The organism is Nocardioides kongjuensis, assembly GCF_013409625.1.
GTDB classification, from domain to species: Bacteria; Actinomycetota; Actinomycetes; order Propionibacteriales; family Nocardioidaceae; genus Nocardioides; species Nocardioides kongjuensis.
Window position 1 is genome coordinate 738,961 of record NZ_JACCBF010000001.1, and the last position, 115,343, is coordinate 854,303.

The following is a 115,343-nucleotide window of genomic DNA, read 5'->3' on the forward strand; positions in this document are numbered from 1 at the left end:
AGGTTAGCCCCCGGCGCGCAGCACCTCGGCGGTGTCCACGTCCCGGGTGTGTGCTCTCGACAACACTGCCAGGGCGAGCACGGCGGCCGCGAAGGCCGCCGCGGACGCACCGCGGAACACCGCCTGCTCCTGCAGGATGCCGAGCTCGCTGATGCCGAGGCTCGGGTCGGCGGCGCGCTCGGCGTACAGGCGGCGCAGGCCGATCGTGGTCAGCGCCGAGATCCCGACCAGCATGCCGACCATCCGGGCCACGACCACCAGTGCGCTGGCGAGGCCGTGGGCGTCGTCGTCGGTGCTGGCGAGGATCGCGGCGTTGACGGGCGCGAGGGCCAGGCCGAAGCCGAAGCCCCCGACGACCAGCGGGACGTTGGACGCGAACCCGTCGAGGCTGTGCGCGCCCCACTGGCCCATCACCAGGAAGGAGCCGCTCGCGGCGAGCATGCCGACGGCGGTGAGGACCCCCGCATTGGTACGGCGCAGCAGCCAGCCGCCCACGACCGCGCCGACGGGCAGCGCGGCCAGGAAGCGCAGCAGGACCAGCGCCGCGCCGAGCTGGGACTCCTTCTCGGTGGTCGTGCGGGCGAACAGGGGGATGTCGACGAGGGCCGCGATCAGGGCCCAGCCGACGAGGAAGCTGACGACGAGGGACCCCCACGCGGGGACCGCGCGCAGGGCGCCGCGGGGCACGATCGGGGCGTCGGCCCGGCGCAGGTGCACCACGAGCAGCACGGCCGCCACGGCCGAGCCCGTGAGGAACCACGGTCCCTGGGGGGAGAAGACCGCGACCTCGGGGTCGGCGGTCGCGAAGGCCAGCACGATGCCGCCGAGGACGATCGCCAGCAGGCCCGCACCGGGCAGGTCGGCGGCGAGCAGGTGGCCGAGCCAGCCGCGCAGGTCGACCAGCGCCCGCGGCCGGAACCAGCACCACGCCACCAGCAGCACGAAGGCGGCGAGTGCTGCGATGCCGACCGGGGTGACCCAGCGACTGCCCCCGTCGACGTACGGGATGAACAGCTGGCCCCAGGCGAGGTCGCGCTGCAGGCTGCCGGGCTCGACGAAGGTGAGGAAGCCGGCGACCAGGGTCGCGGCGAGGAGCAGGACGCCGAGGGTGCGGTCGAGGTGTCGGCGGGCGTCTCGATACGCCGTCTCCGTCCCTTCGTCGCTCCGGCGGCTGCCCGACGAGCTCACGAGGCCGACCGCGACGACCAGCAGCGCACCGACGGCGAGGTTGATCGCGAAGATCCCGCGCCAGGAGGTGAAGGAGAGCACGAGGGCCCCGAACAGCGGGCCGAGGACGCTGCCGAACTCCTGGACCGCCGAGACGATGCCGAGAGGGAGCCCGCGCCGCTCGACCGGGTAGAGGGCGGCGACCAGCGACATGGTCGCGGGGACCAGCCCACCGCCGCCGACGCCCTGCAGGAAGCGGCCGGCGACCATGCTCGGCAGGTCGTAGGAGATCGCGGTGACCAGCGAGCCGGCGGAGAACACCACGAGCGACATCGCCAGCACCGGCACCTGGCCGCGCAGGTCGGCGATCCGGCCCACGAGCGGCAGGATCGCGACGTACCCCAGCAGGAAGCCGGAGACGATCGGCGCTGCCCGCTGGAGCTCCTCGACCGGGATGCCGGCGCCGGCCATCATGTCCGGCAGCGCGAGCACGACGACGTAGGTGTCGACCGCCGCGAACGCCACGGCGAGCGTGCAGAAGGCCAGCAGCAGCCGGTTCGCCGTGCTCATCGCAGGGCTCACCGGGGAGCCGAGATGTCCTTCGTGACGCCGTACCTCGTGACGTCGATGGTGTAGGTCAGCGGCTCGGAGTCCTTGAAGAAGACGCCGGTCAGCCGCGCGGTGCGCAGGTAGCCCTTGTCGTCGAGGCGGTACGTCGCCTCGAAGTCGTCTCCCTCGGCGCACGGCAGGATCTTGCGGATCGCGTCGCCCGTGGCGGTGCCGGCGTAGGTGTGGAAGATCTCCTTGTTGTCCTTGCCGCCTCGCTCGGACTTGCCGGCCTTCACCCCCGTGCTGCTGGTGAGCACGGTCGAGACGCCGGTCGACGGGTCGAGCAGCTTCGCCGGGTCGGGGGCGCACAGCTTCGCCGGCTGGTACTCGTCGGTCCAGCCGATCACGGGCGCGTCGATCCACAGCGTGCCGTCGACCGAGACCACGTCGATCGAGCTCGCCTCGAACCCGCTGACCCGGCCGGCGACGGTGCCCTCGAAGGCCGGCGGGTCGGCGACGATGGTGCCGCTCGCGGCCGAGAGGTAGTCGGTGCCGGGGTCGTCGCCGGTCGACAGGGAGACCTCGATGCCGCTGGTGTCGTCGAGCAGCTCCTTGGCCTTCGCGCCGGCCTCGGACCACGACGCGGCCTTCGAGCCGCCGTCGTCACCCGAGCAGGCGGTCAGGCCGCCGACGGCGACGATGGCGGAGAGCAGGCCGGCGGCCACGCGGGTCGGGGTCGTCATGCGCTCACCCTGACACACCCAGGGTCACGGCGAGCGGACCAGCCGCCGCCGCGAGCGCCTGGCTGCCGGGCACGCCGGAGCCGTCGCGCCGCCCGTTGGCCTCGGGCAGGTCGACCGGGGCACCGCTCGCGGCGGCCGCACGCGCGGGGGCCGGCCCGGCCCAGGCGAAGACGAGGGTGTCCTCGCCCTTGAGGAAGCGGTGGCAGCGCACGCCGCCGGTGGCACGACCCTTGGCGGGGTACTCCCAGAAGTCGGTCACCTTGACCGAGCCCGGCTCGGTGCCGGGCAGGGCGGTCGACGAGCCGGAGGAGGTCACCAGCACCACGCCGCCCGGGGAGTTGAGGTCGAGCACGCCGAACCAGACCACCCGCTCGCGGTCGGCCACGCGCACACCGGCCATGCCGCCGCCGGAGCGGCCCTGCGGACGCACGGAGTCGGCGGGGTAGTGCAGCAGCTGGGCGTCGGAGGTGACGAAGCAGAGCTCCTCCTGCCCGGTGCGCAGCTCGACCGCACCGACGACCTCGTCGCCCTCCTTGAGGGCGATGACGTCCCACTCGTCCTTGCCGATCACCTCGGGGTTGACCCGCTTGACCACGCCCTGCTTCGTGCCGAGCGCGAGACCGGGGCCCTCGGTGGTGAGGGTGGTCAGCGCGAGCGCCCGCTCACCGGGCGCGAGCTCGAGGACCTCGGTGAGCGGCAGGCCGCCCTGCAGGTTGGGCTCGTTGGCCGACGGCGGGATCGCCGGGAGGTCGAGCACCGCGAGCCGGATCAGGCGCCCGGCGGAGGTGAGCACGCCGACGTCGGCGCGGGCGGTCGTACGCACGGCCGAGACGACCACGTCGTGGTTGGCCCGCCCGCCGCCGGTGCCGATCTCGTCGGCGTTGCTGGTGCGCGCCAGCAGTCCGGTCGAGGACAGCAGCGCGAAGCACGGGTCGTCGGCGACCTCGAGCGGCGTGGCCGCAGCGGCCACCGCCGTGGTGCCGGCCGACTCGAGCAGGACGGTACGACGCGGCGTGCCGAACGTCTTGGCGACCTCGGCCAGCTCGCTGGAGACGAGCTTCTTGAGCAGGCCCTCGTCGGCGAGGATCGCGTCCAGCTCCTCGATCTCCTTGCGCAGCTCCTCCTGCTCCTTCTCGAGCTCGAGGCGCGAGAACTTGGTGAGCCGGCGCAGCTGCATCTCGAGGATGTACTCGGCCTGGACCTCGGAGAGCTCGAAGACGCTCATCAGCCGCTCCTTGGCGGCTGCGGAGTTGTCGCTGGTGCGGATGACCTGGATGACCTCGTCGATGTCGAGCAGCGCCAGCAGCAGGCCGTCGACGAGGTGGAGGCGGGCGGCCTTCTTGTTGCGGCGGAACTGCGAGCGGCGGCGCACGACGTCGTAGCGGTGCTCGAGGAACACCTCGAGCATCTCCTTGAGGCCCATCGTGCGGGGCTGGCCGTCGACGAGGGCGACGTTGTTGATGCCGAAGGAGTCCTCGAGCGGGGTCAGCTTGTAGAGCTGCTCGAGCAGCGCCTCGGGCACGAACCCGTTCTTGACCTCGATGACCAGGCGCAGGCCATTGTCGCGGTCGGTCAGGTCCTTGATGTCGGCGATGCCCTGCAGCTTCTTGGACTGGACGAGCACCTTGATCCGCTCGACGATCTTCTCGGTGCCGATGTTGTAGGGCAGCTCGGTGACGACGATGCCCTTGCGCCGGCCGATCGTCTCGATGCGGGCGGTGGCGCGCATCTTGAAGATGCCGCGCCCCGACTCGTAGGCGTCGCGGATGCCGTCGAGGCCGACGATCTTGCCGCCGGTGGGCAGGTCGGGGCCCGGGATGAACCGCATCAGCCCGTCGAGGTCGGTGTTGGGGTGCTGGATCAGGTGGCGCAGCGCCTGGACCACCTCGACCAGGTTGTGCGGCGCCATGTTGGTCGCCATGCCGACCGCGATGCCCGTCGTGCCGTTGACGATCAGGTTGGGGATCGCCGAGGGGAGCACCGTGGGCTCGTACTCGCGGCTGTCGTAGTTGGGCTTGAAGTCGACGGTGTCCTCGTCGATCGACTCGGTCATCGCCACCGCCGGCGGCGCCATCCGCGCCTCGGTGTACCTCATCGCCGCCGGCGGGTCCTCGCCGCCGGGCGATCCGAAGTTGCCGTGGCCGTCGACCATCGGCAACCGCAGCGCCCACGGCTGGGCGGTGCGGACCAGCGCGTCGTAGATCGCCCCGTCGCCGTGGGGGTGCAGCCGACCCATGACCTCACCGACGATGCGGGCGCACTTGGAGTGCCCCCGGTCGGGCCGCAGGCCCATGTCGTTCATCGTGTAGAGGATCCGGCGCTGGACGGGCTTGAGGCCGTCGCGCGCGTCGGGCAGTGCACGGGAGTAGATGACGGAGTAGGCGTACTCCAGGAACGACGACTGCATCTCGTCGCGGATGTCGGTGTCGAGGATGTGCTCCTCGAAGTCCTCCGGGAGGGGTTCCTGCTTGGTACGCCGTGCCATGGGGGGCATTCTTCCGGGTGCCCCCGACAAGCCGACCGGGGGCTCGCGGGCGACCCGATAGATTTCTCCCTGTGAGCCCCGGCGACCCGACCCCCACCGACGAGATCGAGGCGCCTCCGGCGCACTGGGAGGGCGACGTCCTGCTCCGCGACGGGCGTACGGCGCACATCCGGCCGATCCGTCCCGAGGACGACGAGCTGCTCGTCGAGTTCTACGCCCGGGTCTCCGACGAGTCGAAGTACTACCGGTTCTTCTCGCCGATGCCGGTGCTCTCCGAGCGCGACGTACGCCGGTTCACCCACGTCGACCACCGCGACCGGGTCGCGCTCGTGCTGATCCTCCAGGAGCGGATGATCGCCGTCGGCCGGTACGACGTCGTCGAGAACCGCGAGGCCGAGGTCGCCTTCCTCGTGGAGGACGAGCACCAGGGCCGCGGCATCGCCCAGCTCCTGCTCGAGCACCTGGCCCAGGCCGGTCGCGAGCGCGGGGTGGACCGGTTCACCGCCGAGGTGCTGCCCGACAACTCCCGGATGATCCAGACCTTCCGCGACGCCGGCTACAAGGTGGTCAGCGGCTACCACGACGGCGTGATCACCCTCGAGTTCCCGATCGACCCGACCGACACCGCGATCGGGGTGATGCGAGACCGCGAGCACGCCGCCGAGGCCGAGTCGATCGACCGGTTCTTCCACCCGCGCTCGGTGGCGATCATCGGTGCCAGTCGCCGCCAGGACACGATCGGCCAGGTCCTGGTCCGCAACCTGGTCAACGGTGGCTTCACCGGCCGGGTCCACGTCGTCAACCCCAGCGCGCCCGCGGTGTCGGGCTTCCCGGCGTACAAGAACGTCAACCAGGTCCCCGACGACGTCGACGTCGCGATCGTCGCGGTCCCGGCCGACGCGGTCACCGACGTTGTGCTCGACTGCGCCAACAAGGGCGTGCACGGCCTGATCGTCATCTCCTCGGGCTTCGCCGAGACCGGCGAGGAGGGGCGCAAGCGCCAGCGCCACCTGGCCGGGCTGTGCCGGTCCTACGGGCTGCGGCTGATCGGTCCCAACTGCCTGGGTGTCATCAACACCGAGCCGGCCGTGCAGGTCAACGCCTCGCTGTCGTCGGTGATGCCGGCCCGCGGCCGTGCGGGCTTCTTCTGCCAGTCCGGTGCGCTCGGCTCGGCCATCCTCGAGAAGGTCAAGAACCGTGGCCTCGGCATCTCGACCTTCGTCAGCGCGGGCAACCGTGCCGACGTCTCCGGCAACGACCTCCTGCAGTACTGGGAGGAGGACGACGCCACCGAGGTCGTCATGATGTACCTCGAGTCGATCGGAAACCCGCGCAAGTTCTCCCGCATCGCGCGGCGGGTCTCGGCCCGCAAGCCGATCGTCGCGGTCCGCTCCGGGCGTACGACGCAGGGTGTGCCGATGGGTCACACGGTGCGCCGGATCGGCGCCCCGCAGGCCGCGGTCGACGCGATGTTCCGCCAGGCCGGCGTGATCCAGGTCGACACCCTCGACGACATGTTCGACGTCGCCCAGCTGCTGGCGCACCAGCCGCTGCCGCGCGGACGCCGGGTCGCGATCGTCGGGAACTCCGACGCCCTGGGCCTGCTCGCCGCCGACGCCGCGTCCGCCGTCGGCCTGGTCGTCAACCGCTCGGTCGCCCTGGGCGCCGACGCCACCGCCGAGGACTTCGAGGACGCCCTCGACGACGCGATCGACGATCCCGACGTCGACTCGGTCATCGCGGTCTACATCCCGCCGCTGGACGTGTCCGGCGAGGAGGTCGCCAACGTGCTGGCGGCCGTGGGGGAGCAGTCCGACAAGCCGCTCGTCTCGTCCTTCCTCGGCGCCGAGGGAATCCCCGAGCTGCTGCGGGTCCCCGACGTCGCGGGCTCGTCGGCGGGACGCGGCTCGGTGCCGTCGTACCCGGCGGTCGAGGCGGCGGTCCGGGCGCTGGCCCGGGTGGTGGAGTACGCCGTGTGGCTGCACGCCCCCGACGGCCCGGCCGCCGACGCCGGCGAGGTCGACGCGCGCAGCGCCCGGCGGCTCGTCGACCGGGTCCTGGCCGACCCCGACGTGGTCGCGGCGGACCGCGAGGTCGAGCTCGACCAGGACCAGGTGCGTGCGCTGCTGCACGCCTACGGCATCGAGCTGTGGCCCTCGGAGCCGGTCGCCGACGTCGACGCGGCCGTCGCCGCGGGCGAGCGGCTCGGCTGGGACGTCGTGCTCAAGTCGACGCTGGCCTCGGTCCGCGAGCGTCCCGACCAGATCCACGTGTGGCGCAACATCCCCAACGGGCCCGAGATGAGGGAGGCGTGGGACTACCTGGCCGGACTCATCGACCCCGGCGTCGGGCGGTTCGTGGTGCAGCGCAACGCGCCGACCGGCGTACCCATCTCCGTGCGGTCCTTCGAGGACCCGCTGTTCGGCCCGGTCGTGTCCTTCGGCATCTCCGGGCCGGTCATCGACCTGCTGGGGGACTGGTCGTACCGGATCCCGCCGCTGAGCGCCCACGAGGTCTCCGGGATGGTGCGCGAGGTGAAGAGCTCGCCGCTGCTGTTCGGCTACCGCGGCGCCGATCCCGTCGACGTGTCGGCCATCGAGGAGCTGATCACCAAGGTCGCCGCCCTGCAGGGCGACCTGCCGCAGGTCAGCGCCCTGGAGCTGTCGCTGGTGCTCGCCGGCGTCGACTCGGCTGCCGTGCTCACCGCGTCGGCGCGGGTCGCTGCGGTCAAGGACCCGCGGCCGGACTCACTGGTGCGCCGGATGCCCGACCTGGTCACGACGATCCCCGAGTGAGTGGTCCTCCGCAGGCGCCGGCGGCGGGCGTGCGAGGATGCGGCCATGACTGACCGGGACCGGAGCGCCGAGCTGAGCGCTGCGATCAACCGCACCGGCTACTACCCGGAGGTCGTCGCCGACGCGGTCGTCGACGCGGTCGCCGGCGAGGCCGTGGTGTCCTACTACGTCCACCACGAGCCGACCTTCGAGCGCGACGAGGTGCGCCGGCACCAGACCGTCGTCGTCCTGACCCCCTCGCGGCTGATCCTCGCGCACACCGACGAGCACGCGGGCGACGACCTGCTGCCCGAGCCGTACACGTCCACCTCGACCGAGGCGGTCAGCCTGCGCTCGGTCGACTCCGTCGTGGTCACGCGCATGACGACCAACCCGACCGCCGGGCCGCGCCCTCCCGCGGAGGCCGTCCTCACCATCGGCTGGGGCGCGGTCAACCGGGTCGACCTCGAGCCGGCCGGCTGCAACGACCCGCAGTGCGAGGCCGACCACGGCTACACCGGCACGATGTCCTCCGACGACTTCTCGCTGCGCGTCTCCGCCGCCGCCGACGGCACCGACGCGGTCGGCGGGCTGCTGTCGTTCGCGGCGTCGCTGTCGGCGCTGACCCGGGGCTGACCGGGTGGAGGTCGCTGCCTTCTGCGAGCCGGCGTACGGCGTCCGCTCGCTCGGCGACATCGTCCCCGCCGCGGCGATCGCCCTCGGCAGCCCGCTCGGCCCGGCCCCGACCGGGCTGGTGCTGCCCGACGCGGCGTCGTACGTCGTCTTCCTGATCGACGGGCTCGGTGCCCAGCTGCTCGAGAGGTACGCGCACGCGGCGCCCTACCTCTCCGCGCTGCTCGAGACCTCCTCACCCGCGACCGCCAGCGTGCCGTCGACCACGTCGACCTCGCTCACCACGCTCGGCACCGGGCTGATGCCGGGGGCGCACGGCCTGGTCGGGTTCACCACCCGGATCCCCGGCACCAACGACCTCCTCAACGCGCTGGTCTGGGACGCCGACATCGACCCGGTGCAGTGGCAGCCGCACCAGACCACGTTCTCGTCGCTGCAGGCCGCCGGCGTGCGGGTCACGGTGGTCAACAAGCGCGAGTTCAACGGCAGCGGCCTGACCGTCGCGGCCCACCGCGGCGCCGACTACGTCGGCGTCGACCGGGTCGGCGAGCGGATCGCCGCCGTCGTCGCGGCCTCCGCGCCGGCGTCGCGGCAGCCCACGCTGACCTACGTCTATGACGGCGACCTGGACTGGACCGGCCACCGCTGGGGCGTCGCCTCGAGCCAGTGGCTGCAGCAGCTCGCCATGATCGACCACGAGGCCGAGCAGCTGCGCGAGGCGCTGCCCGCCGACCGACGGCTGGTCGTCATCGCCGACCACGGCATGGTCGACGTACCTGCGGCGTCACGGCTCGACGTCTCCACCGACGACGACCTGCGCTCCGGCGTCGCGCTCGTGGGCGGCGAGGCGCGGTTCCGCCACCTCTACTGCACCGGCGGCGCGGTGCCCGACGTCGTCGCCACCTGGCGCGAGCGGCTGGGGGAGCGGGCCGAGGTCCTCAGCCGGTCCGAGGCGATCGGCCGCGGCTGGTTCGGTCCGGTCGATCCGGGCGTGCTGCCGCGGATCGGCGACGTGGTGGTCGCCTGCCGCGGTGACTTCGCGGTGCTGTCGACCGACGGGTTCCCCTACGAGAACAAGCTGATCGGGATGCACGGCTCGCTCACGCCGGACGAGATGCTGATCCCGGTGCTCGTCGACTGAGAACCCCGCTCTAGGGTGCGCCCATGAAAATCTCTCGGGCTCTCGCGGTGCTGTGCGCCGTGACCCTTGCTCCGGTCGCACTTTCCGTCCCCGCCGCCTACGCGGACCAGAGCTGGTCGGGTCAGGTGACCGCCAGCGACCCCGCGGCCAAGGTGGCGGGTCCCAACCAGGAAACCGACAAGTGTGACAGCGGCAAGGGGACGACCTACAAGCCGTTCAACTACGACGCCGTGGCCTTCACCTCCACCACGGACGGCCCGCGCACGTTCGCGCTGACCGGGGTGCCGCGCAACCAGGTGATCTTCGTCGTGCTGCGCAACGGTGTGTGCGTGGCCGCGGACTTCGACTACGACGGAAGCGACGACTTCGACCTCCATCGCCTCGACCTGGTGGACGTGCCGATCAGCAAGGGGGACCAGGTCGTCGTCCGGATCTACTCCGAGTACGTGCCGCAGGGCTGGAGCCTGACCGTGTCGCAGCCCGGATCCGCGAACACCGGCGCGAGCGGCACGGCGACCAAGTACGTCGCACTGCCCGAGCAGGTGGTGTGCGCGACCGGTACCGCGACCGCGACCCTGACGAAGGCGACGGGGAAGGCAGCCAAGAAGCAGAAGATCCGCTCGATCGTCCTCACCGCCAACGGCCAGCAGGTCGCCAAGGTCAAGGCCGCGAAGGTGCGCAAGGCCGTCAAGAAGGGCGTGGCGCTCACGGGCATCCCGAAGGGCGCCGTCACCCTCGACGTCGTCGTGAAGCTCAGGAGCGGCAAGAAGAAGACGGCGTCCCGCGCCTACAGCGCCTGCTGAGACCGTTTGCCGAAAGCGAGACAGCACGGACGGCAGCCCCTGGCGTCGATGCCATGAAGACCCCCCACATCTTGGCAGCGCTCGGAGCTGCCGTCCTGCTTCCGCTCGCCGTCGGCGCCCCGGCGCACGCCGACGAGCACTTCTCCGGCACCGCGGGCGGTGCGCCTCCGGGAGTCACTCCGTTCGCCATCTACGCCTACCGCAACGGGCGTCTGCGTCGCGGCTGACTACGCGACCGACGATGACACGCCGGAGCTCACCGAGATCGAGGCGGGCATCCTCGACCTGGACGACGTCGTGTTCGCCGTCGGCGACCAGGTGAGGATCGAGATCATCGCGTTCGGACTCCCTGCCACCTGGAACGTCTCGATCCTTCAGGGCGGCACTGCCAACGCGCCCGCGACGGGCAAGGCGACCAAGTACCTGTCGCTGCCCTACCAGTACGGCTGCGTCGACCGGAAGGCCCTCGCCGAGTTCACCAGGAAGGGCCGCAAGAAGGTCGACTCGGTCGTGGTCAAGGCGGGTGGGAAGAAAGCGCAGAGACCTCGAAGATCTCCAAGAAGCCGCTGAAGCTGAAGAAGATTCCCGTCGGGACGACCTCGATCAAGGTGGTCGCGAAGCTGGAGAACGGCAAGAAGGCCAAGGCGACCCGGGCCTACAGCGCCTGCTGATCAGGTGAAGGGCAGCGGCTCGGGCGACAGGCTGACGGCCCGCGCCCGGGCCGCTGTCATGCCGCGTCGGTGGTGCTGGCGGCACAGGACCTCGTAGGCGACGTCGACCTCGTCCACCGCGACCGGCGGGTGCTCGGTGGGGTCGACGTCGCCGACCACGATCACCTCGCCCTCGGTGACCATCACGCCGTTCTCCGTGCGGGCGTTGTGGGTGGCGCGCTTGCCGCACCAGCACAGTGCCTCGACCTGGAGCACCTCGGTGCGGTCGGCCAGCTCGACCAGGCGGGCCGCGCCGGGGAACAGGCGGGTGCGGAAGTCGGTGAGGATGCCGAAGCAGAACACGTCGATCTGCAGCTCGTCGACGACCTTGGCCAGCTGGTCGATCTGCTCGGCGGTGTAGAACTGCGCCTCGTCGCAGATGAAGTAGTCGATCCGCGCGCCCTGGGTCAGGGCGTCGACCGTGTAGCGCCAGAAGTCGAGCTCGGGGCCGACCTCCTCGGCGTCGGCCACCAGGCCCAGCCGGGAGGACACCATCGCGGTGCCGGCGCGGTCGTGGCTGGTGAACAACCGGCCCCGCCGCCCGCGGGCGGCGTGGTTGTGGTTGGTCTGCAGGGCCAGGGTCGACTTGCCGGCGTCCATCGTCCCGGTACGGAAGATCAGGTCGGCCACCGGCGCATCCTCTCACCCATCTTGGGGACGAATTGCACCGCATCTGGTGAAGAACGGTCGATTCGGCTGCGCGACCCCATTCCTCGGAGAACACTGGAGGCCCCAGACCAGGAAGAGGTGGACCATGGGGGTCGCCACCGGGCGTGGCGGGCAGCGTGTCCGTCGGGCCATCACGATCATCTCGGTGCTAGCGGCCATCGCCGTCGTCCTGACCACGACCGGAGTGGTCGGCCGTCGCACGTCCTCGCACACTCGTGCGGACCGTGTCACTGCCGCCACCGGCGACACCACGACGGCACCGGACGCACCTGCGAGCGCGCCGCCGGCCGCCGTCGAGCCCGGTGCCGCGGCGCGGGAGGCGGTGATCCGCAACGTCTCCACGACGGAGGGGGACGGCGACCGGCTGGTCGACGCACCGGCAGCAGCCGTCGCGGCGTACCAGCGGGCTGCGACGGTCATCGACGCCGCCGCGCCCTGCAACCTCGACTGGCTGGTGCTGGCCGCGATCGGGCGGCTCGCGTCCAACCACGGCCAGGGCGACGACCTCGGCCACCGGATCACCGTCAAGGGCCGGATCAAGCCGGCCCTGGTCGGTCGCCCGCTGAACGGCAGGGGCGGGCGCAGCGAGGTCTCCGACACCGATGCCGGCGACCTCGACGGCAACCCGCGCTGGGATGCGCCGGTGGGCCCGATGGGGCTGCTGCCCGAGACCTGGTCGCAGGTCGCGGTCGATGCCGACGGCGACGGGGTGCGCAACGTGCAGGACCTCGACGATGCCACGCTCGGCGCCGCAGTCCTGCTCTGTGCCAGCGGCAAGGACCTGACGCGCCCCAAGGCGCTGCGCAAGGCGCTGCACGCCTACGACGCCACCCCGCACTTCGCGCGCACGGTGCGTCGTCTGGTCGACGAGTACCAGGCCGAGACGACGGCGATGTCCGCCCTGGTGGGCGGACCGGTGACCGTGCCGATCTACCTGCCCGGCGACTGCGGCTGCACCGGGGTCGAGGCGGCACTGGCCCGCACCCGTTCGGCGCTGGGCATCGTGCCGGTGATGCCGGAGCCGGCGGAGCCCGCCGCGCCGGAGGTCCCGCCGTCGACCGAGCCCCAGCCGCAGCCGCAGCCCGACCAGCAGCCCGTGCCGGACCCGGACCCCGAGCCGTCGCCCGAGCCGACGCCGGCCCCGACGCCGACGCCGACGCCCGAGCCCACCCCGGACCCGCAGCCGCCGGCCGACGAGACGCCGACCGGGGACGCGCCGACCGAGGACGCGCCGACCGGGGAGCCGTCGACCGAGCCCACCGCTGAACCCACTCCGGAGGCTGGCCCGACCTCCTAGGGTGAGGGCGTGACGACGGACGCACTTCTCGGGATCAGCGACCTTCCCCACCAGCTGCCGCGGTTCGAGGACATCGACGACGGCGACTACGCCCCGGCGATCGAGGCCGCCATGGCCGAGCAGCTCGCCGCGGTCGCCGCGATCACCGCGGACCCGGCGGCGCCGACCTTCGCCAACACGCTGGTCCCGCTCGAGCTGAGCGGGACCACGCTGGCGCGGGTGCTGCGCGTGTTCTGGAACAAGGCCAGCGCCGACGCCAACCCCGACATCGACGCGGTCCGCGCCGCGTTCGCGCCCCGGCTCGCCGCGCACAGCGACGCGATCCTGCTCGACCCGGCGCTGTGGGTCCGCCTCCAGGAGGTGTACGCCGACCGCGCGGCCCTGGACCCGGAGTCGGCGTACCTCGTCGAGCGCTACGTCACCGAGCTCCGGTTGGCCGGAGCCGCCCTCGGCGAGGACGACAAGGCGCGGCTGCGCGAGCTCAACGAGCGGATCTCCAGCCAGGAGACGGCCTTCGAGCTGGCGCTGCAGGCCGACAGCAACGACCTCGCCGTCGTCGTCGACGACCCGGCGACGCTGGACGGGCTGACGCCGGGGGAGCTGTCCGCTGCGGCCGCCGCGGCGCAGGCGAGGGGCCTCGACGGGCGCCACCTGCTGACCCTGGTGCTGCCCACGGCGCACCCCCACCTCGCCTCGCTCACCGACCGCGACCTGCGCCGACGCCTCTCCGAGGCCCAGCGCAGCCGGGGCAGCCGGGGTGGCCCGCACGACACCCGCGCCACCGCCCTCGACATCCTGCGCCTGCGCTCCGAGCGCGCGCGGCTGCTCGGCTTCGAGAACCACGCGGCCGCGGTGACCGCCGACAACACCGCCGGCTCGCCGCAGGCGGTGCGCTCCCTGCTCGAGCGGCTCGCCGTCCCTGCTGCCCGCAACGCCCGCGCCGAGCAGGACGCGATGTCCGATCTCGCCGGCTTCCCGGTCGAGCCGTGGGACTGGCCCTTCTACGCCGAGCGGGTCCGCAGTGCGCGCTACGACGTGGACCTGGCCGCACTGCGCCCGTGGTTCGAGGCCGAGCGGGTCCTGCGCGACGGCGTCTTCTTCGCCGCCGGCCGGCTCTACGGGCTCACCTTCGAGGAGCGTCCCGACCTGCCCGGCTACCACCCCGACGTCCGCGTCTTCGAGGTCAGCCGCGACGGTACGCCGATCGGGCTCTACCTGCTCGACCTCTACACCCGCGACACCAAGCGCGGAGGTGCGTGGATGAGCAGCTTCGTCACTCAGTCGGGCCTGCTCGGCGTCGACACCTCCGTCGTCGTCAACAACCTCAACGTGCCCAAGCCGGCCGCGGGGGAGGCGACGCTGTTGACCTGGGACGAGACCCGCACCCTGTTCCACGAGTTCGGCCACGCGCTGCACGGGCTGCTCGCCCGGGCGACGTACCCCAAGTTCGGCGGGACCGCCGTCTTCCGTGACTTCGTCGAGTACCCCTCGCAGGTCAACGAGATGTGGCTGCTGTGGCCCGAGGTCCTCGCCAGCTATGCCGTCCACCACGAGACCGGCGAGCCGATCCCGGGCGACGTCGTCGAGCGGCTGCGCGCCGCCGAGACGTTCAACGAGGGCTTCGCGACGAGCGAGTACCTCGCCGCCGCGCTGATCGACCTCGCCTGGCACGAGCTCGGCCCCGACGAGGTGCCCACGTCGGTCGAGGAGGTCGCCGCCTTCGAGCAGCGTGCCCTCGCCGCCGCCGGGCTCGACAACCCGGCGGTGCCGGCGCGCTACTCCACGCCGTACTTCGCCCACAGCTTCAGCTCCGGCTACGCGTCGGCCTACTACTCCTACATCTGGAGCGAGGTCCTCGACGCGGACACCGTCGCGTGGTTCGGCGAGAGCGGCGGGCTGACCCGCGAGAACGGCGAGGCCTACCTGCGCCACGTCATCGGCATCGGCGGCACCCGCGACCCGCTGGAGTCCTACGAGGAGTGGCGCGGCCGGCCCGCGCCGATCGAGCCGCTGCTCGCCCGGCGCGGGCTGGCCTGAGCCTCACGCGGGCCGGACCCGCAGTACGACGTCGCGCCCGCCGCCGTTGTCGGTGGTGAGGAGCAGCGATCCGTCGGGGGCGGCGGTGACGTCGCGCAGCCGCCCGTGGCCCCGCAGCGAGCGCGGGGCGCGGGTCCAGCGGACCCGGCCGCGGTCGTCGAGCTTCACGAACATCAGCCGCTGGCCCTTGAGCACCGCGACGGCGAGGCAGCCCTCGAGGCGTCCCCAGCCGGGGCCGGCGACGAAGTCGGCGCCGGACGGCGCGATCGTGGGATACCCGGAGCGCCAACGGGCGGCGTACTGCCTGCCGGGGAGGCGGTGATCGGTCATCGGCCTGGACTCGTCGTACCCGGGGCCCGGGTTCCAGCCGTAGTTGCGGCCCGGACGGAGCAGGTTGACCTCGTCGTCGCGGTCGGTGCCGTGCTCGACCGACCACAGCGAGCCGTCGGCGCGCTGGGCCAGGCCCTGGACGTTGCGGTGGCCCCAGGTGAGGACGTAGCGGCGCTTCCCGGAGCGGTCTGCCCACGGGTTGCGGGGGTCGGGGGCACCGGTGAGGCGGTCGAGGCGCAGCACCTTGCCCCCCAGCGAGCGGCGGTCCTGCGGGACGCGGGAGCGCTTGGCGTCGCCGGTGCCGACCAGCAGGGATCCGTCGCCCGCCACGAGGAGGCGGCACCCGCCGTGCTGGCCGGTGCGGCTCGGCGGCAGGCCCGTGACGAGAGGGCCGACCAGGGTCGCGGCGGTGAGGCCCGCATCGAGGGTCCACGCGTTGACCCGGATGTCGTGGGAGCCGTCGTCGGCACGCCAGCCCGAGCAGGTGTAGATCCGGCGGTTGGCCGTGAACGCCGGGTCGACGGCGAGCCCGAGGAGCCCGGTCTCGCCGCGAGTCCAGACCTGCGCGGAGGGGAAGGCCAGGTCGCGCTTCGCTCCCGACGCGGGGTCGACCAGGGTCAACCGGCTCCGGTCGCGCTGGGTGACCAGCAGGTCACCGGTCGGGAGGACCGCCACCTCCCAGGGGTGGTCCAGCCCGGTGGCCACGACCTCCACCCGCAACGCCGCCGCGCGGGCGGGTGCTGCGGCGAGGACGGTGGCGACGAGGGCGAGGACGAGCAGGACGGCGGGACGCGCACGCATGACGGGACGGTACGCCGCCCCGCCGTCCGCAAACCGGTCGGAACCGGGCCGAACCGGGTACCGGGGTCAGAACGTGTGCTCGGGCGCCGGGAACGCGCCCGACTTCACCTCGGAGTCGTAGGCCCTGGCGGCGTCGAGGAGCACCGAGCGCAGGTCGGCGTACTGCTTGACGAAGCGCGGCAGCTTGCCGGTACGCAGGCCGAAGGCGTCCTGCCAGACGAGGACCTGGCCGTCGCACTGGTTGCCGGCGCCGATGCCGATGGTGGGGATCTCCAGCTTGGCGGTGACCTCGGCGGCCACGTCGCCGGGGACCATCTCCATGACGACGGAGAACGCACCGGCGTCCTGGACGGCGAGCGCGTCGCGCAGGATCCGCTCGGCGGCGTCGCCGCGGCCCTGGACCCGGTAGCCGCCGAGGGCGTGCTCGGACTGCGGGGTGAAGCCGATGTGGGCCATCACGGGGATGCCGCCGCGGGTCATCTTCTCGATCTGCGGGGCCATCTCGACGCCGCCCTCGAGCTTCACGCAGTGCGCGCCGCCCTCCTTCATGAACCGGACGGCGGTCAGGTAGCCCTGCTCGGGCGAGGCCTGGTACGAGCCGAACGGGAGGTCGCCGACCACGAGGGCGCGCGACACCGAGCGGCTGACCGCGCGGGTCAGGGGGAGGAGCTCGTCGACCGTGACCGGGATCGACGTGCTGTTGCCGAGGACGTTGTTGGACGCGCTGTCGCCGACGAGGAGGACCTCCACGCCGGCCTCGTCGAAGACCTGCGCGGTCAGCTGGTCGTAGCTGGTGAGCATCGAGAAGCGCTCGCCGCGCTGCTTGAGCTCACGCAGGTGGTGGGTGCGGACGCGCCTGATCGGCGCGGATCCGGGGGCCGCCGCGGGGGCGGTGCCGCCGCCGTACGGGGCGGTCTCTTCGGGGGTGGTGCTGCTCATCGTCGAGCTCCGTTCCTGGTGACTCGCGGCCCACCGATGTGGGTCCACGTTCGTTGACGGGCACTGACGAGGCTAGTCCGGTACGACGCTCGCGCGCGCTGTGTGCTCCATCACCCCGAGCCCGCCGAGCCGGCCGCGTCGGCCGCCGCCTCGAGCTCGGCGACGACGATGCGCCGCATCCCCAGCAACGCCCGGCTGGCGGCCTGCGCCCGCCGCTGGTCCGGGTCGGCGAGCAGGTCGTGCAGCCGGACGGGGACGACCTGCCACGACAGCCCGAACCGGTCCTTGAGCCACCCGCACACCGACTCCTGGCCGCCGTCGGTGAGTGAGTCCCAGTAGTAGTCGACCTCGGACTGGTCGCGGCACACGATCGAGAAGGACACCGCCTCGGAGAAGGCGATCTCGGGGCCGCCGTTGACGCCGCGGAAGGTGAGCCCGTCGAGGGTGAACTCGCCGGCGACCGGGCCGAGGTGGGTGATCGAGGAGTTCGGGAAGATCGCGGTGTAGAACCGGGCGGCCTCCTCCAGCCGGTCGTCGAACCACAGGCAGGGCTGGATGTGGCTGCTCGCGAGGCTCATGCGTGGAAGGACCCGCGCGGGGACCAGGACTCATCGCCGAGCGTGTGCGGCCCGCTTCCCTAGACTCGCCTCGTGGACTTCTACTCGGCCTACGCCCACGGGTTCGCCCGGGTCGCGGCGGTGACCCTCCCGGTCGCGATCGCGGACCCCGCCACCAACGCCGCGCGCGTCCTCGAGCAGGCGCGTGCCCTGCACGACGACGGGGTGGCGGTCGCGGTGTTCCCGGAGCTGGGCCTGACCGGGTACGCCGTCGACGACCTCTTCCTCCAGGACACACTGCTCGACGCGGTGCGCGAGGCGATCCTCGACCTCACCGTCGCCTCGGCCGACCTGCGGCCGGTGCTCGTGGTGGGGGCGCCGCTGGCGAGCGGCAACCGGGTCTTCAACTGCGCGGTGGTCATCCACGGCGGGCGGGTGCTCGGCGTCGCGCCGAAGTCGTACCTGCCGACGTACCGCGAGTTCTACGAGGCCCGCTGGTTCGCCGCCGGCGCGACCCGGAGCGCGGCCGAGGACAGCATCGAGCTCAACGGCGAGCAGGTGCCGTTCGGCAACGACCTGATCTTCTCGGCCTCCGACGTGCGCGGCCTCGACCTGCACGTCGAGGTCTGCGAGGACATGTGGGTGCCGATCCCGCCGAGCGCGAGCGCCGCGCTCGCCGGCGCGACCGTGCTCGCCAACCTCTCGGGCAGCCCGATCACGATCGCGCGGGCCGAGGACCGGCACCTGCTCGCGCGCAGCGCGAGCGCGCGCTGCAATGCGGCCTACATCTACGCCGCCGCCGGCCAGGGGGAGTCGACGACCGACCTGTCGTGGGACGGACAGACGATGGTCTACGAGATGGGCGACCTGCTCGGGCAGAGCGAGCGGTTCCCCGACGGGCCGCGGGCCACGGTCGTCGACATCGACCTCGACCGGCTGCGCCAGGAGCGGATGCGGCAGGGCACCTTCGACGACAACCGCGTCGCCGAGGGCGTCGAGCCGTCGCACTTCACCCGCGTCGAGTTCGAGCTCGAGCCGCCGGCCGGCGACATCGGGCTGCGGCGCGAGGTCGCTCGCTTCCCGTTCGTCCCCGACGACCCGGTGCGGCTCTACCAGGACTGCTACGAGGCCTACAACATCCAGGTCTCCGGCCTCGAGCAGCGGCTCTCCGCGATCGGCCAGCCGAAGATCGTGATCGGCGTCAGCGGCGGCCTCGACTCGACCCACGCGCTGATCGTCGCCGCCAAGGCGATGGACCGGCTCGGCCGCCCACGCAGCGACATCCACGCGTTCACGATGCCGGGCTTCGCCACGGGCGACACGACCAAGTCCTACGCCACCCGGCTGTCCCAGGCGCTCGGCTGCACCTTCGAGGAGCTCGACATCACGCCGGCCGCACGGACCATGCTCGAGGGGCTCGGCCACCCGTTCAGCGACGGCGAGCCGGTCTACGACATCACCTTCGAGAACGTCCAGGCCGGGTTGCGCACCGACTACCTGTTCCGGCTCGCCAACCACCGCGGCGGGATCGTGCTCGGCACCGGCGACCTCTCCGAGCTGGCGCTCGGCTGGTGCACCTACGGCGTCGGCGACCAGATGTCGCACTACAACGTCAACGCCGGCGTCCCGAAGACCCTGATCCAGCACCTGATCCGCTGGGTGATCGACACCGACCAGCTGCACGACGGGCACTACGACGACGAGGCCGACCAGGTCCTGCAGGCCATCCTCGAGCAGGAGATCACCCCCGAGCTGATCCCGGGCGGCGAGCAGCGCACCGAGGACTCGGTCGGCCCGTACGCGCTGCAGGACTTCACGCTCTACCACGTGCTGCGCCGCGGCTACCGGCCCAGCAAGATCGCGTTCCTGGCCCACCACGCGTGGGGGAGCGGCGAGGCGTCGTACGACCTCGCCACGATCCGCAGGTGGCTCGAGGTGTTCGTCCGGCGCTTCTTCAGCAGCCAGTTCAAGCGCTCGGCGCTGCCCAACGGGCCGAAGGTCAGCCCCGGCGGCACCATGTCGCCGCGCGGCGACTGGCGGATGCCGTCGGACGCCAGCCCGGCCGCGTGGCTGGCCGAGCTGGACGCGGACGTGCCGACGCAGTGACGTGCACGCCTTCTCCGACGACGACCGCCGGGTGCTCGGCGAGGTCCTCGACTGGGTCGTCGACCGGCTGACGGATCCCGCGGGCACGCCGAGCGCCGGAGCCCCGTCCCTGCCGCCCGTCGTCGGGCCCGTCGTCGGATCGGGCGTCGGGGTCGAGGCAGCGTGGCGGATGCTGCGCGACCAGGTCCTGCCGACCGCCTTTCCGGCCGACCACCCCCGCTACCTCGCGTTCGTCGGAGGCGCGCCGACCACCGCCGCCGTCCTCGCCGACGCGGTCCTCTCGGCGGCGTCGGTCTACGGCGGCAGCGAGCTCGAGGCGGGAGCCGTCGTCCGCGCGGAGCGGGCGGCGGCACGCTGGCTGTGCGACCTGGCCGGCTATCCGCCCGAGTCCCACGGGGTCTTCGTCAGCGGCGGGTCGCTGGCCAACCTGAGCGCCCTGGTCGCCGCGCGGCACGCCGGTCGTCGCGCCGACGGGTCGCTGCCGGACGTGATCGTGGCCGGCGGGGCGGCGCACTCCTCGGTCGCCGCAGCGGCCGGGATCATGGGGTGCACGGTCGTCACGGTCGGAGCACCCGACACCCGGCTCTGCGCGGCCGACCTCAAGCCGGTGCTCGACGAGCTGCCGGCGACGCCGGTCGCCGTGGTCGCCACCGCGGGCGCGACCAACACCGGCGTCGTCGACGAGCTGGACGAGCTGGCGGCGACCTGCGCGGAGCGCGGCACGTGGCTGCACGTCGACGCGGCGTACGGCGGAGCCGGGCTGCTGGTGCCGCAGCTGAGGCCGTTGTTCGCCGGCATCGAGCGGGCCGACTCGATCACCATCGACCCCCACAAGTGGCTCTTCACGCCCTTCGACTGCGCCGGTGTGCTCTACCGCGACCCGGCGCCCGCCCGGGCGGCCCACACCCAGCGGGCGCCGTACCTCGAGCCCGTCGACGAGGAGGCGTTCGACAACCCGGCGGACCACGCCGTGCACCTGACCCGTCGTGCCCGCGGCCTGCCGCTGTGGTTCTCGCTGGTCGCCAACGGCGCGGACGGCTACGCGGCCGCCGTCGCGGCCTGCCTGGCCGCGGCCCGGGCAGCCGCCCGGCGGATCGAGGCGAGTCCCGTGCTGGAGCTGGTCGCCGACCCCCAGCTGTCGGTGGTTCTCTTCCGCCGCCGCGGCTGGGCACCCGACGACTACCGGCGCTGGTCGAGCCGGGCCAGGTCCAGCGGGCTGGCCCTGGTCACGCCGACCACGTTCGCGGGCCGGACGGTGCTGCGGCTGTGCTTCGTCAACCCGCGGACGTCGGCGGACGACGTCGAGCTGGTCCTCGCCAGCCTGGAGGCGTGAGGCGCTCGCCCGGGGCGGGATCGGGCACGGGTTAGGATTGCTCACCTGATTCGGGTCAGGTGCGGCGTCGGCCTGCCGACAGGACCCGCGTGAGGATTGACCGGGACGTCCTCGTGTGAGGGGAGGCGAGCGCCGTGGCACGTAGCAGTGCACCCATCGCACGGATCGCACGCCTGGTCGCCTGGGCGTCGTGGGCCTGGCTGATCCTGGGCCTGGTCGCGAACCAGGTGGCGCGGACCGTCGCGCCCGAGTCCAGCCAGTCGATCCTGCTCACGACGCTGACGATCTTCTTCCCGATGCTGCTGCTGCGCCTGGCGCTGGCGGCGCGGATGTACGCCGGGCGGCGCGCCGGCCTGCTCCTGCTGCTCGCGGCCGTGACCGCCTGGGCGCTGGGGTCGATGTCGGTCAACTCCGGCAGCGATGCGGCGCAGCACCACTTCCCGGCACCCGGTGAGTGGCTCTTCCTCGTCTCGTACCTCGGCATGGCCGGCTACCTCATGCTCGACGTCGACCGGCGCCAGCTGCGTCCCACCCGTGGCTGGCTCGACATCGCCGTCATCTGCGGCGGCACCTCGTGCCTGGCCTCGCTGCTGCTGATCACCCCGATCCGGCTGGCCTCGGGGCAGGAGGGCGTCCCGCTGCTGCTGGCCCTGATCTACCCGCTCGCCGACGGAGTCCTGGTCCTCGCCGTGCTCGGCCAGGCCCTGCTGCAGGCCCGCACCGACCTGGTGAAGTCGGTGATGCTGGGCGTGGCCTTCGTGCTGCTGGCGTGCGCCGACTCCGGCTTCGCGCTGCAGGCCTCGGCTCGGACCTACGACTTCGCCAACATCAGCAACGCGCTGTGGGGCGGGTCCTTCGCGCTCCTGGTGGCGGCCGCCTGCCGGCCGGCGACGGCGGTCATCCGGACCGTCCCCAAGGCCGCGGGTACGGCGGTCCTGGTGGCCGCCGGCGCGGTCGCGACCGCGGTGCTGATGATCCGGCCCGACGACGAGCTGGCCTACTTCACCCTGCCGCCGGCGGCGTTCACCATGGTGACCGTCGCCTGGCGGATGGTGCTGGCGCTGCGCGACGCCAACCGCGCCACGGAGGCCTTCGCCCTCTCGCGGACCGACGACCTCACCAAGCTGCCCAACCGCCGCGCGGTCCGGGTGCGCCTGGAGGACGCCATCGAGGCGAGCGAGCCGATCGCCCTGATGATGCTGGACCTCGACGGCTTCAAGGAGATCAACGACGCGCTCGGGCACCAGGTCGGCGACACGGTGCTGCGGCTGGTCGCCGTCCGCATGCGCGAGGCGGTCGAGTCGCGCGACCTGGTCGCCCGCCTCGGCGGCGACGAGTTCGCGATCATCCTGGCCGGACGCGACGAGATCGAGCTGATGGAGACCGCCCACGACGTGCTGCGCGAGCTGCGCAACCCGATCTCCGTCGACGGCATCGAGATCTGCCCGTCGGGATCGATCGGGATCACCATCGCCGGCCCCGACGAGCACGACAGCGGCGAGGTGCTGCGCCGGGCCGACGTCGCGATGTACCAGGCGAAGAGCTCGGGCACCGGCGCCGCGCTGTACGACGTCGAGCTCGACGAGTTCTCACGCTCGCGCCTGCAGCTCGCCGAGGAGCTGCGCAAGGGTCTGAAGGACGACCAGATCGAGGTCTGGTACCAGCCGCAGCTCGACGTCGCGGCCAGGGAGATCTCCGGGCTGGAGGCGCTGGTGCGGTGGCGCCACCCGGTGCACGGCGTGATCAGCCCGGTCGCGTTCCTGCCCGCGGCCCGGCGGGCCGGCCTGATGGCGGCGCTGTCGGAGGTGATCGCCCGGCAGGCGCTGCGCGACCACCGGCAACGCCTCGATGCCGGGATCGACCTGCGCCTGGCCGTCAACTGCGCCCCGACCGAGCTGCTCGGACATGCCTTCCTGCCGCAGCTCTACGCCGCGATCGAGGAGCACGCGATCCCCGCGGACAGCCTGGTCCTCGAGATCACCGAGGACTCGTTCCTCTCCGACCCGCACCGCACCCGCGAGCTCCTCGTCGACCTGCGCGAGCACGGGGTGCAGGTCTCGATCGACGACTACGGCACCGGGTTCTCCTCGCTGACCTACCTGCGCAACCTGCCGGTCCAGGAGCTCAAGATCGACCGATCGCTGGTCCGCAACGTGGCGGAGGACCACCGCAGCCGCGAGATCGTCGCCTCGACGATCCAGCTCGCGCACGCCCTCGACATGCGGATCGTCGCCGAGGGCGTCGAGAACGCGGCCGACCTCGCGGCGCTCGACGCGATGGGCATCGACACGGTGCAGGGCTACCACCTCGCCCGACCGATGCCGGCGGGCGAGGTCGCCCAGTGGGTGCGGAGTTGGCGCGGCAAGGTGGAGGCAGCCAAGATGGCGGGATGAGCGCCGCCCCCCTGCGCTTCGTGCTCGACCCGGTCGGCGAGGAGCTCGCGGCCGCGTTGCGGTGCGAGGCTGACGTCTTCCTCGAGACCTACGGCAACACGGCCGAGGAGATGGAGCGCGAGTACGGCCCCTACCTCGACGCGACCGGCTTCATGACGGTGCTGGCCGAGGACGGCGAGGCGGTCGCGACCGCACGGTTCATCGGGCCGGGCCCGGCCGGGCACAAGTCCCTCAACGACACCTCGCGCCCGCCGTGGGGCATCGACGGACAGCGCTCGGCGCGCTCGGCCGGCGTCGACCTCGACAAGACCTGGGACATCGCCACGGTGGCGGTCCGGCCGGGCCACGGCCGCGGCGGGCTGTGCGCGGCCGCGCTGTACCACGGCATCGTCGCGGCTGCCTTCGCCAACGACATCGAGTACGTCGTGATGATCATGGACTCGCACGCCCGCCGGCTGCTCTCCGGGCTGGGCATGCAGACCCAGGTGCTGCCCGCCACGTCGACGGGGGAGTACCTCGGCTCAGAGAGCAGCACGCCACTGTGGGCCAACCTGCACCGCATGTTCGAGCGGCAGCGGCAGGACGATCCCGACGCCTACCGGCTGATCTTCCAGGGCGTCGGGCTCGACGGGATCGAGCTGCCGACCGACTGGAGGCGCACCACGACCCCGCCGGGCGCCGGCCCGGCCGTAGGGCTGACCGAGCCGGCGGCCGACGTCCCCACACGCTGAGGGCTCACGCCTCCCTGCGGTGGTCACCCCGCATCATCCGTGCCATGCAGAAGCAGCACACGGCGAGCGCGACCATGCCCACGCCGAGGTAGGCCATCTGGTCGACGCTGAACAGGTTGACCGCCAGCAGCACGAACCAGATGCCGAGCACGTCGGCGCCGAACTGCGGCATGGCGGCGACGAGCAGCCCGATCAGGAGCGTGATCGCGCCGACCCACATCACCGCGTCGGCAGCGTTGCCGGGCAGGAAGTTGTTGGCCCACGTCGAGATCGAGCCCTCCCACGTGGTGCTGTCGGTGACGGCGTTGGTCATCATGTCGAGCCCCCACAGGACGGGGAGCGCGACGAAGGTCGCCCAGAGGGCCACGCGGCTCTGGTGGGCGGCGTCGACGGAGGCGAAGTGCGTGAGGTCGTGCATCTCCTCGCGCATGTCGTGGGTGAGGTTGTCCCACGCGTGGGTGCTGGCCATGGTCGGCCCCTTTCTCGAGCGGTCCCCGTTTTGTAAGGGACATCACGATTGACGGTAGACCTGCGGCGATCTTTCGACAAGACTCGTGTCTGCTAGAAAATCGGGGAGGGAGCAGGCCATGGACGAGGCGTTCGGGCAGCGGGTGGCACGGGTCGGCTCCCTGGCCGATCCGGTACGACGGGCGCTCTACCGGTTCGTGGCCGAGCAGCCCGGCGCGGTGAGCCGCGACCAGGCGGCCAGCGGCGTCGACGTACCGCGCCACACGGCCAAGTTCCACCTCGAGCGACTCGTCGACGAGGGCCTGCTCGTCACCGAGTTCCGGCGGCTGACCGGTCGCACCGGGCCCGGCGCGGGCCGGCCGGCGAAGCTGTACCGCCGCTCGCGCCGCGAGCTGACCGTGAGCGTGCCGAGCAGGCGCTACGACCTGGCGGGCCAGGTGCTCGCCGACGCGGTGGAGCGGACCCTGGCGGGCACGCCGATGCCGGACGCGCTGGCCGCGGCGGCCGACGACGCGGCGGACGCGGTCGCGGGCAGCGTCGTCGAGGGGCAGCCGCTGCTGGAGACGCTCGTCCCGCTCGGCTACGAGCCGCGCGCGGAGGACGATGGTGCGCTCTGCCTGGCGAACTGCCCCTTCGACCGGCTCGCGGCGGATCACCGCGACCTGGTCTGCGGGGTCAACCGGGGGTTCCTGTCGGCCCTCGCCCGCAGGTTCGGCGCCACCGTGGAGCCGGTCGAGCCGGGCCCGGGGTGCTGCGCGCGGGTCAGGTGATCGCGAACATCCGCGGGCGGGCCTCGAGCACCACGACGGACGGTCCGGGCTCCCGCAGCTCGGCGGCGAGCGTGCTGCCGAGCGTCTCGGAGCTGACCCGGTGCGCCGGGATGCCGAAGGCCTCGGCGAGGGCGACGAAGTCGGGCCGGGCGAGCTCGGTGGCGGTGGCCTCGCCGAAGGCGCCGGTCATGTACTCGCGCAGGATGCCGTAGCCGCCGTCGTCGATGATCAGCCAGGTCACGTCGGCGTCGTGCTGGCGGGCGGTCGCGAGCTCGGCGATCCCGTACATCGCGCCGCCGTCGCCGGACACCGCCAGCGTCGGCCGCCCGGTGCCGATGGCCGCGGCGAGCGCCGCGGGGAACGCGAACCCGAGACCGCCGGCGCCCTGGGCGGAGTGGAACTCGCCGTCCTGCGGGTCCCAGATCGACCAGGCCCAGTAGCCGGCGATGGTCATGTCCCAGAAGGTGTGCAGGTCGGCGGGCACGGCGTCTCGCAGCGTGGCCATCAGCGCCAGCTCGGGTGCCAGGTCCTGGCCGGCGAGCCGGGCCTCGACCCGGCTGCGCAGGTCGGCGGCCACCTGCGTGCCGCGCTCGACGGCGCCCGCGGCTGCCGGCGGGAGCAGGTCGGCGATCACCTCCAGCGCGAGTCCGGCGTCGGCGTGGATCCCCAGCACCGGGTAGTTCGAGCCGAGGGCGCGCGGCTCCGCGTCGACCTGGATCAGGACGCCACGGGGCGCGAAGGTGAAGTAGTTGCTGGTGACCTCGCCGATCGTGGTCCCGACGGCCAGCAGGACGTCGGCGTCCTCGAGGAGGTCGGTGGTGTGGCGGTCCTCGATCCAGCTGCCGGCGGAGAGCGGGTGGGCGAACGAGATCGCGCCCTTGCCGCCGGCCGTGGCCACGACGGGTGCCCCGAGCGCCTCGGCGACGCGGAGCAGCTCCTTGGGTCCGGTGGCCGAGCGGCGGACCCCGCCGCCGGCGAGGATGACCGGACGTTGCGCCCCGGCGAGCAGGCGGGCGGCCTCCTGGGCGAGCTCGGGGCGGGCCGGACGGGACGGGACGTGGGTGATCGTCGAGGTCACCGGCGGCACGGGGGAGGGCTCGAGCAGCACGTCCTGCGCGATCTCGACCCAGACCGGGCCGGCCGGCACCGTCTGGGCGAGCGACCACGCGTCGGCGATGGCGGAGGGGATGTGCGCGGCGTCGAGGACGACGGTCGTCCCCTTCGTGACGTTCTGGGCGCTCTTCTGCTGGTCGTCGATCTGGTGGAGCAGGCCGTTCTTGCGTCCGCCGATCCCGCGGCGGGGGACCTGGCTGCTGACCACGACGATCGGGACGCCGGTCGTGTAGGCCTCCTGCAGGGCACCGAGGGCGGTGAGCGCGCCGGGGCCGGTCGACACGAACATCACGGCCGGGTGCCCGGTGGCCCGGGCGTAGCCGTCGGCGCCGAAGGCGGAGTTGTTCTCGACCCGCGAGCTGACGAAGTGCAGGTCGCTGCGCCGGATGGCGTCGAACAGGCCGAGGGCGTGCTGCCCCGGGATCCCGAAGATGTGGGTGACCCCGAGCGAGGTCAGGGTCTCGACGACGACGTCTCCGCCGTTGCGCACGTGATCGGTCACAGGGTCTCCTGGAGGTCGGCGCCACCGGGGGTGGCGGTGGTGAGGGGGGCGGAGGTCGGGGTCAGCGCGGCCAGCACGTTGGCGACCGCCCCCATGACGTAGGCCCGCTCCGAGGCGCCGCTGTAGAAGCCGGCGTGGGGGGTGACGATGGTCCGGGGATGGGACAGCAGCGGGTCGGCCGGGTCCGGCGGCTCCGGGTCGGCGACGTCGAGGAAGGCGCCGCGCAGGTGGCCGCTGTCGAGCGCCGTGAGCACGGCGGCCGCGTCGACCAGCTCGCCTCGCGCGACGTTGACGACGTATCCGTCGGGGGGCATCAGGGCGAGCGCCCGTGCGTCGACCGCGTGCCGGGTCTGCGGTGTCGAGGGTGCGTGCAGGCTCAGGACGTTCGAGGTCGCGAACAGCTGGTCCGCGGAGTCCACGCGGTCGACGCCGGCCGGCCACTCCTCGGCCGGGACGTAGGGATCGAGCGCCACGATCCGCCCGAACATCGGCCGGGCCCGGACCGCCAGGTGCTGGGCGATCTGGCCCATGCCGTACAGGCCGAGGGTGAGCTCGCTGAGCCGCGGCGGTGCGGGGATCCGGGTGAAGTCCCAGTCGGCGGCTGCGGCCTGGCCGGCGGCGAGTTCCCGGGTCATCGCGAGGATCCCGGCCAGGGCATGGGTGGCGACCTCCTCGCTGGCCAGCGGCGGCAGGCCGCACACCTGCACCCCCGCCGCCCGGGCGGCAGCCACGTCCACCTGGTCGAGCCCGACCGTGGTCGTCGCGACGACCCGGAGCCGGGAGAGGGCCGCGATGGTCGCGGCGTCGATGCCGACGAAGCTGACGATGAGCGCCTCGGCGTGCTCCGCCCGGTCGCGGACGTCGACGGCGCTGTCGGCGCCGATGAGCTCGACCCGGTGCCCGGCGGCGCGCAGGGCGGCGATCCCGGGGCCGAAGTCGAGCCCACCGGTGTCGGTCACGGCTACGAGTGCCATGTCCTCACAGCACCTTCGACAAGAAGGCCCGGGTGCGGGCGTGCTCGGGTCGCTCGAAGACCTCGGCGGGAGAGCCCTGCTCGACGATCACGCCCTCGTCCATGAACACCACCCGGTCGCAGACCTCGCGGGCGAAGCCGATCTCGTGCGTGACCACGATCATCGTCATGCCGTCGGCGGCGAGTGACTTCATCACGTCGAGGACCTCGCCGACCAGCTCGGGGTCGAGCGCGGAGGTGGGCTCGTCGAAGAGCATCAGTGCCGGCTTCATGGCGAGGGCGCGGGCGATGGCGACGCGCTGCTGCTGGCCACCGGAGAGCATGCTCGGGTAGTGGTGCTGCCGGTCGGCGAGCCCGACCCGCTCGAGGAGTGCCTCCGCCTCGGCCCGGGCCTCGGCCCGGGGACGGTGCTGGACGGAGACCGGAGCCTCCATCACGTTCTCCAGGGCCGTCATGTGGGGGAAGAGGTTGAAGCGCTGGAAGACCATGCCGACGTCGCGGCGCGCCAGGGCGATCTGCGAGCGGTGCAGCTCGTACTTCTTGCCGTTGGCGCGCCGGTAGCCGACCAGCTGGCCGTTGACGCTGATCTCGCCGCCGTCGATGCGCTCGAGGTGGTTGATGCAGCGCAGGAACGTGCTCTTGCCCGATCCCGAGGCGCCGAGGAAGGACACGACCTCGCCGCGTCGGACCTCCAGGTCCACCGACTTGAGGACCTCGTGGCGTCCGTAGACCTTGCGCACGGCACGTGCGTCGACCATCAGGGTGTTCATCGAGCTCCTCCTCGGTTGAGGGCTGTCCTGCGTGGCCTGCTCGCGACACCGGCGGTGCCGCGGCTCATCCTGCGCTCCAGGCGGGCCTGTCCGTAGGTGAGGACCGTGGTCATCGCGAGGTACCAGATCGACGCGACGAGGAGCAGGGGGATCTGCTGGAAGTTCCGACTGTAGATCGCCTGCGCCGTGCCGAGCAGGTCGAGCATGCCGAGCACCACGACCAGCGACGACTGCTTGAGCATCGTGATGGTCTCGTTGGCGGTCGGGGGGATGATCAGTCGCGACGCCTGGGGAAGGATGATCCGGCGATAGGCGACGACCGGGCTCATCCCGAGGGCCTCGGCCGCCTCCGCCTGGCCCTTGTCCACACCGCCGATGCCGGCGCGGACGATCTCGGCCATGTACGCCGCCTCGTTGAGCCCGAGACCCAGGATCGCGGCCATGAACTGCGTGATCACGGTGTTCGTCGACCAGGTCGCGAAGCTGGGCCCGAACGGGATGGCGAGGCTGATCTCCGGGAGCACCGAGGCGAGGAAGTACCACCCGAGCAGCTGGACCAGGATCGGCGTGCCGCGGAAGAACCACACGTAGACGCCGGCGCTCCACCGCAGGACCGGGTTCTCGGACAGGCGCATCACCGCGAGCACGGTGCCGAGGACGACACCGAGGACCATCGCGACGACGGTGACCTTGAGCGTGGTCACGATGCCGTGCAGGATCGAGGTCTCGAACAGGTAGCCGCTGACCAGGTCCCAGCGCAGCGCGTCGTTGGTGACCAGGAACTTCACCAGGACGCCGGCGTAGACCGCGATGACGGCGACCGCGACCCAGCGCCAGGGGTGGCGCAGGCGGATCACCGGCTCCTCGGCGTGACCGGTGGCCAGCTCACCCCCGGCGACGGGGCTCGTCGGGACGCTCACGTCACTTGCCTGCATTGATCGGGGCGCCGGTCAGGGCCTGAGCGGTCAGGTTCCACTTGGCCAGCAGGTCGTCGTAGGTGCCGTTGTCCTGCAGCACCTTCAGGGCGGCCGCGACGGCGTCGCGCAGTCCGGTGCTGTCCTTGGGGAAGGCGATGCCGACGGGCAGCGTGCCGAACGGCTTGGCCGGCACCTCGAAGGTGTCCGGGTTCTGCTTGACGTTGTAGGCCAGCGTCAGGTCGAGGGCGAGCACGGCGTCGGCCCGGCCGGACTGCAGCGCCTGGATCGCGCTGGCCTGGTCCGGGAGGGGCGACTTGTCGACGGGCTTCTTGCCGGCGGCCTCGCAGTCCTTGCTGATGTCGTCGGCGACGAGGTCTCCGGTCGCCGCCTTCTCCACGGCCACGGCGCGCCCGCAGAGGTCGGACTGCTCGGTGAGCCCGTCCGGGTTTCCCTTCATCACCAGGAAGGTGACGCCGGAGCTGAGGTAGTCGACGAAGTCGACCTGGGTCTGGCGCTCGGGCTTGTCGATCATCGAGGTGAGGCCGAGGTCGTAGCGGTGGGCGGTGAGGCCGCCGATGATGCCGTCGAAGTTGGTGTTCTGGAAGTCGAACTCCACGCCGAGCACCTCACCGAGCGCCTTGCCGAGGTCGGCGTCGAAGCCGAGGACGGTCTTGTTGTCGGTGTCGAAGTACTCCATCGGCGGGAAGCTGACACCGGAGGCGACCTTGACGACCCCGGCGTCCTTGATGTCCGCCGGCAGCAGGCCGGCCGCGTCGGCGTCCACCTTCTGGGCGCTGAGGGTCGCGCTCGCGTCGGGGCCACCGGCGGCGGACGTGCCGTCGTCCGGGGCGGCGCACGCGGTGACGGCGAGGGCTGCCGCGACGGTCGTTGCGGCGGCGAGGGTGGTGCGGGTGATCTTCATGGCGCTCTCCGGTTCGGGCTCACAGCTCGGGGACGGGTCTGGGTCGGGGACGACGTGGTGCGGATCACGAAACTAGGGTTCGATGGACCTCGGCCGACAGAGTCGGAACCGCACAGCGAGGAGGGCCCGACAGTGCAATGCCGTCAGGTGCGGAAACAGGGGTGGCCGTGCTGCTGAACGACGCCTTCGAGGTCCCGCTGGCCGAGCTCCTCGCCAATCCGGCGCTGGGTCTGACCCAGGTCGCCGGCCCGACCGACACGGTGAGCATCAGCGCCGTGGCCACCACCGAGCTGGCCGACCCGACGCCCTACCTCGAGCAGGGCGAGCTGCTGCTGACCTCCGGTCTCGGCCTCGCCGACGAGCCGGGCGGCATCGGCGTCTACGTCGAGCGCGTCGCCACGGCGGGGGTGGCCGCGCTCGGTTTCGGGGTCGAGCCGGTGTTCCCGGAGGTGCCCCGGGCGCTCGTCGAGGCCTGCGAGCAGCACCGGCTCCGGCTGCTGGACGTCCCGACCGGGACGCCGTTCGTCGCCGTGAGCCGGGCGTTCACGGAGGAGGTGGCCCGTCGCCAGCAGCGCGAGTTCGAGACCGAGGCACGTGCGATGGCCGCCCTCGCCGGGGCCGCCGGCGGTGCGGACCCGATCCGGTCGCTCGTCCGGCAGCTGTCCCGCCGCACGGGCGCGACCGCCGTGCTGCTCGACCCCGACGGCAACGCGCTCGCCACCGGCGGCCGGTTGCCCGCCCCGCCGGTGCGGCAGCTGCTGCGCGACCACGCGGCGTCGCTGCAGCAGGGCGGTGCTGCCCTCGCCACGACGTCGACCCTCGGCGACCGGCTCCACCTCAACCTGCAGGTGGTCCCCACGGGCTCGTCCGCGGGATCGCGCCTGGTGCTCGCGCTGACCTCGGCGAACGCGCTCACCCTCTCGGAGCGGCGCACGACCGCGTCTGCGTTGTGGCTGCTGGCCGCGCTGGTGAGCCCGCGCTACGCGCTCGAGGCCCGGACCGAGGGGATCGCGGCGCTGGTGCGCCTGCTCACCAGGGGCCACGTCGACGACCTGGACCGCCTGCTGCGCTCCGGCGCCGCGGCGCAGGGCGAGCACTGGGTGGTGGTCCGCGGGCAGTCGACCCGCTCGCCACGGGGCCGGCGTGACACGGCCGTCGACATCGCCACGCTGCGGACCGCGCTCGGTACGCCGTACCTCGACCTCGCCGACGGGAGGCTGACCGCGCTGGCGCCCTGTGACCGGACGGACCCGCCCGCTCCGCCCGCCGACGTCGCCGCACTCGGCTGGGCGCTCGGGTACAGCGCGCCCTTCCGGATCGACGAGCTCTCCGAGGCGCGGGCGCAGGCCGACCGGATGCTCCGGCGCGCACTGGCCGGCGAGGCCGCCGTCGTCGTCCACCGGGAGACCGACGTGGCCGTGGACTCGCTGGTCCAGCGCGAGGAGGCCACCGCGTTCGCGCGCTCGCTGCTGCGCAACGTGCACGAGCTGCCCGACGACCAGGCGGCCGCGCTGCTCGCGACGCTCCACACGTGGCTGTCGTGCCACGGCAGCACGGAGCGCACCTCGACCATCCTCGGCGTGCACCGCAACACCGTCCGGCACCGGCTCACCCAGGTCGCGACCCTGCTCGACGCCGACCTGCAGGACCCCGAGACCCGGATGACGCTGTGGTTCGCGCTGGGCTGGTCCGGCGACGGAGCCGACCGCGCGGGCCCGGGCGGGATCAGGCCAGCGCGGCCGTGATCGCGTCGAAGGCCGCGAGGGTGCTGAACAGCTTCCACGCGTGCTGCGGCTCCGGCCAGCTCGAGAGCTTGGCCGCCACGACACCGGCGGGGCGGTTCACGTAGATCATCTGGCCGTGGATGCCGAGGCACAGCAGCACGTCGGAGCCCGCGTACGGCAGCCAGACCTGGTTGCGGTACATGCCGCCCGGCATGAGCGTCTCGGTCGGGCTGGTCGCGAACGCCTCGCGCGAGTCGGCGTCGCCGGTCAGGGTGTCCGTGACCCACCACTCGGGCAGGACCTGCTCGCCGGTCAGCGAGGCGCCGCCGTGGCCGAGCAGGTGCCCGAAGCGCACCAGGTCGCGCAGCGCGGCGCAGATGCCGCCGTCGAACATGCCGGAGCCCACCGGGTCGACACCGATGACGGCGTCCTCCTCGGCGCCGATCCGCGACCAGAGCAGGCTCGACATCAGCTCCGGCATCCGCTGGCCGGCCGCCGCTTCGCACACCCAGCCAAGCACGTCCGTCTCGCCGCTGCGGTACTCGAACGGACCACCGTGCGGGCCCTTCTGCCGCAGGGTGAGCAGGAAGTCGTACATCGTGCTCGGCACGCCGGGACGTGTGCGCGTGGCCCAGCCGATCGCCTGCTCGAGGACCCGGACCTCGGCCGTGGGGTCGAGGTAGTCCTCGGAGAACCGGATGCCCGAGCGCATGTCGAGCAGGTGGCGCACGGTCGCGCCGGCGTACCCGCTGGCCTCGAGCGCCGGGACGTAGTCGGTCACCAGCCGGGCCGGGTCGAGCAGGCCCTGACCGGCGAGCACGCCGGCGACCGAGCCGACCAGCGACTTGCTCACCGACATCAGCAGGTGCCGGGTACCGGGTGCCATGCCGCGCGGGTAGTGCTCGCCCAGCAGGCGGCCGTGCTGCGCGACCGCCCAGCCGTCGGTCTCGGTGGCGTCCATGACCTGTGCGGCCGTGAGCACGCTGCCGTCGTAGAGCCGGACCTCGACCGCACCCAGGTCGCCTGCAGGCACGCCGAGGTCGGCCACCGGCCCCGTGCCTCGACCGATCCGCGCGGTCGGGACGATCTCGTCGACGTGCTGGAAGGACCAGTCCAGGAAGCCCGCCGTCTGCCAATTGTCGAGCGTGAGGCCGGCAACGGGGCGGTCGGTGTGTTCTCCCAGCACGTCGTCGATGCTAGACGGCCCCAAAGCCGCCCTCGGCGCCGAGGTCGGCCGGGACGGCGTCGGGCGGCGGCATCATCGGCGTGCCGGTGTAGTGGGCGCGGATCGAGTCGATCAGGTGCCGGGCGCGGATCGTCAGGTCGGCCGGCTCGCCGGGGCGCCCGGTCTGCAGCCGGCCCTTGGTGACGAGCACGCCGAGGTCGGCACCCTTCCAGCGGTAGTCGCCGGGGCCGTAGATGCGCAGGAAGAAGGCCTCGCTCTCGTTCTGCAGCTGGTGCCAGTCGAGGGCGGCCCGGCGGAACACCAGCGCACCCGACAGGTCGAGGGCGTACTGGCCCGTGGGGGCGCCGGTGCGGATCAGCTCGACGCCGGGGGAGGTCTCCTTGATGATCATCTGCGACCACAGGTCGACCGCGGCGAGCTCCTGCCAGCGCTCGTTGATCTCGTCGACGTCGATCGCGAGCTCGACGTCGAGGTACTCGAGCAGGTGGAACAGGAAGAGCGGTACGTCGGCGTAGGCGCCCGCGGTCACGTTCGTGATCGACGACGCGCCGCTGATCCGCGGGTTCAGCTCGCCGAGGTAGACCTCGTCGGTGTCGACGTCGACGAGCACGTCGACCTCGAAGAAGCCGCGGTATCCCTCCTTGCCGAGCCGGTCGCCGAGCCGGCGGACCAGGTCGGCGGCCTTGACCCGGAGGTCACCGGTCAGCACCTCGGGGAACATCTCGTTGCCGCACCAGCCGCCGCGGTAGGGCGTGAGCTGCGGGTGCCCGGTCAGCTCGGACATGAACGGGCCGACGACCGTGCCGCACGAGGTGAGCACCGCCTCGACCGCGACCGGGCGGTTGTCGATCCGCTTCATCACCTTGACCTCCTCGCCGGTGATGTCGTCGGCGTGCTTGTCCCAGTCCTCCTCGGCGGCGATGAAGAAGGTGGTCTTGCCGGAGTCGCCGTACGCGGTCTGCACGACCAGGTCGGTGCCGAGGCCGGCGTCCTTCGCCGCGGTGACCAGCTCGTCCCACGAGTCGACGGTGGCCATCACGTTCGGCACGCTGGGCACCCCGACCTCGTTGCCGAGCCGCGTGGTGACCAGCTTGGAGTCGAGGTGCGTGCGCAGCGAGGCCGGCGGCAGGATCAGGTCGTAGCCGAGCTCCTCGCAGATCCGCTCGGTCTCCTCGTCGAAGAACACCATCGCGACCTTGGGGCGCTCGCCGTTGCTGCGGGCCGCGATGAAGGCGCGGACCTCGGCGTTGCGCAGCAGCCAGTTGTTGATGTCCTCGCCGCTCTCGAACTCGACGTACGGCTTGTGCCGCGGCGTGAACACCCGCGGGTGCGCGCCGTCCCAGGCGTCGTAGTAGGTGAGGTAGGTGAAGTTGCGGACCCAGCGGTCGAGGCCGAGCAGGTTGAACGGCGTCGCGCCGACGAAGTAGATCGGCACGTCGTTGGTGCGGAAGAAGTGCCGCACCTCCGACATGTTGCGGAGGGTGCGACGACGCGGGGCCGCGGGCGGGGCGGCCGGGGCGAACGCCGCGTCCGTGCCCAGGGTCGGGACCGGTTCGATGCCCGCCGGCTCGGTGTACTCCTGCTCGGGAAGGACCGGTTCAGGGGCGGCGGCCGCCTTCTTCGACGTACGTCGGGTGGGTGCCTTCTTGGCCGTCGTCCTCTTCGCCGCGGCCTTCTTGGCGGTGGTCCTCGCGACGGGACGGCGAGACGGGGGAGTGCTCACGGGATGCTCCTTCGAGTCGATCGGGGGATGGGAGAGGCCGGTCGTCACACCGGGTCGGCTTCGGGGACCTGGGTGGTGGTGCCGGCGTTGCGGGCATCCCACTCGGCCATGATCGCCGGGTCGGTGGGCGGGGTGAGCAGGCTCGTGATGATGTACGCCAGCGCCGAGGACGCGAGGCCGTAGTAGATCGGCTCGTTGGCGTAGATGTCGCCCACGACGAGCATGGTGGCGAGGGTGACCGCGACCCCGACGCCGATGGACACCAGCGCGCCGCGGTTGTTGCCACGCCGCCAGACCAGGCCGCCCAGGATCGCGACGAGCAGGCCGCCGACGAGGATGTCGTAGGCGACGGTGAGCGCGGCGACGACGTCCTGCAGGACGCAGGCGAGCGCGATCATCACGATGCCGAAGGCGATCAGGTAGAGCCGGTTGCCGGTGACGTGGTCGTGCTCGTCGCCGGTGTCCTGGTGGCCGGTGGCTCCGCGGATCAGGTTGACGATGTCCTGGCGGGCGACCGTGGCGCTCGCGATCAGGGCCCCGCTCGACGTCGACATCACCGCGGCGAGCGCGGCTGCGAGGACCAGGCCGGCGAGCACCGGGTTGAGCGCGAACTCCACGAAGGCGGCGAAGGCGTCGTCCTTCACCTTCGCGTCCCCGGCCGGCAGCAGCACCCGCGCGGACATGCCGATCACGGAGCCGGCGAAGGCGTACGCCAGGCAGTAGACGCCGGCAGCCGTGCCGGCCCACCGGGCGACGGCGGGCGTGCGGGCGGTGAACACCCGTTGCCAGATGTCCTGCCCGATGAGGAGGCCGAAGGTGTAGATGACGAAGTAGGTGACGATCGTCTGGCCACCGATCGCGGTGAGGTCGGTGCCCGAGTGGCCGGTGACCCGCTGGAAGCCGTCGGTGATGCCGCCCCAGCCGTCGCCCTTGGCGAGCGCGACCGGGACCAGGATGAAGAAGATGCCGATGGTCTTGATGAAGAACTGCACGAAGTCGGTCAGCGTGATCGACCACATCCCGCCGAGGGCGGAGTAGAGGATCACGGTGCCGCCGCCGATCATGATCGCGGGCACCTTGTCGAGGTCGAAGAGCACCGAGAAGATCGTCGCGTAGGCGATGGTCGAGGTCGTCGCGAGCATCAGTGTGTAGGCGCACATGACCACACCGGACAGGACGTGCGAGCCGGGGCCGTAGCGCAGGGTCAGCATCTGGCTGACGGTGTAGATGCCGAGCCGCTGGATCCGGTGGGCGAACAGCAGGCTCAGCAGCAAGATGCCCATGCCGATGCTGACGACCAGCCACATGCCCGACAGGCCGTACTCGTAGCCGAGCCCCACCCCACCGATGGTGGACGCGCCGCCGAGCACGATCGCGGCCATGGTGCCGCCGTACAGCGCTGGACCGAGGCGCCTCCCGGCGACCAGGAAGTCCGACTCCGTCGTGGCTTTCGACTTCCCCACGAAGCCGAAGCCGATCATGCTCACGATGTAGAGGATGACGATCGCCTTGTCCATGGCGGTGTCCTTTCGGGGCGGACCTGCAGGGTGGGGTGAGGATCAGGCGGCTGCGTTGCGGGCCAGCACCGCGAGCAGCTCGTAGACGACGTGGCTGGCCGCGATGCCGGTGATCTCTGCGTGGTCGTACGACGGCGCGACCTCGACGACGTCGGCGCCCACCACGTTGCAGCCGACCAGCGCGCGCAGCGTGTGGAGCAGCTCGCGGCTGGTGAGGCCGCCGGCCTCGGGGGTGCCGGTGCCGGGCGCCATCGACGGGTCGAGCACGTCGATGTCGATCGAGACGTAGACCGGGCGGTCGCCGAGCCGGGCCCGCATCCGCTCCACGGCGGCCGGGAGGCCGTCGGTCTCGTAGTCGTCGGCCCGGATGATCGCGAAGCCGAGCGCCTTGTCGTCGGTGAGGTCCGCCGCGTCGTACAACGGGCCGCGGATGCCCATGTGCAGGCAGCCCTCCGGGTCGAGGAGACCCTCCTCGCTGGCGCGGCGGAACGGCGTGCCGTGGGTGTACGGCGCCCCGAAGTAGGTGTTCCACGTGTCGAGGTGGGCGTCGAAGTGCAGCACCGAGACCGGCCCGTGCCTGCGGTGCAGCGAGCGCAGCAGCGGCAGCGCGATGGTGTGGTCGCCGCCGAGCGTGATCGCCCGGTCGGCCCGCTCCCTGAGGGCGTCCGCGCCGCGCTCGATGCCGGTGATCGCCTCGTCGAGGCTGAACGGGTTGACCGCGATGTCGCCCGCGTCGGCGACCTGCAGGGTGGCGAACGGCGAGACGCCCAGCGGCGGGTGGAACGGGCGCAGCAGCTTGGACGACGCGCGGATGTGGCTCGGGCCGAACCGGGCCCCGGGGCGGTAGGAGACGCCCGAGTCGAAGGGCACGCCCACGATCGCGATGTCCGCGTGGTCGACGTCGCGGATCTCGGGGAGGCGCGCGAAGGTCGCCGGGCCGCAGTAGCGGGGCACCTGGGACGCGTCGACCGGTCCGACGGGTGGCTGCTCGCTCATCGTCATCCCTCCTGGCCGTGGGGCAGTAGGGGCATTGTGTGACCTGGGTCACGGTTCGCGCTATCGACAGTTCGGCACAGTCCGGCGGCGCGGGGGTGCCACTGTGGAGGGTCGTTCGGTGCTTTCCGGGACAGGTCGCGAGGAGGGGTTCCGGGACCGGTCGGGCGACTGTACGGTCCGGACATGGTGGTCGCCCTCGCAACGCTGCTGGGTCATCCGGGCCTGCAGCTGAAGGTCCTCGTCGGCCAGGACGCCCTCGACCGGCCGGTCCACTCCGTCGCCGTGAGTGAGCTCGTCGACCCGACGAAGTACCTCATGGGTGGGGAGCTGGTGCTCACCACCGGCATGTGGTTGCCCAGCGACCTCTCCTCGCTGGAGGAGTACGTCGACCGCCTGGTCGCGGCCGAGGTCGTGGCGCTCGGGTTCGGCGCGGGCGTGGTCGCCGACGCGACGCCGGAGCCCCTGGTCGCGGCTGCCGTCCGGGCAGGACTGACCCTCGTCGAGGTCGCCGAGGGCACGCCGTTCGTGGCGGTGATCCGGGCGCTCTCGGAGATCCTGGTCGCCGAGGAGCGTTCCGAGCTGCTGCACGTCCACCGTGCCCACCAGGACCTCTCGCGCGCGGCACGGGGTGGCGGCCCGCGTGGCGTCGTCCAGACGCTCGCGACCCAGGTCGCCGGCGACGTGCTGCTCCTCGACGGCGGCGGGCGGGTCCGGGAGTGGAGCAGCGAGGAGGCGACCGAGCTGCTCCCCGCGCTCGCCGCGGAGATCAACCGGATCCGGACGGCCGGACAGGCTGCCACCTCGATCGTCGAGGACGAGCGCCACGTCGCGCTCCAGGCGCTCGGGAACGGGCGTGCGGCCCGGGGCGTGCTCGTGGTCAGCACCGGCGCTGCGATGACCAAGCTGCAGCGCGACCTGATGGCAGGAGCGGCCGCGCTGCTGTCCTTCGGGTTCGACCAGGAGTCGCCGACGGCGCAGCGGCGGCTGCGCCAGGCGGCGCTGATCCGGCTGGTCCGCACGGGTGCGGCGCCCGCGCCGGATGAGCTCGCCGTCCTCAGCGAGGGCCTGCTCGCGGGCGGTCCGCTGGTCGTCGTCGCGGCCCGCGGACCGAAGGAGCAGCTCGTCGCCTGGTGCGAGGGGCTGCAGGACCTGGGGGAGGAGCGGGCGCTCGCCGGCCTGATCGGCGAGGAGGCCTACGCGCTCGTCGCGGCCGATGTCGACATCGACGTCGACACCGACATCGCCGCCGGCGTGGGCGGGGGCGAGGTCGTGCTCGGTGCGTCGCGCCCCGTCGATCCCCAGCGCCTGCGCACCGCCTTCGACGACGCCGAGCGGGCCTGCGACATCGCGGTCGAGCGCGGTGCCCGGGTCGTGCACTACGCCGACCTGACCAGCGGTGCGCTGTCGGTCGCCGACCCGTGGGCGGCGCGCTCGTTCGCCGACCAGTTCCTGGCGCCCCTGGACGCCTACAGCGCAGAGTCGGGGATCGACCTGCGCGGCTCGCTGATGACCTGGCTGGGCCACCACGGTCACTTCGACCCGGCGGCCCAGGAGCTGGGGCTGCACCGGCACACGCTGCGGCAGCGGATCAACCGCGCCGCCCAGCTGCTCGACCGGGACCTCGAGGACGTGGAGACCCGGTTCGACCTGTGGTTCGCGCTACGGGTGACCCGCGCGTCCCGCAACACGCGCGTCACCGGGGATCACTAGGCTGCGGCCATGGGTAAGCAAGAGGACTTCGTCCTGCGCGCTCTCGAGGAGCGCGACGTCCGGTTCGTGCGGCTGTGGTTCACCGACGTCCTGGGCTTCCTCAAGTCCGTGGCGGTCGCGCCTGCGGAGCTCGAGGGTGCCTTCTCCGAGGGCATCGGGTTCGACGGCTCCGCGATCGAGGGCTTCGCGCGGGTCTACGAGGCCGACATGCTGGCCCTGCCCGACCCGACCACCTTCCAGATCCTGCCGTGGCGCAGCGCCGAGGGCCCGGCGACCGCGCGGATGTTCTGCGACATCGTGATGCCGGACGGCTCCGCGTCGTACGCCGATCCGCGCAACGTCCTCAAGCGGACGCTCGGCAAGGCAGCCGAGCAGGGCTTCACCTTCTACACCCACCCCGAGATCGAGTTCTACCTGTTCAAGGACGAGCCGGGCACGGGTGACGAGCCGGTCCCGATCGACCGCAGCGGCTACTTCGACCACGCCGCGCACTCCCACGGCTCCGACTTCCGTCGCGAGGCGATCACCATGCTCGAGGCGATGGGGATCTCGGTGGAGTTCAGCCACCACGAGGGCGGTCCGGGCCAGCAGGAGATCGACCTGCGCTACGCCGACGCGCTGACCACCGCCGACAACATCATGACCTTCCGCACGGTCATCCGGGAGGTCGCGCTCAGCCAGGGGATCTGGGCCACCTTCATGCCCAAGCCGTTCACCAGCCACCCCGGCTCCGGCATGCACACCCACCTCTCGCTCTTCGAGGGCGACCAGAACGCCTTCTACGAGGCGGGTGCGGAGTACCAGCTCTCGAGGACCGGCCGCCAGTTCATCGCCGGCATCCTGCGCCACGCCAGCGAGATCAGCGTCGTGACCAACCAGTGGGTCAACTCCTACAAGCGGATGATGTTCGGCGGCGAGGCGCCCTCGTACATCTGCTGGGGTCACAACAACCGCTCCGCCATGGTCCGGGTGCCGATGTACAAGCCGATGAAGGGCCAGTCGACGCGGGTCGAGCTGCGCACCATCGACTCGGCCTGCAACCCCTACCTCGCGTACGCCGCCGTGCTCGCCGCCGGCCTCAAGGGCATCGAGAACGACTACGAGCTGCCGCGTGAGGCGGAGGACGACGTGTGGGCGCTGACCGAGCGCGAGCGCCGCAGCCTCGGCATCGAGCCGCTCCCCAAGAGCCTGCACGACGCGATCGCGATCGCCGAGCACTCCGAGCTGCTCGCCGAGACCCTGGGGGAGCAGGTCTTCGACTACTTCCTGCGCAACAAGCGGGCCGAGTGGGACGAGTACCGCGGTCAGGTCTCGGCCTTCGAGCGCGACCGGATGCTCCCGGTCCTCTAGCGTGAACCGGGCGTCGCAGCGCACCGAGCTGCTCCGGCTCGGGTTCGTCGACCTCGACCGGGCGTCCGCGGACCTCGAGCTGCTCGGGCCCGGCAGCACGGACCTGCTCGCGCTGCTCGGCCGCACCGCCGACCCGGACGCGGCCCTGCACGGGCTGGTCCGGCTCGCCGACGCGGTCGGCGACCGGGCCGAGCTGCTGGGCGCCGTCCGCGACGACGAGGGCACGGCGATGCGGTTGCTGTGCGTCCTCGGCGCGAGCGTGGCGCTCGCCGACCACCTCGCGACCCATCCCGAGCAGTGGCGTGAGCTCGCCGACCCCGCGCTCGGCTCCACGCGCCCGGCCGCCTGGGCGGTGCGGGCCGCGCTGATCGAGGCCGTCACCGACAAGCCGGACCACCAGGCGGTCGACGCGCTGCGCGTCGAGTACCGCCGCCACCTGCTGCGGCTCGCGGCCCGCGACCTGACCCACCACCTCGGCGTCGACGACGCCGCGGCCGAGCTGTCCGACCTCGCCGCCGGGACGCTGGACGCCGCGCTGGTCGTGGCCCGGGCACGGGTCGGGGAGCCGGCGGCCGGCGTACGGCTGGCGGTGGTGGCGATGGGCAAGTGCGGCGGGCACGAGCTCAACTACGTCTCCGACGTCGACGTGCTCTTCGTCCACGAGGGCGACGAGCGGGTCGCTGCCCGACTGGCGGCACAGATGATGCAGGTCTGCGCCGACCACACCGCCGAGGGCACGATCTGGCCGGTCGACGCCGCGCTGCGGCCGGAGGGCAAGGCGGGTCCGCTGAGCCGGACCCTGGCCAGCCACCAGGGCTACTACGAGCGCTGGGCCCAGGCGTGGGAGTTCCAGGCACTGCTCAAGGCCCGGCCGGTCGCGGGCGACCTCGAGCTCGGTCGCGAGTTCGTCGCGATGGTCGCGCCGATGGTGTGGTCCGCGGCGGACCGGGAGGGCTTCGTCGACGCCGCGCGGGCGATGCGGCGCCGGGTCCTCGACCACATCCCGGCCCGCCAGGCCGACCGCCAGCTCAAGCTCGGCGCGGGCGGGCTGCGCGACGTCGAGTTCGCCGTCCAGCTGCTCCAGCTCGTCCACGGCCGCGCCGACGAGTCGATCCGCCCGCCCACGACGCTGAGCGCGCTGGCCCGGCTCACCGAGGGCGGCTACGTCGGCCGCGAGGACGGCGAGTCCCTGCACCGGGCCTACGCGTTCCTGCGCCAGCTCGAGCACCGCATCCAGCTGCACCGGCTGCAGCGCACCCACGTCGTGCCCTCCGACGAGGCGTCCCTGCGCCGGCTCGGTCGCAGCCTCGGCTTCTTCAAGGAGTCGCGCAAGCTGCTCGAGGAGACCTGGCAGGACCACCGCCGCGAGGTCAGCCGGCTGCACCAGAAGATCTTCTACCGGCCGCTGCTCACCGCGGTCGCGCGCATCGGTGCCGACGAGGTGCGGCTGTCCTCGGAGGCGGCGGGCGCCCGCCTCGCCGCCCTCGGGTACGCCGACCCGCAGGCCGCGCTGCGCAACCTGGAGGCCCTGACCAGCGGCGTCAGCCGCACCGCCGCCATCCAGCGCACCCTGCTGCCCGCGATGCTGCAGTGGTTCGCCGAGTGCCCCGACCCCGACGGCGGCCTGTTCGGCTTCCGCCGGATCAGCGAGGCGCTCGGCCGCACCCCGTGGTACCTCTCCACGCTGCGCGACGAGGGCGAGGCCGCCGAACGACTGGCCCACCTGCTCGCGACCTCCCGCTACTGCACCGACCTGCTCGAGCGCGAGCCCGCAGGCGTCCGGCTGCTCGGCGGCGACCTCCACCCCCTCGGTTCGGCGGCGCTGACCGAGGAGATGCTCGCGACCGGCGGGCGCCAGGAGGGCTTCGAGAAGGGCGTGCGGGCCGTGCGCGCCGTACGCCGTCGCGAGCTGCTGCGGATCGCCGCCGGCGACGTCCTCGGCCTGGTCGACGTCGCCGACGTCGGCTTCGCGCTGACCCGGCTGACCGACGCGACGCTCGAGGCCACGCTGCACGGCGCGATCGAGTCGACCGCGCGCGCCCGCGGCACCGAGGTCGTCCCGACCCGGATCGCGATCGTCGCGATGGGCCGCTACGGCGGCTTCGAGCTGTCCTACGGCAGCGACGCCGACGTGCTCTTCGTGCACGACCCGGTCGAGGGCGCCGATGCCCACGAGGCCTCGACCTTCGCCCGCCTGGTCGCCGAGGAGGTGCGCCGGGTGCTCGCCGTGCCCGGCCCGGACCCGGCGCTCGTCGTCGACGCCGACCTGCGCCCCGAGGGCCGCCAGGGCCCGCTGGTCCGCACCCTCGACGCCTACGCCGCCTACTACGCCAAGTGGTCGCACGTCTGGGAGGCCCAGGCGCTGCTGCGCGCCGACGCCGTGGTCGGCGACGCCGGGCTCCGCGAGCGGTTCACGGCGCTGATCGACCCGCTGCGCTACCCGGCGGGCGGGCTCACCGACGACGACGCGATCGAGGTACGCCGGATCAAGGGTCGCGTCGACAAGGAACGCCTGCCGCGCGGCGCCGACCCGGCCCTGCACCTCAAGCTCGGACGCGGGGGACTGGCCGACATCGAGTGGACCGTCCAGCTGCTCCAGCTGCGGCACGGCGCCGAGGTCCCCGGCCTGCGCACCACCCAGACCCTGGCCGCCCTCAGCGCCGCCGCCGAGGCCGAGCTGATCTCCCCCGACGACGCCCGGACCCTGACCGCGTCCTGGCGCCTGGCCACCCGGGTCCGCAACGCCGTCCTGCTCGCCCGGGGCCGCGCGGGCGACGAGTTCCCCCGTGCGGTGCTCGAGCGGCGTGCCGTCGCCGGCATCCTCGGCTACCAGCTCACCGAGACCGACCGGCTCCTCGACGACTACCTGCGGGTCACCCGGCACGCGCACGCCGTGGTGGACCGGGTGTTCTGGGAGTGAAATAGGCGCCGGGCCGCGACCTCTGGGGGGGTCGGTCGCGGCCCGACATCGCACATCATAGACACATCATCGGAACGTTGGGGGCAGAAGGGTGAGGTTGACCTGACACCTGTCCACATTTGTCCTCGGGCCGCCGGCTCCCGGGCACCCGGGGACAGCGCGACGTCGTGTTCGTCACCCTGTTCAGGTACCTGTGACGACCAGTAACGTCTTGGGTACCGAACACCGGAGGTACGCCATGCTCCTCGTTGCTGACCCCACTGCGCCGCCGGCCGGAGGCGCAGCGCTCGACCAGGTCCTGATCGCGGCGGGCGCCTTCGCCGCGATCTACGTCCCGTTGGGGATCTTCCTGCTGCGCGAGCGCGACGGGAAGCCGACCCTGCTGGGGCGGCTCGCCGACCGGGTCGCGGCCCTCGACGGACTACCGCGCTGGGCCGGGCTGCCGGGCTACCTCGCGCTCATCTCGCTGGTCGCGTGCGCCTTCGGCGTCTACTGGGACGTCCCGATCCACATGCAGAACGGGCGCGACGAGGGCCCGCTGGCCAACCCGTCGCACTTCCCGATCATGTTCGGCATCTTCGGCTTCCTTGCCTCCGGCGTGATCTCGGCCGGTCTCGCCAAGGCGCCGCTGCCGCGTCGTACGGTCAGGCTGACCCCGAGGTGGCAGGTGCCGATGGGCACCCTGGTGCTGCTCGGCGCGGGCCTGATCGCGGCCGCCGGGTTCCCGGCCGACGACGTGTGGCACCGGTTGTTCGGGCAGGACGTCACCGAGTGGGGACCGACCCACGTGATGATGATCGGCGGTGCGGTCACCTGCGTGCTGGCACTGCCGCTGCTGTACGCCGAGGCGGCCCAGGTCGGTCGGCCTCCGCTCCGCGGGAGGGCGACCCGACTGGTGATGACCGTCGTGCTCGGGCTGTGCATCATCCCGGTGGCCTTCCTCATGGAGTTCGACCTCGGCGTGCCCCAGTTCCCGGCGACCACGCTGTTCGTCATCTCCGGCTTCCTGACGGGATGGATCTTCGTGGCCGGCCGGGTCTTCCTCGGTCGCGGCGGCGCGCTCGTCACGTGGGGCACCTACCTCGGCATCCGGGTGCTGATCTTCGCGATCACGCTGCCGGTCCCCGACATCCACCGGGCGCACTGGCTGCTCTTCCTCGGCCCGGCTCTGTGCATCGAGCTGCTCGCGCTGGTGTGGCGGGACCGCGGCCCGGTGTTCGCCGGGGTGGCCGGCCTGCTCGCCGGGACGGTCGGCCTGGCCACCGAGTGGTGGTGGATGGGCGTCTTCATGCCGTACCCGCTCCCGCCCGACGCCTCCCAGATGCCCCTGATGCTGGCGGTCGGCGGTGTCGCGGGCGTCGGCGGCGGCCTGCTCGGCTGGTCGTTCGCGCGCCACGTCGAGCGGATCGGCGACTTCGGCCCGAGCGCCGAACCGGGCAGTCGGGTGGTCGTGCCGGGCCGGTGGGTCGGTACCGCGGGAACGCTGGTCTTCATCGCCCTGATGGCCGTCCTCGCCGCCCCTGCCGGGGCCGGCGAGGTGGAGGTGGTCAAGCAGTGCGACGGCGGCGAGTGCCGCACGACGTACCAGCCGGTCGACGGGACCGGCGTGATCATGGGCCACGTCTCCTACGACGACGCCTGCATCGGCACCCAGGGCTGCACGGCCGTCGTGACCGTGCGGGCCGACCCCCGCGACGTGGACGACGCGATCTGGTTCTCCGCGCTGGCCTACCAGGGCAAGAAGGAGCCGGAGTCCCAGCAGCTCGGCGACGGTGTGCTCAGTGTCGCGATGGAGCCGACCGGGCGGGCGGGGGAGTACCGCAGCGCCGAGCCGCTGCCGCTCTACGGTCGCTGGAAGGTGCTGGTCCGGCTGCACCTGCCGCTGCGAACGCTGGTCTCGATCCCCGTCCACATGCCGGCCGACACCGCCATCACGGGACCGGCCGCCGGCCTGGTCCAGGTCGACGACGACACCGACGTCGCCTTCGTCCACGAGCCGTTCATGCTCCAGCGCGAGCGCAAGCCGGACGTCCCGGTCTGGCTGTGGACCACGATGTACGGCGTCGTGATCGCCTCCTGGCTCGGCCTGCTCGCGTTCTACGGCTGGCTGTTCGCCTCGGCGGCCGGGGGTAGGTCGCATCTAGTTGAAGTTTCAAGTAGATTGGAGTCATGACCTCCTTCCCCGACCCCGTCGTGCTCCGCCGGGGCAGCGACGACCCCGCTGCGCCGGTCGTCGTCCTGCTGCACGGCCGCGGCGCCGACGAGGCGTCGATCATCGGCCTCGTCGACCACCTGCCGGCCGGTCCGTCGTACGTCGCCGTGCGGGCGCCGATCGCCGAGGGCGGCGGCTACGCGTGGTTCGCCAACCGGGGCATCGGCCGCCCGGTCGCGGCCTCGCTGGCCGAGACCATGGCCTGGTTCCGGACCTGGCTGGACGCCGAGCACCCCGAGGGCTCCGACCGCTCCGGGGCCCGGCCGGTCGTGCTGGTCGGCTTCAGCGGAGGCGCGGCGTTCGCCGGCGGCCTCGTGCTCGCCCAGCCGGGCCGCTTCGCGGGCGCCGCGATCCTGCACGGCACGCTGCCGTTCGACGCGGGCGTGCCCGTCACGCCGGGGCGGCTGTCCGGCGTCCCCGTCTTCGTCGCCCAGGGCGACGCCGACCGGGTCATCCCGCGCGAGCTGCTCGACGCGACCTGGGCCTACCTCACCGGCGAGGCCGGCTCGGTGGCCACGACCTGGCGCGACGCCGGCGGGCACGGGGTGTCCGCGGGTGCGGTGGCGGCGTTGGGTGAGTGGCTCGTGGGGTTGTCGGGCTGAGCTCAGCGCTCGCCGTCGGGGTAGATGCTGCGGGTCTCGGCCCGCTCGTAGCCGCGCGGCAGGTAGTCCCGGACCCAGATCTTCGGCAGCGCCTTGGCGACCGACAGCGTCACGTAGACCATCGTGTTGATCGCGACGAACGCGGCCAGGACCGCGAACGGGTGCGAGCGGACCAGCGACTCGGGGAACAGGATGCCGAGCGTGGAGAGCAGCGGGGCGTTCATGCGTCCACCTTGTGGCGTGCGGGGGTCGGGGTGTGCTCGCCCCACTGGGCGTTGCGGCCGAGGGACATGTCGACGATCCCCTTGAGGTAGACGATGTCGAGGAACAGCGCGTAGAAGAGCTCGGGGAACAGCGTCGCGGCGAGGATCCGGGCCCGCCAGCCGCCACGCCACACGGTCGCGATGCGCTCGATGGTGAAGACCAGGCCGGTGCCGAGCCAGAACGGGAACCACACCCAGCTGTCGAACGACAGTGCCATGAGCAGCATCAAGAACAGGTAGGCGAACAGCGCGATCACGCCGTACCCGATGCCGAGCTGCTGGGCCCAGTAGCGGAAGGTCGAGGGACGCAGGCCGTACTCGCCGAGGTTCTCCAGGGCACCGCGCTGCCAGCGCAGCCGCTGGGTCCACAGCGTGCGCCAGGTCGGCATGACCTCGGTGACGACGGTGCAGTCGGACGGCGAGACGATCAGGCCGCCGAGCGACTTGAGGGCGAGGGTGATCTCGTTGTCCTCGGTGAGCACGAGGGTGTCGTAGACGTCCCCGGGTACGCCGGGCAGCAGCTTGCCGCGCTCGGCGGCGACGGTGCGCAGGGCGCGCGGGCGGAACACGGTGGCGGTGCCGGTGAGGACGAACACGAGGCCGCGGCGGCGACGCAGGTCGCGCGCGTAGCGGGTGTACTCGTTGCGCTGGAACTGGCCGATCAGGCCCTTGCCGTCCTCGCCGTAGAACAGCCCGCCGACCGCCATCAGCGCCCGGTCCGCGGTCATCCGGCGCACGACCGAGGCGAGGAAGCCGTCGTCGAGCACGGTGTCGGCGTCCATGACCATGACCAGGTCGTTCTCGCCCTGGGTGGGCAGGATCCGGGCCAGTGCCTGGTTCAGCGCGCCGGCCTTCTTGTGGACGTTGTCGACGCTCTCGATCACCTCGGCGCCGCAGCGGCGCGCGATGGCGACGGTGTCGTCGGTGCAGTTGTCGGCGACCACGATGATCCGCTCTGGTGAGCGGGACTGGGCCGTGAGCGAGGTGAGGGTGGCGGCGATGCCCTGGGCCTCGTTGTGGGCCGGGACCAGCACGGTCAGCGTGACCTCGCCGTGGAAGACGCCGCGCGTCTCGGCCATCACGTGGCGCGGGGAGAGGGGCAGGTGGGTGCCGTCGTCGCTGCGCCGCGCCCGGTTGGCGATGCGACGCTCGAGCGTCGCGACCCCGGCGGCGAAGAGCAGGGCGACGCCGCCGGCGGCGGCGAGCGTCGGCACGGTGGGTGCCTCGGTGTCGTAGAGGACGTGCCACACGCCCAGCACGAGGCCGTCGGACGGCCTCGCCCGACCGTGGGCGGTGTCGGAGACCGACCACCACAACAAGCCGGCACCAGCCAGCGCCGTCCCGAGAATGAGCAGTCCCACTGCTCGCTGCAACCAGTGCACGAGATCCCCTTCCCTCCACCACGACCCTAGGCAGGTGCGGCGCGAAAGACCCACGAATGCCGCGATGCCGTCCGATCGACACGCGTAGTCGGGACCAAGGTCCCGATCCCCTCCGATCCTGCGGTCCCGAGCCGAACACATGGTCATGCTCCGCGACGCGACCGACGACGAGCGGCTCCGGCTCATCATCGAGGCGGTGCCGAGTGCGATGGTGCTCGTGGACGCGAACGGCCGGATCGTCCTGGTCAACTCCGAGGCCGAGCGGGCCTTCGGCTACTCCCGTGAGGAGCTGCTGGCCCTGGGCGTCGAGGACCTGATGCCGGAGCGGTTCCGGGCCAGGCACGGGCTCGAGCGGACGTCGTACGCCGTGCACCCGGATCGCCGTGCCATGGGCGTGGGCCGCGAGCTGTTCGGCCTGCGCCGCGACGGCACCGAGATGCCGATCGAGATCGGCCTGAACCCGATCACGGTGGGGGACGACCGCTACGTCCTCGCCTCCATCATCGACATCACCGAGCGGCTGCGCGGCCAGGAGGCACTCGTGGCCGCGCGGGAGGACGCGCTGCGGCGCTCGATCCTCGACACCATGCCGTTCAGCATCATCGCCACCGACGCGAGCGGCAGGATCGTCACCGCCAACCCGGCCGCGGCCGACCTGGTCGGCCGGGCACAGGACGAGCTGATCGGGCGCTCACTGGTCCAGATCGACGGCTCCCAGCGCCAGCTCTACCCCGACGGGACGCCGGTGCTGGCCCACGCGCTCGGAGACGAGGCGGAGTGGACCTACCGGCGCCGGGACGGCAGCGCGGTGCCGGTGCACGAGTGGATCGTGCCGCTGGCGCCCGAGGACGGTGCGCCGGGCGGCTTCCTGGTCGTCGCGTACGACATCACGCAGCGGATCGAGGCCCGCGAGCGCATCGAGCACATCGTCACCCACGACAGCCTGACCAACCTGCCCAACCGCTCGCTGCTCGTGCGCCACCTCGACCAGTCGCTGGAGCGGGCCGAGCGGGAGGGCACCGAGCTGGTCCTGGTCCTGATCGACCTCGACCAGTTCAAGCGCATCAACGACTCGCTGGGCCACCACATCGGTGACGAGCTGCTCATCGTCGTGGCCGAGCGGCTCCTGGCGTGGACCAGGGCCGACGACCTCGTCGCCCGACTGGGGGGTGACGAGTTCGTGCTGGTGCTGGAGGACCTGGTCCCCGGTGCCGACCTGGACCGCCGGCTCCAGGAGCTGATGGCCGACGTGCTCGCGCCGGTCGTCGTGCACGGCTACGAGCTCGCGGTCACGGCCAGTGTCGGAGGGACGCGCTGCCCTGCCGACGGCCGTGACCCGGGCACGCTGCTGAAGAACGTCGACATCGCGATGTACCAGGCCAAGGCGGCGGGGCGCAACGAGATCCGCTGGTTCGAGCCCGCGATGCTCGAGGAGAACAACGACCGGCTCGCCCTGTCGGCCGCACTGCGCCAGGCGCTCGACCAGGACGAGCTCTCCCTCGTCTACCAGCCGCAGGTCGACCTGCTGACCGGCGAGGTGGTCGGCGTCGAGGCGCTCGCCCGCTGGACCAGCCCGAGCCTCGGCCCGGTCCCGCCCGACCGGTTCATCCCGGTCGCGGAGGACGGCGGCATGATCGCCCAGCTCGGCGGCTGGGTCCTCTCGACGGCCTGTACGGCGCTCGCCCGGGTCCAGGAGCAGGTCGGCCGCCCGCTGCGCCTCGCGGTCAACGTGTCACCGCGCCAGCTGCGGGGGCGCGCCTGGCTGGATGAGATCGCCGAGGCCATCGAGGTGGCCGGCATCCAGCCCTCGCAGCTGGAGGTCGAGATCACCGAGGGCCTCCTCATCGAGGACCACGGCGACGTCGTCGCGATGCTCGAGTCGCTGCGCTCGCTCGGCGTCTCGATCGTCGTCGACGACTTCGGCCGCGGCTACAGCAGCCTCGCCTACCTGACCCGGTTCCCGATCGACAAGCTCAAGATCGACCGCTCCTTCGTCCAGGAGATCAGCACCGCGGAGAACGCCGCCATCGTCGACGCGATCATCGTGATGGCCCACGCCCTCGGGATGACGGTGGTCGCCGAGGGGGTCGAGACGCCGGCGCAGGAGCAGTACCTGCGCGAGCGCGGGTGCGACGAGGTGCAGGGCTACCTGTACAGCCCCGGTGTCCCGGCCGGGTCGCTGGAGATGGTGACCCGGGCCCTGTCGCGTCAGTAGGACCGGGGGAGCCCCAGCATCTGGGTGCCGATGTGGGCGAGCACCAGCTCCTCGGCGACGGGGATGTTCTTGGCGATCCGGGCGTCGCGGAAGATCCGCTCGACCGGGTACTCCTTGGAGTACGCCATCCCGCCGAGGGTCTGGAAGGCCTGGTTGGCGGCCTCCCAGCCGACCTGGGCGCCGGTGAGCTTGGCGACGTTGGCCTCGTTGCCGCAGGGCCGGCCCTGGTCGAAGAGCCAGGCGGCGTGGTAGGTCATCAGCCGGCCGAGCTCGGCCTTGGCCTTGATCTGGGCGAGCGGGAACTGCAGGCCCTGGTTGGCGCCGATCGGGCGCCCGAACACCTCGCGCGTCCGGGCGTAGTCGCAGGCGATCTGCAAGGCGGCGTCCGCCGTGCCGATGCCGCCGGAGGCAGCGAGGATCCGCTCGGGGTTGAGCACGTCCCAGAGCACGGCGAAGCCGGCGTCGACCTCGCCGATCACGTGGGCGGCCGGCACCCGGACGTCGTCGAGGAAGACCTGGCTGGAGTGCAGGATGTTGCTGCCCATCTTGGGGATGGGCGTGTAGGACAGCGTGCCCTCGGCCCGTGCCTGCGCGACGTCGACGAGGAAGAGCGTGAAGCCGGCCGTGCGGGGCAGCCCGCGCTCGCGGGTCTCCGCGGCCGGGATGGTGCGGGTGACGGCGACCATCCAGTCGGCGTTCTCGACGTTGGAGATCCAGGTCTTCTGGCCCTTGATGACGAACTCGTCGCCGTCGCGGCGGGCGGCGGTCCTGATCTCGATCGCGTTGCTGCCGGCGTCGGGCTCGGTGAGGGCGAGGCAGAACTGCACCGATCCGTCCGCCAGGCCGGGCAGGATCCGCTGCTTCTGCTCGTCGGTGCCGTGCCGGGTCAGCGTCATCGCGCCGAACCCGGGCGTGGTGACGTAGAAGAACGTGCCGGCGACGCCGCCGGAGGCGCACAGCGTCATGTTGGCGACAGCCAGCTCGAGCAGGCCCTGCCCGCCGCCGCCGTACTCCTCGGGCACGCACAGGCCGAACCAGCCGCCGTTGCCGAGGTCGTCGAAGACCTCCTGCGGGAAGCGGTGCTCCTCCTCGCAGCGCGACCAGTAGGCGTGGTCGTAGCGCGCGGCGACGGCCGCGACGCCCTCGCGGACGGCGAGGGCGCTCTCGGGCAGGTCGAAGTCCATGGTTCTCCTTCGCGGGTCACACGAGCGGGCGGCGGAACCGGCGGCGCAGGCGCATGTCGGCCAGCCACAGGTTGAACGGGAAGCTCCGCAGCACGCGGGGCAGTCGGCGCTCGACGGCACCGAGCGTGCGCAGCAGCCGGTCGAAGCGGCGTTGCTGGCGCGCGGTCCACGGCAACCCCATCGCGTCGCGGAACAGCGGCGGCAGGAAGCCGGTGGTCACGAACAGCACGAACGGCGCGAGCAGGCGCAACGGCGGGGGGAAGTTCTGCAGCCGGGTCAGCGAGAGGAGGTACGACGCCACCGCCGGATCGATGGCGACCTCGGCCTCCGCCTCCTGCCAGTAGCGCCGGAAGGCGGCCCGGTCGGGCGGCCACGCGTCGGCTGGCATCTGCAAGGTGGTGCCGAACCGGGCGCAGTGGGCGTAGAGCGCGTCCGCCTCGGCGTCGGGGAGCGGGCCGTGCATCTTCTCGATCATGTCGACCGTGCCGTGGTAGAGGCAGGCAGCGACCCAGGTCTGCAGCCGCGGGTCCATCGCGCGGTACTGCACCTTCTCGCCGGGCCGCGACACGACCTGCGCGTGCTGGCGGTTGACCTCCTTGCGGAAGGCGGCCCGGTCCTCGTCGGTGCCGAGCAGCGCGACGGCGAGGTAGGTGAACGTGGTCCGGCCGCGCTTGAACGGCCGCTTGGTGGCGGCGCCGTCGTGGACCCGGCTGTTCATCACGCCGTACCCGACGCCGGGCCAGCTCAGCTGCATGATCACGTTGGCCGGGCCGGCGAGGTGGGCGCCGATCCCGGAGACGTGGTCGCGCATGTCGAAGCCGGCAGGCACGGGCAGGTCGCGGACCTTCGGAACCGGGGAGCTGGTCGCCATGGCGGCAACGCTAGCCTTTTGTTGGCAGAGTGCCAATAGTAGGTTGGGGCCATGACCGAGACGGCCCGACGCCAGCGCCTCGCCCCCGACGAGCGGCGCGAGCAGATCCTGGTGGCGGCCGAGCGGCTGTTCGCCGCACAGTCGTACGCCGAGGTGTCGACCACCCGGATCGCCCACGAGGCGGGCGTCGCGCGCGGCCTGCTCAACCACTACTTCGGCGACAAGCGGACCCTCTACCTGGAGGTCGTACGACGCGCGTCGCTGCTCCCGACCCTCGAGGACGTCCCGCTGCCCACGGGCTCGCTGACCGAGCGCGTCGACGCGGCCGTCCACTGGTTCCTCGGCTCGATCACGCCCGAGCGGGCGACGTACCTGACCGTCCGTGCGGCCGAGGGCGTGGGGGAGGACGCCGAGGTCCGCGCGATCCTCGACCAGGCGCAAACCCTGGCGGCGGGCCGGGTGCTGGAGATGGTCGGCGGTGACCCGCAGGACCTGGCTGCGCGGGCCGTGGTGCGCTCCTTCGGGGAGCTGGCGCGGGGCGCGATCAGGGAGTGGTCGAGGGAGGCGACGCTCAGCCGCGAGCAGGCCCACCTGCTGCTGCGCGAGGCGCTCCTGGCCATCGTGCGCCGCGTGCTTCCCGGTCTCTGAGCCCGGCGCCGCCGGCGGGCTTGGCGTCGTACATCGCGCGGTCGGCGGCCGCGAGCAGCGAGCGGGGCGTGCTGGTGCGCTCGGAGACGGCGGCGCCCACGCTGGCCGTGATCCGGTCGTACGGCGCGTCCGAGGCCTGGCCGTAGGGGAGCGCGACCCGCTTGCGGACCCGCTCGGCGCACAGCTCCAGCTCGGCCGGGTCGCCCAGCCCGGGGCAGAGCACGACGAACTCGTCGCCCCCGAGCCGGGCCACGGTGTCGCCGGGGCGGGCCACCTCGGTCAGCCGGCGGGCGATCTCGACCAGCAGCAGGTCGCCCTCGTCGTGGCCCCAGGCGTCGTTGACCAGCTTGAACCCGTCGAGGTCGAGGAGCAGCACGCCGACCGTCTCCGGCGGGTCGCGGCGCAGGAGCTCCTCGAGCCGCTGGTTGAGCAGTGTCCGGTTGGCCAGCCCGGTCAGCGGGTCGCGCAGGGCGAGGTCGCGCAGCTCGGCGATCAGCTCGTTGCGCGAGTCCCGGAACAGGGCCAGGGTCAGCACGGCGAGGGTGACGCTGCCGACCATGCCCTGGGCGAGCAGCGCCTGACGCTCCGGGGGCAGGTCCTGCAGCACCCCGTGGTCGAGGAGGGTGCCGGTCAGGATCGCCAGGCCGGCGCCCGCCGCGAAGAGCGTGCTGGTGGTGGTCGTGTAGCGCAGCGAGACCCACAGCGCCGGGAGCATCACGGCGAAGGCGGTCGGGTTCCCGGGGTTGACCCAGAACACCCGGACGAACACGAGGACCACCACGCTCGCGCAGGCGACGGTCTCGACGACGCGCGCGGTCGTGAAGTGCGGCCGGCGCCACTGGGCGTCGCGCAGGCGCAGGACGACCACCAGGCCGACGAGAGCGGTGACTCCGTTGCGGACGGCGAACAGGGCGAACGTCTCGAGGAGGTCGTGGTGGCCCTGCTGGGCGAAGAAGGCTGTCGCGAGCGCGGCTGCGCAGACCGTTCCCGCCGCCACGGCGGCCGTCACCCGGCCGAGGTCGGCGGGGTCGCGCAGGACCGCGGGGCGACCGCCGTACCCGAGGGCCGTGGCCGCGACCGCAGCCAGGACGAGGTTCACGCCGGTGAACCAGGCCGACAGGCCGACCGGCGCGCCGGTCGTCAGGTTGACGCCGAAGGTCAGTGCCGCGAGGCCGGACCAGTGGAGCGCCGCCTGCACGCGCGGGAGGTCGCGTGCATGCAGCCCCCACAGGACGGCGACCGCGGCCGCGGGCCACACGAGCGACACCTCGCTGCCGTCGACCCGGCTCGCCCGGCCGGCGAGGATGGCCAGGGCGTACGCCACCGCGAACCCGACCCCGGGCAGCACGGCCCGGAAGACGCGTCGTGCCACGGCTCGTGCTCCCCTCTCATCGACTGCGCTCACGGGGCACATCGGCAGGGGGTACGACGACCGAAGCAGTCTGGTGAGGCCCGTGCGACGAGAGGGACCGGGGTCCTCAGCACTCGATGACGTTGACGGCCAGGCCGCCGCGCGAGGTCTCCTTGTACTTGGTCTTCATGTCGCGACCCGTCTCCCGCATCGTCTTGAGCGCCTTGTCGAGGCTGACCTTGTGCGAGCCGGTGCCGTGGATGGCCAGCCGGGCCGCGTTGATCGCCTTCACCGAGGCGATCGCGTTGCGCTCGATGCACGGGATCTGGACCAGACCGCCGACCGGGTCGCAGGTCAGGCCGAGGTTGTGCTCGATGCCGATCTCGGCGGCGTTCTCGACCTGCTCCGGGGAGCCGCCGAGGACCTCGCACAACGCTCCGGCCGCCATCGCGCAGGCCGAGCCGACCTCGCCCTGGCAGCCCACCTCCGCGCCCGAGATGGAGGCGTTCATCTTGGCGAGGATGCCGATCGCCGCGCCGGTCAGCAGGAACCGGACGATGCCGTCGTCGACCTGCTCCCGGGGCAGGTCCTTGGCGACGAAGCGCACCCAGTAGTGCAGCACCGCCGGCACGATGCCGGCCGCGCCGTTGGTGGGCGCGGTGACGATCCGGCCCCCGGACGCGTTCTGCTCGTTGACGGCCAGCGCGAACAGGTTGACCCAGTCGATGACGTCGAGCGGGTCGTCGCTCCCGGTCGCGCAGAGCGTGGCGTAGAGCTCCGGGGCGCGTCGCGGCACCTTGAGCCCACCGGGCAGGACGCCCTCACGGTGGCAGCCCTCCTCGACGCACGCCGCCATCACCCGCCAGATCTCGAGCAGGCCCTCTCGCACCTGTGCCTCGCTGCGCCAGGTCAGCTCGTTGGCGAGCATGACGTCGGAGACGCTCATCCCGGCCGCCCGGCAGGCAGCGAGCAGCTCGCCGCCGGTCGTGAACGGGTGCGGCAGCACCGTGTCGTCCACGACCACCCGGTCGGCACCCACCTGCGTGTCGTCGACCACGAAGCCGCCGCCCACGGAGTAGTAGGTGCGGGCGCGCAGCTCGGCCCCGTCGGCGTCGTACGCCGTGAACACCATGCCGTTGGGGTGCGCCGGCAGCGACTGGCGCCGGTGCATGACGACGTCGTCGGCCTCGAAGGCGATGACCTGCTCGCCGGCGAGCCGGAGCTGCTCGCGCTCGAGGATGGCCGCCACCCGGGCGTCGTAGGTCGCCGTGTCGGTGGTCGCCGGGTCGTCACCCTCGAGCCCGAGGATGACGGCCTTGACCGAGCCGTGCCCGTGGCCGGTCGCGCCGAGCGAGCCGAACAGCTCGGCCCGCACGCGCGCGACGCGCGGCAGCTCCCCGTCGGCCGCGAGGCCGGCGGCGAAGGTGTGCGCCGCGCGCATCGGGCCGACCGTGTGCGAGGACGACGGCCCGATGCCGATCGAGTAGAGATCGAAGACGCTCAGCGCCATCACTGGCTCCTGAGTTCCATGGCTCGACGGTACAACCGTCCTGCACGGTAGGACGAGCGCACGAGTGGTCCGGAGAGCACGCCGGCGAAGCCGATCTCCTCGGCCTCGGTGGCGAGCTCGACGAACTCCTCGGGCTTGACCCATCGTTCGACGGGGTGGTGCCGCACGCTGGGGCGCAGGTACTGGGTGATGGTGACCAGCTCGCAGCCTGCGTCGTGGAGGTCGCGGAGGGCCTGGGAGACCTCGTCTCGGGTCTCGCCCATGCCGAGGATCAGGTTGGACTTGGTGACCAGTCCGAACGTGCGGGCCTGGGTGAGGACGTCGAGGGAGCGTTCGTAGCGGAACGCGGGGCGGATCCGCTTGAAGATGCGTGGGACGGTCTCGACGTTGTGGGCCAGGACCTCGGGGCGGGACTCGAAGACCTCGGCGAGCAGGGAGGGGTCGCCGTTGAAGTCGGGGACCAGGTTCTCCACGCCGGTGTCGGGGTTGAGGTCGTGGATGGCGCGGACGGTCTCGGCGTAGAGCCAGGCGCCGCCGTCGGGCAGGTCGTCGCGGGCCACGCCGGTGATGGTGGCGTACTTGAGGCCCATGGTCTGCACGGACTCGGCGACGCGTCGGGGTTCGTCGCGGTCGAGGGGTTGGGGCTTGCCGGTGTCGATCTGGCAGAAGTCGCAGCGTCGGGTGCACTGGTCGCCGCCGATGAGGAAGGTGGCTTCCTTGTCCTCCCAGCACTCGAAGATGTTGGGGCAGCCGGCTTCCTCGCACACGGTGTGCAGGCCTTCGGACTGGACCAGCTTCTTCAGGCCGCGGTACTCGGGGCCCATCACCGCCTTGGTGCGGATCCACGAGGGCTTGCGCTCGATCGGGGTCTCCGCGTTGCGGACCTCCAGCCGGAGGAGCTTGCGCCCCTCCGGCACGACGGCCGTCATGCCGAGGCGATCAGTGCGTCGTACGCCGCGGCGTCCATCAGCTCGCCGTTCGCGCTGACCTTGACGACGAACAGCCAGCCCTCGCCGAACGGGTCGCTGTTGACCAGGCTCGGGTCGGCGTCGACGGCCTCGTTGACCTCGACCACCTCGCCGGTGACGGGCGCGTAGAGGTCGCTGACCGACTTGGTCGACTCCAGCTCGCCGCAGGACTCGCCGGCGGTGACGGTGCTGCCGACGGCCGGCAGGTCGACGTAGACGACGTCGCCGAGGGCGTCCGCGGCGTACGCGGTGACGCCGACCTTGGCGTTGTCACCGTCGACGGCGATCCACTCGTGCTCGGCGGTGTACTGGAGGTTGGTGGGGTTGCTCATGGTGTCTCTCCTCGAAGTCGGTGGGGTGTCGCTGGGTCAGCTGTTGCGCTTGTAGAACGGGAGCTCGACGACGTCGGCGTCCTCGAGGGTGCCGCGCAGCGACACCTGGACCCGGGTGCCCGGGGTGGCGAGCGCCGGCGGGACGTAGGCCATCGCGATCGGCTTCTCCAGCGTGGGGGAGGGCGATCCGCTGGTGACCACGCCGACCTCGGCGCCGGTGGCCGGGTCGACGACCGGGTAGCCCGCACGCGGCGAGCGGCGACCGGTGGAGACCAGGCCGACGAGCGTGCGCCGCGGGCCCTCCTCCTTGCGCTGGGCGAGCGCCGCCTGGCCGACGAAGCCCTCGGGCTTGTCGAGCACGACGATGCGGCCCAGGTTGGCCTCGTACGGCGTGGTGTCGCGGTCCAGCTCGTGGCCGTAGAGCGGCATCCCGGCCTCCAGGCGCAGGGTGTCGCGGCAGGCGAGGCCGGCGGGGACCAGGCCGTGGGACTCGCCGGCCGTGCTGAGCGCGTCCCAGACGGCGGCGGCGTCGCCGGGCCTGCAGTAGACCTCGAACCCGTCCTCGCCGGTGTAGCCGGTGCGGGCGAGCAGCACGTCGATGCCGGCGACCGTGCCCGCGTCGATGGCGTAGTACTTCAGCGACGGGACGTCGAGCTCGGTCAGACCGGCGAGGATCTCCGCCGACGCGGGGCCCTGGACCGCGATCAGCGCCCAGTCGGTCGAGGTGTCGGTGACGGTGACGTCGTAGCCCTCGGCGCGGGCGACCAGCTCGGGCGCGACGACGGCGACGTTGCTGGCGTTCGCGACGACGAGGTAGTGCTCCTCGGCGAGGCGGTAGACGACGAGGTCGTCGATGATGCCGCCGTCCTCGGCGCAGATCATCGAGTAGCGCGCGCGGCCGACGCCGATCGCGGACGGGCGGCCGACCAGGGCGTGGTCGAGCGCGGCGCCGGCACCGGGGCCGACCAGCTCGACCTCGCCCATGTGGGTCAGGTCGAACAGACCGGCCGTCGTGCGCACGGCGCGGTGCTCGGCGGTCTCCGAGCCGTAGCGGACCGGCATCTGCCAGCCGGCGAAGTCGGTGAACGACGCGCCGAGGGCGGCATGCACGTCGTGCAGCGGCGTGAGCCGCGGGGTCGCTGAAGGTGTGGTCATCGGGAGGCTTCCTCGTGAAGAGCGCAGCGGTACGCCGCGCTCGTGGCTGGGTTGCCTCCCCGCTCTGTCATCGCTACCTGAGAGCTTCACCGCCCGGTCGGGCGGCTTGCACCGTGGGTGCGGGCCGGTGGGTCCGGTCCGACTTTCCAGAGTTCGCCTCGTCCCGGCGGTCAGGGGGCCTGAGAGATTCTTGGGGAGATTTGCTCCTTCGGCGCCCGTCCTCGTGGGACTGGGACTCTCCCGCCGGGGTTCGAACGGCGCGATGTTGAGTTGTGACGCGCATCATGGCGCAGGGTGAGCATACGGCATCCGCCGGCCGGCGCCCGTACCATCGGGCGGTGCCTCGCCCCGACTCCGACGAGCAGCTGACCGGGATCGACCCGGAGGAGCTCGCCATCACCCTCAAGGTCCTCCGCCAGGTCCCGCTGCTCGACCCCGAGCACGACGACGTGCGCACCATGAAGCGCGCCGCGTCGTACATGTACAAGCTGATCAAGAAGCAGCGGCGGGCCGAGATCCGGATGGAGCGGCAGCGGCACGACCAGGACATCATCGAGAGGACGGCGACCGGGTCGCCGATGCGGATCGACGACGAGACCGCCGGCATCCCGCTGGTCTCCACCGCGCAGGGTGCCTTCGCCGGTGAGCTGCTCACCGCGCGCGGGTGCTACATCTGCAAGGAGGACTTCACCCTCGTCGACGCGTTCTACCACTGGCTGTGCCCGCGCTGTGCCGCGATGAGCCACGCCAAGCGCGACCAGCGCACCGACCTCACCGGCAAGCGTGCGCTGCTGACCGGCGGTCGCGCCAAGATCGGCATGTACATCGCGCTGCGCCTGCTCCGCGACGGTGCGCACACCACGATCACGACCCGCTTCCCCAAGGACGCCGTACGCCGCTTCGCCGCGATGGAGGACTCCGCCGACTGGCTGCACCGGCTCAAGGTCGTCGGCATCGACCTGCGCGACCCCACCCAGGTCATCTCGCTCACCGACGACGTCGCCGCCGACGGACCGCTCGACATCATCATCAACAACGCCTGCCAGACCGTACGACGCCTGCCGGGCGCGTACACGCACCTGATCGACGGCGAGAACACCGCGCTGCCCTCCGCCGAGTCGCTCGGTGTCGCGGCGCTCCCGGAGATGGTCACCTTCGACCGGATCTCCGAGGCGCACCCCGCCGCCATCGCCGGTGCCCTGTCCTCGACGGCGGTCGCGCACCACGACGGGGAGTCGGCCGAGGCCGCGCTCGCGGCCCACAACGCGGCCTCGATGACCGCGCTCGCGCTCAAGGCGGGCGGCGCCTCGCTGGAGGCGCACCTGGCCGGGACCGCGATCGATGCCGGCGGCCTGATCCCCGACATCCAGGACAACAACTCCTGGACCCAGGTGCTCGACGAGGTCGACCCGCTCGAGCTGCTCGAGGTGCAGTTCTGCAACTCGATCGCGCCGTTCCTGATCAACTCGCGACTGCGCCCCGCGCTGCGTGCCGCCGTGCAGAACGGCGCCCGCCGTGCCTACATCGTCAACGTCTCGGCGATGGAGGGGCAGTTCTCCCGCCGCTACAAGGGCGCCGGGCACCCGCACACCAACATGGCCAAGGCCGCGCTCAACATGATGACCCGGACGTCGTCGGGCGAGATGTTCGAGACCGACAAGATCTTGATGACGGCCGTCGACACCGGGTGGATCACCGACGAGCGGCCGCACCACGAGAAGCTGCGGATCGCGGCCGAGGGCTGGCACGCCCCGCTCGACCTCGTCGACGGCGCGGCGCGGGTCTACGACCCGATCGTGCGCGGCGAGGCGGGCGAGGACCTGTACGGATGCTTCGTGAAGGACTACGAGCCCTCACCCTGGTGAGCCATTGAGTACGGTCCGATCGGTCCTGTCATCACCTTTTTGTGGTACGGACGTGCATCCGCGCGAACTTTGGCCGAAGGTAAAGGCATGCGTCGCCTGCTGTCGTTGATGACCGTCCTCGCCGTCTCGCTCGGTGTGCTGTCCGCGCTGTCCCCGGCGAGCGCCGCCGGCCGTCCGGCCGCGCCCTGGGTCTCGGGACAGACCGTGACGGGCGGCTCCGTCACCGTGAGCCTCGACTGGGACTACGCCGGTCCGGGCAGGTACGAGGTCCTCGTGTCGACCGCCGGGCCCGACGTGTACCCCGGTGACGCGGTGCAGAAGCGGGTGCCGGCCAGCCCCACCCACGCCGACGTGCCGGGGCTGGTGCCCGGGACGACCTACTGCTACGCGGTGACGCTCGAGGGCAACGGCGGCGAGCGCAGCTGCAAGGTGACCCCGCCGGCCTCGCGGGCCGTCGTACCGACCGCGACGTCGACCACGGCCGCCACCTTCAACCTGCGCTGCGGCTCGAAGTCGAACTGCAACAGCGGCTGGAAGTGGAAGAAGCGGCAGAAGCAGGTCGTCGCCGACATCGACCGGATGAACGCCGACATCATGGTGTTCGTCGAGGGCCACGTCGCCCACAAGTACGGCAAGAAGAAGCTCTGGATCGGCAAGGCCATGGCGCAGCGCGGGTACACGCTGGCCTGCCTGACCCAGAAGGGCAAGAAGCGCCGGCTCTACAGCCAGACCCTCTACGTGCGCGCCGGTGTGTACGACGTGGTCGACGCCAAGCACAACAGCACGGGCAGCCGCTTCAAGAGGTTCGGCGACCGCGACCACGGGTTCTGCCAGGCGCTCCTCCAGCACCGGGCCAGCGGCAAGCAGGTCGCCGTCGCCGCGATCCACCTCCGCGACGGCAAGGCGGACGGCACGCGCCAGCAGGAGACCGCCTACGTGGTCAACCGGGTCACCAGCGCCTTCCCCGGCCGGCCGACCGTCGTGCTCGGCGACTTCAACTCGCACCGCGGCCTCGACCGGCGCGGTCAGACCGACACGCCGCGCATGGTCATGGAGGGCGCCGGCTTCGCCGACGCCAGCGACATCGCCGCGCACCTGACCTACCCGTTCCTCAACTCCGCGCACGCGTTCAAGACCGACCCGCCGCGCTCGAGCACCTGGCCGACCCACGTCGACCGGATCTTCGTCTCGCCGGGCATCACCGTGCCGAGCTGGGAGAACATCGCGGTCCTGGCCGGCGGCCGGTACGCCACCCCGATGGCCTCCGACCACAACCCGATCAAGGCGACGCTGTACATCCCCTGACCTGAGTTCCTAGGGTCGGGGCATGGCCGAGGAGATCCCCGCGATCGCGACCGACGTCCCGCCGAGCGGCCCGGGCTGTGCCGAGTGCACCGCCGTCGAGGGCTGGTGGGTCCACCTGCGGCGCTGCGCCGCGTGCGGGCACGTCGGGTGCTGCGACAGCTCGCCCGCCCAGCACGCCTCCGCGCACTTCCGCGAGAGCGGGCACCCGATCGTGCAGTCCTACGAGCCGGGTGAGGACTGGTTCTGGGACTACGCCAGCGAGGACTACTACGCCGGGCCGGAGCTGGCGGCCCCCACCAGCCACCCCGACGACCAGCCCGCACCCGGACCGCGGGACCGGGTGCCGGGGAACTGGCGCGAGCTCATCCACTGATCAGGCGAGCGTGACCTCGACCGGCACCGCGTTGCGGAGCGTGTGACCCACCGGTGAGCTGGCGAGCACCGCGGTGTGCAGCGCCTCCAGCTCCTCGCGGGACGAGGGGGAGTCGAGGGTGACGCTCGCGCGGATCGCGCCGAACCCGGCATGCCCCTCGGCCAGGCCGAGGAAGACGTGGAGGTCGAGGTCGCCCTGCAGGTCGATGCGCAGGTCGCGGATCTCGATGCCGGCGACGGTGGCGTTTGCGGCGTACCCGACCGCGAGGCAGTTGCCGAGGGCGCCGAGCAGCTGCTCGACGGGATTGGGGGCGGTGTCGCCGCCGCCGAGTGCCGGCGGCTCGTCGGAGCGGGTCGGGGCGAAGCCGCGCACCGAGGCGTGCGACGCGAAGGCGCCGTCCCAGGTGACGTGGGCAGCCCAGGTGGTCGCGGCCCTGGTCGGGTCGTCCTGGACCGCGCGGACCAGGCCGGTGACGGCCTCGAGGTCGACGTCGTTGAGGCGGGAGCTGGTGGAGGTGGTGGTCATGGATCAAATATGAGTGAAACGCTCATATTTGACGAGGGGCGGGGCGAGGTCGTGGCGGGGTGGCCGGGAACGCCTTGCACCGGCCGGTGCCGCTGCGAGGACCGTGCGTCAGCCTCGACGACCCGCCGCGGCCCTGAGCGTCGCTGCGACGACCGTGCGGGTCTCGGCCGGGTCGATGACGTCGTCGATCTCGAACACCCGCGCCGCGTTGAGGGCGCTGGCATGGGTGCGCAGCTCGGCGGTGTGCCGCGCGACCGTCGCCTCGCGCTCGTCCTCGGGCAGCGCGGCGAGCTCACGTGCCATCGCCAGGCGCACGGCGCCCTCCAGGCCCATCGGGCCGAGGTGGGCGTCCGGCCAGGCCACCGTGAGCAGCGGGCGGTGGGTGCTGCCGCCGAGCATGGCCTGGGCGCCGAGCCCGTAGCCACGGCGCAGCACGACGCCGACCAAGGGCACGCTCAGCCGGGCGCCGGCGCTGACCATCCGTGCGGCCTGCCGGACCAGGCCGGTCCGCTCCGCCTCCGGGCCGACCATGAAGCCGGGGGTGTCGACGAGCGAGACGACCGGCAGGCCCCAGCGCTCGCACAGCTCGAGGAAGTCGGCGGCCTTCGCGGACGCGTCCGCGGTCAGTGCGCCGGCCAGGTGGGTGGACTGGTTGGCGACGATGCCGAGCGGGATGCCCTCGACCCGGGCGAACGCGGTGACCAGCTCCGGCGCCCACGCCTCGCGCAGCCAGGTCACGCTGTCGACGTCGGCGAGCGCCTCGACGACCGGGCGCACGTCGAAGGCCTCGCGGTCGTTGGCCGGCAGCATCGCGCGCAGCGTGGTCTGGTCCTCGGCCGCGCCCGAGCCGGTCGGGCCGTCGAGGTAGCCCAGCAGCCGTCGTACGACGGCGACGGCCTCCTCCTCGTCGTCGACCACCACGTCGATCACGCCGTTGGCGGCCTGCTCGTCGACCGGGCCGATCTCCTCGGCGGCGTACTGTCCGAGTCCGCCGCCCGCGATCATCGCCGGCCCGGCCATGCCGAGGTTCGCGTCGGGCGTGGCGACCCGCAGGTCCGCGCACCCGGCGAGCACCGCGTTGCCGGCGAAGCAGCGGCCGGACACGACCGCGATCCGCGGGACGACGCCCTCCAGCTCGCCCCAGAGCGCGAACGAGCCCACGTCGAGCGCGGAGACGATCGGCAGGTCGACGTCGCCCGGCCGCCCGCCACCGCCCTCGGTGAAGAACACCGTCGGCAGGCCCATCCGGCCGATCAGCTCGATCAGCCGGTCCGACTTGCGGTGCCCGCGCATGCCCTGGGTGCCGGCCATGACGAGGTAGTCGTAGGACAGCACCGCGGCCGGTCGTCCGTCGATCGTGGCAGTGCCGCCGACGATGCCGTCCGCGGGCGCCTCGACGACGAGCTCGGCCAGCGGCCGGCGCTGCTCCTGCGCGGCGGTGATGAAGCGCCCGTACTCCACGAACGAGCCGGCGTCGACGAGGTCGGCGATGTTCTCGCGAGCGGTACGACGACCGCGGGCGTGCCACCGGGCGACCTTCTCGGGACGGGCCTCGTCGGTGGTGAGGAAGCGGCGGGCGAGCAGCTCGGTGAGGCCCTGCGCGGGCGCGTCATCAGGTGCGTCGGTCACCCGGCCATCATGGCGCAGTGGGTCCGCCGTCACCGTGGCGGTGCACGACCTTCCACCCACCCGGCTCCCGGCGGTACACCTGCGTCACGCGCAGCACGTAGCTGCGCTCCTCGCCGTCCATGAGCGTCGTGGTGTGCTCGCGGTGGACGGTGTAGGCGAGGTCGCCGCTGACGTCGGCCGCGAGCACCTCGACGTCGGCGGCGACACTGCCGCCGAAGGTCTCGGCCAGGGTCTCGAAGACCGCGCGCACCGCCTCGGGCCCGGTGGCGTCGTACCAGGCGCCGAAGAGGGTGACCGGCGCGCGGTGCGACCAGGTGCCGTCGCGGGGTGCCGCGTCGCCGCCGTGGAGGGCGGTCTCGGCCGCGCGCCACGTCGTGCCGAACCAGTCGAGGAACTCCGCGCGCTCGTCCATGTCTGCAGGAGACGCCCGGACGCCCACGGTGTCAACGGGGGACCGAGGCCGGGTCCCCGGTGAGCACCCGCAGCGCGAGCGCGGTCGTCGACTCCATGTCGAGGTGGCCGACCACGCGCTCGACCCGCGCGATGTCGAGGGGGAGCAGCCCGGGGGTGCCCGGGACGTCGGGGGTGAGGCCGAGGTCGAGGTCGGTGCGGCCGGCCATCATCCGCAGGTTGAACTCGTAGGTGTCCCGGGCCCCCGGCGCCGAGAGCCGCTTGAGCACGCTCGCGCCGGTACGACGAGCGCCGGTCTCCTCCGCCCACGCGTCCAGCGCCGCGACCACCGAGCGGCCCTCGTCGTGCTCGATGTCGGCCCAGATCTCACGCATCGAGCCGATGTGGGAGAGCAGGTAGGCGGCGGTCTTCTCGCCGATCCCGGGCACCCCGGGCAGGTTGTCGCTGGCATCGCCGCGCACCGCGGCGAACTCGAGGTAGCGCTCCGCCGGGACGCCGTACATCGAGCGCAGGTGGGCGGAGGTCAGCAGGGGAGAGCCGTTGATGCCGCCGTTGATCAGCCGGAGCACCCGCGTGTGGTCGCTGATGTGGGCGAACGAGTCGCGGTCGGAGGTGATGATCACGCAGTCCCAGCCGTTCTCGCCGGCCCAGGTCGCGGCCGAGGCGTTGACGTCGTCGGCCTCCAGGCCCGGCGGCGTCAGGGTGGCCATGCCCAGGGCGTCGAGCAGCGCCCCGGCCCGGTCCAGCTGGTCGACGAGGTCCGGGTCCTTCTCGGCCCGGCCCGCCTTGTAGTCGGGGTAGGCGTCGCGCCGCTCGGACGCGACCCGGTCGTCGAGCCCGAAGATCACGGCGTCCGGCGCGAACTGGTCGATCGACTCGATGATCTGGCGCAGCATGCCGTGCAGCGCCCAGGCCGGCCGGCCGCCGCGGTCGCGGTGCCGCGTGTGGGCGCGTGCGTGGTGGTTGCGGTGCAGCAGCGACGGTGCGTCGACGGCGAGCAACAGCCTGCGGGTGCGGTCCGGGACGGGGTTCATGGCGATCCGGTCGATCCTAGGCGGCTACGAGCCCTTGTTGAGCGGCGAGTCCTTGCGCGCCACCATGTCGAACCGCTCCTCGGGCGTCAGCGCCCGGAACGGCTCGAGCATCTCCAGGCCGTAGCCGCTGACCTCGACCGCGTCGTGGGCGGGGACGACGGAGTGGACCACGCGGTCGTCGTACAGGTGCAGGAGGGTGAACGCCTGGTGCGCGTCGACCCCCGAGAGCAGCCGACCGTCGGGGGCGAGCTCGGAGGTGTAGCAGCTCGCGGAGGCGACCGACACGGGGACGCCGGCGAAGGTCGAGTAGCACGTGAAGTGGAAGTGGCCGCCGAGGATCCCGCGCACGTCGGAGCCGGCGACCACCTCGGCCAGGCGCGGCTGGTCGTGCAGCTCGATCAGCTCGGCCAGGCGCAGCATCGGCACCGGGATCGGCGGGTGGTGCAGCGCGAGCAGCGTGCCCTGGGGTGCGGGGTCGTCGAGCACGTCGGCGAGCCAGGCGAGCTGGTCGTCGGACAGCTCCCCGTGGTGCCAGCCCGGGACGCTGGTGTCGAGCGCGACGATCCGCAGCCCCGCGACGTCGTGCACCCGGTCCTGCGGCTCCTCGCTGTCGACACCGAACAGGGCGCGGCTGTAGGCGCCGCGGTCGTCGTGGTTGCCCATCACCCACACCACCTCGGCGCCGAGGTCGGCCGCTGCGGGCTCGACGACCTCCCGCAGCCGCCGGTACGCCGCCGGCTCGCCCCTGTCGGCCAGGTCGCCGGTGAACACCAGGGCCTGCGGCGGTGTGGGCAGCCGGCGGAGCCGGGTGAGCGCGCGCTCGAGGTGCGCGGCGGTGTCGACGACGCCGTACTGCAGGCCGTCGGCGAGCAGGTGCGGATCGCTCAGGTGGGCGACGACGTGGGTCGGGTCGGGGTACTGGCCGAGGGGCTCCACAGGCAGGAGCGTAGGTCTTCACGCATCGGGCGGCCCGACCCGCTACGCTTCGAACATGCGTTCGGCTCGAGGTGGCGTGGCGGCCCAGGAGTGCCTGCCTCTCGACCTGCCGCCGCCGGTGCCGCCCGCACCCCGCGAGCGGCCGGCCCAGGTGCGCGCCGACGGCGAGGACGTCCGGATCAGGCTGCGCAACGATGCGCTCGCCTCCCACGGCTGGCCGGCCGGGACCGAGCTGCTGGTCTCGACCGACCGCCGCCCGCGCCGCGGGGAAGTGGCGCTGGTCCGGGAGGGCGGCCGGCTGAGGATCGGGGTGCTCGAGATCCAGTTCGGGCGCTCGGCCCTGCGCACCGACCACGGCTCGACGCTGCTCGGCTCGTCGGCCCGGATGGTGGGGGTGGTGACCGTGGCCGGTGCACCGCTCGCGGGGATGCCGGCCGTCGTCCCCCGGACGTGAGGCAGGCTGGGGCCATGAGCCCCGACCTGCTGCTGGCCCGGCGCGACCTCGCGTTCCTGCTCCACGAGTGGCTCGACGTGGCGTCGCTGTGCTCGCGGGAGCGGTACGCCGAGCACAGCCGCGAGACCTTCGACGCGGTCCTCGACCTGTCCGCCGAGCTGGCCGCCGAGCACTTCGCGCCCCACAACGCGCTCAGCGACGCCCACGAGCCGCAGTTCGACGGCGAGACGGTGACGATCGTGCCCGAGGTCGGCGCGGCGGTGCGGGCCTTCGCGCAGGCCGGGCTGGTGTCGGCGGCGATGGACGAGTCGGTCGGCGGCGGCCAGCTGCCGCACGTCGTCCAGCAGGCCTGCTTCGCCTGGTTCCAGGCGGCCAACGTGTCGACGTCGGGCTACTCGATGCTGACGATGGCCAACGCCAACCTGCTGCTCGCCCACGCCTCGCCCGAGCAGGTCGCCCGGTTCGTGCCGCCGATGCTCGACGGACGCTGGTTCGGGACCATGTGCCTCTCCGAGCCGCAGGCCGGCTCGTCGCTCGCCGACGTCGCGACCCGCGCCGTGCGGCAGGCCGACGGCACCTTCCGCCTGTTCGGCAACAAGATGTGGATCTCGGGCGGCGACCACGAGCTGGGGGAGAACATCGTCCACCTCGTCCTCGCCCGGGCCGAGGGCGCGCCCCCGGGGGTGAAGGGACTCTCGCTGTTCGCGACGCCGAAGTACGTCGTCGACGCCTCCGGCGAGAGGGGAGAGCGCAACGACGTCTCCCTGGCCGGGCTCAACCACAAGATGGGCTTCCGCGGCACCGTCAACACGGTGCTCAACTTCGGCGAGGGCCGGCACCTCCCGGGTGGCGCGCCGGGCGCCGTCGGCGAGCTCGTCGGCGAGGAGGGCCGCGGCCTCGCGGTCATGTTCCACATGATGAACGAGGCCCGGATCGGGGTGGGCGCGGGCGCGGTCGCCCTCGGCTACACCGGCTACCTGCGTGCGCTCGCCTACGCGCGGGAGCGGGTCCAGGGCCGACCGCTCGACGGCAAGGACCCGGCCGCACCACCGGTGCCGATCGCCGAGCACGCCGACGTGCGCCGGATGCTGCTGGCCTCCAAGTCCTACGTCGAGGGCGGACTCGCGCTCGTGCTGAAGGCCGCGCACCTGCTCGACGACCAGCACACCCACCCGTCCGCCGAGGTCCGGGAGCGGGCGGGCGCGCTGCTCGACGTACTGACCCCGGTCGTCAAGAGCTGGCCCTCCCAGTGGTGCCTGGCGGCCAACGACCTGGCGATCCAGGTGCACGGCGGCTACGGCTACACGCGGGAGTACGGCGTCGAGCAGCTCTACCGCGACAACCGGCTCAATCCGATCCACGAGGGCACCCACGGCATCCAGGCGCTCGACCTGCTCGGGCGCAAGCTGGTCCAGGCCCGGGGGACCGGCCTGCAGCTGCTGCTGGAGGCCGTCCGGGAGAGCGTCGACCGGGCCCGGGGGACGGGCGACGCGGTGCTCACGTCGTACGCCGACCGGGTCTCGGCCACCGCCGACCGCTTCGCCACGGCCGTGGCCGCGGCGTGGGAGTCCGGTGACCCCCGCGCCTCCCTCGTCAACGCGACGACCGCCCTCGAGGCGGCCGGTCACGTCGTCGTCGCCTGGACCTGGCTCGACCAGCTGGTGGCAGTCGGCGACCGCGAGGGTGCGTTCTACGACGGCAAGCGCGCGGCGGGCCGGTACTTCCTCACCCACGAGCTGCCCAAGGTCGGCCCGATGCTCGACCTGCTCGCGAGCGGTGACCAGCTGTTCAACGAGGTGGACCCGGCGACCTTGTGATCACGGGAGGGCGCAGGCGCCCAGTGCCTCCCCGAAGAGTGCTCCCCACGCGTCCTCGATGTGCTCGAGCCCGTGACCGTCGGCGAGGTTGGGGTTCGCGCTGCCCTCGCCGATGGTCTTGTCGCTGCGGGTCGTGAAGCCCTCCGGCCCGCCGTGCCCGAGCCAGTACCCGACGAAGCAGTCCGGGTCGAAGCCGGGCGGGAAGTCGGGGCTGTGCGCGAACTCGACCACCGAGATGCGTACCCAGCGGTCCGAGTGCGTGGCGCTCGCGTCGCCCTGGTCGGAGCGGCTGACGTTGTAGCAGTCATGGGCCGAGGCGGGACCAGCCGCCGCGACGAGCAGTGCCGTTGCGGCGGTCGTGGCGAGGGCGAGGCTGCGCTTCATCATGGTGGCTCCGGTTGTCTCGGGCGGGAGCGTCGGCAGACGCCGGCACCTCGTCAGCCTGCTCGTCGCGTCGTCGCAGCGCACCACCGAAATCGGGCATCTGCCGCCTCGCCCCCCGGGTCCGGCTACCCGACCAGGCGCTCGAGGTTGTCGAGCTCGTTGGTGCGGCCCGCGACGATGCGCGCGGTCCACTCCTCGTCGTGCAGCCGCCCGCACTCCATCACGACCTCGGTCCCGGTGGCGGTGGGCTCGAGGGTGACGACGGTCAGGTGGTCGTACGGCTCGACGCCGGGCACGAAGTCGATCAGCGACACGTACGCCAGTCGGGTCGGCTCGGCGACCTCGGTGAACTCCTTGTGCGACGCCGTCGACACCGGCATCCCGGCCTGCTCCATGAACGCGACCTGCTCGGGTCCGGTCGCGGTCATCGTGTAGTCCAGGGAACCGCCCGGGCGCAGCTCGATCCGGTCGACGGTGGTCTCGAACCCGTCGGGTGCCCACCACGCCGCGATGCCCGCGGCGGTGGTCCACAGCTCCCAGACCCGCTCGGGCGGGACGGGGAGGCTGCGGCGAAGGGTGACGGTGTGCTCGTCCTGCATGGTGGTCTCCTCCTGGATGGTGGTCTCTCACCCCAGGGACGGAGCCGGATCGGGATCCTCGACATCGGCCGCGAGGAATCTTCTGGAGGCGGCCCGCCGTCGTGCGTAGCCTCGATCCATGGGCGAGTCCTCCAGCATGTTCGAGGCGATCTACGCCGGAGCGGAGACCGGCCAGGCCCGGCCGCCCTGGGACCACGGCGCCGCCCGGCCACAGCTCGTGGCGTGGGCCGAGGAGCGGGACCTCGCGGGCGGTGGCCGCGAGGCCCTGGTGGTCGGATGCGGCTACGGCGCCGACGCCGAGTACCTGGCTCAGCGCGGGTACCGCACCACCGCCTTCGACTTCGCGCCGACCGCGATCGCCGCCGCGCGGCGCAAGCATCCAGGGAGCACCGTCGAGTACGTCGTCGCCGACGTCCTGGACCTCCCAGACGAGTGGCAGGGCAGGTTCGACCTCGTCGTCGAGAGCCTGACCGTCCAGTCGATGCCGCCCGAGCAGCACCCGTCGGCCGCGCGTTCCATCGCCTCACTGGTCGGCCCGGACGGCACGCTCCTGGTCCTCGCGACCACCCGCGACGACGGCGTCGAGGTCGACGGACCGCCGTGGCCGCTCACGCGGGCCGAGGTCGACTCGTTCGCGAGCGGCGGCTTGGTCCTGCGCCAGGTCGAGCGGATCGAGAACGGCGCCTGGTGGCGGGCCGAGTTGACCAGAGGGGTGTGAGGGGCGCATCTGGCTCGCCAGCGGCCGCCATTGGCGCGGAGGTTTGCTTCCCTGTGGCGCATTCGCGGCGAACTGACGCACATACCCACCAACCTCGTTCAGGTCAGGTGGATGCAGGCGCGCCGACGTCGTAGCGGACGTCGTATCGCGCTGGGTACACCTCGCCGACCAGCGTGCCGTCGGCCGTGCGTATCGGGTCGACCGCGGTCGTGCCGTAGCGGGACACGACCCGGAGCAGGCCGTTGGGTGTCTCCCAACGGTAGGCGCCCAATCCGAGCTGGCGGGCGCGGTAGGGGAGGTGGGTCTTGGCCCGGTGATGTCGGCGGGTGAGTGGGGCGTCGTTCAGGTCGCCGGTCTGGCCCGGTGGGCCGTCCTTGTCGTACGGCGTGACGTGGTCGTGGTCGAGACGGCGGGTGCGGGAGGCGGAGTGGGGGAAGACGTCGCCGCCGGTGCGCAGGTGGGTGCGCTCCTTGCAGGCCGCGGGGTGCTCGTAGGCATCGACGGCAGCGCCGGCGTTGAGGTCGATGACCGGGTGCAGGTCGATGGAGCGGTGGCGCAGCAGGGCGGCGACCTGCTCGAGCAGCATCGGCCCGAGGTCCTCGACTCGGGCGACGCCGGTGGCGAAGCCGGCGAGGACGGCGGCGTCGATGTGGACGTAGACCGTGGCCCGGCGCGGAGCGCGGGCGGGCGTGGGTGCGGGGGCCGGGGTCGCCTCGGGCTCGCGGAGGCCTTCGAGGAAACGGACGGCGGCGTAGGGATCGGCGAGCAGCTCGACGGCGCGGGCGCGGAACTGGTCCATGGTCGGGACGTCGTCCTCGTCGTCGGGGACGTGCTGGTCGGCCAGGGCCCGGGCGACCTCTTCCACGCTGGTGGTGAACTCGACGGCTCCTGCGTTCGGGAGCCTGAGGGTGATCGGCTGGACGCCTGCCTGCCCGTCGAGGTCGGCGACCGCGTCGCCGGGGCGGCGACGGCGGGCGAACACGCCGATGCGGGCTTCCTCGGCGGCGATGCGCTCGCGGTGGGCGGCGGGGTCGGCCTCGATGATGCGTGCCTCGGCGAGCTCGATCAGCTTGCCCGGCGTCAGGTCGTGGGCCGCGGCGACGGAGATGTCGACGATCTCCACCGCTGCGCGGGAGAGCTTGCGCGAGAGGTCGGCGATCCTGCGGGCGACCCACACCTCGACATCGAGGCGCTGCACGCGCTCCCACAGCCGGGGGAGGCGGTGGCGCAGGTCGAGCGCTGCCGCTGCCCGGTTGGAGGTGGCGATCCACCCGGCACGGCTGGCGACGGCGAACTCGGCCATGCACAGCTCGGAGGTCTCCGGCGTGCCCTCGCCACCGAGGCGCACGAGCCGGTCGCCACCCAGCCGGTGAGGTACGGCGCCCGGCTGGGTCTGCGGGTCGACCGAGTGCAGGTCGCACCAGGCCAGGAGGCGCAGCAGCCCGTCGACCTCTGCCTGCCTCTTGAGGCGCACGCCGGACTCCTCGGCAGCGAGCAGCTCCGCTGCGCTGAGGTCTCCTGTGGGCGTCATACAGGTATGGTACTCGAACACATGTTCGAACTCAAGCGGATCGCCGGGCCTGTGGAGAGCCCAGTCGCTCCCGCCCGTGCGGGGCGTGCCAGCCCGACTCGTCCGGCCCCTTCGGCACGATCCCGGTCGGGTTGATGTCCTCGTGCACGACGTAGTAGTGCTGCTTGATCTGGTCGAAGTCGATCGTCTCGCCGAAGCCCGGGGTCTGGAACAGGTCGCGGGCGTAGGCCCACAGCACCGGCATCTCGGAGAGCTTGTTGCGGTTGCACTTGAAGTGGCCGTGGTAGACGGCGTCGAAGCGCGCCAGCGTGGTGAACAGCCGGACGTCGGCCTCGGTGATCCGGTCGCCCATGAGGTAGCGGCGGTCGGTGAGCCGTTCCTCGAGCCAGTCCATCGCCGACCAGAGCCGGTCGTAGGCGGCGCCGTACGCCTCCTGGGTCCTGGCGAAGCCGCAACGGTAGACGCCGTTGTTGACCTCGGTGAAGACCTTCTCCATCACCTCGTCCATCTCCTCGCGGCACTCGTCGGGCCACAGGTCCGGCGCGTCGGGCCGGTGGTGGTCGCGCCACTCGAAGAACAGGTCGTGGGTGATGGCCGGGAAGTCGTTGGTCACCAGCGACCGGGTCGGTACGTCGACCATTGCCGGGACCGTGACGCCGCGGTCGTACGACGGGTCGCGGGCCAGGTAGGCCTGCTCGAGGCGCTCGTAGCGCAGGACCGGGTCGACGCCGCCCGGGTCGAGGTCGAAGCGCCAGCTGCGCTGGTCGTGCGTCGGTCCGGCCAGGCCGAGGGAGACGACGTTCTCCAGGCCGAGCAGGGTGCGCACGATGATCGCCCGGTTCGCCCACGGGCACGCGCGCGCCGCGACGAGCCGGTAGCGCCCGGGCTCGACAGGCCAGGTCGGTACGTCGAGCGTGCCCACGTGGGGATCCTGGCTGCGCCCGTCCTCGCGGGTGATGCGGTCCGGGACGTAGCGCATGTCGCGCTCGAAGGCCTTGCCCTTGGCGGCGTAGGCGGACACGTCCCGGCTCAGTCCTTCTTCACCGCGTCGGCGATGTCGGCCGGGGTCGCGTCGACGTGGTCGGGGTCGGCCTGCGCGTCGATGTCGGTCACCGGCGGCGGCGCGGGCGTGGTCCGGGGACGGGGCTTCGACACGGGCGCCGGGTCGAGGCCGAGCTCCTCGGTCACGTTGACGGGCTCGTCGGGGGAGAACGTCGGCGGCTGCTCGGCGTCCCGGCCCTGCGCCCGGCGGGCGGCCGTCTGGGCGACGCCCACCACTGCTCCGAGCACCGCTGCCGGCGCCTTGACGGCGGCGACGGTGATGCGCTTGATCGTGCCGATCGGGGCGAGATGGATCACGGGGAGCTCCTCCACTGGTCGGGTCTCGGGGTCGCCCGGCCAGTACCCGTTGACGCAGGAGCCACCCGCGCCAACGGGTCCGTGTGGCAGGAGAGCGCCTCCTAACGGCGTACCAGTACCACGTCGAAGCTCGTCCCGGGAGGTGCGCCGGGCCCGAACGGCGGCGGGAAGCCGAGGTCGAAGCGACCGTTGACGGCAGCGATCGTGTCGCCCTTCACCGCCATCGTCGTCGGCACGTGGAACCGGTCGGAGGTGATGGTGCCGACCAGGGTGCCGGAGGAGAGGTCTCCCGACAGCGCGATCTCGGCGATCGTGTCGGCGAAGTTCTCGACCACGAAGAGCCGGTGCCCCTCGAGCTGGAGGCCGTCCGGCGTCCCCGGGACCAGCCCGCCGCCGGAGACCGGGATCGCGGTGCTCACGCCCGTGTGCGGATCGACCAGCGCGACGATGCCCAGGTCGGTGTGGTTGACGACGAGGGTCGAGCCGTCCGGGGTGGCGTCGATGCCGTTGAGGCCGAACGTGCCCGGCGTGGACGTGCCGGCCGGGCCGGTGACGTGGATCGCCACGGGCGGACCGAACCCGCCCTCGCCGTACGGCAGCTCGTAGATGTAGGGCGAGAAGGTGTCGGTGAAGTACGCCGCCCCGGGGGTGAGCGCCACGTCGTTGGTGAACGCCGACGGCGGCCCGACGGCGACGTCGGCGACCTGGGAGCCGTCGCGGGTGTCGTAGACGTAGACGTGACCGCCGGGCCCGCCGGCGACGAAGAGCAGCTTGCGCGCCTCGTCGACCCGCATGCCGACCGCGGCCCGGCCCGTGTTGTCGACGAGGACCTGCCCCTTGCCGGTGCTCAGGTCGCCGCGGTAGATGTCGCCGTCGCGGAGCGAGCCGACGTAGAAGGTGTCGCCGGTCCCGATCGCGATCCCCTCGGGCTGGAAGTCGTCCGGGAGCGGCACGGTCGACGGTGCCGGCTTCGCCGCGGCGGGGACGGCGAGGAGGGCCACGGTCGCGAGGGCGAGGGGCAGGTCGAGCAGACGCATGGCACGCTCAGCCGACCGACGCGATGAAGGCCAGCGCCTCGCCGGAGATGGCGGCCAGGTCGCCGACCTCGACGACCGGGACGACGTCCATGTCGAACCACGTGCCGAAGATCGCCATGTCGCGCACGACGGCGTTGACGTCGTCCGTGGTCACGACGGCGAACCCGCCCCTGGCGTCCGCACGTCCGAGGAACTGCTCGAAGGTGACGGTCTCCGACGGCGTCCACTTGCCGAAGACCTGCAGGGAGCGGGCGATCTCGGCCTCGCCCAGGCTGGGCTTCGCCAGCCACGAGATGACGTACTTCATGTCGACCTCCTCGGGGAGCGGTCCGGTCCCTCTCGGGACGCTACGCCGCCGGCGCGTGCCCCGACATCCGCCATTTGGTGGCAATCCCGACGATGACCGAGGATCGCCGAGCCTGCCTGCGGCCGCGTCGTACCCCTGTGTGATGCTTTTCGTTCGCACCTAGCAGGCCACATCACGACGACGGACACCGGGGGACAGGGTTGAGCGACATCGCCGCCGAGCTGGCGCGGGTCAAGGGCGCCTTCGCGCAGCCGACCCTGACCCTGCTCCACCAGCGGCAGGCGCCCGTCGTGATTACCATCTTCCGGGCGGCGTTCGGGCGCAACAACAAGCCGATCCCCACCGCGCGGCTGCACACGCAGGTCGAGGAGCACCTCGCCGAGATCCGCAGCGCGGGCGACACCGACCTGCCGACGGGCAGCGGGCGCGACATCTGCCAGCGCTGGATGCGGGGGCAGTGGCTGGTGCGGTCGCTGGACGAGCAGGGCAACGAGGTCTACTCGCTGACCTCCCACGCGCAGCAGGCGCTGGAGCTGGTCAAGAACCTCGCGCGCGACCGGGCGACGCTGAGCGAGCACCGGATCACGACCATCCTGAGCACCGTACGACGGTTCAACTCCGAGGCGAACCCGGACCGCAGCGCGCGGGTCACCCTGCTCAACGACGAGATCGCGCGGCTGAAGGTCGAGCGCGACCGGCTGGTCGACGGCGCCGAGATGGTCAGCGCGACCGAGGACTACATGCTCGAGGGGTTCACCGAGCTGCTGTCGCTGATCAGTGCGCTGCCGAGTGACTTCGCGCGGGTCGAGGAGCGGTTCGCGACCATCCGCACCGAGATCCTGGCGGCGTTCCGGGCCGAGGACCGGCCGGCGGGTGAGGTCATCGACGACTACCTCGCGCGGGCCGACGCGCTGATGACGGCGACCCAGGAGGGGCGGGCGTTCGAGGGGGCGTTCGCGCTGCTGCGCGACGACGGGCTGGTGACCCAGCTGCGTGAGGACCTCAACGCGCTGCTCGAGCACCCGCTGTCGCACGGGATCCTCGGGGAGGCCGACCGGGCCGAGCTGCGGGGGACCGTCAAGCTGGTGCGCGACGGCCTCGACCGGGTGCTGGCCCAGCGCAGCCGGGTGACGGCCACGCTCAAGGAGTACATCGTCTCCCACGACGCCGCGCGCGACCGGGAGCTGGAGCAGACGCTGCGCCAGGTCGAGTCCGAGCTGATGACGTGGATGTCGACGACCGGGCCGCGGGCGACCCACGAGGTCTCGCTCCTGCCGAGCCGGGTCAACGTCGACCACCTGCGCGAGCGGTTCCACGACCCGGCCGACGACGTGCTGCCGGCGCCGATCACGGCCGCCGACCCGGCCGAGGCGCCGACGCTCTCGCTCGCGGAGCTGATGGCCCAGGGCGGCCCCCAGCTGGGCTCGCTGCGCCAGCGGCTCGACGACGCGCTCGGCGACCTGCTGCCGGCCGGCTCTCTCGGGGAGCTGTTCGAGGCGCTCGAGCCGTCGCTGCGCCGCCCGGTCGAGATCTTCGGCCTGCTGCACCTCGCGGCCGACCGCGAGTGGGAGACCGAGGACGAGCTCGAGTCGTTCGCCGCCGTACGCCCCGACGGGTCGCGCCGCACGTTCGCCGTGCCGCGCACGCCCCTTCCGGATCCCGACCTCGAGAACACCCGAGAGGAGTCCCGCCGGTGAGTGTCGAGCTGGACGAGCCGACCGCTGAGAGCAGCGACAGCGACGAGATCAACGACTTCGACGACCTCGACGAGGTCGCCGACGAGACCTCGGTGTCCCTGTTCGAGGGCGACGAGGGTGGGCTGGAGTACGCGCAGCGGCACGCACTCGTCACCCTGCTCAAGCAGCGGTTCATCAGCGCCCGCACCCACCCGCGCGACTGGCAGGTGCTGGTCGAGAACGAGCGGGTGATCCGCTCGCGCCTCAACGATCTGTTCCTCGACCTCCAGGTCGACCCGACCCGCGAGGTCGCGTGGAAGCGACAGGCCACCTCCGAGACGGCCAGCCGGTTCCCTACCCTGCTCCACGACACCTCGTGGTCGCGCGAGGAGACCCTCGTGCTGGTCCACCTGCGCGACCGGCTGCGAGCGGGGCTGGCCAGCGGCGACGCCCGGGTCTACATCGACCGCGAGGACATCGTCGAGTACGTCGCCAGCTTCCGTCCCGGCCACGCCACCGACGAGGCGGGCGACGAGAAGCGGGCCCGCAACGCCGTGGTCAGCGTGGTGAAGGCCGGCCTGCTCATCGGCTCGGCCGCCGACGACCGCTACGAGATCAGCGAGGCCGTCGAGCCGCTGCTGCCGCTCGAGCTGCTCCAGGAGCTGCTCGAGGCGCTGCAGAAGGCCAACGGCTCCGAGCCGGAGCCGGAGCCCCGCGACGACGACCTGTTCGAGGAGGAGGACGCCTGATGTCCGTCGACGAGATGGAGCAGGTCGAGGGCACCGACGGCCTCTTCGACAAGGAGGTCGTCGCGACGCCGGCCGACGACACCGTCCAGTGGCGCGCTGTGCTGCTGCAGCTGGTCAACTGGGGCGGCTTCGGCGGCCTGACCACGGTCCCGCTGCGGGGCGACGCGACGATGATCTCCGGCGCCTCGGGTGTCGGCAAGAGCACCATCCTCGACGCCTACACGGCGCTGATGATGCCCTCCGACACGAAGTTCAACGGCGCCTCCAACGACGCCGTCGCGGGCCGCGCCCGCAGCGCGGGCCAGCGCAACCTGCTGTCCTACCTGCGCGGTGCCGTCGACGTCGTCGACAACCCCAGGACCGGGCGGCCCGAGGAGAAGCTGCTGCGCGGCAAGGGCTCCGACACGTGGGGCGCGGTCGCGATGACCTTCGTCAACGACCAGGGCGGCCGGTTCACCGCGCTGCGCACCTACTACGTCCCGCGGCGCGCCGCGCGCTCCGGCGAGGTGCAGATGCAGCTCGCCACCCACGAGGGCGCGTTGTCGCTGGAGACGCTGGAGGTCGCCGTGCCCGAGCGCTTCCACGCCAACACCCTCAAGAAGCTGTTCCCCGGCATCCGCGTGCACCGCACGTACGCCGAGTTCGCGGCCGTGCTGCACGCGCGTCTCGGCATCGGTGCCAACGGCGACGGCTCCAAGGCGCTGCGCCTGCTGGCCCGGATCCAGGCCGGCAACCAGGTCCGCAGCGTCGACGAGCTCTACAAGGACATGGTGCTCGAGCGGCCGTCGACCTACGCCGCCGCGGACCGGGCGATCGAGCACTTCGACGACCTCGACGCGTCGTACACCGCGATGCGCACCGAGGAGCAGAAGCTCGAGCTGCTCGAGCCGATCACCGACCTCCACGAGCGCAAGGTCGCGGCGACCAAGCGGCTCGCCGAGCTCGACTCGTACGGCGTCACGCTGTCCGGCGACACCCCGCTGCGGCTGTGGCTGCTGCGCACCCACCTGCGGCTGATCGAGGCCGCCGTCGCGGGCAACCGCGACTCCCGGCAGGGCACCGTCGAGGCACTCACCGCCACGCGGTCCGCCGAGACCACGCTCGCCGGTGACCTCGAGGCGGCGAAGGAGGCGCACCGCGCAGCCGGCGGCGGCGACCTGCAGGCGCTCGCCGCGCAGGCCGAGCACGAGCGGGTGATCCGCGAGGAGCGCGCCAACCGGCTCGCCGAGCTCGAGGAGCGGGTCTACCCGCTGGTCGGGCTCACCGACGCCGACGCCCCCGACCTCGAGTCCGCGCTCGACTCGGCGACCGCGTTCGCCGAGCTGCAGCTGCTGGCCCGCAAGCGGCTCACCGCCGGCGAGGCCGAGCAGGCCACGCTGCGCGCCGAGCGCGACCGGGTGCGCGACGCGCTGGTGCCGCTGAAGAACGAGCAGGCCGTGCTCAAGCGCGAGCGGGCCTCGATGGAGAACCGCAACGGCCGGGTGCCGTCGTACCTCCACGACCTGCGGGCCGCCGTCGCCGACGCGAGCGGCCTGTCGGTCGACGAGCTGCCGTTCGTGGCGGAGCTGATCGACCTCGCGCCCGAGGAGGCGCGCTGGCGCACCGCGATCGAGACCGTGCTGGGCGGGACCGCGCGGATGATGCTGGTGCCGATCGGTCGCCTGGCCGAGTTCTCCAGCGCGATCGACGGCCTGCGCCTGCCCGGCCGGCTGACCTTCCAGGGGGTCGAGCTCGACCTGCCCGAGACCGGCCCGGCCGACCCCGAGCGGGTCGCCGGCAAGCTGCTGTTCAAGGACTCGCCGTTCTCCGGCTGGGTCCAGCAGCACGTCGAGGAGCCGTCCCGCAACGCCTTCTGCGTCGAGAGCGCCGCGGAGCTCGACGGGCCCGGGTTCCGGGTCACCGCCGCCGGCCAGACCCGCAACGGCGACCGCGGCACCCACGGGCGCAGTGACCACCGCAACATCATCGGCTTCTCCAACGAGGACGCGATCGCCGAGATCGACGGCCAGCTCGCGGAGCTCGAGCGCAGGATGGAGCAGGTCGACGCCCAGCTCGCCGAGCTCGACCGCCGCGGCCGGCTGCTGGAGCAGCAGCGCAAGGCGTACGACGCCATCGCGATGGTCCGCTTCGACGACGTCGACGTCGCGGGCAGCGACCGGCGCATCGCCGAGCTGGAGCAGCGTCGCACCGACATCCTCACCTCCGACGACCAGCTCAAGGTGCTCCAGGCGCAGATCGACGACCTCGTCCACCGCCTCGACGACGCGCGGCAGGAGAGGTTCGCGCTCGAGCAGAAGCAGCGCGAGCTCAACTCCGGCCACAGCGAGCTCGTCGACTCCGAGGACCTGGTCAAGGACCGACTCGAGGCGATGGAGAGGAGCGGGACGGTCGAGCTGAGCGAGGAGCAGGAGGCCGCGCTGGCCGCCGACTTCGCCGCGGCCGCCGCCCCCGCGGACCCCGAGGACCTCGACCGGTTCGCCGACAACTCGCACCGGCTGGGGGAGCGGCTGCGCACCGCCGTCGCGGACGCCGAGGCCGAGATGCGGCGCTGCGACGACGACCTGGCGCTGATCTTCAAGCACTACAAGTTCCAGTGGGACTCGCCCAACCTCGGCGCCACCTCCGACTCGTACGCCGACTACGCCCGGATCCTCGACGACATCCGCGGCACCGGCCTCGCCGAGCGCCGCGCGGAGTGGCGTCGCCGGCTCACCGAGTGGAGCGGCCAGGACCTGGTCCCGCTGCTCGGCGCGATGTCGTCCTCGGTCGAGGAGATCGAGGACCGGCTCGAGCCGATCAACGCGATCCTGCGCCGTCTCGAGTTCGGTGCCGAGGGCGACCGGCTCCGGATCCGGCTGCGGCGGCTGGCGCCCGCCCACGTGCAGGTCTTCCTCAAGGACCTGCGGGCCCTGTCGTCCGGCGTGAGCGGCGAGCTCGACGAGGCCGGGCTGGAGAAGAGGTTCACCGACCTCAGCCGGTTCATGCAGCAGCTGCGCAAGCCGGCCCAGTCCGGCGACGGCCCGGCCCTCACCACCGACCGCGACCGGCTGCTCGACGTGCGCCGGCACGTGGAGATCAGCGCCGAGCGCTACGACCACCTCACCGGCGAGCTGCGGGCGACGTACCGCACGCTGGGGGAGAAGTCCGGCGGCGAGAGCCAGGAGCTGGTGGCGTTCATCGTCGGCTCCGCGCTGCGCTTCCGGCTGGGCGACGAGATGCGCTCGCGGCCGCGGTTCGCGCCGGTGTTCCTCGACGAGGGCTTCGTCAAGGCCGACTCGGAGTTCGCGGGTCGTGCGGTGCAGGCGTGGAAGGGCCTCGGGTTCCAGCTGATCATCGGCGTACCGCTCGACAAGGTGACCGGCCTCGAGCCCCACATGGACGAGCTGCTGGCGATCACCAAGAACACCACGACCCACCAGTCGTGGATCACGCCGATCACCAACGCGGAGCCGGCCGACGCCTGATCGTCAGGGCTTGTCGCCCTGCAGGTCGGTGAAGCGGACGCCGCTCGGGCTGGCGACGGTGAGCCAGGCGCCGTTGTCGCTCGGCAGCGGCCGGCCGGCGATGGCGGTGCACCCGGCCGGCTGCTCACCGCAGAGCCGGGCCACCACGGCGCCGTCGAGGTCGCCGACGTCGAACGGCTTGCGGGCCGAGAAGCCGGGCCCGCCCTCCGTCAGCGCCGCCCCGTCCCACAGCAGCGTCCGCGGCCCGTCCTCGCCGGGAACCGTGAGCACGGCCTGGACCTGGAGCAGGATCACCTCGAGCACCTGCGGGGAGCCGGTCTCCTTCACCAGCGCCTCGGTCATCGCGTGGGTGGCGGCGGTCGAGAACAGGTCGACGTCGCCGCTCCCGTTGCCGGTCCCGTCGACGTGGACCTCGGTGCGGGTGGTGGTCGTGGTCGTCGACGACGAGCTGTCGTCGTCGAGCGCGTTCACGACCAGGGCGGTGATGCCGATGCCGGCGCCGCCGAGCACGACGAGCACTCCGACCACGAGCATCCCGATCCGTCCGCGGAGCCGGCGGCGCTCAGCGCCGGCGTCGTACGTCGGGTAGGTCGCGCTGCCGTAGGGACGGTGCGTGGGCAGCGGGGGCGGCGGTGGTGGAGGCGGCGGGGGGCTGCCGTCGCCGGGTGCGTCGTAGGGGCGCCACTGGTCGCTCACGGGCCGATCCTAGGGACCCGAGCCCGGTGAGGAGCAGGAGCATCGCCAGGAGCCGGGCGAGCATCGTCATCGCAGAGTCCCTCCTTCGGGCGGGACGCTACGGCGCGGGCGCCCGGCACCGGACCGGGATGATCGGCGAACCTCTACCTTCGCCGGCCGCGGCTGCGTGTCGGGCTCACTCCCCGTGGTACGACATCACGTGCTTGACCCGGGTGTAGTCCTCGAGCCCGTACATCGACAGGTCCTTGCCGTAGCCCGAGTGCTTGAAGCCGCCGTGCGGCATCTCGGACACGAACGGGATGTGGGTGTTGATCCAGACCACGCCGAAGTCGAGGCGCTTGGACATCCGCAGTGCGCGAGCGTGGTCCTTGGTCCACACCGAGGAGGACAGGCCGTACTGCACGTCGTTGGCGAAGCGGACGGCCTCGGCCTCGTCGGAGAACCGCTGGACGGTGATGACCGGGCCGAAGATCTCGTTCTGGACGACCTCGTCGTCCTGACGCAGGCCCGAGACGACGGTGGCGTCGTAGAAGTAGCCACCCTCGCCCCCGGCGACGGTGGGCCGGGTGCCGCCGGCCTCGATCCGTGCGTGGTCGGGGAGCCGGTCGACCATGCCCGCGACGCGCGCCAGCTGGTCGGGGTTGTTGAGGGCGCCGTAGGCGACGTCGGGGTCGTCGGGCAGGCCGGTGCGCGTCTTCCGGGCCTGCTCGGCCAGGGCGGCGACGAGGTCGTCGTGGATGCCGGCGCCGGCGAGGACGCGGGTGGCGGCGGTGCAGTCCTGGCCCGCGTTGAAGTAGCCCGCGCCGGCGATCGCCGCAGCGGCCGCCTCGACGTCGGCGTCGTCGAAGACCACGACCGGGGCCTTGCCGCCGAGCTCGAGGTGGACCCGCTTGAGGTCGGTCGCGGCCGAGGCGGCGACCTCCATGCCGGCGCGCACCGACCCGGTGATCGCGACCAGCTGCGGCGTCTTGTGCTCGACCAGCGCGCGCCCGGCGCTGCGGTCGCCACAGACCACGTTGAGCACGCCCGCGGGCAGGAACTCCGCCGCCACCTCGGCGAGCAGCACCGTGCTGGCCGGGGTCGTGTCGCTCGGCTTGAGCACGATCGTGTTGCCGGCGGCCAGGGCCGGGGCGATCTTCCAGATCGCCATCATCAGCGGGTAGTTCCACGGCGTCACCTGGCCGACGACGCCGATCGGCTCGCGGCGGATCCACGAGGTGTGGTCCTTGAGGTACTCGCCCGCGCTCTTGCCCTCGAGGACGCGAGCGGCGCCGGCGAAGAAGCGGAACTCGTCGACGCTCGGCGGCATCTCCTCGTCGGTGGTGATGCCGATCGGCTTGCCGGTGTTCTCGCACTCGGCCCGCACGAAGTCGTCGGCCCGGTCCTCGATCGCCTGCGCGATGCGCAGCAGCGCCTCCTGCCGCTCCTTCGGGGTGGTCTCGCCCCAGGTCTCGAACGCCCGCTCGGCGGCACGCATCGCACGGTCGACGTCCTCCGCGTCGCTGGCGGGGGCGGTCGTGTAGGCCCGGCCGGTCGCCGGGTTCACGACGTCGTAGGTGGCTGCGGAGGCGGCGTCGACGGACGCGCCGTCGATGAAGTTGCGCAAGGGGGTCATGGCTCGGCAGCGTAACCAGACTGCCCGTCGTGCGAAAGCCCACGAGCAACGAAATCCGTTGCAAACCTGCCAAACAGCCACTGATTCACTTGCTGTTTCGGCGAATGGGAGTCAAGATGGTCGGGTGGTAGACGCAACGGCGCATGACGCCCTCCAGAAGTCCGCGCGGGAGCACCTGTGGATGCACTTCACCCGCATGTCGTCGTACGACACGGCCGACGTGCCGATCATCGTGCGCGGTGACGGTGCCTACGTGTGGGACGCCCAGGGACGCAAGTACCTCGACGCCCTCGGTGGTCTCTTCGTGAGCCAGCTCGGCCACGGGCGCACCGACCTCGCCGAGGTGGCGGCCAAGCAGGCCTCCGAGCTCGCCTTCTTCCCGCTGTGGTCCTACGCCCACCCGACGGCCATCGAGCTCGCGGAGAAGATCGCGGGCTACGCGCCCGGCGACCTCAACCGGGTGTTCTTCACCTCCGGTGGCGGCGAGGCGGTCGAGTCCGCCTGGAAGCTCGCCAAGAACTACTTCAAGCTCGTCGGGAAGCCGGGCAAGCACAAGGTCATCAGCCGCGCCATCGCGTATCACGGCACCACCCAGGGTGCGTTGTCCATCACCGGCCTGCCGGGCCTCAAGGCCCCGTTCGAGCCGCTCGTGCCCTCGACCTTCCGGGTGCCGAACACCAACGCCTACCGGGCCTCCGAGATCACCGGTGGCTTCCTCGACGGCTCCGACCCCGAGGCCTTCGGCCGCTGGGCCGCCGACCAGATCGCCGTCGCCATCGAGAACGAGGGCGCCGACACGGTCGCCGCCGTCTTCCTCGAGCCGGTCCAGAACGCCGGCGGCTGCTTCCCGCCGCCGCCCGGATACTTCCAGCGGGTGCGCGAGATCTGCGACCAGTACGACGTGCTGCTGGTCTCCGACGAGGTCATCTGCGCCTACGGCCGCCTGGGCCACATGTTCGGTGCCGAGCGCTACGGCTACCAGCCCGACATCATCACCTCGGCCAAGGGCCTCACCTCCGGCTACTCGCCGCTCGGCACGATGATCGCCAGCGACCGGGTCTACGAGCCGTTCGCCCACGGCACCGAGACCTTCCTGCACGGCTACACCTTCGGCGGCCACCCGGTCTCCACGGCGGTGGCGCTGAAGAACATGGAGATCTTCGAGGACGAGAAGATCAACGAGGGCGTCCGCGAGCGCGAGGGTGCCTTCCGCGGCACCCTGGAGAAGCTGCTCGACCTGCCCATCGTCGGCGACGTCCGCGGCGACGGCTTCTTCTACGGCATCGAGCTCGTCAAGGACAAGGCCACCAAGGAGACCTTCGACGAGGACGAGTCCGAGCGCCTGCTGCGCGGCTTCCTCTCCAAGGCCCTGTACGACGCCGGCCTCTACTGCCGTGCCGACGACCGGGGCGACCCGGTCATCCAGCTCTCGCCGCCGCTGATCTGCGGCCAGGAGCACTTCGACGAGATGGAGCAGAAGCTCCGCGCCGTCCTCACCGAGGCGGCGGGGCTGCTGTAACCGCGGGGACGCGCAGCAGCGCTGCCACCACACAGGCGGCGGTCGGGGACGGTGGGGGTCCCGGCCGCCGCTTCGTCATGCCTGGCTCGGGCTGTTCGAGGAGCTCAGGAGCTGTTCGAGGAGCTCAGGAGGCGGCCGCGCGGCGGCGGGTGAGCAGCATGTTGGTGAGCACCAGGAACAGTGAGATCAAGAACATGACCGTGCCGACCACGTTGACCTGCATCGGGATGCCGCGCTGGGCGACGCCCCACACGAACATCGGGAAGGTGACCGTCTGGCCGGCGTTGAGGTTCGTGATGATGAAGTCGTCGAACGACAGCGAGAAGCTCAGCAGCGCCGCGGCGGCGATGCCGGGGAAAACCAGCGGGAAGGTCACCCGCCAGAAGGTCGTCCACTCGCTGGCGTAGAGGTCCATCGCAGCCTGCTCGAGGTTCTCGTCGAGGCCGGACAACCGCGCCTTGACGGTCACGATGACGAACGACAGGCAGAACATCACGTGGGCGATGAAGATCGTCCAGAAGCCCAGCCGGCCGCCGAAGCCGCCCGCGACGAACAGGGCGAGCAGCGAGGATCCCATCACGATCTCGGGGGAGGCCATCGGCAGGAAGATCACCGTGTTGGCGACCGAGCGGCCGACGAAGTCGTGCCGCACGAGGGCGAACGCCGCGAGGGTGCCGAGCAGGGTGGCCACGAGGGTGGCGAGCAGGCCGATCTCGATGCTGCGCACGACCGCCGAGCACATCCCGTCCGGACGGCACGGGTTGGCCCAGTTGCTCCAGGTGAAGTCGCGGAACGCGTAGACGTTGCGGGACTTGCTGTTGTCGTTGAAGCTCATCAGCATCACGACGGCGATCGGCACGAACATGTAGACCAGCACCAGCAGCCCGGCTGCCAGCACCAGGTGCTCGCCGATCCACCGGCCGGCGCGCTGCACCCCGTTCATACGAGCTCCTCCGTCCCGGCGGTGCGGATGTAGACCATGACCATCGCGACGATGATCGCCATCAGGATCACCGAGAGGGCGCCGGCGGTGGCGTAGTCACCGGTGCTGGTGAACAGGTTCTGGATCACGTTGCCGACCATGCGCTGGTTGGGGCTGCCCAGCAGCGCTGCGTTGATGTAGTCGCCGGCAGCCGGGATGAAGGTCAGCAGCGTGCCCGCCACGACGCCCGGCTTGGACAGCGGCAGGGTCACCTTGAGGAAGCCGCGGGTGGGGGAGGCGTAGAGGTCGCTCGCCGCCTCGATCAGCCGGCCGTCGATCTTCTCGAGGCTGGCGTACAGCGGCAGCACCATGAACGGCAGGAAGTTGTAGACCAGGCCCGCGATCACGGCGACCGGCGTGGCGAGCAGCCGGCCGTCGTCCCCGAGCACGTGCAGGAACTGCAGGGTGTCCACGACGAACCCGTCGTCGGCGAGGATCAGCTTCCACGACAGGGTGCGCACCAGGAAGCTGGTGAAGAACGGCGCGATCACCAGCACCAGCAGTAGGTTGCGCCACCGGCCGGCCTTGAACGCGATCGCGTACGCCAGCACGTAGCCCAGCACGAGGCAGATCGCCGTGGCCGCGGCGGCGTACCACAGCGAGCGGAAGAGCGGCTCCCAGAACTCGTCGAGCGCGTCGACGAAGTTCGCGAACCGGTAGTCCACGTCGTACCCGGTCAGCACCGAGCCCTTCGGGTCGAAGAGGCTGGTCGCGAGCAGCGAGTAGAACGGGATCACGAAGAACAGCGCGAGCCACAGGCCCGCGGGCAGCATCAGCCAGTAGCCGGTGAAGCGTCCCCGCCGCATGGTCTAGGCCTCCTCGATGACGCCGGCGTTCACGTCCTGGCTGGCGGGCAGCAGGAACGCGAACTCGGGTCGCCAGGACACGTCGACCTTGGTGCCCTTCTCGAGCACGGCGCGCCGGCCGGTGTTCTGCTCGAAGGACATCAGCTCCTGGCCCCACGGCATCATCACGAGGTACTGGGTGCTGACGCCGACGAAGCTGACGTCGGTGATGATGCCGCCGGTCATGTGGTTGCCGGGGGCGTCGATCGGCTCGCCGGCCGGCGCGATGAGCACCTTCTCGGGCCGGATGCCGACCCAGCCGTCGCCGGCGCGGGTGTGCGCGCGCTCAGCCGGGATGGAGACCTGGATGCCGTGCATGTCGACGCGTACGACGTCCCCGTCGGCGCTGGCGACGGTGCCGGCGACCAGGTTCGACTGGCCCAGGAAGTTGGCGACGAAGGTGGTGCGCGGGTTCTCGTACAGCTCGGCGGGGGAGCCCATCTGCTCGATCACGCCGCCGTTCATGACGGCGATCGTGTCGGCCATCGTCATCGCCTCCTCCTGGTCGTGCGTGACGTGCACGAAGGTGAGGCCGACCTCGGTCTGGATCCGCTTGAGCTCGATCTGCATCGACCGGCGCAGCTTGAGGTCGAGGGCGCCGAGCGGCTCGTCGAGCAGCAGCACCTCGGGCCGGTTGATCAGTGCCCGGGCCAGGGCGACGCGCTGCTGCTGGCCACCGGACATCTGCGGCGGCTTCTTGCTGGCCTGCGACTCGAGCTCGACCAGCGCGAGCATCTCCTTCACCTGCTGGTCGACGTCCTTGACCTTGCGCCGGCGCAGGCCGAAGGCGACGTTCTCGTGGATGTCGAGGTGCGGGAAGAGCGCGTAGTTCTGGAAGACCGTGTTGACCGGGCGGCGGTACGGCTTCTCGTAGGTGATCTCGTCGTCGCCGAGGTGGATCGTGCCGGAGGTGGGCACCTCGAGCCCGGCGACCATGCGCAGCGTCGTGGTCTTGCCACAGCCGGACGGGCCGAGCAGCGCGAAGAAGCTGCCGGCGGGGACCTCGAGGTCGAGGGAGCGCACGGCCGTGAAGGTGGCGAACTCCTTGGTGAGCGCGGTGAGCCGGAGACTCCGGCCGTTGTCAGCCGCCAATGACATCGGCGAAATCTCCTTCGTAGGCGCGGATCTGGAACTCCTCGAGGGCCATGAACGAGTGCATCGTCTTCAGCGACTCGGCGGACGGGAAGATCAGCTGGTTGTCAACGAGGCTCGGGTCGACCTTCTCCATCGCCTCCTGGGCGCCCTTGACGGGGCAGATGTACCAGACGTACGCCGCGAGCTTCGCGGCCACTTCGGGCTCGTAGTAGTAGTTGATCCACTCCTCGGCGTTGCCCTGGTGGCTCGCGAGGTTGGGGACCAGCATGTTGTCGGACCAGATCATCTGGCCCTCCTCGGGCGAGACGAAGACGAGGTTCTCGTCCTCGGCGGCCGCCACGTCGCCGGACCAGGCCTCGCAGGCCAGGATGTTCCCTGCGGAGAGGTCCTGGATGTAGTCGTTGCCGGTGAAGGCCCGGACCTGGCCGTCGTTGCGGGCCTTGCGCAACCGGTCGATGGCGTTGTCCCAGTCGTCCTGGTCGAAGTTCGCCGGGTCGGCGCCCTCGGTCAGCATGATCAGGCCCATCGTGTCGCGCATCTCGGTGAGCAGCGAGATCCGGCCGCGCAGGTCGGAGCGGGTGAGCAGCTCCTCGAAGGAGCGCACCTCCTTGACCTTCGACTTGTTGTAGGCGATGCCGGTCAGGCCGCTCTGCCAGGGCGCGGAGTACGTGCGGTCCGGGTCCCAGCCGACGTGCTGCAGCGAGTCGATCAGGTTCGCGTGGACGTTGGGGACCTTCGCCTTGTCGAGCGGCTGGATCCACCCGACCTGGATCATCCGGGCCGCCATCCAGTCGGTGAGCACGAACATGTCGCGCTTCGAGGACTGGCACGAGCCGAGCTGGTTGACGACCTTGGCGAAGAACTCGAGGTTGTCGTTGACGTCGGCGGTGTAGCTGACCTTGATGCCGGTCTTCTTCTCGAACTCGGTGAGCGTCGAGGTGTAGTCGCCGTCGTCCTCGTCGATGTAGCCCGGCCAGTTGGACACGACCAGCCGCTTGTCGGACGACGACAGGTCGCGGGTCCGGCAGGAGGCGGGATCCTGCTTGCGGTCAGGAGTGCCGAACAGCGGCAGCACGCCGAGACTGGCGCCGCCGAGCAGGACTCCGGCACCCCCTCGAAGTGCCGCCCTGCGACTCAGACGGGCATTGACCACCGATTGCACCTCCCCAGAACAGAACGTGCCGATCGTGGCATGACCCACGTCACAAGACAAGTGATTCCGAAGCCGATTAACCGGATTGCAACGGAATCCGTACGTGAGTGTTGCACCGCAGGGGCTGGCCCTGTGAGGATCGGCTCGTGTCCAAGCCGAAGTCACCGCCCCTCGACGACGTCTCGAAGGCCATCATCGCCGAGCTCCAGGAGGACGGCCGACGCTCGTACGCCGCCATCGGCAAGGCGGTCGGCCTCTCCGAGGCGGCCGTGCGCCAGCGGGTCCAGCGGCTCGTCGACAGCGGCGTGATGCAGGTCGTGGCGGTCACCGACCCCACGGAGATCGGCTTCGCCCGCCAGGCGATGATCGGGATCCGCGCGACCGGCGAGCTGGAGCCGATCGCGGACGCGCTCGCCGAGTTCACCGAGGTCGACTACGTCGTGATCACCGCCGGCTCGTTCGACCTCCTCGCCGAGGTCGTCGCGGAGAGCGACGAGCACCTGCTCGAGATCATCTCGCGCCGGATCCGGACCATCCCCGGCGTGCTGAGCACCGAGACCCTGCTCTACCTCAAGCTGCGCAAGCAGACCTACTCGTGGGGCGTGCGCTGAGTCGCGTCAATTCCTTGACGTGAGCCGGGTCACCGGCGCATGGTGGTTGCGCTATTCGAACCAGGTTGCGGATGACGCAACCACTGGTGCCTCACGGGAGGGCGATCATGGCCGAAGTGACCCCGGAGAAGTCGACCGCGCCACTGGACCGGATCACCTTCGGTGTCGCGGCCGCCCTCGTCCTCGCCTTCCTGCTCTGGGGCGCCGTGGACTCCGACTCGATGACCACCGGCACGAGCAAGGTGCTCACCTGGATCACCGACGACTTCGGCTGGATGTTCGTGCTCGTCAGCGCAGGGTTCCTCATGCTCTCCTGCTATCTCGCCGTCACCCGGTACGGCAACATCAGGCTCGGCCCGGACGACTCGACGCCCGAGTTCTCGACGTTCTCGTGGGTGTCGATGATGTTCGCCACCGGCATGGGGATCGGCCTGATGTTCTGGGGCGTCGCCGAGCCGCTGACCTACCTCACCTCGACCGACCCCGGCAGCACCCCGCCCGGCCGCGCCGAGGCGGGCTCGCCCGAGGCGGCCCGCACCGCGATGGAGTACGCGTTCTTCCACTGGGGCCTCCACCCGTGGTCGATGTACGCCGTGATCGGGCTGGCCATCGGCTACTTCGCCTACCGCAAGGGCGCCGGCAACCTCGTGTCCGGTGCCTTCGGGCCGCTGCTCGGGCGCCGGGCGAGCGAGGGCCCGGGCAAGGCGATCGACGTGATCGCGATCTTCGCCACCCTGTTCGGCTCGGCCACCTCGCTCGGCCTCGGTGCCCTGCAGATCACGGGCGGTCTCGACGACGTGCTCGGCTCGGGGGAGTCCAAGTGGCTCACCGTCGGCGTGATCGCGTTCCTGACCGTGTGCTTCGTGGCCTCGGCGGTGAGCGGCGTCGAGAAGGGCGTGCAGCTGCTCTCGAACGCCAACGCCGTCGCCGCCGTGCTGCTCGTCTTCTTCCTCTTCGTCGTGGGGCCGACGGTGTTCATCATGAACACGTTCACCGAGTCGCTGGGCGGCTACCTCACGCACCTGCCGGCGATGTCCTTCCGCACCGGGGCGTTCGGCGGCGACGCGTTCATCAGCGGATGGACGATCTTCTACTGGGCCTGGTGGGTCTCGTGGACGCCCTTCGTCGGCATGTTCATCGCCCGGATCTCGAAGGGCCGCACGATCCGCGAGTTCGTGATCTACGTGATCGCGGTCCCGAGCCTGGTCTCGTTCGTGTGGTTCTCGATCATGGCCGGGTCCGCCTTCGACGTCCAGCTGAGCGGTGCGCGTGACCTCGGCGCGGTGCTGGCGAAGGAGGGCAGCGAGAGCGCCCTGTTCACGACCCTGCGCGAGTACCCGATCGCCTCGGTCACCGTGGTCCTGGCGGTCTTCCTGATCGCCATCTTCTTCATCACCGGCGCGGACTCCGCCTCGATCGTGATGGGGATGCTGAGCCAGCACGGGGAGGAGGAGCCGAAGCGCTGGCTGGTCGTCTTCTGGGGCGTCGCCCAGGGCGCCGTCGCGTCGATCCTGCTGTGGTCCGGAGGGCTGGGTGCCCTGCAGACGCTGGTGATCATCGTGGCCGGGCCCTTCATGCTGGTGATCGTGGCGATGTGCGTGTCCCTGGTGAAGTCCCTGCGGGCCGAGCCCTACGAGTCGACGCTGCCCGCCCGGGTGCGCCGAGCGGTCCTGCATGCGCAGAAGTACGACCTGGTCGAGCACCAGACGGTCGCCCTGGCCAGCCTGGGCGCCGACCCGGCCCCCGAGAAGGAGGTCCTGTGATGCGCGCCCAGGACCGGGCCACCGTCCGCCGGTTGCTCGGCAACGCCCGCTACGAGATCCTCCCGACGGCCACGATCGAGGCGAAGGTCCTCGAGGCGGTCCCCACCGAGGTCCCGCTGACCGTCACCGCCTCGCCGTCGATGGGGCTCGAGCGCACCGTCGGCACCGCGGAGCGGCTGGCCGCAGCCGGCTACACCGTCGTCCCGCACCTGGCGGCCCGGATGGTGAGTGGCCGCGCCGAGCTGGTCGAGCTGGTCGACCGGCTCACTGCCGCCGGGATCACCAACGTCTTCGTGCCCGGCGGCGACGCCGACCCGGTCGGTGACTACCACGACGCGGTCTCGCTGCTGGAGGACCTCACCGCGATCGGCAGCCCCTTCGCGCACGTCGGCGTGACCGGCTATCCCGAGAGCCACCCGAAGATCCACGACGACCTGACGGTGCAGTCGATGTGGGACAAGCGCAAGCACGCGACCTACATCGTCAGCAACCTCACCTTCGACCCGGCGGTGATCAAGGACTGGCTACAACGCGTACGACGACGCGGCGTCGAGCTGCCGCTCCTGCTCGGCGTGCCGGGCCCGGTCGACCGGGCCAAGCTGCTCGGCATGGCCACCAAGATCGGCGTCGGCGACTCGACCCGCTTCCTGGCCAAGCAGAAGGGGCTGATGACCCGTCTGGTCGCACCGGGCGGGTTCACGGGGGAGTCGTTCGTGGAGAAGTGTGCGCCGACCCTCGGCGACCCGCTGATGCGGGTCAGCGGCCTGCACCTCTACACGTTCAACCAGGTCGCCGAGACGGAGAGGTGGCGCCAGGACTGGCTGGCCCGTCTCGACGGCTGAGCCTCGGGTAGAGCTCGGCCAGGCGCCGCTCGACCTCCTCGTGGTCGAGCCGGCGGCGCCGAGCCGGATGGTCCGGCGGCACGGGGCGCCCGTGAGCGACGAGGGCGCCGGCGTCGACGCCGTGGGCGATCTCGAGCACCACCCGCCACACGGTTCGCAGGGCAGTGGACGGTGCGGGGGGCCGGTGTGTGGTCATGCCCTCAACGATCCGCCGGCGGGGCGGCACCCAGTAGTGGCAAGATCGACAACAAATGATAGTTTCTTGCCATGTCGTCGCGACGGTCGATCGCCATCCCGGTCGTCGACGGCATGACGCTCTTCGAGATCGGGATGCCGCTCGAGGCGCTGGGCTACGACTGGGACCGGGACGCGAGCCCGCTCTACGACGTCGCCCTCCACGGCGACCTCCGTGGCGTGCGCGTCCACGGCGGCTCCCGACTGGTGCCGCGCCGACCGCTCGCCGCGCTCGCCGAGGCCGGCACCGTGCTGGTCCCGGCGATCCGTCCGGACGAGCCCGCGAACCCGGCTCTGGTGCGTGCGCTGCGGCAGGCCGCGGCCGCCGGCGTGCGCATGGTCTCGCTGTGCACCGGCGCCTTCGCCCTGGCCGAGGCGGGTGTCCTCGACGGCCACCGGGCCACGACCCACTGGCGCTGGGCCGACCTCCTGCAGCGCCGGTACCCCGCGGTCGACGTGGACGCGCGCGCGATCTACGTCGACGACGGGGTGCTCACCAGCGCCGGCTCGGCGGCCGGTCTCGACCTGTGCCTGTACCTGATCCGGACCGACCACGGGCAGCAGGCGGCCAACACGATCGCGCGCAACCTCGTGATCGCCGCCCACCGCGACGGCGACCAGGCGCAGTACGTCGCCGCCGAGCCGCTGACCGAGCAGGCCCACTGGCTCGACGAGCTGCGCACCTGGGTGCACGCCCACCTGCAGGAGGACATCACCCTCGAGCGGCTCGCCGGGGCGGCCGCCGTCTCGCCCCGCACGCTCGCCCGCCGCTTCCAGCGCGACATCGGCACCACCCCGATGCGCTGGGTGGCTGCCGAGCGGATCGCGATCGCGAAGCGGCTGCTGGAGACGACCGACCTGTCCCTCGACCGGATCAGCCACGACGCCGGCTACTACTCGCCCGCGACCTTCCGGGCCGGCTTCATCTCCGACGTCGGGGTCACCCCCGGTCGCTACCGGCTCCGCTTCGCAGGACGAGACGGGCCAGGGCCGACTCCAGGCCCGACTGCCCGGCGTCGACCACGGTGAGCGGCAGCCCGAGCACGCCCGCGGCCTCCTCGGCGAGCCGCCGCAGCTCGTCGTCGGGCTGCTCGGCGAGCCACACGACGCGGGTGTAGGAGCCGAAGTAGTCGCTGCGCAGCTCGGGGTAGCGGTCCAGGCCGAGCTCGCGCACGACGGTGCGGGCGAAGGAGCGGACCAGGAAGTCGGTGAGCACGTAGGTGCCGGGCTGCTCCTCGAACATCCGCGCCAGCCGCTCGGGCCCGGCGATGACGTCGTAGCAGTGCAGCCCGGGCAACCGATCGATGCCGAGCTCGGCGCACACGGCGTCGAGGGCGCCGTAGGTTCCGCAGTCGGCGTACCCGATCGCCACCCGACGGCCCTGTGCCAGCAGCCGCTCGGCGAGCGGGCGGACCTCCCCGGCGATCAGGTGCGGCTGGTTGTGCAGCAGCGGGGGGAGCGGGTGCACCGTGAGTGGCCAGCCGTGGCGTGCGGCGATCTCGGCCGCGGGCTGGGCGAGCGCGCCGCAGGCGATCAGGTCCACCCCGTCAGAAGGCGAGCTGGTCGACGAACCGGTCGTTGAAGTCCGGGCGGTCCGAGAGCTCGACATAGGTCACCTCCTGCAACAGCGCCGCCGCGCCCGCCCGTTCGCGCACGGACAGCAGGGCCATCTTCGCCCCTTCGCCGGCGACGTTGCCGGCGGAGACGATGCGGAGCACCGGCAGCTTCGGGACCAGCCCGATCCGGACCGCGGACGCGGGGGAGATGTAGCTGCCGAACGAGCCGGCCATCAGCACCTGCTGGACGTCGCGGTGCTCAAGTCCGAGCTCCTCGAGCAGCAGCGTCCAGCCGGTCGAGATCGCGGCCTTCGCGAACTGGAGCTCGCGGACGTCACGCTGCGAGAGCACCACGCACTCCTCGGGCATGGCGCCCGCGTGCGGACGGTGCAGCACGAAGACCCGCTCCTCACCGATCCTGGTCAGCCGGTCGGCCAGAGCCGGCGCCACCTCGGGCGCCTGCTCGTCCGGCACGAACCGGCCCGAGGCGTCCAGCAGGCCCACGCGCACCAGCTCGGCCACCGCGTCGACGAGGCCGGAGCCGCACAGGCCCTTCGGCTCGACGTCGCCGATCACGCCGAGCTGGACGGCGTCCTCGGGCGTCGAGCCGAGCTTGATCACCTCGATGGCGCCGTCGGCGGCACGCATGCCGCACCGGATCGCACCACCCTCGAAGGCCGGGCCGGCCGGGGCGGCGGTCGACAGGATCCGGTCGCCGTCGCTGACGACGAGCTCGCAGTTGGTGCCGACGTCGATGAACAGCCGGGTCCGCTTGTCGCGGTCCATGCCGGTGGCGAGCATCCCGGCCACGATGTCGCCACCGACGTACGCACCGAGCGCCGGGAAGAACACCGCCCGCGCCCGCGGGTGGAGCTCGAGACCCACGTCGCTGGCCAGCATCGTCGGCGGCTGGGCCGTGGACATCACGAAGGGGGCGACGCCGAGCGGCTCCGGGTCGATGCCGAGCACCAGGGCCGTCATCGTGGCGTTGCCGGCGATCGCCACCTCGTAGACGTGCTGCGGGTCGACCCCGCCCTCGCGGCAGACCTGCGCGGCCAGCTCGGCGAGCGTCGCGGCCGCCGCCTGCTGCAGCCGGGGCAGCGCCTCCGGGTCGAGCATGGTCGCGCTGATCCGGGTGATCACGTCGCCGCCGTAGGGCTGCTGCCTGTTGAGCATGGACGCGACGCCGACGGGCGTGCCGAGGGCGACGTCGAGCAGGGTCGCGACCACGGTGGTGGTGCCGAGGTCGAACGCGATCGCGTAGCGCTGGGCGGTGGTGTCGCCGGGCTCGACGTCGACGAGGACCTCGTCGACGACGACCGCGGTGACCTTCCAGTCCGCCGCCCGGAGCACCTGGGGCAGCCGGCGCAGCGCGTGCAGGTCCGGCTGCGGGGCGAGGTCGTCGATCGCGGCGAGCAGCCGGTCGATGTCGGTGCGCTGGTCGGACAGGTCCGGCTCCGCCAGCTCGACGTACCTCTTCTGCACCGCGGGGCGCAGGATCACCTGGCGACCGACGCCCACGGTCGCGGCCTTCGGGCGCGTCGTGAGCGGCGGTACCTCGACCTTGAGGTCGCGGGTGGCCTGGACCAGGCACGCCAGCCGCCAACCCGCGTCCAGCTGGTCGCGGCTGAAGGTGCGGACGTCGTGGCGCGAGATGGGCGTGGCGGTGTCGACGCGCACCTTGCACTTGTGGCAGGTGCCGTGGCCACCGCAGGTGGAGTCGATGGCGATGCCGTTCCAGGACGCGGAGTCGAACACCGTCACGCCGGGCGGCACCCGCACGCTGCGCTGCGTGGGCGGGGCGCCGCCGGCGTCCTCGACGGTGAACGACAGCTCGACCCGGCCGGTGCCGTCGTGGGTCACCAGCTCCGTCCCGGGGCTGGCCATCAGCCCCTCGCGGCCGACGTGGTCGAGCGAGAAGTCCGGGCCCGGCGGGTCGGAGTCGGAGGTCATCCGTGCCTCACGCGGTGGCCGCCTGCCGGGCGCGGTGCGCGGCGATCCACGCGCCACCCCACTCGTCGTGGCCGAGCAGCACGTCGGCGGCCTTGACCGCCTCGACGATCTGCGGGGTGCGGGTGTCCATGATCGCCGACGTCAGACCGGCCTGCATGGCCATCGGGAGGAACGCCGCGCCCAGGGCGTGCCGCGAGGGCATGCCGAAGGAGACGTTCGAGGCGCCGCAGGTCATGTTGACGCCGAACTCGTCGCGGATGCGCCGCACCGTCTCGAAGAACGTCAGCGCGACCGTCCCGTCGGCACCGATCGGCATCGCGAGCGGGTCGATGACGATGTCGGCCTGGGCGATGCCGTACTCCGTGGTCGCGACCTGGACGATCTTGCGGGTCAGCTCGACCCGCTTCTCGACCTCCATCGGGATCTCGTCCTCGTCGTTGGGCAGGGCGATGATCGCGGCGTCGTACTTCTTGACCAGGGGCAGGATCTGCGCCATCCGGTCGTCCTCGGCGGTGATCGAGTTGACCAGCGCCCGGCCCTGGTAGACCGCCAGCCCGGCCTCGAGCGCCTCGACGACGGAGGAGTCGATGCAGATCGGCTTGTCGGTGAGCTTCTGGACCATCGTGATCGCCTTGGCGAGCAGGTCGGCCTCGTCGGTGAGCGGCACGCCCATGTTGACGTCGAGGACGTCGGCGCCGCCCTCGACCTGGGCCTGGACGTCGCGCTCGATCGCGGAGAGGTCGCCGGCGCGCAGCTGCTCCTGGAAGATCCGGCGCCCGGTCGGGTTGATCCGCTCGCCGATCAGGCAGAAGCGGGTGTCGTGCCCGATCACCACCTCCTGCGTGGCAGAGCGCAGCCGGGTCTCGAGACGGGGGGCGCTCATGCGGGGACCGTCGCGCGCTTCTCGTGCAGCAGCGCCTTGGCGCGCTTGACGGTCTGCGAGGCGTCGGCGGCGTACCCGTCGGCGCCGACCGCGTCGGCGTACTCCTGGGTGACCGGCGCACCGCCGACCATGACGATGACGTCGTTGCGGATCCCGGCCTTCTCGAGCGCGTTCATGTTGGCCTTGAACATCGGCATCGTGGTGGTGAGGAAGGCCGAGAACCCGACGATGTCGGGCTGGTGCTCCTCGATCGCGGCGACGAACTTCTCCGGCGCCACCTGGACCCCCAGGTCGATCACCTCGAACCCGGCGCCCTCCAGCATGATGTTGACGAGGTTCTTGCCGATGTCGTGGACGTCGCCCTTGACGGTGCCCATCAAGAACTTGCCGATCGTCTCGACACCGGTCTCGGCGAGCAGCGGACGCAACCGCTCCATGGCCCCGGCCATCGCCCGGCCGGCGATGAGCATCTCGGGCACGAAGAAGTCGCCGCGCTCGAAGCGGGCGCCCACCTCCTCGAGCGACGGGATCAGCGCGTCGAAGAGGAGTGTCTGGGGCTCCATGTCGAGCGCGAGCCCGTCGTTGGTCAGCTCCAGCACGCGCGGACCGTTGCCGACCAGCGTCTCGTCGTACAGGCCCTGCAGGATCTCTTCTGGGGTCATGCCACGCCCTCCTTGCGCGTGTGCCGCCGCAGCAGCCCGGATAGCTGCTCCGCCCGGTCGCTCAACTGTCGTCCGATCTCGTCGCGCCGCTCGAGCAGGCGCGGGGTGGGGCCCGAGATGCCGAGTGCCGCCACCACGTCTCCACTGCTGCCGCGCACCGGCGCGGCGATGCCGGACAGCCCGATCTCGAGCTCGTCCACGGTGCCGGCCCACCCGCGGCGGACCACCTGGGCGAGCTCGCGACGCAGGGCGTCGCGGTCGGTGATCGTGTGCGGCGTCGGCTGGTCGAGCTCGCCGGCAGGCAGGTCCACGACGCCGTGCGCCAGCAGCACCTTGCCGAGCGCCGAGGTGTGCGCGGGCACGTCGACCGTGGTCCAGTCACGCGTGCCGAGCAGGTAGGTCGAGTCGACCTGCGCGACCTGCACGACCCGGTCGCCGCGGCACACCGAGAGGTGCACGGTCTCGCCGGTGTCGGCGCCGACCTTGTCCATCGTGGACCGGGCCAGCCGGACCAGCTCCTCCCACGGGTCGTGGCGGGCGGCGTACAACCAGAACAGGGGACCGGCGACGTAGGACCCGGCGGCGTTGCGCTCGAGCAGCTCGGTGCGCTCGAGGGCCGCCAGCATCCGCGAGGTCGTCGACTTGGGCAGCCCGCAGATCTCCTGCAGGTCCGCGAAGGTCAGCGCCTCGTCCGCGCGCACCACCGTGGCGACGAGCAGGGCGGCGCGGTCCACCGCCTGCGTGCCCGTGTTCGGGGGCGTGCTCATCGGATGCTCACCGGGGGGTTCCATTCGCTGCCGAAGAGTTCCATGATGTGGAACTCAGTTTCCATATCATGAGGCTAGGATGCCGAAGGATTCCCGGTCAAGGACCACTAGGAGGCTTGATGTTCCAGAACCGGATGCCGCGCTACGAGGTGCTCTCCGCCGAGGCGATGGCCACCCTCGACAAGGGCTGGCGCAGGCTGATGACCGAGATCGGCGTCGAGTTCATGGACGAGCGCGCGCTGGAGCTGTTCCGCAAGGCGGGGCAGCGGGTCGAGGGCCACACCGTCTTCCTCGACCCGGACTTCGTCCTCGAGCAGGTCGCGAAGGCGCCGGCGGAGTTCGACGTCCAGGCCCGCAACCCGGCCCACAACATCCACATCGGCGGCGACTCGATGGCCTTCGGTGCCGTCTACGGCCCACCCTTCGTCCGTCAGGGCGAGGTCCGGCGTGACGCGACCATGGACGACTTCACGAGCTTCACCAAGCTGGCCCAGTCGTTCCCGGTCCTCGACTCCGCCGGCGGCGTCATCTGCGAGCCCAACGACACGCCGCTCGACAGCCGCCACCTCGACATGACGCTCGCCCTGCAGACGCTGACCGACAAGGTCTACATGGGCAACGTCGTCTCGGGCGTCAACGCCGCCGACACGCTGGCGATGACCTCGATCCTGTTCGGCTCGCGCGAGGCGATCGAGGAGACGCCCGCGACCATCTCGCTGATCAACTGCAACTCACCACTGCGCTGGGACGACCGCATGCTGGAGGCGCAGTTCGAGTACTCCGGCGCCGGGCAGCCCGTCGTGCTGACACCGTTCATCCTGATGGGTGCGATGTCGCCGGTGACGATCCCCGCCGCTCTGGTGCAGCAGATCGTCGAGGCGCTCTCCGGCATCGCGCTGTCCCAGCTGATCCGGCCCGGCACCCCGGTGATCTTCGGGTCCTTCCTGTCCAACATCGACATGCAGTCGGGCTCGCCGACCTTCGGGACGCCCGAGTCGGGCCTGGGCCTGCTGTGCACCGGCCAGATCGCCCGGCACTTCGGGCTCCCGTTCCGCACCGGTGGCGGCCTGACGTCGTCGCAGGTGGCCGATGCGCAGGCCGGCTACGAGGCGCTGATGACGATGCTGCCGACGTTCCTGGCCGGGGCGAACTGGGTGATGCACTCCGCCGGGTGGCTGGAGGGCGGCCTGGTCGCCGGCTACGAGAAGTTCATCGTCGACATCGAGCTGCTGCAGATGATGCAGGCCGAGTTCACCCCCCTGGAGATCGACGAGGAGTCGATGGCGTTCGGGGCCCACGAGGAGGTCGGGCACGGCGGACACTTCCTCGGCGCGATGCACACGATGGAGCGCTTCCGCACCTGCTTCTACCGGCCGCTGCTGTCGTCGTCGGAGAACTACGAGCGGTGGATGCGCGGTGGTGGGAAGGACGCGAACACCCGCGCCGAGGAGATCTACCGCAAGAAGCTCGAGGAGTACGAGGCGCCGCCGCTGGACGCGGCGATCGAGGAGGAGCTGCGTGAGTACGTCGTACGGCGCCGGGCCGAGCTCGGTGACTGAGGGGGTGACGGCGCGGGTGAGCGAGCGCGTGGGGGGCCTCGCCAGCGCCCCGGCCGGCGACTTCGTCCTGGTGCTCACCTGTCCCGACCGGCCGGGCGTGGTGCACGCCGTGTCCGGCTTCCTGGTGGCCCACGGCGGCAACATCATCGAGAGCCAGCAGTTCGGTGACCAGATCACGGGCACCTTCTTCATGCGGCTCGACTTCGTCGTGGCGGGCGAGGGCGTGAGCGCAGACGAGCTGCGCGCCGACTTCGCCGAGGTCGCCGAGCGGTTCGAGATGTCCTTCGAGCTGTGGGACGCGAAGGCGCCCTACCGCACGCTGATCATGGTCTCGAAGCACCTGCACTGCCTCAACGACCTGCTCTTCCGCCACAGCACCGGGTCGCTCCAGATCGAGATCCCCGTCGTCGTGTCCAACCACCTCGACGCGGAGCCCCTGGCGCGCGCCCACGGGCTGGAGTTCGTGCACATCCCGGTCACCGCCGACACCAAGGAGAAGGCCGAGGACCAGCTGCGCGAGCTGATCGCCCTGCACGACATCGACCTGGTCGTGCTGGCGCGCTACATGCAGGTGCTCTCCGACCGGATGTGCACCGAGCTGAGCGGGCGGGCCATCAACATCCATCACTCGTTCCTGCCGAGCTTCAAGGGCGCCAAGCCCTACCACCAGGCCTTCGACCGGGGCGTGAAGCTGGTCGGGGCGACCGCGCACTACGTCACCGCCGACCTCGACGAGGGCCCGATCATCGAGCAGGACGTCGTCCGGGTCGACCACGGCTTCAACCAGGACCAGCTGGTGACCGCCGGCCGCGACGTCGAGGCCCAGGTGCTCTCGCGCGCGGTGCGCTGGCACGCGGAGTCCCGGGTCCTGCTCAACGGCCACCGCACGGTGGTGTTCCGCTGACCCGGGCCGGGCCGACCGCGACGCAGGTCCGTTGACGTGTGCCGCATGGGGCATATCGTTGCGCCATGAGCAACAGCGAGGCAGCGACCGTGCAGTCTGTCGACCGGGCGCTGACCATCCTGGAGGTCCTGGCCCGGCTGGGCACGGCCGGCGTCACCGAGATCGCCGCCGAGCTCGAGGTCCACAAGTCGACGGCGTTCCGCCTGGTCTCCACGCTCGAGGCGCACCGGCTCGTCGAGCAGGCGGGTGACCGGGGGCGCTACTCGCTCGGCGTGGGCCTGCTCCGGCTGGCCGGCGCCACGACGGCCCGGCTGGACCTGGTGCAGGAGGCGCGCCCGATCACCCGGCAGCTGGCGGCCGACACGGGGGAGACGGTCAACCTCACGGTGCGCGCCGAGCACGCCGCGCTCTACCTCGACCAGGTCGCGGGCTCCTCCGCGCTCCAGTCCCACAACTGGGTGGGGCAGCACATCCCGCTGCACGCGACGAGCAACGGCAAGGTGCTGCTCAGCGAGCTGACGCCCGAGCAGCTGGCCGAGGCGCTCGGCGCATTGGCCCGGTTCACACCGGCGACCATCACCAGCAAGGCCCAGCTGCGCAAGGAGCTGGAGACGATCCGCGAGCAGGGCTACTCCCTGGCGATCGACGAGCTCGAGGTCGGCCTCACGGCCGTGGCCGCGCCGATCCGCAACGCCCACGGCGACATCATCGCCTCGATCAGCGTCTCCGGTCCCACCTTCCGGCTCTCGTCGGAGCGGCTGGAGGCGGTGATCCCGCAGTGCCTCGCTGCCGCCGAGGAGATCTCCCACCGCCTGGGCTGGAGCTGGCGGGAGTGAGCAGCGGGTGAACTGGATCACATCGGGTCCTTGACGGGAGCACGGGATCGCAGCATTCTCAGAGCGTTGCGCAACGAGAAGCGAAGTGCGTGATACGCAACACCATTCCAAGAGCGGGGTGCCACTGTGCCGGATCTGTTCGTCGACGGGGAGTGGTGTGCCCCTGCCGCTGGCGGCCGCCGGGAGATCCGCTGCCCCGCGGACGGCTCGCTGGTCGGCGAGGTCGACGAGGCAACCGCCGACGACACCCGCGCCGCCGTCGCCGCCGCCCACCGGGCCTTCCACACCGGTCCGTGGCCGGGCACGTCGGCCCGCGAGCGGGGCGACCTGCTCCTGCGGGTGGCCGACCTGCTGGTGCGCGACAAGGCCGCGCTGGCGCGGATGGAGTCGCTCGACACCGGCAAGCGCCTGGTCGAGTCGGAGTACGACATCGACGACATCGTCGGCGTCTTCCGCCACTACGGCCGGATCGCCGCCGAGGAGGCCGGCCGCGTGGTCGACACCGGGAACCCCGACGTCGTCAGCCGGATCGTGCACGAGCCGGTCGGGGTGTGCGGACTGATCGCCCCCTGGAACTACCCGCTGCTGCAGGTCGCCTGGAAGGTCGCGCCCTGCCTCGCGGCCGGCAACACCTTCGTGCTCAAGCCCAGCGAGCTGACGCCCCACACCGCGATCCACCTGATGCGCCTGCTCACCGAGGCCGGGCTCCCGGCCGGGGTGGGCAACCTGGTCCTCGGTGCCGGGCCGGACGCCGGCGCGCCGCTGGCCGAGGACCCGCGCGTCGACCTGGTCTCCTTCACCGGCGGCCTGGCCACCGGGCGGCGCCTGATGGCAGCCGCCGCCGGCACCGTCAAGAAGGTGGCCCTGGAGCTGGGCGGCAAGAACCCCAACATCGTGTTCGCCGACGCCGACCTGGAGGTCGCCCTCGACTTCGCCCTCACGGCGGTCTTCCTGCACTCCGGGCAGGTGTGCTCGGCCGGCGCCCGGCTGCTCGTCGAGGAGTCCGTCCACGACTCCTTCGTCGACGCCCTGGTCGACCGGGCGGGCCGGATCCGGCTGGGCGGCCCGTTCGACGACAAGGCCGAGACCGGGCCGCTGACCAGTGCGGCGCACCGCGACAAGGTGGAGGCGTACGTCGCCGCAGGGCTCGCCGAGGGAGCCGTGCTGCGCTGCGGCGGCCGGCGCCCCGACGACGCCGAGCAGCCGGAGCTGGCCGACGGTTACTACTACCTGCCCACCGTGCTCGACGGCTGCCGCAGCGACATGTCCGTCACCCAGGACGAGTCGTTCGGCCCGGTGCTGACGGTCGAGACGTTCACCGACGAGGACGAGGCCGTCCGGATCGCCAACGACAGCATCTACGGCCTGGCCGGCGCGGTGTGGACCCAGGACGCCGGCAAGGGGCAGCGGGTCGCCGGTCGTCTGCGGATGGGCACCGTGTGGATCAACGACTACCACCCGTACGTCCCGCAGGCGGAGTGGGGCGGCTTCAAGCAGTCCGGCACCGGCCGCGAGCTCGGTCTGGCGGGGCTGGAGGAGTACCGCGAGACCAAGCACGTGTGGCACAACATCCGACCGGCCGAGCAGCGCTGGTTCGCCGGATAGACGGGACGGAGCACAGATGGGTGCGGAGCGGTACGACTACGTGATCGTGGGCGGAGGCTCCGCGGGCTGCGCCCTGGCCAACCGGCTCTCGGCCGACCCGGGCACCACGGTGCTGGTGCTGGAGGCAGGCCGCTCCGACTACCGGATCGACCCGTTCATCCACATGCCGGCGGCGCTGCCGATCCCGATCGGCAACAGGCTCTACGACTGGAAGTACGAGACCGACCCCGAGCCGCACATGGGCGGTCGGCGGGTGTTCCACGCCCGGGGCAAGGTCCTCGGCGGGTCGAGCAGCATCAACGGGATGATCTTCCAGCGGGGCAACCCGATGGACTACGAGCGGTGGGCGCGCGACCCCGGCATGGAGACCTGGGACTACCTGCACTGCCTGCCCTACTTCAAGCGGATGGAGACCCGCTACCTCGTCGACGGCAGTGTGGGCGCCGACGACTGGCGCGGCGGCGACGGCCCGCTCCGGCTGGAGCAGGGCCCGGCGCGGAACCCGCTCTTCGCCGCGTTCTTCGCGGCCGCGCAGGAGGCGGGCTACCCGCTGACCGACGACGTCAACGGCTACCGGCAGGAGGGCTTCGCCCGCTTCGACCGCAACGTCTACCGCGGCCGGCGCTGGTCGGCCGCCCGGGCCTACCTGCACCCGGTCAGGAGCCGCGCCAACCTCACGGTCAAGACCTACGCCTTCGTCACGAAGGTGAACTTCGAGGGCAAGCGGGCCGTCGGGGTGGACTACTCGCAGGCCCGGCGCGTTCACACGGTGAGCGCCGGCGAGGTCATCCTGTGTGGCGGCGCGATCAACACCCCGCAGCTGCTGCAGCTCTCGGGGATCGGTGACGAGTCCCTGCTGCGCCGCCACGGGGTCCCGGTCGTCCACCACCTGCCCGGGGTGGGGGAGAACCTCCAGGACCACCTCGAGGTATACATCCAGTACGCGTCGAAGCAACCGGTCTCGATCGCCCCCGGCCTGCGCCTGCGCGAGCGGCCCCGGATCGGCTACCAGTGGCTCTTCCACCGCAGCGGGCTCGGCGCGACCAACCACTTCGAGGGCGGCGGCTTCTGCCGCAGCAACGACGAGGTGGACTACCCGAACCTGATGTTCCACTTCCTGCCCATCGCGATCCGCTACGACGGATCGGCGCCGGAGAACCTCGAGAAGGGCGCGCACGGCTACCAGGTCCACATCGGCCCGATGTACGCCGACACCCGCGGCTGGGTGCGGATCAGGAGCAGGGACCCGCGGGTCCACCCGAGCCTGCAGTTCAACTACCTCTCCACGCCGACCGACCGCAAGGAGTGGGTCGAGGCGGTGCGGGTGGCCCGCGACATTCTCAACCAGCCCGCCTTCGCGCCGTACAACGACGGAGAGCTGTCGCCCGGACCGTCGGTGGAGACCGACGAGGAGATCCTCGACTGGGTGCGGGCCGACGCCGAGACGGCGCTGCACCCGTCGTGCACGGCGAAGATGGGCATCGACGAGATGGCGGTGGTCGACCCGACGTCGATGCGGGTCCACGGCACCGAGGGGCTGCGGGTCGTCGACGCCTCGGTGTTCCCGTACGTCACCAACGGCAACATCTACGCCCCGGTGATGATGGTGGCCGAGAAGGCCGCGGACCTCATCGCGGGCAACACGCCGCTGCCGGCGCTCGACGTGCCCTACTACCGCTACCGCGACGACATGCCACTGCATCCACCCGGCGACAGCCGCAACCGTGAGGAGCACAGATGAGCGTGGCGACCGAGAAGGACACCGCGACCGCGACGTCCGCCGACAGCGCACTGTCGGTGCGCAACCTGTGGAAGATCTTCGGCCCTCGCGCCGACCGGATCATCGGTACGCCGGACGCGCAGCTCTCGCGCGCCGAGCTGAAGGCGAAGACGGGCTGCGTCGCGGGCGTCAAGGACGTGTCCTTCGAGGTGGCGCCGGGCGAGGTCTTCGTCGTGATGGGGCTCTCGGGGTCGGGGAAGTCGACCCTGGTCCGCTGCCTGACCCGGTTGATCGAGCCGACCGCGGGCTCGGTGCTGATCGACGGCATCGACGTCACGACCGCCTCCGACGCCCAGCTGCGCGACCTGCGCCGCAACCGGGTCTCGATGGTCTTCCAGCACTTCGGGCTGCTGCCGCACCGCCAGGTGATCGACAACATCGCCTACGGGCTCGAGATCCGCGGCATGAAGAAGAAGGAGCGCCGGGCCAAGGCGGAGGAGGTCGTGTCCCTGGTCGGGCTCGACGGGTTCTCGCACTCCTACCCCGACCAGCTCTCCGGCGGCATGCAGCAGCGCGTGGGCCTGGCCCGCGCCCTCGCGGGCGACCCGAGCATCCTGCTGTTCGACGAGCCGTTCTCCGCCCTCGACCCGCTGATCCGCCGGGACATGCAGAACGAGGTGATCCGGCTCCACCGGGACCTGCGCAAGACGATGGTCTTCATCACCCACGACCTGCAGGAGGCGCTCAAGCTCGGCGACCGGATCCTGATCATGCGCGACGGCGAGATCGTGCAGGTCGGCGCGCCCGACGAGGTCGTGGGTGCCCCCGTCGACGACTACGTGCGCGACTTCGTCTCCGAGGTGCCCCGCTCCCACGTCCTCACCCTGAAGTGGGTGATGCGCGAGCCGCGGCCCGATGACTCGATGGACGGACCGGTGATGTCCTGCGACACCATCGTCCGGCAGGCGGCGAAGGCCGCGCTGGCCTCCGAGCATCCCGTCCGGGTGGTCGACGGTGAGCGCCTCATCGGGATCGTGGACGACGACGCGATCCTGCGGGTCGTGGTCGCGGAGGAACAGGCAGACCAGTGACCGCGACGCTCAGCCCCTCCGCACCCGCGCAGCCGGCCCCCGGCCCGCCGGGCGGCCGCAACGCCCTCGACAGCGTGCCCCGGTGGGCCTGGGCGCTCGGGGTGGTGGTGCTCTGGGTGGTCGTCTGGGCGCTGACCAAGGGCACCCACACCCTGACGCCCGCCGGCCGCGAGCACACCGACGTCCAGACCGCGCTCGGCGGCTTCCGCGACGACGTCCTGGCCGGTCGCGCCGACAACCCGGTCATCCAGTTCACCTACGACATCGGTGCGTGGTTCACCTCGGTGGTCGACTGGTTCCAGCGCCTGGTGTCCATCCCCGACTTCCCGCGCCCGGTGCCCCAGATCGGTTGGCTGGGGGTGACCGCGGTCGCGACGTGGGTCGGGCTGGCCGTCGCCGGCTGGCGGATCGCCGTGCTGGTGGCGCTCTCGTTCGTCTCCTTCGGTGCGTTCGGCTACTGGTCCGACGCCATCGACCTGCTGATCGTCACCTTCGTCGCGGTCGGCGTCTCGGTGCTGATCGGGATGCCGCTCGCGGTGCTGGTCGGCACCGGCAACCGCGCCGTGAACGCCGTGACCAACACCGTGCTCGACGTCTTCCAGACGATGCCGACCTTCGTCTACCTGCTGCCGATCGTGCTGTTCTTCGGCATCGGCGCCGCGGGCGCGGTCGTGTGCACCCTGGTCTACGCGCTGCCGCCGATCATCCGCATCGCCGGCCACGGCATCCGCAACGTGTCCACGACGACGATCGAGGCGACCGACTCGGCGGGCCAGACCTGGTGGCAGCGGCTGACGAAGGTGCAGCTGCCGATGGCCCGCAAGACCATCGTCGTGGGCCTCAACCAGACGATCATGGCCGCGCTGTCGATGGCCACCATCGCGTCGTACGTCGACGGCCCGGGCCTGGGCCAGCCGGTGCTCGACGCGCTGGTCAAGAACGACGTCGGCGGCGCCTTCGTCCCGGGAGCCCTGATCGTCGTGATGGCGGTGATGCTCGACCGCTCGACGACCGCGGCCAGCGAGTACTCCGAGAAGGCAGCGCGCGGCGGGCTCGACCTGGGGCGCCGCCGGATCGTCCTGGCCGCGGCCGCGGTGCCGGTGCTCGTCGCGCTCTACGTCTCCCGCACCTACCCCTGGGCGGCCGAGTTCGACGACCTCGGGTGGACGCCGAAGGTCGCCGACGGCGTCGACGGCTTCTTCGAGTGGTTCACCGACACCTTCCGCGGCTTCACCCAGGGCTTCAAGGACCTGATCAGCTCGGTGCTCCTCGACCCGTTGCAGTCGCTGCTGGCCGAGTCGCCGTGGTGGCTGGCCGCCGGCGCCCTGCTCGCGCTGGCGGTGGTCTTCGGCGGGATCCGGGCCATGGTGCCGACCGTGGTCTGCATCGGCGGCCTGCTCTACTTCGGTCTCTGGCACGACGCGATGGTGACCCTCAACATGACACTGGTCGGCACCGTCCTGGTGATGCTGCTGGCCGTGGTCCTCGGCGTCGCCATGGCGCGCAGCCGGGCCGTCGACGTCGTGCTCCGCCCGACCCTCGACGCCGGGCAGACCATCCCGCCGTTCGTCTACCTGATCCCCGTCCTGGCGCTGTTCGGCCCGACCCGGTTCACCGCCATCGTCGCGGGCGTCGTCTACGCGGCGCCGGTCGCGATCAAGCTGGTCGCCGACGGGGTGCGTGCCGTGTCGCCCTCGACGATCGAGGCGGGACGCTCGACCGGGTCGACCCGCTGGCAGGAGATCGTCAAGGTGCAGCTCCCGATGGCGCGCCCCTCCCTGGTGCTCGCGGCCAACCAGGGCCTGCTCTACGTCCTGGCCATGGCCGTCATCGGCGGCCTGGTCGGCGCCGGCGCGCTGGGCTACGACGTCGTGCTCGGCTTCGCGCGGTCCGAGGAGTGGGGCAAGGGAGCGGCAGCCGGCATCAGCATCGTCCTGCTCGGGATCATGGTCGACCGGATCGCCCGGGCGGCTGCGCACCGCTCCGGCGCCCCGGCCGGCCGGTAGTGCCCCAGCACGCAACACGTCCGACACGACAACCAAGGAGAAAGAGTGCGACACATCAGTTGGAGGGCGACCGGCCTCACCTCGGTTGCGGCGTCCGTGGCGATCCTGCTCGCCGCCTGTGGCGGCGGCACGATCGACGAGCAGACCAAGGCCAACGAGTCCAAGGCCGGAAGCGCCGGTGACTGCGGCGAGCTCAACATCGCGGTCAACCCGTGGGTCGGCGACGAGGCCAGCAGCTACGTCGTGGGTCGCGTGGCGAGCCAGCAGCTCGGCTGCAAGGTCAACTACAAGGAGCTCAAGGAGGACGTGTCCTGGCAGGGCTTCGGCACCGGCGAGGTCGACGTCGTGATCGAGGACTGGGGCCACCCCGACCTCGAGAAGAAGTTCTTCGCCGACCAGGGCGACGGGAGCGCGACGGACCTCGGTCCGAACGGCAACGTCGGCATCATCGGCTGGTACGTCCCGCCGTGGCTCGCCAAGGAGCACCCCGACATCCTGGAGTGGAAGAACCTCAACAAGTACGCCAAGGAGTTCGCCACCTCCGAGTCGGGAGGCAAGGGCCAGTTCCTGGGTGCGGACCCGTCGTACGTGCAGTTCGACGAGGCGATCATCAGCAACCTCAAGCTGGACTTCAAGGTGGTCTTCTCCGGCAGCGAGGCAGCCAGCATCACCGCCTTCCAGCAGGCCGAGAAGAACAAGGAGTTCCTGATCGGCTACTTCTACGAGCCCCAGTGGCTCTTCGCCGAGGTCCCGCTGGAGAAGGTGGCGCTGCCGCCGTACGAGGACGGCTGCCAGGACGTCCCGGCCAAGGTCGCCTGCGACTACCCGGAGACCCAGCTGAAGAAGGTCGTCTCGACCTCGTGGCAGAAGGAGGGCGGTCCGGGCGTCGACCTGGTGACCAACTTCAAGTGGACCAACGACGACCAGAACCAGGTCGCCAAGTACATCGCCGAGGACGACATGAAGCCCGAGGAGGCCGCGGACAAGTGGATCGCGGACAACCAGGACAAGGTCGACGCCTGGCTCCAGTGACCACACGCTGACCTGCGACACGACGATCCTGCGCCCGGCTGGGCATTGACACCCGGCCGGGCGCAGGCGATTCTGGATCTGTCTCGCATAGCGCATTGAGTTGCGTGATACGCAACTCACGCAGCACCCTCCGACTCACTCCCCAAGGAGTCCCCATGGCCACCGTTCCCACCTCGGCCGGCGTCGTCGTGATCGGCGCGGGCATCGTCGGCAACAGCCTCGTGCACCACCTCGCGCGCCTGGGCTGGCGCGACATCGTGCAGATCGACAAGGGGGCCCTGCCCAACCCGGGCGGCTCCACCGGGCACGCGTCGAACTTCATCTTCCCCGTCGACCACTCGCGCGAGATCACCGACCTGACGCTCGACTCGGTGCGGCAGTACCAGGAGATGGGTGTCTTCACGCAGTCCGGCGGCTTCGAGATCGCCCGGACGCCAGAGCGGATGGAGGAGCTGCGGAGGCGGATGTCGAGCGCGAAGGCGTGGGGGATCGAGGCGGAGCTGGTGAGCCCGGAGTTCGTGAAGGAGAAGGTTCCCTTCATCGAGGCCGACCAGTTCATCGGGGCGTTCTGGACGCCGAGCGTCGGAGTGGTCGACTCGCTGCGCGCCGGCACCATCATGCGCGAGGCGGCCCTCGCGACCGGCGAGCTGACCGTCGTGCCCACGGTCGAGGTGATCGGCATGGACACCGAGGAGGACGCGGACGGTCGCCGCAGGATCACCCGGGTGCGCACCGACGGCGGTGACATCGAGACCAGCCACGTCGTGATCGCTGCCGGCGTGTGGAGCCCCAAGCTGGGCGACATGGCCGGCATCAGCATCCCGCTCACCCCGGCCGTGCACCAGATGATCAGCGTCGGCCCCTGCCCGCAGCTGGCCGAGCGCGAGGGTGAGATCTCCTTCCCGATCATCCGCGACATGGACACCTTCTGCTACGAGCGCCAGCACGGCGCCGACATGGAGGTCGGCTCCTACGCGCACCGCGCGATCCTGCACGAGCCCGAGGACATCCCCTCGATCGAGCAGTCGAAGCTCTCGCCGACCGAGCTGCCGTTCACCTCCGAGGACTTCGACCCGCAGCTCGAGCAGGCCTACGAGCTGATGCCCGAGCTGCTCGGAGCCGAGGGCGCGGAGATGCGCTACGCCATCAACGGCCTGCTGTCGCTGACCTGCGACGGCGCGCCGATCCTGGGGGAGAGCCAGGTCAGGGGCCTGTGGACCGCGGCCGCGGTGTGGATCAAGGAGGGCCCCGGCGTCGGTCGGGCGGTGGCCGAGTGGATGACGCAGGGCTGGTCCGAGATCGACGTCCACCACAGCGACATCGCCCGCTTCCACGCCCACCAGATGCGCCGCGAGCACACGCGGCTGCGCACCACCGAGTCGTTCATCAAGACCTACGGCATCGTGCACCCGGCCGAGCAGTACGAGTCCGACCGCGACCAGCGGCTCGCCCCGATGCACGACGCCCAGAAGAAGCTCGGTGCCTTCTTCTTCGAGACCGCCGGCTGGGAGCGTCCGCACTGGTACGAGTCGAACGCCCCGCTCCTGGAGGTGTACGGCGACGCCGTCATGCCGCGCGAGCACGAGTGGGACGCCCGCTGGTGGAGCCCGATCATCAACGCCGAGCACCTGCGCATGCGCGAGGCCGCCGGTGTGGTCGACCTGTCGGCGTTCGCCGTCTTCGACATCACCGGACCCGGTGCGCTCGACACCGTGCAGCGCACCTGCGTCGCCCAGTGCGACGTCGCCGTGGGCAAGGTGATCTACACCCCGGTCCTCAACGCCAACGGCGGGTTCCTGTCCGACCTGACCGTGATGCGGCTGGGCGAGGACCACTTCCGCGTGGTCACCGGCGGCGCGCACGGCATGGCGGACCGCAAGACGTTCAGCGACCAGGTCACCGATCCCGCCACGACGCTGGTCGACGTCACCGACCAGGTCTCGACCATCGGGCTCTGGGGGCCGCGGGCGCGCGACATCCTCGCGTCGCTGACCTCCGACGACGTCTCCGACGAGGGCTTCGGCTTCCTGACCTGTCGCGACATCACCGTCGCGGGCGTCCCGGTGCTCGCCTCGCGGATCTCCTACGTCGGCGAGCTGGGTTGGGAGCTCTACGTCGCCATGGACGACGCCGCACGGCTGTGGGACGCGCTGCTCGAGGCGGGGCAGCCGCACGGCGCCGTACCCGTCGGCATCGGCGTCTACGGCACGACCGGCCGGATCGAGAAGGGCTACCGTGCCTACGGCTACGAGCTCGACTCGGAGCGGACCATCGTCGAGGCCGGGATGCAGCGGCCCAAGGTGAAGGCCGCCGACTTCGTCGGCAAGGAGGCCTACCTGGCCCAGCGCGAGGCCCTGTCGACGACGGGGCCGGCCGCGGTGCTGTGCACGATGACCGTCGACGACCACACCTCCGCCTCGGGGATCAAGCGCTACATGCTCGGTGGCGAGCCGATCCTGACCCGCGACGGCGGCACGCTCACCGACGGGCACGGCCACCACCCGTACGTCACCAGCGCCGGGTCCGCGCCCTCGCTCGGCAAGCACGTGCTGCTGGCCTACCTCCCGCCCGACCAGGCCGTCCTCGGCAACCAGCTCGCGGTGTCGTACATGGAGGAGCTGTACCCGGTCACGGTCGCCTCGGTCGACGCCACCCCGCTCCTCGACCCCGACAACGAGCGCATCCGATGAGCGCGGCCCTCGACGTCCTGGTCTGCGTGAAGCGGGTCGTGGACTCCACCGGCGAGGTGGTGCTGACCGACGACGGGCAGTCGGTCGACGGTCGCTACGCCGGCTTCACGCTGAGCAACCACGAGGAGTGCGCGATCGAGCTGGCCGTTCAGACGGCCACCGCGACGGGAGGCAGCGCCAGCGTGCTGACGCTGGGCGAGCCCGAGGCGGTCGACCAGCTGCGCTCGGCGCTGGCGGTCGGCTGCACGGCGGCGACCCACGTCGAGGCCGATCCCGGCGCCTTCGGCCCGGCCGACGTCGCGCGCGAGATCGCCGCCGTGATCCGCGACCACGAGAGCGCGGGGCGGCCGCACGACCTGGTGCTGCTCGGCAACGACGCGGCGGACACGGGCGACTTCCAGGTCGGGATCCGGCTCGCGCACGAGCTCGGTCGTCCGGTGGTCAACGGCGCGGCGACGATCGCCGTCGAGGACGGCCACGTGGTCGCCGGCGTCAAGGGGCCCGACGGCAGGGAGACCTACCGGGTGCCGCTGCCCGCGGTGGTCACCGTGCTCGAGGGCGGCGTGGAGCCGCGCTACCCCACGGTCCCGGGACGGATGAAGGCGAAGAAGGTGGAGATCGAGCAGCGCACACCCGGCACCGACCCGGTGGGCCCGAACCGCCGCCGGCTCCGGCTGCCGCCGCCGCAGCCGAGCGAGGTCCAGGTGCTCGGCAAGGGCGCGGACGCGGCCGCTGCGGTGGTCGACCTGTTCGAGCAGCTGGGGGTGGTGGCGCGATGATCCTCGTCCTGGTCGAGACCGACGCGACGGGGGCCGTCGAGGTGTCCCGCGAGACCCTGTCCTTCGCCCGCGACCTGTCCGCCGCGGGCGGCGGCGTACCGATCGACGCGGTGGTCGTCGGACCGCTGCCGTGCCCCGTCGAGGAGCTGGCTGTGCAGCTGGCGACGTACGGCGTGCGCGACGTGCACCACGCCACGGGCGATGCGTTCAGCGCCTACGGAGGCGCCGCCTGGGCGAGCGCCGTGCAGTCGGTGCGCGAGGCCGCCGGGTCCGTGGTGGTGACCGCCGCCGGGACGCCCCGGGGGATGGAGGTGCTGGCCCACCTGGCCGCGCGCCTGGGCGTGGCGATGGCCGCCAACGTGGTGGCGTTCGACGGGCTGGCGCCCTTCACGGTGACCCGGCAGGTGGTCGGCGGCGCCGCGCTCGAGGACATGGTCCTGGGGGAGCGGCCGGCGATCTTCACCGTCGCCGGGCACGCCGTGGAGGCGACACCTGCTGCGACGCCCGGGGCCGGACGGGTGGTCACGAGCACGCCCGAGGTGGCCGCCGCCGACCTCGTGGCGCGCGTGGTGTCCGCCGAGCCCGCGCAGGAGGACCTGTCGGGCGGCCTGAAGTCGGCCCGGGTGGTCGTCGGTGCCGGTCGCGGCGCCGGCAGCGCCGACGGGTTCGGCGACCTGCTGGAGCTCGTCGACCTCCTCGACGGCGCGCTGGGGGTGTCCCGCGTCGTGACCAGCCTCGGCTGGCGACCCCACCACGAGCAGGTCGGCCAGACCGGGAGCCGGATCTCACCGGACCTGTACGTCGCCTGCGGCATCTCGGGCGCGATCCAGCACTGGGCCGGCTGCGCGAGCGCGAAGACGATCCTGGCCATCAACACCGACCCGGACGCGCCGATGGTCGCCAAGGCCCACTACGCGGTCATCGGGGACCTGCACGAGGTCGTCCCGGCGATCAACGAGGAGATCCGCCGGCGCCGGGCTTCCTAGGCTTTCTTTGCGGTGTTCGGCAGGTCAGGGCGGGTGGGAGTGACCCGCACGCCGGTCGCGGCCAGCGCGTAGCTGGCCAGCTGCTCCTCGGCCCGCTCGAGCGTCAGTGACGAGTTGTGGGCCAGCAGGTGCAGGCCGAAGGCGTCCTCGAGCGCCACGAAGTTGCGGGCGATCGCGTCGGCTTCGTCGACCAGCGTGAACACGCCGGTGGCGCGCCCGACCTCGAGCACCGCGGTGTAGAGCGAGACCTCGCGGTCGAACAGCAGTGTCATCAAGGTGGCGTGCATCGGGCTGCGGCTGGCGCTGACCGAGATCTCGTCGAGCACCTGGCTGAGCAGCAGGTCCTCGCCGCGGGGGAGGCCCGAGTACATGAGGCGACCGAGCTTCTCGACCGGGGAGAGGTCGCCCGCCACGACCTGCTGGCGCGACCAGTAGTAGCGGTCGGTGGCGGCCTGGTGGGCGGCCTCGACGAGCCCGTCGAGCTCGGGGTAGTAGTACGCGACCAGGCGCGGCGAGATGCCCGCCTCCTCGGCGATGTTCTTCATCGTCACACCGCTCAGGCCGTGCCGGGCGATGACCGTCAGCGTCGCCGCGATGAGGTGCTCGCGGCGGGCCGCCTGGTCCTTGCGTCGTGCCATGGCGACCACCGTAGCGCCCTGCCCGATTTTGGGGGCGACGTTGACAGCGCCGGGTGACCCGGGTCATATTTGCGCCGAAGCGCAAAGAAAGGATCTCGCGTGCGCACTCACCAGGACTGGATCGCCGAGGCCGCCAAGGTCGTCCTCCCGACCCGCCCGTTCGTCGGTGGCGGCTTCGTCGACGCCGGCACGGCCACCTTCGAGAACCGCAACCCCGCGACAGGTGCCCTGCTCGCCGAGGTCGCCGACGCGGGCGCCGAGGGCGTCGACCGCGCCGTGCGCGCGGCGCGGGCCGCCTTCGACTCCGGGGTCTGGAGCCGCGCGGGCGTGGCCTTCCGGCGCGAGCGGATGCTCCACTTCGCCGACCTGCTGGCCGACCACGCCGCCGAGCTCGCCGTGCTCGACTCCCTCGACATGGGCAAGCGGGTCGTCGACGCCCACGAGCTCGACCTGCCGTTCTCGGTCAACCTGTTCCGCTACTACGCCGAGGCGATCGACAAGATCAACGACGAGGTCGCCCCGACCCCGCCGGGCACCCTCGGCCTGGTCCGGCGGGTCCCGCTGGGCGTCGTCGGCGCGGTGGTGCCGTGGAACTACCCGGTCGACATGCTGGCGTGGAAGGTCGCCCCGGCGATGGCCGCGGGCAACAGCGTGGTCCTCAAGCCCGCCGAGCAGTCGCCGTCCTCCGCGCTGCGGATCGCCGAGCTCGCCGCCGAGGCCGGCATCCCCGACGGCGTCCTGAACGTCGTTCCCGGCCTGGGCGAGACCACCGGCAGGGCGCTCGGCCTGCACCCGGACGTCGACGTGCTCGCGTTCACCGGCTCCACCGAGGTCGGCGCCTACTTCCTGCAGTACGCCGGCCAGTCCAACCTCAAGCAGGTCTGGCTCGAGTGCGGCGGCAAGAGCCCCCACGTGGTCTTCGCCGACGCCGAGGACCTCGCCGTCACCGCGAAGCAGACCGCCTTCGGCATCTGGTTCAACCAGGGCGCGGTCTGCTCGGCGCACTCTCGGGTGCTCGTCCAGCGCGAGGTGCACGAGGAGTTCGTCTCGCTCGTCGCGGCCGAGGCCGCGGCGTACGCCCCCGGCGACCCGCTCGACCCCGCCGCCGGGATGGGAGCGATCGTCTCGCCCGAGCAGACCGACCGGATCATGCAGTTCGTCGACGAGGCCCGGACCTCCGGTGCCCGCCTGGTCACGGGTGGCGACCGGCTCACCCGCGACGGCAGCGACTGCTACGTGCAGCCGACCGTGTTCGACGGCGTCGACCCGGCCTCCACCCTCGCCCGCGAGGAGGTCTTCGGGCCGGTGCTCGCGATCACGCCCTTCGACACCGAGGACGAGGCGGTCACCCTCGCCAACGACACGGCGTACGGCCTCGCCGCCTCCGTCGCCACCAGCAACCTCGGCCGCGCCCACCGGTTGGCCGAGCGGATCCACGCAGGGACGGTCACCGTCAACGGCGTGGACGCCTTCAGCGCCTGGACCCCGTTCGGGGGGTTCAAGGGCTCCGGGTTCGGCCGCGACCTCTCGCTGCACGCCCTCGACAAGTACGTCGGTCTGAAGACCGTCTGGATCAACCACTGAATCCTGGAGCACCCATGTCAGACACCGTCCGCCCCACGGAGCTCGCCGCCGAGCAGCAGGCGCTGCTGCACCGCACGCTCGGCCGCTTCGACATCATCTTCCTGCTCATCGC

98 protein-coding genes and 2 riboswitches (1 of these 100 running past the window's edge) are annotated in these 115,343 nt (G+C 71.8%); of the genes, 48 read left to right on the forward strand and 50 right to left on the reverse strand.

Going from position 1 to position 115,343, the window contains the following annotated elements:
• Positions 1-3: 3 nt before the first annotated feature.
• The 3 genes from BJ958_RS03540 to BJ958_RS03550 are packed head-to-tail and all read right to left on the reverse strand — an operon-like array spanning position 4 to position 4,944.
• Positions 4-1,737, reverse strand: coding sequence for an MFS transporter (locus BJ958_RS03540; RefSeq protein WP_179725566.1), 1,734 nt, complete (start codon positions 1,735-1,737; stop codon positions 4-6).
• A gap of 8 nt (positions 1,738-1,745) precedes the next feature.
• Positions 1,746-2,459, reverse strand: coding sequence for an LppX_LprAFG lipoprotein (locus tag BJ958_RS03545; RefSeq protein ID WP_179725567.1), 714 nt, complete (start codon positions 2,457-2,459; stop codon positions 1,746-1,748).
• 4 nt (positions 2,460-2,463) lie between these two features.
• Entirely contained in the window at positions 2,464-4,944 is a 2,481-nt protein-coding gene (locus tag BJ958_RS03550; protein WP_179725568.1) for a DNA gyrase/topoisomerase IV subunit A, read from the reverse strand.
• A gap of 71 nt (positions 4,945-5,015) precedes the next feature.
• Here BJ958_RS03550 and BJ958_RS03555 point away from each other — a divergent pair, with 71 nt between their 5' ends.
• The 6 genes from BJ958_RS03555 (at position 5,016) to BJ958_RS03580 (ending at position 10,865) form a co-directional block, all read left to right on the forward strand.
• Positions 5,016-7,739, forward strand: a complete 2,724-nt coding sequence (locus tag BJ958_RS03555) for a GNAT family N-acetyltransferase (protein ID WP_273516839.1) — start codon at positions 5,016-5,018, stop codon at positions 7,737-7,739.
• Positions 7,740-7,784: 45 nt separating this feature from the next.
• Positions 7,785-8,354 (forward strand): DUF5998 family protein, encoded by a 570-nt coding sequence (locus tag BJ958_RS03560; protein WP_179725569.1) that lies wholly within the window; start codon positions 7,785-7,787, stop codon positions 8,352-8,354.
• A gap of 4 nt (positions 8,355-8,358) precedes the next feature.
• The gene (locus BJ958_RS03565) at positions 8,359-9,492 is read left to right on the forward strand and encodes an alkaline phosphatase family protein (protein ID WP_179725570.1); all 1,134 of its coding nucleotides are present in this window, start codon (positions 8,359-8,361) and stop codon (positions 9,490-9,492) included.
• 23 nt (positions 9,493-9,515) lie between these two features.
• Complete coding sequence (locus tag BJ958_RS03570; protein WP_179725571.1) at positions 9,516-10,295, forward strand: hypothetical protein; 780 nt, start codon at positions 9,516-9,518, stop codon at positions 10,293-10,295.
• Between the two features lie 53 nt (positions 10,296-10,348).
• The gene (locus tag BJ958_RS03575; RefSeq protein ID WP_179725572.1) at positions 10,349-10,522 is read left to right on the forward strand and encodes a hypothetical protein; all 174 of its coding nucleotides are present in this window, start codon (positions 10,349-10,351) and stop codon (positions 10,520-10,522) included.
• Positions 10,523-10,592: 70 nt separating this feature from the next.
• Positions 10,593-10,865, forward strand: a complete 273-nt coding sequence (locus tag BJ958_RS03580) for a hypothetical protein (RefSeq protein WP_179725573.1) — start codon at positions 10,593-10,595, stop codon at positions 10,863-10,865.
• A gap of 101 nt (positions 10,866-10,966) precedes the next feature.
• Here the strand turns inward: BJ958_RS03580 and BJ958_RS03585 are convergent, their stop codons facing one another.
• A complete protein-coding gene (locus tag BJ958_RS03585) occupies positions 10,967-11,635 on the reverse strand; it encodes a thymidine kinase (RefSeq protein WP_179725574.1) in 669 nt (222 codons plus the stop codon).
• Positions 11,636-11,759: 124 nt separating this feature from the next.
• On the opposite strand from BJ958_RS03585, the gene BJ958_RS03590 reads away from it, so the two are divergent.
• Together BJ958_RS03590 and BJ958_RS03595 are read left to right on the forward strand one after the other, a co-directional pair.
• Entirely contained in the window at positions 11,760-12,971 is a 1,212-nt protein-coding gene (locus tag BJ958_RS03590) for a hypothetical protein (RefSeq protein WP_179725575.1), read from the forward strand.
• Between the two features lie 9 nt (positions 12,972-12,980).
• Positions 12,981-15,008, forward strand: coding sequence for a M3 family metallopeptidase (locus BJ958_RS03595; RefSeq protein ID WP_343052550.1), 2,028 nt, complete (start codon positions 12,981-12,983; stop codon positions 15,006-15,008).
• Between the two features lie 3 nt (positions 15,009-15,011).
• Here the strand turns inward: BJ958_RS03595 and BJ958_RS03600 are convergent, their stop codons facing one another.
• From BJ958_RS03600 to BJ958_RS03610, 3 genes are all read right to left on the reverse strand, one after another.
• Positions 15,012-16,139, reverse strand: coding sequence for a PQQ-dependent sugar dehydrogenase (locus BJ958_RS03600; protein ID WP_179725576.1), 1,128 nt, complete (start codon positions 16,137-16,139; stop codon positions 15,012-15,014).
• A gap of 66 nt (positions 16,140-16,205) precedes the next feature.
• A complete protein-coding gene (gene panB / locus BJ958_RS03605) occupies positions 16,206-17,078 on the reverse strand; it encodes a 3-methyl-2-oxobutanoate hydroxymethyltransferase (RefSeq protein WP_179725577.1) in 873 nt (290 codons plus the stop codon).
• 110 nt (positions 17,079-17,188) lie between these two features.
• On the reverse strand, positions 17,189-17,656 hold the full coding sequence (locus tag BJ958_RS03610; RefSeq protein ID WP_179725578.1) for a VOC family protein: 468 nt from the start codon (positions 17,654-17,656) through the stop codon (positions 17,189-17,191).
• Between the two features lie 72 nt (positions 17,657-17,728).
• On the opposite strand from BJ958_RS03610, the gene BJ958_RS03615 reads away from it, so the two are divergent.
• From BJ958_RS03615 to BJ958_RS03630, 4 genes are all read left to right on the forward strand, one after another.
• Positions 17,729-19,741 carry an NAD(+) synthase gene (locus BJ958_RS03615; RefSeq protein ID WP_179725579.1) on the forward strand — a complete coding sequence of 671 codons (2,013 nt, stop codon included), beginning with the start codon at positions 17,729-17,731 and terminating at the stop codon, positions 19,739-19,741.
• A 1-nt stretch (position 19,742) separates the two neighbouring features.
• Positions 19,743-21,074: an aminotransferase class I/II-fold pyridoxal phosphate-dependent enzyme gene (locus BJ958_RS03620; RefSeq protein ID WP_179725580.1), complete on the forward strand. Its 1,332-nt coding sequence runs from the start codon at positions 19,743-19,745 to the stop codon at positions 21,072-21,074.
• A 134-nt stretch (positions 21,075-21,208) separates the two neighbouring features.
• Positions 21,209-23,467, forward strand: a complete 2,259-nt coding sequence (locus BJ958_RS28925; protein WP_179725581.1) for an EAL domain-containing protein — start codon at positions 21,209-21,211, stop codon at positions 23,465-23,467.
• Positions 23,464-24,198, forward strand: coding sequence for a hypothetical protein (locus BJ958_RS03630; RefSeq protein WP_179725582.1), 735 nt, complete (start codon positions 23,464-23,466; stop codon positions 24,196-24,198). The genes BJ958_RS28925 and BJ958_RS03630 overlap by 4 nt, the downstream gene beginning before the upstream one ends.
• A gap of 4 nt (positions 24,199-24,202) precedes the next feature.
• On the opposite strand, the gene BJ958_RS03635 is transcribed toward BJ958_RS03630, so the two are convergent.
• Positions 24,203-24,667 (reverse strand): hypothetical protein, encoded by a 465-nt coding sequence (locus BJ958_RS03635; RefSeq protein WP_179725583.1) that lies wholly within the window; start codon positions 24,665-24,667, stop codon positions 24,203-24,205.
• Positions 24,668-24,785: 118 nt separating this feature from the next.
• On the opposite strand from BJ958_RS03635, the gene BJ958_RS03640 reads away from it, so the two are divergent.
• Complete coding sequence (locus BJ958_RS03640; protein WP_179725584.1) at positions 24,786-25,436, forward strand: helix-turn-helix transcriptional regulator; 651 nt, start codon at positions 24,786-24,788, stop codon at positions 25,434-25,436.
• Here the strand turns inward: BJ958_RS03640 and BJ958_RS28930 are convergent.
• Genes BJ958_RS28930 through BJ958_RS03665 form a run of 5 tightly spaced genes read right to left on the reverse strand, consistent with a single transcriptional unit; the run spans position 25,429 to position 30,633 of the window.
• A complete protein-coding gene (locus BJ958_RS28930; protein WP_218865577.1) occupies positions 25,429-27,051 on the reverse strand; it encodes a thiamine pyrophosphate-binding protein in 1,623 nt (540 codons plus the stop codon). The two genes, BJ958_RS03640 and BJ958_RS28930, sit on opposite strands and share 8 nt — an antisense overlap.
• Complete coding sequence (locus BJ958_RS03650; protein ID WP_179725585.1) at positions 27,048-28,025, reverse strand: NAD(P)-dependent oxidoreductase; 978 nt, start codon at positions 28,023-28,025, stop codon at positions 27,048-27,050. Before BJ958_RS03650 ends, BJ958_RS28930 begins: the two co-directional genes overlap by 4 nt.
• A 4-nt stretch (positions 28,026-28,029) precedes the next feature.
• Positions 28,030-28,794: an amino acid ABC transporter ATP-binding protein gene (locus tag BJ958_RS03655; RefSeq protein ID WP_273516855.1), complete on the reverse strand. Its 765-nt coding sequence runs from the start codon at positions 28,792-28,794 to the stop codon at positions 28,030-28,032.
• A complete protein-coding gene (locus tag BJ958_RS03660; RefSeq protein ID WP_343052551.1) occupies positions 28,791-29,714 on the reverse strand; it encodes an amino acid ABC transporter permease in 924 nt (307 codons plus the stop codon). Before BJ958_RS03660 ends, BJ958_RS03655 begins: the two co-directional genes overlap by 4 nt.
• A 1-nt stretch (position 29,715) precedes the next feature.
• Complete coding sequence (locus BJ958_RS03665) at positions 29,716-30,633, reverse strand: ABC transporter substrate-binding protein (protein WP_179725587.1); 918 nt, start codon at positions 30,631-30,633, stop codon at positions 29,716-29,718.
• Between the two features lie 167 nt (positions 30,634-30,800).
• On the opposite strand from BJ958_RS03665, the gene BJ958_RS03670 reads away from it, so the two are divergent.
• Positions 30,801-32,378 carry a PucR family transcriptional regulator ligand-binding domain-containing protein gene (locus tag BJ958_RS03670; protein ID WP_179725588.1) on the forward strand — a complete coding sequence of 526 codons (1,578 nt, stop codon included), beginning with the start codon at positions 30,801-30,803 and terminating at the stop codon, positions 32,376-32,378.
• Here BJ958_RS03670 and BJ958_RS03675 read toward each other — a convergent pair.
• The 4 genes from BJ958_RS03675 to speB are packed head-to-tail and all read right to left on the reverse strand — an operon-like array spanning position 32,359 to position 37,779.
• Positions 32,359-33,543: a serine hydrolase domain-containing protein gene (locus BJ958_RS03675; protein WP_343052552.1), complete on the reverse strand. Its 1,185-nt coding sequence runs from the start codon at positions 33,541-33,543 to the stop codon at positions 32,359-32,361. The two genes, BJ958_RS03670 and BJ958_RS03675, sit on opposite strands and share 20 nt — an antisense overlap.
• A 10-nt stretch (positions 33,544-33,553) precedes the next feature.
• Positions 33,554-35,266 (reverse strand): biotin carboxylase, encoded by a 1,713-nt coding sequence (locus tag BJ958_RS03680; protein ID WP_343052553.1) that lies wholly within the window; start codon positions 35,264-35,266, stop codon positions 33,554-33,556.
• A gap of 44 nt (positions 35,267-35,310) precedes the next feature.
• Positions 35,311-36,783, reverse strand: a complete 1,473-nt coding sequence (locus BJ958_RS03685; protein WP_179725589.1) for a sodium:solute symporter family protein — start codon at positions 36,781-36,783, stop codon at positions 35,311-35,313.
• Between the two features lie 42 nt (positions 36,784-36,825).
• Entirely contained in the window at positions 36,826-37,779 is a 954-nt protein-coding gene (speB, locus tag BJ958_RS03690; RefSeq protein WP_179725590.1) for an agmatinase, read from the reverse strand.
• Positions 37,780-37,962: 183 nt separating this feature from the next.
• Between speB and BJ958_RS03695 the strand changes: the two genes are divergently transcribed.
• The 5 genes from BJ958_RS03695 (at position 37,963) to BJ958_RS03715 (ending at position 46,573) form a co-directional block, all read left to right on the forward strand.
• Positions 37,963-39,489, forward strand: coding sequence for a PucR family transcriptional regulator (locus BJ958_RS03695; RefSeq protein WP_179725591.1), 1,527 nt, complete (start codon positions 37,963-37,965; stop codon positions 39,487-39,489).
• Positions 39,490-39,498: 9 nt separating this feature from the next.
• Positions 39,499-40,839 (forward strand): glutamine synthetase family protein, encoded by a 1,341-nt coding sequence (locus BJ958_RS03700; RefSeq protein ID WP_179725592.1) that lies wholly within the window; start codon positions 39,499-39,501, stop codon positions 40,837-40,839.
• 1 nt (position 40,840) lies between these two features.
• Entirely contained in the window at positions 40,841-43,759 is a 2,919-nt protein-coding gene (locus tag BJ958_RS03705; RefSeq protein WP_179725593.1) for a bifunctional [glutamine synthetase] adenylyltransferase/[glutamine synthetase]-adenylyl-L-tyrosine phosphorylase, read from the forward strand.
• A gap of 238 nt (positions 43,760-43,997) precedes the next feature.
• Positions 43,998-45,932, forward strand: coding sequence for an ABC transporter permease (locus BJ958_RS03710; RefSeq protein ID WP_179725594.1), 1,935 nt, complete (start codon positions 43,998-44,000; stop codon positions 45,930-45,932).
• On the forward strand, positions 45,929-46,573 hold the full coding sequence (locus BJ958_RS03715) for an alpha/beta hydrolase (protein WP_179725595.1): 645 nt from the start codon (positions 45,929-45,931) through the stop codon (positions 46,571-46,573). Before BJ958_RS03710 ends, BJ958_RS03715 begins: the two co-directional genes overlap by 4 nt.
• A 2-nt stretch (positions 46,574-46,575) precedes the next feature.
• Here BJ958_RS03715 and BJ958_RS03720 read toward each other — a convergent pair whose 3' ends face one another.
• Both BJ958_RS03720 and BJ958_RS03725 read right to left on the reverse strand, forming a co-directional pair.
• Entirely contained in the window at positions 46,576-46,797 is a 222-nt protein-coding gene (locus tag BJ958_RS03720) for a hypothetical protein (protein ID WP_218865578.1), read from the reverse strand.
• On the reverse strand, positions 46,794-48,197 hold the full coding sequence (locus BJ958_RS03725; RefSeq protein ID WP_218865585.1) for a glycosyltransferase family 2 protein: 1,404 nt from the start codon (positions 48,195-48,197) through the stop codon (positions 46,794-46,796). Before BJ958_RS03725 ends, BJ958_RS03720 begins: the two co-directional genes overlap by 4 nt.
• Positions 48,198-48,357: 160 nt before the next feature.
• Between BJ958_RS03725 and BJ958_RS03730 the strand changes: the two genes are divergently transcribed.
• The gene (locus tag BJ958_RS03730) at positions 48,358-50,433 is read left to right on the forward strand and encodes a putative bifunctional diguanylate cyclase/phosphodiesterase (protein WP_179725597.1); all 2,076 of its coding nucleotides are present in this window, start codon (positions 48,358-48,360) and stop codon (positions 50,431-50,433) included.
• On the opposite strand, the gene BJ958_RS03735 is transcribed toward BJ958_RS03730, so the two are convergent.
• Both BJ958_RS03735 and BJ958_RS03740 read right to left on the reverse strand, forming a co-directional pair.
• Positions 50,427-51,617, reverse strand: coding sequence for an acyl-CoA dehydrogenase family protein (locus BJ958_RS03735; RefSeq protein ID WP_179725598.1), 1,191 nt, complete (start codon positions 51,615-51,617; stop codon positions 50,427-50,429). The two genes, BJ958_RS03730 and BJ958_RS03735, sit on opposite strands and share 7 nt — an antisense overlap.
• 16 nt (positions 51,618-51,633) lie before the next feature.
• Entirely contained in the window at positions 51,634-52,488 is an 855-nt protein-coding gene (locus BJ958_RS03740) for an oxygenase MpaB family protein (RefSeq protein ID WP_179725599.1), read from the reverse strand.
• Positions 52,489-52,539: 51 nt separating this feature from the next.
• Between BJ958_RS03740 and BJ958_RS03745 the strand changes: the two genes are divergently transcribed.
• Entirely contained in the window at positions 52,540-53,136 is a 597-nt protein-coding gene (locus BJ958_RS03745) for a TetR/AcrR family transcriptional regulator (RefSeq protein WP_179725600.1), read from the forward strand.
• Here BJ958_RS03745 and BJ958_RS28935 read toward each other — a convergent pair.
• The 5 genes from BJ958_RS28935 to gcvT form a co-directional block, all read right to left on the reverse strand.
• Positions 53,060-54,508 carry a diguanylate cyclase domain-containing protein gene (locus BJ958_RS28935; protein ID WP_218865587.1) on the reverse strand — a complete coding sequence of 483 codons (1,449 nt, stop codon included), beginning with the start codon at positions 54,506-54,508 and terminating at the stop codon, positions 53,060-53,062. The genes BJ958_RS03745 and BJ958_RS28935 overlap by 77 nt on opposite strands.
• 106 nt (positions 54,509-54,614) lie before the next feature.
• Positions 54,615-55,997, reverse strand: coding sequence for an L-serine ammonia-lyase (locus BJ958_RS03755; RefSeq protein ID WP_179725602.1), 1,383 nt, complete (start codon positions 55,995-55,997; stop codon positions 54,615-54,617).
• Entirely contained in the window at positions 55,997-56,926 is a 930-nt protein-coding gene (gene lipA, locus BJ958_RS03760) for a lipoyl synthase (protein WP_179725603.1), read from the reverse strand. The genes BJ958_RS03755 and lipA overlap by 1 nt, the downstream gene beginning before the upstream one ends.
• A complete protein-coding gene (gene gcvH / locus BJ958_RS03765; protein ID WP_179725604.1) occupies positions 56,923-57,297 on the reverse strand; it encodes a glycine cleavage system protein GcvH in 375 nt (124 codons plus the stop codon). The genes lipA and gcvH overlap by 4 nt, the downstream gene beginning before the upstream one ends.
• A 36-nt stretch (positions 57,298-57,333) precedes the next feature.
• On the reverse strand, positions 57,334-58,452 hold the full coding sequence (gene gcvT / locus BJ958_RS03770; protein WP_179725605.1) for a glycine cleavage system aminomethyltransferase GcvT: 1,119 nt from the start codon (positions 58,450-58,452) through the stop codon (positions 57,334-57,336).
• A gap of 54 nt (positions 58,453-58,506) precedes the next feature.
• A riboswitch (glycine riboswitch) is annotated at positions 58,507-58,609 on the reverse strand.
• A riboswitch (glycine riboswitch) is annotated at positions 58,610-58,705 on the reverse strand. It abuts the riboswitch before it with no gap.
• A gap of 85 nt (positions 58,706-58,790) precedes the next feature.
• Between gcvT and BJ958_RS03775 the strand changes: the two genes are divergently transcribed.
• From BJ958_RS03775 to BJ958_RS03785, 3 genes are all read left to right on the forward strand, one after another.
• Complete coding sequence (locus BJ958_RS03775; protein WP_343052555.1) at positions 58,791-60,317, forward strand: SDR family NAD(P)-dependent oxidoreductase; 1,527 nt, start codon at positions 58,791-58,793, stop codon at positions 60,315-60,317.
• Positions 60,318-60,404: 87 nt separating this feature from the next.
• The gene (locus BJ958_RS03780) at positions 60,405-61,622 is read left to right on the forward strand and encodes an endonuclease/exonuclease/phosphatase family protein (RefSeq protein ID WP_179725606.1); all 1,218 of its coding nucleotides are present in this window, start codon (positions 60,405-60,407) and stop codon (positions 61,620-61,622) included.
• Positions 61,623-61,644: 22 nt separating this feature from the next.
• Positions 61,645-61,995 carry a UBP-type zinc finger domain-containing protein gene (locus BJ958_RS03785; protein ID WP_179725607.1) on the forward strand — a complete coding sequence of 117 codons (351 nt, stop codon included), beginning with the start codon at positions 61,645-61,647 and terminating at the stop codon, positions 61,993-61,995.
• Here the strand turns inward: BJ958_RS03785 and BJ958_RS03790 are convergent, their stop codons facing one another.
• The 5 genes from BJ958_RS03790 to BJ958_RS03810 form a co-directional block, all read right to left on the reverse strand.
• Positions 61,996-62,520, reverse strand: a complete 525-nt coding sequence (locus BJ958_RS03790; RefSeq protein WP_179725608.1) for an OsmC family protein — start codon at positions 62,518-62,520, stop codon at positions 61,996-61,998.
• A gap of 108 nt (positions 62,521-62,628) precedes the next feature.
• The gene (locus BJ958_RS03795) at positions 62,629-64,149 is read right to left on the reverse strand and encodes a carboxyl transferase domain-containing protein (RefSeq protein WP_179725609.1); all 1,521 of its coding nucleotides are present in this window, start codon (positions 64,147-64,149) and stop codon (positions 62,629-62,631) included.
• Between the two features lie 7 nt (positions 64,150-64,156).
• Positions 64,157-64,561 (reverse strand): nuclear transport factor 2 family protein, encoded by a 405-nt coding sequence (locus tag BJ958_RS03800; RefSeq protein ID WP_179725610.1) that lies wholly within the window; start codon positions 64,559-64,561, stop codon positions 64,157-64,159.
• A gap of 31 nt (positions 64,562-64,592) precedes the next feature.
• On the reverse strand, positions 64,593-65,594 hold the full coding sequence (locus tag BJ958_RS03805; RefSeq protein WP_179725611.1) for a 5'-3' exonuclease: 1,002 nt from the start codon (positions 65,592-65,594) through the stop codon (positions 64,593-64,595).
• A gap of 24 nt (positions 65,595-65,618) precedes the next feature.
• Positions 65,619-66,530, reverse strand: coding sequence for a metallophosphoesterase (locus BJ958_RS03810; RefSeq protein ID WP_179725612.1), 912 nt, complete (start codon positions 66,528-66,530; stop codon positions 65,619-65,621).
• A gap of 55 nt (positions 66,531-66,585) precedes the next feature.
• On the opposite strand from BJ958_RS03810, the gene BJ958_RS03815 reads away from it, so the two are divergent.
• Entirely contained in the window at positions 66,586-66,984 is a 399-nt protein-coding gene (locus BJ958_RS03815) for a hypothetical protein (protein ID WP_179725613.1), read from the forward strand.
• Between the two features lie 14 nt (positions 66,985-66,998).
• On the forward strand, positions 66,999-68,801 hold the full coding sequence (locus tag BJ958_RS03820; protein ID WP_179725614.1) for an acyl-CoA dehydrogenase: 1,803 nt from the start codon (positions 66,999-67,001) through the stop codon (positions 68,799-68,801).
• Here BJ958_RS03820 and BJ958_RS03825 read toward each other — a convergent pair whose 3' ends face one another.
• A complete protein-coding gene (locus BJ958_RS03825; protein ID WP_179725615.1) occupies positions 68,802-69,188 on the reverse strand; it encodes a hypothetical protein in 387 nt (128 codons plus the stop codon). It abuts the gene before it with no gap.
• A 122-nt stretch (positions 69,189-69,310) separates the two neighbouring features.
• Positions 69,311-69,784, reverse strand: a complete 474-nt coding sequence (locus tag BJ958_RS03830) for an SRPBCC family protein (protein WP_179725616.1) — start codon at positions 69,782-69,784, stop codon at positions 69,311-69,313.
• Positions 69,785-69,902: 118 nt separating this feature from the next.
• Between BJ958_RS03830 and BJ958_RS03835 the strand changes: the two genes are divergently transcribed.
• A complete protein-coding gene (locus BJ958_RS03835; protein ID WP_179725617.1) occupies positions 69,903-70,502 on the forward strand; it encodes a class I SAM-dependent methyltransferase in 600 nt (199 codons plus the stop codon).
• 103 nt (positions 70,503-70,605) lie between these two features.
• Here BJ958_RS03835 and BJ958_RS03840 read toward each other — a convergent pair whose 3' ends face one another.
• The 5 genes from BJ958_RS03840 to BJ958_RS03860 all read right to left on the reverse strand — a co-directional run bounded on the left by BJ958_RS03840 (position 70,606) and on the right by BJ958_RS03860 (position 74,736).
• Positions 70,606-72,033 carry a hypothetical protein gene (locus BJ958_RS03840; RefSeq protein ID WP_179725618.1) on the reverse strand — a complete coding sequence of 476 codons (1,428 nt, stop codon included), beginning with the start codon at positions 72,031-72,033 and terminating at the stop codon, positions 70,606-70,608.
• A 31-nt stretch (positions 72,034-72,064) separates the two neighbouring features.
• On the reverse strand, positions 72,065-73,012 hold the full coding sequence (locus BJ958_RS03845) for a glutathione S-transferase family protein (RefSeq protein WP_179729970.1): 948 nt from the start codon (positions 73,010-73,012) through the stop codon (positions 72,065-72,067).
• Between the two features lie 50 nt (positions 73,013-73,062).
• A complete protein-coding gene (locus tag BJ958_RS03850; RefSeq protein WP_179725619.1) occupies positions 73,063-73,392 on the reverse strand; it encodes a hypothetical protein in 330 nt (109 codons plus the stop codon).
• A 101-nt stretch (positions 73,393-73,493) separates the two neighbouring features.
• Positions 73,494-74,429: an SMP-30/gluconolactonase/LRE family protein gene (locus tag BJ958_RS03855; protein WP_179725620.1), complete on the reverse strand. Its 936-nt coding sequence runs from the start codon at positions 74,427-74,429 to the stop codon at positions 73,494-73,496.
• 7 nt (positions 74,430-74,436) lie between these two features.
• Positions 74,437-74,736, reverse strand: coding sequence for a DUF3303 domain-containing protein (locus tag BJ958_RS03860; protein WP_179725621.1), 300 nt, complete (start codon positions 74,734-74,736; stop codon positions 74,437-74,439).
• A gap of 200 nt (positions 74,737-74,936) precedes the next feature.
• Between BJ958_RS03860 and BJ958_RS03865 the strand changes: the two genes are divergently transcribed.
• The 3 genes from BJ958_RS03865 to BJ958_RS03875 are packed head-to-tail and all read left to right on the forward strand — an operon-like array spanning position 74,937 to position 80,625.
• A complete protein-coding gene (locus BJ958_RS03865; protein WP_179725622.1) occupies positions 74,937-76,433 on the forward strand; it encodes a DUF3375 domain-containing protein in 1,497 nt (498 codons plus the stop codon).
• Positions 76,430-77,161 (forward strand): DUF4194 domain-containing protein, encoded by a 732-nt coding sequence (locus BJ958_RS03870; RefSeq protein WP_343052556.1) that lies wholly within the window; start codon positions 76,430-76,432, stop codon positions 77,159-77,161. The genes BJ958_RS03865 and BJ958_RS03870 overlap by 4 nt, the downstream gene beginning before the upstream one ends.
• Positions 77,161-80,625, forward strand: coding sequence for an ATP-binding protein (locus BJ958_RS03875; RefSeq protein ID WP_246319001.1), 3,465 nt, complete (start codon positions 77,161-77,163; stop codon positions 80,623-80,625). Before BJ958_RS03870 ends, BJ958_RS03875 begins: the two co-directional genes overlap by 1 nt.
• 3 nt (positions 80,626-80,628) lie before the next feature.
• Here the strand turns inward: BJ958_RS03875 and BJ958_RS03880 are convergent, their stop codons facing one another.
• On the reverse strand, positions 80,629-81,321 hold the full coding sequence (locus BJ958_RS03880; protein WP_179725623.1) for a hypothetical protein: 693 nt from the start codon (positions 81,319-81,321) through the stop codon (positions 80,629-80,631).
• 175 nt (positions 81,322-81,496) lie between these two features.
• Entirely contained in the window at positions 81,497-82,936 is a 1,440-nt protein-coding gene (locus BJ958_RS03885; protein WP_179725624.1) for a gamma-aminobutyraldehyde dehydrogenase, read from the reverse strand.
• Between the two features lie 124 nt (positions 82,937-83,060).
• Between BJ958_RS03885 and BJ958_RS03890 the strand changes: the two genes are divergently transcribed.
• Positions 83,061-84,455: an aspartate aminotransferase family protein gene (locus BJ958_RS03890; protein ID WP_343052557.1), complete on the forward strand. Its 1,395-nt coding sequence runs from the start codon at positions 83,061-83,063 to the stop codon at positions 84,453-84,455.
• Between the two features lie 124 nt (positions 84,456-84,579).
• Here BJ958_RS03890 and BJ958_RS03895 read toward each other — a convergent pair whose 3' ends face one another.
• Genes BJ958_RS03895 through BJ958_RS03910 form a run of 4 tightly spaced genes read right to left on the reverse strand, consistent with a single transcriptional unit; the run spans position 84,580 to position 88,530 of the window.
• Positions 84,580-85,398: an ABC transporter permease gene (locus tag BJ958_RS03895; protein ID WP_179725626.1), complete on the reverse strand. Its 819-nt coding sequence runs from the start codon at positions 85,396-85,398 to the stop codon at positions 84,580-84,582.
• Positions 85,395-86,243, reverse strand: a complete 849-nt coding sequence (locus BJ958_RS03900) for an ABC transporter permease (RefSeq protein WP_179725627.1) — start codon at positions 86,241-86,243, stop codon at positions 85,395-85,397. The genes BJ958_RS03895 and BJ958_RS03900 overlap by 4 nt, the downstream gene beginning before the upstream one ends.
• Before the next feature lie 3 nt (positions 86,244-86,246).
• The gene (locus tag BJ958_RS03905; RefSeq protein ID WP_179725628.1) at positions 86,247-87,380 is read right to left on the reverse strand and encodes an ABC transporter ATP-binding protein; all 1,134 of its coding nucleotides are present in this window, start codon (positions 87,378-87,380) and stop codon (positions 86,247-86,249) included.
• A complete protein-coding gene (locus BJ958_RS03910) occupies positions 87,364-88,530 on the reverse strand; it encodes an extracellular solute-binding protein (RefSeq protein ID WP_179725629.1) in 1,167 nt (388 codons plus the stop codon). Before BJ958_RS03910 ends, BJ958_RS03905 begins: the two co-directional genes overlap by 17 nt.
• A gap of 146 nt (positions 88,531-88,676) precedes the next feature.
• On the opposite strand from BJ958_RS03910, the gene BJ958_RS03915 reads away from it, so the two are divergent.
• From BJ958_RS03915 to BJ958_RS03930, 4 genes are all read left to right on the forward strand, one after another.
• Positions 88,677-89,141 carry an AsnC family transcriptional regulator gene (locus BJ958_RS03915; protein ID WP_179725630.1) on the forward strand — a complete coding sequence of 155 codons (465 nt, stop codon included), beginning with the start codon at positions 88,677-88,679 and terminating at the stop codon, positions 89,139-89,141.
• A 107-nt stretch (positions 89,142-89,248) separates the two neighbouring features.
• A complete protein-coding gene (locus BJ958_RS03920) occupies positions 89,249-90,904 on the forward strand; it encodes a BCCT family transporter (protein WP_179725631.1) in 1,656 nt (551 codons plus the stop codon).
• Positions 90,904-91,746 carry a methylenetetrahydrofolate reductase gene (locus BJ958_RS03925; RefSeq protein ID WP_179725632.1) on the forward strand — a complete coding sequence of 281 codons (843 nt, stop codon included), beginning with the start codon at positions 90,904-90,906 and terminating at the stop codon, positions 91,744-91,746. Before BJ958_RS03920 ends, BJ958_RS03925 begins: the two co-directional genes overlap by 1 nt.
• 267 nt (positions 91,747-92,013) lie before the next feature.
• Positions 92,014-93,009, forward strand: coding sequence for a GlxA family transcriptional regulator (locus BJ958_RS03930; protein ID WP_179725633.1), 996 nt, complete (start codon positions 92,014-92,016; stop codon positions 93,007-93,009).
• Here BJ958_RS03930 and BJ958_RS03935 read toward each other — a convergent pair.
• The 5 genes from BJ958_RS03935 to BJ958_RS03955 are packed head-to-tail and all read right to left on the reverse strand — an operon-like array spanning position 92,921 to position 97,801.
• Entirely contained in the window at positions 92,921-93,523 is a 603-nt protein-coding gene (locus BJ958_RS03935) for a DUF1638 domain-containing protein (protein ID WP_218865589.1), read from the reverse strand. The two genes, BJ958_RS03930 and BJ958_RS03935, sit on opposite strands and share 89 nt — an antisense overlap.
• Before the next feature lie 4 nt (positions 93,524-93,527).
• On the reverse strand, positions 93,528-95,489 hold the full coding sequence (locus BJ958_RS03940; RefSeq protein ID WP_179725635.1) for an ASKHA domain-containing protein: 1,962 nt from the start codon (positions 95,487-95,489) through the stop codon (positions 93,528-93,530).
• Between the two features lie 7 nt (positions 95,490-95,496).
• Positions 95,497-96,372 carry a dihydropteroate synthase gene (locus BJ958_RS03945; protein ID WP_179725636.1) on the reverse strand — a complete coding sequence of 292 codons (876 nt, stop codon included), beginning with the start codon at positions 96,370-96,372 and terminating at the stop codon, positions 95,497-95,499.
• The gene (locus BJ958_RS03950; RefSeq protein WP_179725637.1) at positions 96,369-97,034 is read right to left on the reverse strand and encodes a corrinoid protein; all 666 of its coding nucleotides are present in this window, start codon (positions 97,032-97,034) and stop codon (positions 96,369-96,371) included. Before BJ958_RS03950 ends, BJ958_RS03945 begins: the two co-directional genes overlap by 4 nt.
• Positions 97,031-97,801 (reverse strand): IclR family transcriptional regulator, encoded by a 771-nt coding sequence (locus tag BJ958_RS03955; RefSeq protein ID WP_179725638.1) that lies wholly within the window; start codon positions 97,799-97,801, stop codon positions 97,031-97,033. Before BJ958_RS03955 ends, BJ958_RS03950 begins: the two co-directional genes overlap by 4 nt.
• A 119-nt stretch (positions 97,802-97,920) precedes the next feature.
• Between BJ958_RS03955 and BJ958_RS03960 the strand changes: the two genes are divergently transcribed.
• From BJ958_RS03960 to BJ958_RS04010, 11 genes are all read left to right on the forward strand, one after another.
• The gene (locus tag BJ958_RS03960) at positions 97,921-99,360 is read left to right on the forward strand and encodes a trimethylamine methyltransferase family protein (protein WP_179725639.1); all 1,440 of its coding nucleotides are present in this window, start codon (positions 97,921-97,923) and stop codon (positions 99,358-99,360) included.
• Positions 99,320-100,264, forward strand: coding sequence for a formyltetrahydrofolate deformylase (gene purU / locus BJ958_RS03965; protein ID WP_425489744.1), 945 nt, complete (start codon positions 99,320-99,322; stop codon positions 100,262-100,264). The genes BJ958_RS03960 and purU overlap by 41 nt, the downstream gene beginning before the upstream one ends.
• A gap of 65 nt (positions 100,265-100,329) precedes the next feature.
• On the forward strand, positions 100,330-101,100 hold the full coding sequence (locus tag BJ958_RS03970) for an IclR family transcriptional regulator (protein WP_179725640.1): 771 nt from the start codon (positions 100,330-100,332) through the stop codon (positions 101,098-101,100).
• A gap of 126 nt (positions 101,101-101,226) precedes the next feature.
• The gene (locus tag BJ958_RS03975; RefSeq protein WP_179725641.1) at positions 101,227-102,705 is read left to right on the forward strand and encodes an aldehyde dehydrogenase family protein; all 1,479 of its coding nucleotides are present in this window, start codon (positions 101,227-101,229) and stop codon (positions 102,703-102,705) included.
• 16 nt (positions 102,706-102,721) lie between these two features.
• Complete coding sequence (gene betA / locus BJ958_RS03980; protein WP_179725642.1) at positions 102,722-104,446, forward strand: choline dehydrogenase; 1,725 nt, start codon at positions 102,722-102,724, stop codon at positions 104,444-104,446.
• Positions 104,443-105,516: a quaternary amine ABC transporter ATP-binding protein gene (locus BJ958_RS03985; protein WP_179725643.1), complete on the forward strand. Its 1,074-nt coding sequence runs from the start codon at positions 104,443-104,445 to the stop codon at positions 105,514-105,516. Before betA ends, BJ958_RS03985 begins: the two co-directional genes overlap by 4 nt.
• The gene (locus tag BJ958_RS03990) at positions 105,513-107,522 is read left to right on the forward strand and encodes an ABC transporter permease subunit (protein ID WP_273516923.1); all 2,010 of its coding nucleotides are present in this window, start codon (positions 105,513-105,515) and stop codon (positions 107,520-107,522) included. Before BJ958_RS03985 ends, BJ958_RS03990 begins: the two co-directional genes overlap by 4 nt.
• A gap of 45 nt (positions 107,523-107,567) precedes the next feature.
• Positions 107,568-108,554, forward strand: a complete 987-nt coding sequence (locus tag BJ958_RS03995; RefSeq protein WP_179725644.1) for a glycine betaine ABC transporter substrate-binding protein — start codon at positions 107,568-107,570, stop codon at positions 108,552-108,554.
• A 155-nt stretch (positions 108,555-108,709) separates the two neighbouring features.
• Positions 108,710-111,244, forward strand: coding sequence for a GcvT family protein (locus tag BJ958_RS04000; RefSeq protein WP_179725645.1), 2,535 nt, complete (start codon positions 108,710-108,712; stop codon positions 111,242-111,244).
• A complete protein-coding gene (locus tag BJ958_RS04005) occupies positions 111,241-112,023 on the forward strand; it encodes an electron transfer flavoprotein subunit beta/FixA family protein (protein WP_179725646.1) in 783 nt (260 codons plus the stop codon). The genes BJ958_RS04000 and BJ958_RS04005 overlap by 4 nt, the downstream gene beginning before the upstream one ends.
• Positions 112,020-113,009, forward strand: coding sequence for an electron transfer flavoprotein subunit alpha/FixB family protein (locus BJ958_RS04010; RefSeq protein WP_179725647.1), 990 nt, complete (start codon positions 112,020-112,022; stop codon positions 113,007-113,009). The genes BJ958_RS04005 and BJ958_RS04010 overlap by 4 nt, the downstream gene beginning before the upstream one ends.
• Here BJ958_RS04010 and BJ958_RS04015 read toward each other — a convergent pair.
• On the reverse strand, positions 113,006-113,647 hold the full coding sequence (locus BJ958_RS04015) for a TetR/AcrR family transcriptional regulator (RefSeq protein ID WP_179725648.1): 642 nt from the start codon (positions 113,645-113,647) through the stop codon (positions 113,006-113,008). The genes BJ958_RS04010 and BJ958_RS04015 overlap by 4 nt on opposite strands.
• A gap of 99 nt (positions 113,648-113,746) precedes the next feature.
• On the opposite strand from BJ958_RS04015, the gene BJ958_RS04020 reads away from it, so the two are divergent.
• Entirely contained in the window at positions 113,747-115,231 is a 1,485-nt protein-coding gene (locus BJ958_RS04020) for an aldehyde dehydrogenase family protein (RefSeq protein ID WP_179725649.1), read from the forward strand.
• 14 nt (positions 115,232-115,245) lie between these two features.
• Positions 115,246-115,343: the beginning of an APC family permease gene (locus BJ958_RS04025; RefSeq protein ID WP_179725650.1), read on the forward strand. Its footprint extends 1,426 nt past the window's final position; 98 of the gene's 1,524 nt are visible here — the first part of the coding sequence; it begins with the start codon at positions 115,246-115,248; the stop codon falls past the right edge of the window.

Coding starts and splice junctions, on each gene's coding strand:
- BJ958_RS03860 (WP_179725621.1), bottom strand. CDS start 74,736: ATGAAGTACGTCATCTCGTGGCTGGCGAAGCCCAGCCTGGGCGAGGCC.
- BJ958_RS03800 (WP_179725610.1), bottom strand. CDS start 64,561: ATGGACGAGCGCGCGGAGTTCCTCGACTGGTTCGGCACGACGTGGCGC.
- BJ958_RS03790 (WP_179725608.1), bottom strand. CDS start 62,520: ATGACCACCACCTCCACCAGCTCCCGCCTCAACGACGTCGACCTCGAG.
- BJ958_RS03920 (WP_179725631.1), top strand. CDS start 89,249: ATGGCCGAAGTGACCCCGGAGAAGTCGACCGCGCCACTGGACCGGATC.
- BJ958_RS03875 (WP_246319001.1), top strand. CDS start 77,161: ATGTCCGTCGACGAGATGGAGCAGGTCGAGGGCACCGACGGCCTCTTC.
- BJ958_RS04000 (WP_179725645.1), top strand. CDS start 108,710: ATGGCCACCGTTCCCACCTCGGCCGGCGTCGTCGTGATCGGCGCGGGC.
- BJ958_RS03900 (WP_179725627.1), bottom strand. CDS start 86,243: ATGCGGCGGGGACGCTTCACCGGCTACTGGCTGATGCTGCCCGCGGGC.
- gcvH (WP_179725604.1), bottom strand. CDS start 57,297: ATGAGCAACCCCACCAACCTCCAGTACACCGCCGAGCACGAGTGGATC.
- betA (WP_179725642.1), top strand. CDS start 102,722: ATGGGTGCGGAGCGGTACGACTACGTGATCGTGGGCGGAGGCTCCGCG.
- BJ958_RS03635 (WP_179725583.1), bottom strand. CDS start 24,667: ATGGCCAGCACCCACGCGTGGGACAACCTCACCCACGACATGCGCGAG.
- gcvT (WP_179725605.1), bottom strand. CDS start 58,452: ATGACCACACCTTCAGCGACCCCGCGGCTCACGCCGCTGCACGACGTG.
- BJ958_RS03665 (WP_179725587.1), bottom strand. CDS start 30,633: ATGAAGATCACCCGCACCACCCTCGCCGCCGCAACGACCGTCGCGGCA.
- BJ958_RS03845 (WP_179729970.1), bottom strand. CDS start 73,012: ATGCGCTACGTCCCGGACCGCATCACCCGCGAGGACGGGCGCAGCCAG.
- BJ958_RS03730 (WP_179725597.1), top strand. CDS start 48,358: ATGGTCATGCTCCGCGACGCGACCGACGACGAGCGGCTCCGGCTCATC.
- BJ958_RS03695 (WP_179725591.1), top strand. CDS start 37,963: ATGGTGGTCGCCCTCGCAACGCTGCTGGGTCATCCGGGCCTGCAGCTG.
- BJ958_RS03700 (WP_179725592.1), top strand. CDS start 39,499: ATGGGTAAGCAAGAGGACTTCGTCCTGCGCGCTCTCGAGGAGCGCGAC.
- BJ958_RS03540 (WP_179725566.1), bottom strand. CDS start 1,737: ATGAGCACGGCGAACCGGCTGCTGCTGGCCTTCTGCACGCTCGCCGTG.
- BJ958_RS03600 (WP_179725576.1), bottom strand. CDS start 16,139: ATGCGTGCGCGTCCCGCCGTCCTGCTCGTCCTCGCCCTCGTCGCCACC.
- panB (WP_179725577.1), bottom strand. CDS start 17,078: ATGAGCAGCACCACCCCCGAAGAGACCGCCCCGTACGGCGGCGGCACC.
- BJ958_RS03840 (WP_179725618.1), bottom strand. CDS start 72,033: ATGACGCCCACAGGAGACCTCAGCGCAGCGGAGCTGCTCGCTGCCGAG.
- BJ958_RS03960 (WP_179725639.1), top strand. CDS start 97,921: ATGTTCCAGAACCGGATGCCGCGCTACGAGGTGCTCTCCGCCGAGGCG.
- BJ958_RS03710 (WP_179725594.1), top strand. CDS start 43,998: ATGCTCCTCGTTGCTGACCCCACTGCGCCGCCGGCCGGAGGCGCAGCG.
- BJ958_RS03650 (WP_179725585.1), bottom strand. CDS start 28,025: ATGGCACTCGTAGCCGTGACCGACACCGGTGGGCTCGACTTCGGCCCC.
- BJ958_RS03780 (WP_179725606.1), top strand. CDS start 60,405: ATGCGTCGCCTGCTGTCGTTGATGACCGTCCTCGCCGTCTCGCTCGGT.
- BJ958_RS03685 (WP_179725589.1), bottom strand. CDS start 36,783: ATGGACAAGGCGATCGTCATCCTCTACATCGTGAGCATGATCGGCTTC.
- BJ958_RS03805 (WP_179725611.1), bottom strand. CDS start 65,594: ATGAACCCCGTCCCGGACCGCACCCGCAGGCTGTTGCTCGCCGTCGAC.
- BJ958_RS03550 (WP_179725568.1), bottom strand. CDS start 4,944: ATGGCACGGCGTACCAAGCAGGAACCCCTCCCGGAGGACTTCGAGGAG.
- BJ958_RS03950 (WP_179725637.1), bottom strand. CDS start 97,034: ATGACCCCAGAAGAGATCCTGCAGGGCCTGTACGACGAGACGCTGGTC.
- BJ958_RS03940 (WP_179725635.1), bottom strand. CDS start 95,489: ATGACCTCCGACTCCGACCCGCCGGGCCCGGACTTCTCGCTCGACCAC.
- BJ958_RS03820 (WP_179725614.1), top strand. CDS start 66,999: ATGAGCCCCGACCTGCTGCTGGCCCGGCGCGACCTCGCGTTCCTGCTC.
- BJ958_RS03930 (WP_179725633.1), top strand. CDS start 92,014: ATGTCGTCGCGACGGTCGATCGCCATCCCGGTCGTCGACGGCATGACG.
- BJ958_RS03640 (WP_179725584.1), top strand. CDS start 24,786: ATGGACGAGGCGTTCGGGCAGCGGGTGGCACGGGTCGGCTCCCTGGCC.
- BJ958_RS04005 (WP_179725646.1), top strand. CDS start 111,241: ATGAGCGCGGCCCTCGACGTCCTGGTCTGCGTGAAGCGGGTCGTGGAC.
- BJ958_RS03560 (WP_179725569.1), top strand. CDS start 7,785: ATGACTGACCGGGACCGGAGCGCCGAGCTGAGCGCTGCGATCAACCGC.
- BJ958_RS03630 (WP_179725582.1), top strand. CDS start 23,464: ATGAGCGCCGCCCCCCTGCGCTTCGTGCTCGACCCGGTCGGCGAGGAG.
- BJ958_RS03905 (WP_179725628.1), bottom strand. CDS start 87,380: ATGTCATTGGCGGCTGACAACGGCCGGAGTCTCCGGCTCACCGCGCTC.
- BJ958_RS03835 (WP_179725617.1), top strand. CDS start 69,903: ATGGGCGAGTCCTCCAGCATGTTCGAGGCGATCTACGCCGGAGCGGAG.
- BJ958_RS03570 (WP_179725571.1), top strand. CDS start 9,516: ATGAAAATCTCTCGGGCTCTCGCGGTGCTGTGCGCCGTGACCCTTGCT.
- BJ958_RS03545 (WP_179725567.1), bottom strand. CDS start 2,459: ATGACGACCCCGACCCGCGTGGCCGCCGGCCTGCTCTCCGCCATCGTC.
- BJ958_RS03925 (WP_179725632.1), top strand. CDS start 90,904: ATGCGCGCCCAGGACCGGGCCACCGTCCGCCGGTTGCTCGGCAACGCC.
- BJ958_RS03885 (WP_179725624.1), bottom strand. CDS start 82,936: ATGACCCCCTTGCGCAACTTCATCGACGGCGCGTCCGTCGACGCCGCC.
- BJ958_RS03945 (WP_179725636.1), bottom strand. CDS start 96,372: ATGAGCGCCCCCCGTCTCGAGACCCGGCTGCGCTCTGCCACGCAGGAG.
- BJ958_RS03740 (WP_179725599.1), bottom strand. CDS start 52,488: ATGGCGACCAGCTCCCCGGTTCCGAAGGTCCGCGACCTGCCCGTGCCT.
- lipA (WP_179725603.1), bottom strand. CDS start 56,926: ATGACGGCCGTCGTGCCGGAGGGGCGCAAGCTCCTCCGGCTGGAGGTC.
- BJ958_RS03830 (WP_179725616.1), bottom strand. CDS start 69,784: ATGCAGGACGAGCACACCGTCACCCTTCGCCGCAGCCTCCCCGTCCCG.
- BJ958_RS03720 (WP_218865578.1), bottom strand. CDS start 46,797: ATGAACGCCCCGCTGCTCTCCACGCTCGGCATCCTGTTCCCCGAGTCG.
- BJ958_RS03590 (WP_179725575.1), top strand. CDS start 11,760: ATGGGGGTCGCCACCGGGCGTGGCGGGCAGCGTGTCCGTCGGGCCATC.
- BJ958_RS04010 (WP_179725647.1), top strand. CDS start 112,020: ATGATCCTCGTCCTGGTCGAGACCGACGCGACGGGGGCCGTCGAGGTG.
- BJ958_RS03735 (WP_179725598.1), bottom strand. CDS start 51,617: ATGGACTTCGACCTGCCCGAGAGCGCCCTCGCCGTCCGCGAGGGCGTC.
- BJ958_RS03755 (WP_179725602.1), bottom strand. CDS start 55,997: ATGGCGCTGAGCGTCTTCGATCTCTACTCGATCGGCATCGGGCCGTCG.
- BJ958_RS03955 (WP_179725638.1), bottom strand. CDS start 97,801: ATGAGCACGCCCCCGAACACGGGCACGCAGGCGGTGGACCGCGCCGCC.
- BJ958_RS03610 (WP_179725578.1), bottom strand. CDS start 17,656: ATGAGCCTCGCGAGCAGCCACATCCAGCCCTGCCTGTGGTTCGACGAC.
- BJ958_RS03985 (WP_179725643.1), top strand. CDS start 104,443: ATGAGCGTGGCGACCGAGAAGGACACCGCGACCGCGACGTCCGCCGAC.
- BJ958_RS03855 (WP_179725620.1), bottom strand. CDS start 74,429: ATGCGTCTGCTCGACCTGCCCCTCGCCCTCGCGACCGTGGCCCTCCTC.
- speB (WP_179725590.1), bottom strand. CDS start 37,779: ATGAGCGAGCAGCCACCCGTCGGACCGGTCGACGCGTCCCAGGTGCCC.
- BJ958_RS03970 (WP_179725640.1), top strand. CDS start 100,330: ATGAGCAACAGCGAGGCAGCGACCGTGCAGTCTGTCGACCGGGCGCTG.
- BJ958_RS03715 (WP_179725595.1), top strand. CDS start 45,929: ATGACCTCCTTCCCCGACCCCGTCGTGCTCCGCCGGGGCAGCGACGAC.
- BJ958_RS03655 (WP_273516855.1), bottom strand. CDS start 28,794: ATGAACACCCTGATGGTCGACGCACGTGCCGTGCGCAAGGTCTACGGA.
- BJ958_RS03825 (WP_179725615.1), bottom strand. CDS start 69,188: ATGATGAAGCGCAGCCTCGCCCTCGCCACGACCGCCGCAACGGCACTG.
- BJ958_RS03745 (WP_179725600.1), top strand. CDS start 52,540: ATGACCGAGACGGCCCGACGCCAGCGCCTCGCCCCCGACGAGCGGCGC.
- BJ958_RS03895 (WP_179725626.1), bottom strand. CDS start 85,398: ATGAACGGGGTGCAGCGCGCCGGCCGGTGGATCGGCGAGCACCTGGTG.
- BJ958_RS03815 (WP_179725613.1), top strand. CDS start 66,586: ATGCGTTCGGCTCGAGGTGGCGTGGCGGCCCAGGAGTGCCTGCCTCTC.
- BJ958_RS04015 (WP_179725648.1), bottom strand. CDS start 113,647: ATGGCACGACGCAAGGACCAGGCGGCCCGCCGCGAGCACCTCATCGCG.
- BJ958_RS03785 (WP_179725607.1), top strand. CDS start 61,645: ATGGCCGAGGAGATCCCCGCGATCGCGACCGACGTCCCGCCGAGCGGC.
- BJ958_RS03575 (WP_179725572.1), top strand. CDS start 10,349: ATGAAGACCCCCCACATCTTGGCAGCGCTCGGAGCTGCCGTCCTGCTT.